General features: G+C 75.2%; 104 protein-coding genes, 1 tRNA gene, 4 pseudogenes and 1 riboswitch (1 of these 110 only partly in view). Of the genes and pseudogenes, 82 read left to right on the forward strand and 27 right to left on the reverse strand.

Going from position 1 to position 113445, the window contains the following annotated elements:
• The 3 genes from AC1VL8_RS07360 to AC1VL8_RS07370 all read right to left on the reverse strand — a co-directional run.
• Window positions 1-1048: the 5' portion of a TPM domain-containing protein gene (locus AC1VL8_RS07360; RefSeq protein WP_483074700.1), read on the reverse strand. Its footprint begins 986 nt before the window's first position; the window shows 1048 of its 2034 coding nt (coding positions 1-1048); it begins with the start codon at window positions 1046-1048; the stop codon falls past the left edge of the window.
• 82 nt (window positions 1049-1130) lie between these two features.
• Entirely contained in the window at window positions 1131-2834 is a 1704-nt protein-coding gene (locus AC1VL8_RS07365; RefSeq protein ID WP_483074701.1) for a DNA repair helicase XPB, read from the reverse strand.
• Between the two features lie 61 nt (window positions 2835-2895).
• Window positions 2896-5226, reverse strand: a complete 2331-nt coding sequence (locus AC1VL8_RS07370) for a helicase-associated domain-containing protein (RefSeq protein ID WP_483074702.1) — start codon at window positions 5224-5226, stop codon at window positions 2896-2898.
• 120 nt (window positions 5227-5346) lie between these two features.
• On the opposite strand from AC1VL8_RS07370, the gene AC1VL8_RS07375 reads away from it, so the two are divergent.
• The 6 genes from AC1VL8_RS07375 (at window position 5347) to AC1VL8_RS07400 (ending at window position 13809) form a co-directional block, all read left to right on the forward strand.
• Window positions 5347-6564, forward strand: coding sequence for a M20 metallopeptidase family protein (locus tag AC1VL8_RS07375; protein WP_483074703.1), 1218 nt, complete (start codon window positions 5347-5349; stop codon window positions 6562-6564).
• A gap of 109 nt (window positions 6565-6673) precedes the next feature.
• Window positions 6674-7966, forward strand: coding sequence for an EAL and HDOD domain-containing protein (locus tag AC1VL8_RS07380; protein WP_483074704.1), 1293 nt, complete (start codon window positions 6674-6676; stop codon window positions 7964-7966).
• A 100-nt stretch (window positions 7967-8066) separates the two neighbouring features.
• Window positions 8067-8450, forward strand: coding sequence for a cold-shock protein (locus AC1VL8_RS07385; protein WP_389232852.1), 384 nt, complete (start codon window positions 8067-8069; stop codon window positions 8448-8450).
• Window position 8451: 1 nt separating this feature from the next.
• Complete coding sequence (locus AC1VL8_RS07390) at window positions 8452-9327, forward strand: DUF3027 domain-containing protein (protein ID WP_483074705.1); 876 nt, start codon at window positions 8452-8454, stop codon at window positions 9325-9327.
• Complete coding sequence (locus tag AC1VL8_RS07395) at window positions 9324-12590, forward strand: sacsin N-terminal ATP-binding-like domain-containing protein (RefSeq protein WP_483074706.1); 3267 nt, start codon at window positions 9324-9326, stop codon at window positions 12588-12590. Before AC1VL8_RS07390 ends, AC1VL8_RS07395 begins: the two co-directional genes overlap by 4 nt.
• Window positions 12591-12597: 7 nt before the next feature.
• Window positions 12598-13809, forward strand: a complete 1212-nt coding sequence (locus tag AC1VL8_RS07400; RefSeq protein ID WP_483074707.1) for an MFS transporter — start codon at window positions 12598-12600, stop codon at window positions 13807-13809.
• Between the two features lie 141 nt (window positions 13810-13950).
• Here the strand turns inward: AC1VL8_RS07400 and AC1VL8_RS07405 are convergent, their stop codons facing one another.
• From AC1VL8_RS07405 to flgN, 6 genes are all read right to left on the reverse strand, one after another.
• A complete protein-coding gene (locus AC1VL8_RS07405) occupies window positions 13951-14193 on the reverse strand; it encodes a DUF2530 domain-containing protein (RefSeq protein ID WP_483074708.1) in 243 nt (80 codons plus the stop codon).
• A gap of 131 nt (window positions 14194-14324) precedes the next feature.
• Window positions 14325-15584 carry an EAL and HDOD domain-containing protein gene (locus AC1VL8_RS07410; RefSeq protein WP_389232838.1) on the reverse strand — a complete coding sequence of 420 codons (1260 nt, stop codon included), beginning with the start codon at window positions 15582-15584 and terminating at the stop codon, window positions 14325-14327.
• A 16-nt stretch (window positions 15585-15600) separates the two neighbouring features.
• A complete protein-coding gene (locus AC1VL8_RS07415; protein WP_389232835.1) occupies window positions 15601-16026 on the reverse strand; it encodes a flagellar assembly protein FliW in 426 nt (141 codons plus the stop codon).
• Window positions 16023-16919 (reverse strand): flagellar hook-associated protein FlgL, encoded by an 897-nt coding sequence (gene flgL, locus AC1VL8_RS07420; RefSeq protein ID WP_483074709.1) that lies wholly within the window; start codon window positions 16917-16919, stop codon window positions 16023-16025. The genes AC1VL8_RS07415 and flgL overlap by 4 nt, the downstream gene beginning before the upstream one ends.
• Window positions 16916-18355, reverse strand: a complete 1440-nt coding sequence (gene flgK, locus AC1VL8_RS07425) for a flagellar hook-associated protein FlgK (RefSeq protein ID WP_483074710.1) — start codon at window positions 18353-18355, stop codon at window positions 16916-16918. Before flgK ends, flgL begins: the two co-directional genes overlap by 4 nt.
• Before the next feature lie 24 nt (window positions 18356-18379).
• On the reverse strand, window positions 18380-18865 hold the full coding sequence (gene flgN, locus AC1VL8_RS07430; protein ID WP_389232825.1) for a flagellar export chaperone FlgN: 486 nt from the start codon (window positions 18863-18865) through the stop codon (window positions 18380-18382).
• 353 nt (window positions 18866-19218) lie between these two features.
• Here flgN and AC1VL8_RS07435 point away from each other — a divergent pair, with 353 nt between their 5' ends.
• The 48 genes and pseudogenes from AC1VL8_RS07435 (at window position 19219) to AC1VL8_RS07670 (ending at window position 65510) form a co-directional block, all read left to right on the forward strand.
• Complete coding sequence (locus AC1VL8_RS07435; protein WP_483074711.1) at window positions 19219-20094, forward strand: sigma-70 family RNA polymerase sigma factor; 876 nt, start codon at window positions 19219-19221, stop codon at window positions 20092-20094.
• Window positions 20095-20326: 232 nt separating this feature from the next.
• On the forward strand, window positions 20327-21538 hold the full coding sequence (locus AC1VL8_RS07440; protein WP_483074712.1) for a flagellin N-terminal helical domain-containing protein: 1212 nt from the start codon (window positions 20327-20329) through the stop codon (window positions 21536-21538).
• 116 nt (window positions 21539-21654) lie between these two features.
• Window positions 21655-23010: a flagellar filament capping protein FliD gene (gene fliD / locus AC1VL8_RS07445; protein ID WP_483074713.1), complete on the forward strand. Its 1356-nt coding sequence runs from the start codon at window positions 21655-21657 to the stop codon at window positions 23008-23010.
• 28 nt (window positions 23011-23038) lie between these two features.
• The gene (locus tag AC1VL8_RS07450; protein ID WP_483074714.1) at window positions 23039-23482 is read left to right on the forward strand and encodes a flagellar export chaperone FliS; all 444 of its coding nucleotides are present in this window, start codon (window positions 23039-23041) and stop codon (window positions 23480-23482) included.
• Window positions 23472-23933: a hypothetical protein gene (locus AC1VL8_RS07455; RefSeq protein ID WP_483074715.1), complete on the forward strand. Its 462-nt coding sequence runs from the start codon at window positions 23472-23474 to the stop codon at window positions 23931-23933. Before AC1VL8_RS07450 ends, AC1VL8_RS07455 begins: the two co-directional genes overlap by 11 nt.
• A 415-nt stretch (window positions 23934-24348) precedes the next feature.
• On the forward strand, window positions 24349-24690 hold the full coding sequence (locus AC1VL8_RS07460; RefSeq protein ID WP_389234038.1) for a flagellar basal body rod protein FlgB: 342 nt from the start codon (window positions 24349-24351) through the stop codon (window positions 24688-24690).
• Window positions 24690-25094: a flagellar basal body rod protein FlgC gene (gene flgC, locus AC1VL8_RS07465; protein ID WP_389232808.1), complete on the forward strand. Its 405-nt coding sequence runs from the start codon at window positions 24690-24692 to the stop codon at window positions 25092-25094. The genes AC1VL8_RS07460 and flgC overlap by 1 nt, the downstream gene beginning before the upstream one ends.
• Window positions 25091-25435, forward strand: coding sequence for a flagellar hook-basal body complex protein FliE (gene fliE / locus AC1VL8_RS07470; RefSeq protein WP_483074716.1), 345 nt, complete (start codon window positions 25091-25093; stop codon window positions 25433-25435). The genes flgC and fliE overlap by 4 nt, the downstream gene beginning before the upstream one ends.
• On the forward strand, window positions 25435-27033 hold the full coding sequence (fliF, locus tag AC1VL8_RS07475; RefSeq protein WP_483074717.1) for a flagellar basal-body MS-ring/collar protein FliF: 1599 nt from the start codon (window positions 25435-25437) through the stop codon (window positions 27031-27033). Before fliE ends, fliF begins: the two co-directional genes overlap by 1 nt.
• Window positions 27033-28040 carry a flagellar motor switch protein FliG gene (gene fliG / locus AC1VL8_RS07480; RefSeq protein ID WP_483074718.1) on the forward strand — a complete coding sequence of 336 codons (1008 nt, stop codon included), beginning with the start codon at window positions 27033-27035 and terminating at the stop codon, window positions 28038-28040. The genes fliF and fliG overlap by 1 nt, the downstream gene beginning before the upstream one ends.
• Window positions 28030-28689 carry a FliH/SctL family protein gene (locus AC1VL8_RS07485; protein ID WP_483074719.1) on the forward strand — a complete coding sequence of 220 codons (660 nt, stop codon included), beginning with the start codon at window positions 28030-28032 and terminating at the stop codon, window positions 28687-28689. The genes fliG and AC1VL8_RS07485 overlap by 11 nt, the downstream gene beginning before the upstream one ends.
• 80 nt (window positions 28690-28769) lie before the next feature.
• Window positions 28770-30092, forward strand: a complete 1323-nt coding sequence (locus AC1VL8_RS07490; protein ID WP_483076206.1) for a FliI/YscN family ATPase — start codon at window positions 28770-28772, stop codon at window positions 30090-30092.
• Entirely contained in the window at window positions 30089-30538 is a 450-nt protein-coding gene (locus AC1VL8_RS07495) for a flagellar FliJ family protein (RefSeq protein ID WP_483074720.1), read from the forward strand. Before AC1VL8_RS07490 ends, AC1VL8_RS07495 begins: the two co-directional genes overlap by 4 nt.
• 393 nt (window positions 30539-30931) lie before the next feature.
• Window positions 30932-31303, forward strand: coding sequence for a C40 family peptidase (locus AC1VL8_RS07500; protein WP_483074721.1), 372 nt, complete (start codon window positions 30932-30934; stop codon window positions 31301-31303).
• The gene (locus AC1VL8_RS07505; protein ID WP_483074722.1) at window positions 31300-32745 is read left to right on the forward strand and encodes a flagellar hook-length control protein FliK; all 1446 of its coding nucleotides are present in this window, start codon (window positions 31300-31302) and stop codon (window positions 32743-32745) included. Before AC1VL8_RS07500 ends, AC1VL8_RS07505 begins: the two co-directional genes overlap by 4 nt.
• A 16-nt stretch (window positions 32746-32761) precedes the next feature.
• Window positions 32762-33235: a flagellar hook capping FlgD N-terminal domain-containing protein gene (locus AC1VL8_RS07510; RefSeq protein WP_483074723.1), complete on the forward strand. Its 474-nt coding sequence runs from the start codon at window positions 32762-32764 to the stop codon at window positions 33233-33235.
• 34 nt (window positions 33236-33269) lie between these two features.
• Window positions 33270-34465: pseudogene (locus AC1VL8_RS07515) on the forward strand (flagellar hook protein FlgE).
• A gap of 272 nt (window positions 34466-34737) precedes the next feature.
• Window positions 34738-35067: a flagellar FlbD family protein gene (locus AC1VL8_RS07520; protein WP_483074724.1), complete on the forward strand. Its 330-nt coding sequence runs from the start codon at window positions 34738-34740 to the stop codon at window positions 35065-35067.
• Window position 35068: 1 nt separating this feature from the next.
• Window positions 35069-35836, forward strand: a complete 768-nt coding sequence (locus AC1VL8_RS07525; protein WP_389232776.1) for a motility protein A — start codon at window positions 35069-35071, stop codon at window positions 35834-35836.
• The gene (locus tag AC1VL8_RS07530) at window positions 35833-36624 is read left to right on the forward strand and encodes a flagellar motor protein MotB (protein ID WP_483074725.1); all 792 of its coding nucleotides are present in this window, start codon (window positions 35833-35835) and stop codon (window positions 36622-36624) included. The genes AC1VL8_RS07525 and AC1VL8_RS07530 overlap by 4 nt, the downstream gene beginning before the upstream one ends.
• Entirely contained in the window at window positions 36552-36749 is a 198-nt protein-coding gene (locus AC1VL8_RS07535; RefSeq protein ID WP_483074726.1) for a hypothetical protein, read from the forward strand. Before AC1VL8_RS07530 ends, AC1VL8_RS07535 begins: the two co-directional genes overlap by 73 nt.
• Window positions 36750-36754: 5 nt before the next feature.
• A complete protein-coding gene (locus tag AC1VL8_RS07540) occupies window positions 36755-37279 on the forward strand; it encodes a flagellar basal body-associated FliL family protein (protein WP_483074727.1) in 525 nt (174 codons plus the stop codon).
• 210 nt (window positions 37280-37489) lie between these two features.
• Window positions 37490-38425: a FliM/FliN family flagellar motor switch protein gene (locus AC1VL8_RS07545; RefSeq protein ID WP_389232767.1), complete on the forward strand. Its 936-nt coding sequence runs from the start codon at window positions 37490-37492 to the stop codon at window positions 38423-38425.
• Window positions 38425-39141, forward strand: a complete 717-nt coding sequence (fliN, locus tag AC1VL8_RS07550; protein WP_483074728.1) for a flagellar motor switch protein FliN — start codon at window positions 38425-38427, stop codon at window positions 39139-39141. The genes AC1VL8_RS07545 and fliN overlap by 1 nt, the downstream gene beginning before the upstream one ends.
• Window positions 39141-39839 (forward strand): FliO/MopB family protein, encoded by a 699-nt coding sequence (locus AC1VL8_RS07555; protein WP_483074729.1) that lies wholly within the window; start codon window positions 39141-39143, stop codon window positions 39837-39839. Before fliN ends, AC1VL8_RS07555 begins: the two co-directional genes overlap by 1 nt.
• Window positions 39836-40696, forward strand: coding sequence for a flagellar type III secretion system pore protein FliP (gene fliP / locus AC1VL8_RS07560; RefSeq protein ID WP_483074730.1), 861 nt, complete (start codon window positions 39836-39838; stop codon window positions 40694-40696). The genes AC1VL8_RS07555 and fliP overlap by 4 nt, the downstream gene beginning before the upstream one ends.
• On the forward strand, window positions 40696-40968 hold the full coding sequence (gene fliQ / locus AC1VL8_RS07565; protein WP_389232755.1) for a flagellar biosynthesis protein FliQ: 273 nt from the start codon (window positions 40696-40698) through the stop codon (window positions 40966-40968). The genes fliP and fliQ overlap by 1 nt, the downstream gene beginning before the upstream one ends.
• Before the next feature lie 6 nt (window positions 40969-40974).
• Window positions 40975-41733: a flagellar biosynthetic protein FliR gene (locus tag AC1VL8_RS07570; RefSeq protein WP_389232752.1), complete on the forward strand. Its 759-nt coding sequence runs from the start codon at window positions 40975-40977 to the stop codon at window positions 41731-41733.
• A 96-nt stretch (window positions 41734-41829) separates the two neighbouring features.
• Complete coding sequence (locus tag AC1VL8_RS07575; RefSeq protein WP_483076207.1) at window positions 41830-42915, forward strand: EscU/YscU/HrcU family type III secretion system export apparatus switch protein; 1086 nt, start codon at window positions 41830-41832, stop codon at window positions 42913-42915.
• 64 nt (window positions 42916-42979) lie between these two features.
• Window positions 42980-45044: pseudogene (locus AC1VL8_RS07580) on the forward strand (flagellar biosynthesis protein FlhA).
• The gene (locus AC1VL8_RS07585; protein ID WP_483074731.1) at window positions 45022-46290 is read left to right on the forward strand and encodes a hypothetical protein; all 1269 of its coding nucleotides are present in this window, start codon (window positions 45022-45024) and stop codon (window positions 46288-46290) included. Before AC1VL8_RS07580 ends, AC1VL8_RS07585 begins: the two are co-directional and overlap by 23 nt.
• A 334-nt stretch (window positions 46291-46624) precedes the next feature.
• Entirely contained in the window at window positions 46625-47053 is a 429-nt protein-coding gene (gene csrA / locus AC1VL8_RS07590; protein ID WP_483074732.1) for a carbon storage regulator CsrA, read from the forward strand.
• Window positions 47054-47227: 174 nt separating this feature from the next.
• Window positions 47228-48196: an Hpt domain-containing protein gene (locus tag AC1VL8_RS07595; protein ID WP_483076208.1), complete on the forward strand. Its 969-nt coding sequence runs from the start codon at window positions 47228-47230 to the stop codon at window positions 48194-48196.
• Window positions 48197-48227: 31 nt separating this feature from the next.
• Window positions 48228-49622 carry a chemotaxis protein CheA gene (locus AC1VL8_RS07600; RefSeq protein WP_483074733.1) on the forward strand — a complete coding sequence of 465 codons (1395 nt, stop codon included), beginning with the start codon at window positions 48228-48230 and terminating at the stop codon, window positions 49620-49622.
• Window positions 49619-50035, forward strand: coding sequence for a chemotaxis protein CheW (locus tag AC1VL8_RS07605; protein WP_389232737.1), 417 nt, complete (start codon window positions 49619-49621; stop codon window positions 50033-50035). The genes AC1VL8_RS07600 and AC1VL8_RS07605 overlap by 4 nt, the downstream gene beginning before the upstream one ends.
• A gap of 219 nt (window positions 50036-50254) precedes the next feature.
• Window positions 50255-51847 (forward strand): methyl-accepting chemotaxis protein, encoded by a 1593-nt coding sequence (locus tag AC1VL8_RS07610; protein ID WP_483074734.1) that lies wholly within the window; start codon window positions 50255-50257, stop codon window positions 51845-51847.
• Between the two features lie 175 nt (window positions 51848-52022).
• Complete coding sequence (locus tag AC1VL8_RS07615) at window positions 52023-53744, forward strand: methyl-accepting chemotaxis protein (RefSeq protein ID WP_483074735.1); 1722 nt, start codon at window positions 52023-52025, stop codon at window positions 53742-53744.
• Between the two features lie 145 nt (window positions 53745-53889).
• Window positions 53890-55491, forward strand: a complete 1602-nt coding sequence (locus AC1VL8_RS07620; RefSeq protein WP_483074736.1) for a methyl-accepting chemotaxis protein — start codon at window positions 53890-53892, stop codon at window positions 55489-55491.
• A gap of 191 nt (window positions 55492-55682) precedes the next feature.
• Window positions 55683-56816 carry a multiple monosaccharide ABC transporter substrate-binding protein gene (chvE, locus tag AC1VL8_RS07625; protein WP_483074737.1) on the forward strand — a complete coding sequence of 378 codons (1134 nt, stop codon included), beginning with the start codon at window positions 55683-55685 and terminating at the stop codon, window positions 56814-56816.
• Window positions 56816-58441, forward strand: coding sequence for a methyl-accepting chemotaxis protein (locus AC1VL8_RS07630; RefSeq protein WP_483074738.1), 1626 nt, complete (start codon window positions 56816-56818; stop codon window positions 58439-58441). The genes chvE and AC1VL8_RS07630 overlap by 1 nt, the downstream gene beginning before the upstream one ends.
• A 267-nt stretch (window positions 58442-58708) precedes the next feature.
• On the forward strand, window positions 58709-59698 hold the full coding sequence (gene cheB / locus AC1VL8_RS07635; RefSeq protein ID WP_483074739.1) for a chemotaxis-specific protein-glutamate methyltransferase CheB: 990 nt from the start codon (window positions 58709-58711) through the stop codon (window positions 59696-59698).
• A complete protein-coding gene (locus AC1VL8_RS07640) occupies window positions 59695-60714 on the forward strand; it encodes a CheR family methyltransferase (protein ID WP_483074740.1) in 1020 nt (339 codons plus the stop codon). The genes cheB and AC1VL8_RS07640 overlap by 4 nt, the downstream gene beginning before the upstream one ends.
• Window positions 60711-61094 carry a response regulator gene (locus AC1VL8_RS07645; protein WP_389232713.1) on the forward strand — a complete coding sequence of 128 codons (384 nt, stop codon included), beginning with the start codon at window positions 60711-60713 and terminating at the stop codon, window positions 61092-61094. The genes AC1VL8_RS07640 and AC1VL8_RS07645 overlap by 4 nt, the downstream gene beginning before the upstream one ends.
• Window positions 61091-61606 (forward strand): chemotaxis protein CheX, encoded by a 516-nt coding sequence (locus AC1VL8_RS07650; RefSeq protein WP_483074741.1) that lies wholly within the window; start codon window positions 61091-61093, stop codon window positions 61604-61606. Before AC1VL8_RS07645 ends, AC1VL8_RS07650 begins: the two co-directional genes overlap by 4 nt.
• Window positions 61607-61611: 5 nt before the next feature.
• Window positions 61612-61974: a response regulator gene (locus AC1VL8_RS07655; protein ID WP_389234029.1), complete on the forward strand. Its 363-nt coding sequence runs from the start codon at window positions 61612-61614 to the stop codon at window positions 61972-61974.
• Window positions 61975-62067: 93 nt separating this feature from the next.
• On the forward strand, window positions 62068-62460 hold the full coding sequence (locus AC1VL8_RS07660; RefSeq protein WP_483074742.1) for a hypothetical protein: 393 nt from the start codon (window positions 62068-62070) through the stop codon (window positions 62458-62460).
• A gap of 121 nt (window positions 62461-62581) precedes the next feature.
• Complete coding sequence (locus AC1VL8_RS07665; protein WP_483074743.1) at window positions 62582-64066, forward strand: NCS2 family permease; 1485 nt, start codon at window positions 62582-62584, stop codon at window positions 64064-64066.
• Between the two features lie 118 nt (window positions 64067-64184).
• The gene (locus tag AC1VL8_RS07670; protein WP_483074744.1) at window positions 64185-65510 is read left to right on the forward strand and encodes a UDP-glucose dehydrogenase family protein; all 1326 of its coding nucleotides are present in this window, start codon (window positions 64185-64187) and stop codon (window positions 65508-65510) included.
• A gap of 237 nt (window positions 65511-65747) precedes the next feature.
• On the opposite strand, the gene AC1VL8_RS07675 is transcribed toward AC1VL8_RS07670, so the two are convergent.
• Entirely contained in the window at window positions 65748-66701 is a 954-nt protein-coding gene (locus AC1VL8_RS07675; RefSeq protein ID WP_483074745.1) for an endonuclease domain-containing protein, read from the reverse strand.
• Between AC1VL8_RS07675 and AC1VL8_RS07680 the strand changes: the two genes are divergently transcribed.
• The 5 genes from AC1VL8_RS07680 to AC1VL8_RS07700 all read left to right on the forward strand — a co-directional run bounded on the left by AC1VL8_RS07680 (window position 66700) and on the right by AC1VL8_RS07700 (window position 71979).
• Complete coding sequence (locus AC1VL8_RS07680; protein ID WP_483074746.1) at window positions 66700-66891, forward strand: hypothetical protein; 192 nt, start codon at window positions 66700-66702, stop codon at window positions 66889-66891. The two genes, AC1VL8_RS07675 and AC1VL8_RS07680, sit on opposite strands and share 2 nt — an antisense overlap.
• Window positions 66892-67043: 152 nt before the next feature.
• Window positions 67044-67493, forward strand: coding sequence for a MarR family winged helix-turn-helix transcriptional regulator (locus AC1VL8_RS07685; protein WP_483074747.1), 450 nt, complete (start codon window positions 67044-67046; stop codon window positions 67491-67493).
• Window positions 67490-68815, forward strand: a complete 1326-nt coding sequence (locus AC1VL8_RS07690; RefSeq protein WP_483074748.1) for an MFS transporter — start codon at window positions 67490-67492, stop codon at window positions 68813-68815. The genes AC1VL8_RS07685 and AC1VL8_RS07690 overlap by 4 nt, the downstream gene beginning before the upstream one ends.
• Window positions 68816-69552: 737 nt before the next feature.
• Complete coding sequence (locus tag AC1VL8_RS07695; RefSeq protein WP_483074749.1) at window positions 69553-70806, forward strand: DUF4012 domain-containing protein; 1254 nt, start codon at window positions 69553-69555, stop codon at window positions 70804-70806.
• 375 nt (window positions 70807-71181) lie between these two features.
• Window positions 71182-71979: a hypothetical protein gene (locus AC1VL8_RS07700; protein ID WP_483074750.1), complete on the forward strand. Its 798-nt coding sequence runs from the start codon at window positions 71182-71184 to the stop codon at window positions 71977-71979.
• A 40-nt stretch (window positions 71980-72019) separates the two neighbouring features.
• Here the strand turns inward: AC1VL8_RS07700 and serC are convergent, their stop codons facing one another.
• Window positions 72020-73156 carry a phosphoserine transaminase gene (gene serC, locus AC1VL8_RS07705; RefSeq protein WP_483074751.1) on the reverse strand — a complete coding sequence of 379 codons (1137 nt, stop codon included), beginning with the start codon at window positions 73154-73156 and terminating at the stop codon, window positions 72020-72022.
• Between the two features lie 89 nt (window positions 73157-73245).
• Here serC and AC1VL8_RS07710 point away from each other — a divergent pair, with 89 nt between their 5' ends.
• The 4 genes from AC1VL8_RS07710 to AC1VL8_RS07725 all read left to right on the forward strand — a co-directional run bounded on the left by AC1VL8_RS07710 (window position 73246) and on the right by AC1VL8_RS07725 (window position 76966).
• On the forward strand, window positions 73246-73944 hold the full coding sequence (locus AC1VL8_RS07710) for an iron-dependent transcriptional repressor DtxR (protein ID WP_483074752.1): 699 nt from the start codon (window positions 73246-73248) through the stop codon (window positions 73942-73944).
• 223 nt (window positions 73945-74167) lie between these two features.
• Window positions 74168-74378, forward strand: a riboswitch (cyclic di-AMP (ydaO/yuaA leader).
• Window positions 74379-74380: 2 nt separating this feature from the next.
• Window positions 74381-75151 carry a C40 family peptidase gene (locus AC1VL8_RS07715; RefSeq protein ID WP_483074753.1) on the forward strand — a complete coding sequence of 257 codons (771 nt, stop codon included), beginning with the start codon at window positions 74381-74383 and terminating at the stop codon, window positions 75149-75151.
• A gap of 203 nt (window positions 75152-75354) precedes the next feature.
• Window positions 75355-75864, forward strand: coding sequence for an HNH endonuclease (locus AC1VL8_RS07720; RefSeq protein ID WP_389232681.1), 510 nt, complete (start codon window positions 75355-75357; stop codon window positions 75862-75864).
• Window positions 75865-75979: 115 nt separating this feature from the next.
• Window positions 75980-76966, forward strand: a complete 987-nt coding sequence (locus AC1VL8_RS07725; protein ID WP_483074754.1) for a universal stress protein — start codon at window positions 75980-75982, stop codon at window positions 76964-76966.
• 27 nt (window positions 76967-76993) lie between these two features.
• Here AC1VL8_RS07725 and AC1VL8_RS07730 read toward each other — a convergent pair whose 3' ends face one another.
• The 4 genes and pseudogenes from AC1VL8_RS07730 to AC1VL8_RS07745 all read right to left on the reverse strand — a co-directional run bounded on the left by AC1VL8_RS07730 (window position 76994) and on the right by AC1VL8_RS07745 (window position 80354).
• Window positions 76994-77470 (reverse strand): Lrp/AsnC family transcriptional regulator, encoded by a 477-nt coding sequence (locus AC1VL8_RS07730; RefSeq protein ID WP_389232675.1) that lies wholly within the window; start codon window positions 77468-77470, stop codon window positions 76994-76996.
• A gap of 64 nt (window positions 77471-77534) precedes the next feature.
• Window positions 77535-78766: pseudogene (gene rocD, locus AC1VL8_RS07735) on the reverse strand (ornithine--oxo-acid transaminase).
• 66 nt (window positions 78767-78832) lie between these two features.
• A complete protein-coding gene (gene ddaH / locus AC1VL8_RS07740) occupies window positions 78833-79663 on the reverse strand; it encodes a dimethylargininase (protein WP_389232669.1) in 831 nt (276 codons plus the stop codon).
• Between the two features lie 148 nt (window positions 79664-79811).
• A complete protein-coding gene (locus AC1VL8_RS07745) occupies window positions 79812-80354 on the reverse strand; it encodes a hypothetical protein (protein ID WP_483074755.1) in 543 nt (180 codons plus the stop codon).
• A 186-nt stretch (window positions 80355-80540) separates the two neighbouring features.
• On the opposite strand from AC1VL8_RS07745, the gene AC1VL8_RS07750 reads away from it, so the two are divergent.
• Window positions 80541-81533, forward strand: coding sequence for an aldo/keto reductase (locus AC1VL8_RS07750; protein WP_483074756.1), 993 nt, complete (start codon window positions 80541-80543; stop codon window positions 81531-81533).
• A 148-nt stretch (window positions 81534-81681) separates the two neighbouring features.
• Here the strand turns inward: AC1VL8_RS07750 and AC1VL8_RS07755 are convergent, their stop codons facing one another.
• A complete protein-coding gene (locus tag AC1VL8_RS07755) occupies window positions 81682-82458 on the reverse strand; it encodes a hypothetical protein (protein ID WP_483074757.1) in 777 nt (258 codons plus the stop codon).
• Window positions 82458-82928 (reverse strand): OsmC family protein, encoded by a 471-nt coding sequence (locus tag AC1VL8_RS07760; RefSeq protein WP_389232657.1) that lies wholly within the window; start codon window positions 82926-82928, stop codon window positions 82458-82460. Before AC1VL8_RS07760 ends, AC1VL8_RS07755 begins: the two co-directional genes overlap by 1 nt.
• Before the next feature lie 172 nt (window positions 82929-83100).
• On the opposite strand from AC1VL8_RS07760, the gene AC1VL8_RS07765 reads away from it, so the two are divergent.
• Window positions 83101-84030, forward strand: a complete 930-nt coding sequence (locus tag AC1VL8_RS07765) for a GAF domain-containing protein (RefSeq protein ID WP_483074758.1) — start codon at window positions 83101-83103, stop codon at window positions 84028-84030.
• Entirely contained in the window at window positions 83957-84328 is a 372-nt protein-coding gene (locus tag AC1VL8_RS07770) for an EAL domain-containing protein (RefSeq protein WP_483074759.1), read from the forward strand. Before AC1VL8_RS07765 ends, AC1VL8_RS07770 begins: the two co-directional genes overlap by 74 nt.
• 18 nt (window positions 84329-84346) lie before the next feature.
• Here AC1VL8_RS07770 and AC1VL8_RS07775 read toward each other — a convergent pair whose 3' ends face one another.
• Together AC1VL8_RS07775 and AC1VL8_RS07780 are read right to left on the reverse strand one after the other, a co-directional pair.
• The gene (locus tag AC1VL8_RS07775) at window positions 84347-85129 is read right to left on the reverse strand and encodes an ABC transporter permease (RefSeq protein WP_389232652.1); all 783 of its coding nucleotides are present in this window, start codon (window positions 85127-85129) and stop codon (window positions 84347-84349) included.
• Window positions 85126-86025, reverse strand: a complete 900-nt coding sequence (locus tag AC1VL8_RS07780) for an ATP-binding cassette domain-containing protein (protein ID WP_483074760.1) — start codon at window positions 86023-86025, stop codon at window positions 85126-85128. Before AC1VL8_RS07780 ends, AC1VL8_RS07775 begins: the two co-directional genes overlap by 4 nt.
• A 152-nt stretch (window positions 86026-86177) precedes the next feature.
• On the opposite strand from AC1VL8_RS07780, the gene AC1VL8_RS07785 reads away from it, so the two are divergent.
• On the forward strand, window positions 86178-87416 hold the full coding sequence (locus AC1VL8_RS07785) for a sensor histidine kinase (RefSeq protein ID WP_483074761.1): 1239 nt from the start codon (window positions 86178-86180) through the stop codon (window positions 87414-87416).
• On the forward strand, window positions 87404-88087 hold the full coding sequence (locus tag AC1VL8_RS07790) for a response regulator (RefSeq protein ID WP_483074762.1): 684 nt from the start codon (window positions 87404-87406) through the stop codon (window positions 88085-88087). The genes AC1VL8_RS07785 and AC1VL8_RS07790 overlap by 13 nt, the downstream gene beginning before the upstream one ends.
• Before the next feature lie 16 nt (window positions 88088-88103).
• On the opposite strand, the gene AC1VL8_RS07795 is transcribed toward AC1VL8_RS07790, so the two are convergent.
• Together AC1VL8_RS07795 and AC1VL8_RS07800 are read right to left on the reverse strand one after the other, a co-directional pair.
• Window positions 88104-88322, reverse strand: coding sequence for a hypothetical protein (locus AC1VL8_RS07795; protein ID WP_483074763.1), 219 nt, complete (start codon window positions 88320-88322; stop codon window positions 88104-88106).
• 3 nt (window positions 88323-88325) lie between these two features.
• Entirely contained in the window at window positions 88326-88943 is a 618-nt protein-coding gene (locus AC1VL8_RS07800) for an ArsR/SmtB family transcription factor (protein ID WP_483074764.1), read from the reverse strand.
• A gap of 146 nt (window positions 88944-89089) precedes the next feature.
• Between AC1VL8_RS07800 and AC1VL8_RS07805 the strand changes: the two genes are divergently transcribed.
• Window positions 89090-90019: a glycoside hydrolase family 26 protein gene (locus tag AC1VL8_RS07805; RefSeq protein ID WP_483074765.1), complete on the forward strand. Its 930-nt coding sequence runs from the start codon at window positions 89090-89092 to the stop codon at window positions 90017-90019.
• A gap of 22 nt (window positions 90020-90041) precedes the next feature.
• Here the strand turns inward: AC1VL8_RS07805 and AC1VL8_RS07810 are convergent, their stop codons facing one another.
• Complete coding sequence (locus tag AC1VL8_RS07810; protein ID WP_483074766.1) at window positions 90042-90458, reverse strand: hypothetical protein; 417 nt, start codon at window positions 90456-90458, stop codon at window positions 90042-90044.
• Window positions 90459-90689: 231 nt separating this feature from the next.
• Here AC1VL8_RS07810 and AC1VL8_RS07815 point away from each other — a divergent pair, with 231 nt between their 5' ends.
• A complete protein-coding gene (locus AC1VL8_RS07815; protein ID WP_483074767.1) occupies window positions 90690-91718 on the forward strand; it encodes a TerC family protein in 1029 nt (342 codons plus the stop codon).
• Between the two features lie 139 nt (window positions 91719-91857).
• Complete coding sequence (locus AC1VL8_RS07820) at window positions 91858-92070, forward strand: hypothetical protein (protein ID WP_389225341.1); 213 nt, start codon at window positions 91858-91860, stop codon at window positions 92068-92070.
• Between the two features lie 227 nt (window positions 92071-92297).
• Here AC1VL8_RS07820 and AC1VL8_RS07825 read toward each other — a convergent pair whose 3' ends face one another.
• Complete coding sequence (locus AC1VL8_RS07825) at window positions 92298-92615, reverse strand: hypothetical protein (RefSeq protein WP_483074768.1); 318 nt, start codon at window positions 92613-92615, stop codon at window positions 92298-92300.
• A gap of 66 nt (window positions 92616-92681) precedes the next feature.
• Between AC1VL8_RS07825 and AC1VL8_RS07830 the strand changes: the two genes are divergently transcribed.
• The 4 genes from AC1VL8_RS07830 to AC1VL8_RS07845 all read left to right on the forward strand — a co-directional run bounded on the left by AC1VL8_RS07830 (window position 92682) and on the right by AC1VL8_RS07845 (window position 97454).
• On the forward strand, window positions 92682-95609 hold the full coding sequence (locus AC1VL8_RS07830; protein ID WP_483074769.1) for a hypothetical protein: 2928 nt from the start codon (window positions 92682-92684) through the stop codon (window positions 95607-95609).
• Entirely contained in the window at window positions 95551-96231 is a 681-nt protein-coding gene (locus tag AC1VL8_RS07835; RefSeq protein ID WP_483074770.1) for a hypothetical protein, read from the forward strand. Before AC1VL8_RS07830 ends, AC1VL8_RS07835 begins: the two co-directional genes overlap by 59 nt.
• Before the next feature lie 764 nt (window positions 96232-96995).
• Window positions 96996-97181 (forward strand): hypothetical protein, encoded by a 186-nt coding sequence (locus AC1VL8_RS07840; RefSeq protein WP_483074771.1) that lies wholly within the window; start codon window positions 96996-96998, stop codon window positions 97179-97181.
• A 200-nt stretch (window positions 97182-97381) separates the two neighbouring features.
• Window positions 97382-97454, forward strand: a tRNA-Arg gene (locus tag AC1VL8_RS07845).
• Window positions 97455-98376: 922 nt separating this feature from the next.
• Here the strand turns inward: AC1VL8_RS07845 and AC1VL8_RS07850 are convergent.
• Window positions 98377-99918 carry a hypothetical protein gene (locus AC1VL8_RS07850; protein WP_483074772.1) on the reverse strand — a complete coding sequence of 514 codons (1542 nt, stop codon included), beginning with the start codon at window positions 99916-99918 and terminating at the stop codon, window positions 98377-98379.
• A gap of 81 nt (window positions 99919-99999) precedes the next feature.
• Between AC1VL8_RS07850 and AC1VL8_RS07855 the strand changes: the two genes are divergently transcribed.
• From AC1VL8_RS07855 to AC1VL8_RS07880, 6 genes and pseudogenes are all read left to right on the forward strand, one after another.
• Window positions 100000-100434 carry a hypothetical protein gene (locus tag AC1VL8_RS07855; RefSeq protein ID WP_483074773.1) on the forward strand — a complete coding sequence of 145 codons (435 nt, stop codon included), beginning with the start codon at window positions 100000-100002 and terminating at the stop codon, window positions 100432-100434.
• A 433-nt stretch (window positions 100435-100867) separates the two neighbouring features.
• A pseudogene (locus AC1VL8_RS07860) lies at window positions 100868-103096 on the forward strand (DEAD/DEAH box helicase).
• A gap of 140 nt (window positions 103097-103236) precedes the next feature.
• Window positions 103237-103983 carry a DinB family protein gene (locus AC1VL8_RS07865; RefSeq protein ID WP_483074774.1) on the forward strand — a complete coding sequence of 249 codons (747 nt, stop codon included), beginning with the start codon at window positions 103237-103239 and terminating at the stop codon, window positions 103981-103983.
• 25 nt (window positions 103984-104008) lie between these two features.
• The gene (locus AC1VL8_RS07870; RefSeq protein WP_483074775.1) at window positions 104009-105601 is read left to right on the forward strand and encodes a hypothetical protein; all 1593 of its coding nucleotides are present in this window, start codon (window positions 104009-104011) and stop codon (window positions 105599-105601) included.
• Between the two features lie 67 nt (window positions 105602-105668).
• Window positions 105669-105821 carry a hypothetical protein gene (locus AC1VL8_RS07875; protein ID WP_389225387.1) on the forward strand — a complete coding sequence of 51 codons (153 nt, stop codon included), beginning with the start codon at window positions 105669-105671 and terminating at the stop codon, window positions 105819-105821.
• A gap of 233 nt (window positions 105822-106054) precedes the next feature.
• The gene (locus AC1VL8_RS07880) at window positions 106055-106786 is read left to right on the forward strand and encodes a hypothetical protein (RefSeq protein WP_483074776.1); all 732 of its coding nucleotides are present in this window, start codon (window positions 106055-106057) and stop codon (window positions 106784-106786) included.
• A gap of 10 nt (window positions 106787-106796) precedes the next feature.
• Here AC1VL8_RS07880 and AC1VL8_RS07885 read toward each other — a convergent pair whose 3' ends face one another.
• From AC1VL8_RS07885 to AC1VL8_RS07895, 3 genes are all read right to left on the reverse strand, one after another.
• Window positions 106797-107897, reverse strand: coding sequence for a LacI family DNA-binding transcriptional regulator (locus AC1VL8_RS07885; protein ID WP_483074777.1), 1101 nt, complete (start codon window positions 107895-107897; stop codon window positions 106797-106799).
• Window positions 107898-108353: 456 nt separating this feature from the next.
• The gene (locus AC1VL8_RS07890) at window positions 108354-109424 is read right to left on the reverse strand and encodes a LacI family DNA-binding transcriptional regulator (protein ID WP_483074778.1); all 1071 of its coding nucleotides are present in this window, start codon (window positions 109422-109424) and stop codon (window positions 108354-108356) included.
• On the reverse strand, window positions 109421-111328 hold the full coding sequence (locus tag AC1VL8_RS07895; protein ID WP_483074779.1) for a heparinase II/III domain-containing protein: 1908 nt from the start codon (window positions 111326-111328) through the stop codon (window positions 109421-109423). The genes AC1VL8_RS07890 and AC1VL8_RS07895 overlap by 4 nt, the downstream gene beginning before the upstream one ends.
• 181 nt (window positions 111329-111509) lie before the next feature.
• On the opposite strand from AC1VL8_RS07895, the gene AC1VL8_RS07900 reads away from it, so the two are divergent.
• Entirely contained in the window at window positions 111510-113420 is a 1911-nt protein-coding gene (locus AC1VL8_RS07900; protein WP_483074780.1) for a DUF2264 domain-containing protein, read from the forward strand.
• Window positions 113421-113445: the final 25 nt, after the last annotated feature.

A 113445-nucleotide genomic window follows, 5' to 3' on the forward strand; every position in this document is an offset into this window, starting at 1 on the left:
CGACCCGGGCGCGCAGCGCGGCGGCGGTCCGCTCGTGGGCGTCGAGCGCCTCGGCCGCGCGGGACTCGACGTCGCGCAGCCGGTCGAACGCCTCCTTCTGCGCGTCGAGCGCGGCGGACACCTGGCCGACGGCGTGCAGGATGCGGGTCGCGGTGTCACGGACCTGCGGCTCGGTGTCCGGGATGTCGTCGTCGAGCGTCTGCCGGAGCCGGAACGCCTCGGTGACCTGGGCCTTGGCGCCGACGAGCACGGTCTCGAACTCGCGGGTCGCGTCGGGGCCGAACTGCGCCTGCGCGAAGCCGAGCTCCTGCTCCGAGGCCCGCAGCGCGTCGTCGACGCCGACGAGCGCGGACGCGGACCGGCGGTCGAGCTCGGCGGTCGGCAGCGCGGCGAGCTCGTCGGCCGGGCCGGGGGCACCCGGGAACCCCGAGGCGGGTCGGCCGCCGACGCCGACCGCCTGCCGGGCGCGCCGGCGGGACGACGCCCACGCGATCCCGGTGATGACGGCGATGACGACCAGGCCGCCGACGAACAGCCAGCCGAGCGCGGACCCGCCGCCGGAGCCACCGGTCGCGGCCTCGCGGACCCCGTCGGCGGCGGTCACGGCGGCACCGGACCAGTCGTCCTGGCGGAGCTGGTCCTCGACGTCGGAGGCGATCCGGTCCAGGTCGCCGGACGACAGGCCGGGGACCTCCGCGGGGGCGAGCGCGTAGGCGCGCTGGTCGACCGCGACGGCGAGCACCAGGTCGTTCGCGCCGAGCCCGGTGAGGCTGCCGACCTCGTCGGTCCAGGCCGTCGGCTGCGCCTCGCCGAAGGAGTCGACGTACACGACGTACAGCTGGTACTGCGTCTCGGTCGCGAGCGCGTCGAGCGCCGCCTGCACGGTCGCCTCGTCGCCGCCGAGCGCGCCGACCTGGTCGGTGATCTCCGCGGTCAGGGCCACCGGGTCGGCCGCGGGCAGCGGCCCGGCCGCGGGCGCGGCCCCGGCGAGCAGGGGCACGCCGAGGGCGAGCGGGACGAGCAGGGACAGACCTCGCAGCGACGGCACCCGGTGATCCTTTCTCAGGCGTGCACCTGTCGCAACGAGCGGCACCCGTCCGCGGGTTCCCGCAGGTCGCGGCGCCGGGGGATCAGGCCGGCTCGTCCGTCCCCTCGACGACCTGCTCCAGGTCCTCGGCGTCGACGATGCGGTACGCGTAGCCCTGCTCGGCGAGGAAGCGCTGCCGGTGCGCAGCGAAGTCCTGGTCGACCGTGTCCCGCGCGATCACCGCGTAGAAGTGCGCGGTGCGCCCGTCGCCCTTCGGCCGCAGCAGGCGGCCGAGGCGCTGCGCCTCCTCCTGCCGGGAGCCGAACGACCCGGACACCTGGATCGCGACCGAGGCCTCGGGCAGGTCGATGGAGAAGTTCGCCACCTTGGACACGACGAGCGTGCTGATCTCGCCGGCGCGGAACGCGTCGAACAGCCGCTGCCGCTCGTTGACCGACGTCGACCCGGTGATGACGGGGGCGCCGATGTCGTCGGCGAGCTCCTCGAGCTGGTCGATGTACTGGCCGATCACCAGCAGCGGCTCGCCACGGTGCTTCGCGACCAGGCGGCGCACCACCTCGGACTTGCCGGGGGCGCTGGCCGCGAGGCGGTACTTGTCCTCCGGCTCGGCCGTGGCGTAGAGCATCCGGTCGCGCTCGGGCAGCGTGAGGCGCACCTCGACGCAGTCCGCGGGCGCGATGTAGCCCTGGGCCTCGATGTCCTTCCACGGCGCGTCGTACCGCTTCGGGCCGATCAGGCTGAACACCTCGTCCTCGCGGCCGTCCTCGCGGACCAGGGTCGCGGTGAGGCCGAGCCGGCGGCGGGCCTGCAGGTCGGCGGTCATCCGGAAGATCGGCGCGGGCAGCAGGTGCACCTCGTCGTAGACCACCAGGCCCCAGTCGCGGGCGTCCAGCAGGTCGAGGTGCGTGTACGCGCCCTTCCGCTTGGTGGTCAGCACCTGGTAGGTCGCGATCGTGACGGGGCGGATCTCCTTGCGGGCACCGGAGTACTCGCCGATCTCGTCCGGGGTCAGGGTGGTGCGGCGGATCAGCTCGTCGCGCCACTGCCGCGCGGACACGGTGTTGGTGACGAGGATCAGCGTGGTGGTCTTGGACCGGGCCATCGCTGCCGCGCCGACCAGCGTCTTGCCGGCGCCGCAGGGCAGCACGACGACGCCGGAGCCGCCGTGCCAGAACCCGTCCGCGGCCTCCCGCTGGTAGGGGCGCAGGTCCCACGGGCGGGGGGCGCCGTCGGCACCCGGGTTCGAGTCGCCGCTGGTGTCGAGGTCGATCGGGTGCGACTCGCCGTCGACGTACCCGGCGAGGTCCTCGGCGGGCCAGCCGAGCTTGAGCAGCGCCTGCTTGAGGCTGCCGCGCTCGGACTTGTGCACGACCACGTCGGTCGCGTCGATCCGCTCGCCGACCAGGCCGGCGGTCCGCTTGGACCGCAGCACCTCGGCGAGCACGGCGGCGTCCAGGGCGTGCAGCACCAGGCCGTGCACCGGGTGCGCGACCAGCTGGAGCCGGCCGTACCGGGACATCGTCTCGGCGACGTCGACCAGCAGCGCGTGCGGCACCGGGTAGCGGGAGTACTCCAGCAGCACGTCGACGACCTGCTCGGCGTCGTGGCCCGCGGCACGGGCGTTCCACAGGCCGAGCGGGGTCAGCCGGTAGGTGTGCACGTGCTCCGGGGCGCGCTCGAGCTCCGCGAACGGGGCGATCGCGCGGCGGCAGGCCTCCGCCTGGTCGTGGTCGACCTCGAGCAGCAGGGTCTTGTCGCTCTGGACGATCAGGGGTCCGTCGGTCATGGAGTGTCCGTCCTGTCGGCGTGCCGTGCGGGCTGTGCGCGGGTGGTGGCGCGGGTGCGGGTCAGGTGGTCTCGTCGACCGGGGCGACCGCCGCCACGCGGTGCGCGGCGACGACGATCTCGGCGTCCCGGGCGGTGTCGATCACGCGCACGCGACCGCCGTCCACCCGGACGGGGCGCACGCGCCGCCGCTCCAGGGTGCCGCGCGACCCGACGACGTCCAGCCACACCTCCGTGCCGCCGGCCGCCGCCTCGCGCAGCATCCCCAACGCCTCGGCGGGGTCGGCTGTTCCCCGCGCGGGCAGGCCGCCGGCGCGGGCGGCGGCGGTGCCGGCGGTCACCGTGCTCGCCCGCTCCCGCAGCGTGGGGCCGGCGGGGCGGTCGGCGGCGCCCGCGGCCCGGGCCTCGTCCGCCCGGCGCAGCACGCCGACCAGCGCCGCCGCGCGCTCCGCCGGGGGCAGGGCGCCGCGGGCGGGCTCCTCGGGGCGGTGCCGGACCGCGGTGACCCGGCGGACGGTCGGCGCGGCGTGCAGCACCTGGCCGTCGGGCGTCTCGGCGACGGGGGCGAGGCCGTGGGCGCGCAGCGCGGCCAGCAGCTCGTGCAGCGGCGCCTGCGCGGCGAGGACCGTCGGCGCGAGCCGGACCAGGCCCAGCCCGGCGTGCCGGGGGTCCTCCGCGACGCCGGCCAGCAGCGCCGGGTCCTCGGTGCGCACGTACGACGACGCCGCACCGGTGCGGATCCGGCCGTGCCGGCGCGCGGCGTCGCGGACCAGGTACTCCAGCGGCTGCGGGAGCGGGCCCCGGGCGTGGCCCGCGAGGTCGGCGAGCAGGTCGTCGGCCGTCGCACCGGCGTCCAAGGCGGCCCGCACCGACTCGGGGGTGAACCGCACGGTCACGGCGCCGCCGCGCGACTCGACGCGGGCGCTGCGGTCCAGCAGGGCCTCGAGGTCCTGGCTCGGGCGGCCCGGGACGATGCCCGTGAGGTCGGCCTGGAGCAGCAGGTCGTCGACGGCCGGCGGGAGGGCCGCGGCCAGCGCCGGCGCCGGGTCCGCGTCGTCGAGCAGCGCGCGGCCCGCGGCGGGCAGCGCCCCGGCCCCGAGGACGCCGAGCCAGCCGGCCTCGCGCAGCACGGCGGCCACGGCGTCGGCGGGCGGCACCGCGCGCGGGGTGCGCCAGGCCAGGTCGTCCCGCACCCGGTCGGCGTCCGGCGCGGCGCCCGGTCCGGCCTCCGCCACGGTCCCGAGGACCTGCTCGCGCAGCCGGGGCGCCCAGGGGCGGGCGTTCTCCGGTCCCAGCGCGGCGCGGACCTGGCCGCGGTCGTCGCGGGTGCCGACCAGCGCGGGCCACCGGGTGGTCGCGGCCCACCACGCCGCCAGCCGCGACCAGCGCACGGGCAGGTCCAGCGCCAGCCACTCGTCGGCGGCCGTCGTCGGCACGTGGTGCGGCGACTCCTCGCCGTCGTCGCGGACCAGGCCGCCGACGCCCGCGAGCTCGACGACGAACGCCGCCTCCGCCTCGGTGACCTCCAGGGCGACGGCGGTCCGGCGCAGGTCGCGCACGCCCAGGCCGCCCGCGCGCAGCACGGTCGGGGGGTCGGCCTCCCAGAGCCGCACCAGCCCCGCGACCAGGCGCACGGCCCGCTCGGCGGCGGTCGCGTGCTCGGCCTCGACCAGCCCGGCGTCGCGGCGCGGCAGGTCCGTCGTCGGCGGGGGCACGGCGGGGGCGCGGTGGGTGCGCCCGTCGCGCAGCACCCGGGCGACGGTGCGGGGGAGCAGGACGTGCCGGTCGTCGACGCGGACCAGCAGGCCCAGCCGCAGCAGCTCGGTGACCGCCTCGGCCGCGGGACCCGCGGTGGGCCGCACACCGACGGGCGGGCCCCAGGTGAGCGCGTCCAGGACGGCACGCCCCCCGGCAGGCGCCCGGTCCAGCGCGTCCGGCACGGCGGCGGGGTCCGGGTCGGCGGGTCCGGCGGCGGCCAGGCCCGCGACCGACGCGCCCAGCAGCTCGGCGACGCCCGGGGCCGGGCGCAGCTGCGGGTCCGTCGCGCGCCCCGCCACCGGGTGCAGCAGGGCGAGGTCGGTGGCCGTGGTCAGCGCCGCCCGGACGCCGGCGGCCTGCGTGCGGTCCGCGCCCACGGCGGCGACCACGTCCCGGGCCCGGACGCCCGTCGCGGTGTCGGCGCCGTCCAGCAGCACCACCACGGACTCCACGGCCTGCAGCACGGCGGCGTCGACGCCCGCGAGCGCCCGCTCCAGGCTGGGCCGGCTGGTGGCGCGGGCGGCCAGCGACGCGAGCGTGGCCGGCGACGGGTGCGCGAGATCCGGGCGGCGGACCAGGAGCCGCGCCAGCTCCTCGTCCGACCTGCCGCGCAGGTGCTCGCTGAACGTGGCCATCCGCACCACGATACGTTCCGGCCGGGCAGGCCGGGGGTGCGGGTCGGCGGTACGGTCGCAGCACGTGGCGCAGCGGCCGGTCCTGTGGTCGCCGTGCCCGACGCCGGACGGAGGACCACCATGCCCCTCGACACCGCCGACCTCGCCGACCTGCGCGCCGACGCCCGGGCCCAGCTGCCCGACGTCGCCGCGCTGCGGCACGCCCTGCACCGCACGCCGGAGATCGGGCTGGACCTGCCCCGCACCCAGGCGCTCGTGCTCGAGGCGATCGAGCCGCTGGGCCTGGAGGTCACCACGGGCACCGGGCTGTCCTCGGTGGTCGCGGTGCTGCGCGGCGCGCGCCCGGGGCCGGCGGTGCTGCTGCGCGGCGACATGGACGCGCTGCCCGTCACCGAGGACACGGGCGAGCCGTTCAGCAGCGAGGTCCCGGGCGTGATGCACGCCTGCGGGCACGACCTGCACGTGGCGGGCCTGGTCGGCGCGGCCCGGCTGCTCGCCGCGCGGCGCGACCGGGTCGCCGGCTCCGTGGTGCTGATGTTCCAGCCCGGCGAGGAGGGCGACCACGGCGCCCGGCTGATGATCGACGAGGGCGTGCTGGACGCCGCGGGGGAGCGCGTCGTGGCGGCCTACGGGCTGCACGTGCTGTCGTCGCTGCTGCCCACGGGCCTGGTGACCAGCCGCGCCGGGACGATGCTGGCCGCCGCCGACACCGTGCACGTCACCGTCCAGGGCCGCGGCGGGCACGGCTCGATGCCGCACCTGGCGCTCGACCCGGTGCCCGTCGCCGCGGAGATCGTGCTCGCCCTGCAGGCGATGGTCACGCGGCAGTTCGACGTGTTCGACCCGGTGGTCGTCACCGTCGGGCGGGTCGAGGCCGGCACCACGGACAACGTCATCGCCGGCGCCGCGCGGATCGAGGCGACGGTGCGGTCGTTCTCCGAGGCGACGCACGCCGTCGTCCCGGAGCGGATCGCCCGGGTGTGCGAGGGCGTCGCCGCCGCGCACGGCCTCACCGTCGCCGTCGACTACCGGCGGGGGTACCCGGTCACCGCGAACCACCCGGGCGAGGTGGAGCGCGCCGCCCGGCTGACCCGCGGCCTGTTCGGCGACCGCGCCTACCAGGACGCCCCGCAGCCGCTCGCCGGCTCGGAGGACTTCAGCTACGTCCTCCAGGAGGTCCCGGGGGCGTACGTCGGCGTCGGCGCGACCCTCGCGGACGCCGACCCCCGCACCGCCCCGTACAACCACTCCGCCCAGGCCCGGTTCGAGGACGGGGCGCTCGCGGTCGGCCCCGCGGTGCTCGCGGCGCTCGCGCTGGACCGACTGGGCGACGGCTGAGCAGCGGCGCCACCCGGACGAGCGCTCAGATCGGTGCCGCGGGTGCCGATGTCACTCTCGTCACGCCCGGCCAGCGGGCGACGCGTGCGCGCCGACCGGAGGGACACGCATGGCGGGGATCACGACCGGGCACCTGCCCGGGGCGACGCACGAGGTGTGCGTCGCGCGCCAGGGCATCTACGACGTCCTGAGCCGACCGATCGGTCACGAGCTGCTGTTCCGGGCGAGCGCCGACGCGGTCGAGTCCGGCGTGCGCCCGGGCATCGACGACAACCGGGCGACGGCGACGGTCATCGTCGCGACCCTCACGGAGTTCGGCGTCGAGGACCTCGCGGGCAACGGCGACCTGTTCGTCAACATCCCGCGGTCGTTCATCGTCGACGAGCTGCCCGTGGCCCTCGACCCGCACCGGGTGGTCCTCGAGGTGCTCGAGCAGGTCCCGGGGGACGACGAGGTCGTCGCCGGGGTCGAGCGGCTGCGCCGGATCGGGTTCGGCATCGCGCTCGACGACTTCGTGCCCGACGACCAGCGCTGGCGGCTGCTGCCCCTGTGCGACTACGTCAAGGTCGACATGTCGGACCTCGGCGACGACCTGCACGCGTTCGCCGCGCAGCTCCGCCAGGAGGCGCCGCACGCGACGCTCGTCGCGGAGCACGTCGAGGACGAGGCCGACTTCCTCGTGGCCCAGGACGCCGGGTTCGACCTGTTCCAGGGCTACCACTTCCGCCGCCCGACGGTGCTGACCCGGCCGGCGCTCGCGCACCACGCGATGGTCGCGGGCCGGCTGCTGGTCCAGCTCGGCGACCCCCAGGTGTCCTACCGGCGCCTCGCGCGGCTCACCGCCGCCGATCCGGCGATCGCGCTCAAGGTGTTCCGCGTCGTCAACTCCGTGTCCGGCGCGGGGCGGACGGTGCGCAACCTGCACCAGGCGCTCGTGCTGCTCGGTCGGGAGCGGTTCCGCGCGATGCTGGTCCTGGAGGTGCTGGCCACGGCCGGGCACACCGACGACGAGATCCCGCTGATGGCGCTGGCCCGCACCCGCGCCGCGGAGATCCTGGCGCCGCAGGACCCGCTGGAGGCGTCCACCGAGGCCCTGGTCCGCATCGTGTCCGAGCTGCTGGACGTGCCGGTCGCCGAGCTCGACCCCGAGCTGCACCGCTCCCAGCCGAGCGCCCGGGTGGTCGCCGCGTGCGACGTCCTGGACGCGTACCTCGACGCCATCGCCGAGGAGCAGGTGCCGGCCATCCGGTCGCCGTACTCCGCGCTGCACGTGTCGCTGGTCTACCTGACCGCGCTGCGCGAGGCGCGGGCGCTGCTCGCCACCGTCTACACGCCCGTCCCCCGGCTGCGCGCCGTGCCGGGGGAGCCCGACGTGGCGGACGCGGGCACCGCCGTCGGCTGACGGAGCGGCCCGACCCGGTGCGTCGGCCGCGACCGGTAGCCTGGTGGTGTGCGGCCGACGTCGGCCCGCATCCTTCTCGACGACACCCCAGGGGATCGCAGTGCCCACCGGCAAGGTCAAGTGGTTCGACACCGATCGCGGATTCGGCTTCATCGCCGCCGACGACGGCACCGAGGTGTTCCTGCACACGTCCGCGCTGCCCGCGGGCATCGGCACCCCGAAGCCCGGCACCCGGGTGGACTTCGGCGTCGCCGACGGCCGCCGCGGCCCGCAGGCGCTGTCCGTGAAGCTCCTCGACCCGGTGCCCTCGGTCGCCAAGGCGTCCCGCAAGCCCGCCGACGACATGGCGGTCATCGTCGAGGACCTCATCAAGGTGCTCGACAGCGTCGGCAACGACCTGCGTCGCGGCCGCTACCCCGACAAGTCCCGCGCCGGCCAGGTGGCCACCCTGCTGCGCGCCGTCTCCGACGACCTCGAGGCCTGAGATGGCGACCGCGACCCAGGACGCCGTGCTCGCCGGCGCCGTCGACCTCGCCCGTGCGGCGGCGCTCGAGATCGCCGAGCAGCCCACCGACGTCGGCGAGCACCTCGGCCACACCGTCGACGCCGACCGGCTCGTCTCGCACCGGTTCGCCTGCACCGCCCGCGGCTACCGCGGCTGGGTGTGGACCGTCACGCTGTCGCGCGTGCCCCGGGCCCGCAAGGCCACGGTGTGCGAGGCCGTCCTGCTGCCCGGCGACGACGCCGTCCTGGCCCCCGCCTGGGTGCCGTGGGACGAGCGCCTGCGGCCCGGCGACCTCGGCCCCGGCGACGTGCTGCCGTTCCGCCCCGACGACCCGCGGCTCGAGCCCGGCTGGACGCCCACCGGCGACCCCGAGCTCGACGACGTCGCCATCGGCGAGCTCGCCCTCGCCCGCGCTCGCGTGCTGTCGCCCGTCGGCATCGCCCAGGCCGCCGAGCGCTGGTACCGCGGCAAGCAGGGCCCTGCGTCCGCCGGTGCCGTCGCCGCCGCCGGGTCCTGCCAGACGTGCGGGTTCCTCGTGCCGCTGCAGGGCTCGCTCGGCACGGTGTTCGGCGTGTGCGTCAACGAGTGGTCGCCGGACGACGGCAAGGTCGTCGCCCTCGAGCACGGCTGCGGCGCGCACTCCGAGACCGACGTCGAGGCGCGGCCGTCCGAGTGGCCCGACGTGCCCGTGAGCCGCGACCTGCTGGTCGAGCCGACGAGCGACGCGGCGGCCGGTGAGGCTGCGCCCGCGGCGGAGGCTGCTCCGGAGGCCGAGTCGGCTGCTCCGGAGGCGGAGGCACCCGAGGCCGGGACCGGCGCCGACGACGAGCGGCCCGCGCCCCAGCCGGAGCCGTGACCGCCGACGTCTTCGGCACCCGCGCCCTGCGCGACCGGGTGCTGGGGACGTGGCGCACCGACCCCGCGCGGCTGCGCGAGGACGCGAACACCGAGGAGGACCACGCCCGCGGGTACTACCGCGACCGCGTGGTCGTCGAGCTCGCCCAGAACGGCGCCGACGCCGCCGTGCGCGCCGGCGTGCCCGGGCGGCTGCTGCTCCGGCTCGCCGAGGTCGACGGCGCCCTCGTGCTCACCGCCGCGAACACCGGCGCCCCGCTGGACGCCGCGGGCGTCGCCTCGCTCGCGGCGATGCGCGCCTCCACCTCCCGGGACCGGCCCGAGACCGTCACGGGCCCCGGCCTGGTCGGCCGGTTCGGCGTCGGGTTCGCCGCCGTGCGTGCCGTCGCCGACGACGTCGCTGTGCTGTCCACCTCCGGCGCGGTGCGGTTCTCCCTCGACCTGACCCGGCAGGAGCTCGCGCTCGCCGCCACCGGGTCGCCACGGCTCGCCGACGAGGTCGCCCGGCGCGAGGGGTCGCTCCCGGCGCTGCGGCTGCCGCAGGAGCACACCGGCCGGCCGCCCGAGGGGTACGACACCGCCGTCGTGCTGACCCTGCGCGACGACGCCGCGGCCGACGCCGTGCGCGCGATGCTCGACGGCGTCGGGGACACCCTGCTGCTCGCGCTGCCGGGCCTCGCGGAGGTCGTCGTCGAGGACGAGACCACCGGGCGCCGCCGCCGGGTCGCCGACGTCGACCGCCGCTGGCGCCGCCGGACCGCCGAGGGCGAGCTCGACCCCGCGCTGCTGGCGGACCGACCCGTGGAGGAGCGCGCCCGACGGCGCTGGCGGGTCACCTGGGCGCTGCCGCGTGCCGCCGGCGCCGAGGGGGCGCCCGCCGCCTGGCCCGGCGACGAGGCGCTGCTGCCCCGCCGGGACCGTGTCGTGCACGCGCCCACGCCCACCGACGACCCGCTCGACCTGCCCGCGCTGCTCGTCCTCACGGCGCCGCTGGACCCGACCCGCCGGCACGTCGCCCGCGGCCGCGCCACCGACGCCCTGCTCGACATCGCCGCCGACGTCTACGCGCGCCTCGCCGCGGACGTCGCCGCCGACGGTGAGGACGCCCTGCGGCTCGTGCCGCTCGGGCTGCCCGCCGGGGACCTGGACGCGGCGCTGCGGCCGCGGCTGCTCGCGGAGCTCGGGGGCGCGCCGCTGCTCGTCGTGGCCGGGGCCGCGGAGCCGGAGCCCGGCGACGACGCCGCACCCGACCCCGGCCCGCACCTGGTGGCGCCGCACCGGGCCGTCGCGCTCGCCGGACCCGCCGCCGCCGACCTCACGCGCGCCCTCGCCCCCTGGTTCGCCGGGCTGGTCGCGCTGCCCGACGGCGCGCTGCCCGCCGCCCGCGCGCTCGAGGTCGAGGTCCGCGAGGTCGCCGACGTCGTCGACGAGCTCCCCGCTGCCGCCGGCCTGCCGCCGGAGCGGTGGCGCGTGCTGTACGCCGCGCTCGCGCCGGCCGTCGCGGACCCGCTGGTGCGGGAGGCGCTGGCCGCCCTGCCCGTGCCGCTCGCCGACGGCCGCGTGGTGCGCGGAGCGCGGGGCCTGCTGCTGCCCGTCGCGGGTGCGCTCGACCCCACGGGGCCGGTGAGCAGGTCGCTCGGCACGCTGAGCCGCTGGGGCGTGCGGCTCGTGCACCCCGCCGCCGCGCACGACGTGCTCGAGCGGCTCGGCGCGACGCCCGCCGACCCCGCCGCGCTGCTCGCCCACCCCGGCGTGCGGCAGGCCGTGCTGGACCAGGCGGACGAGGACGACCTCGAGCTCGCCGAGCAGGTCAGCGACGCCGTCCTGACCCTCGTCCGGGCGGCGGTCGCCGACGACGGCGGCCCCGACGAGGACGCGCCCGTCCCCGTCGACCGGGCCGTGCTCGGGCTGCTCACGCTGCGGGCCGCGGACGACGAGCCGACGCCCGCGCACGGCCTGGTGCTGCCCGGGTCGACCGCGGAGCAGCTGCTCGACGCCCGGGTGCTCGCGCCCGTCGCCGCGGCCGCCGTCGAGAGCTGGGGGGCGCGGACGCTCGCCGCCGTCGGGGTGCGCGCCGACCTGGTCCCGCTGCTGCTCACGGACGTCGTGGTCGGGACCGACGACCTCGGGCTGGACGACGACGACGCGGACCTGGTCACCGACGCGCTCGACGGCTGGGACGCGTACGTCGCGCACGCGGCCGACCGGCTCGGCGAGGGGGAGACCCTCGCGGAGGTCGTCGCCGTCGCCGACCTGGACGCCGTGCACCCGGACGCCTGGCCCCGGGTGCTGGCCCGGCTCGCGCGACCCGGCCCGCTGCGGCGCGCGCTGGTGGACCCGGTGCGGGTGACCGGCAGCACCCTGACCGTCCCCGGCTACACCGCGTGGTGGGTGCGGCACCGGTCGGGCGCCGTGCCCGCGACCGCGTTCGCGACGGCGGACGCCGAACCCGCCGTCGCTCGGCTGCTGCCCGCCGCGCCGCCCGAGATCGCCGCCCTCGACCCCGCGGCGCAGGCGGCGCTCGGCGGCGTCGGGCGGCTGGCCGCGGTGCCGCCCCGCGAGTGGGACCGGCTGCTGCGGGCCGCGGCCCCGGTCGGCGGGGCGGTCGACGTCGCGCTCGCCGCCGCGGTCTGGTCGGCGTGGGCCGGTCTCGCCGGGGACGCGGACGAGGGCGGGGCGCCCGGGTCCGACGCGGGCGGGCTGCCGGGGTCCGACGCGGGCGGGCTGCCCGGGTCCGACGCGGGCGGGCTGCCCGACCTCGACGTCGTGCCCGCGCTCGTCGCGCCGGACCGGGTCGCGCTCGTGCACGCGGAGGACGCGGCCGTCGCGCCGTCGCCGATGTGGTGGCAGCGCACCGACGTCGCCGCGATGGTGCCCGTCGCGGGGGCGGCCGCGGCCGAGGACCTCGCGGAGGCGCTGGGCCTGCCGACCGCGACCGACCTCGCCGACGGCCAGGTGGACGAGGGCGACGGCGACGACGCCGGCGGGCTCGCGCCCACGCCCGACGCGGCCCTGCTGCTCCTGCCGGGTGCGCCCGGGACCTGGGTGGAGCACGAGGCGCTGCGCGTGGACGGGGTCCCCGTCGACTGGTGGGTGGACGGTCACGGCGGGACGGCGGTCGTGCACGCGACGCACCTCGCCGGGCTCGCCCGCGGGCTCGCGCAGGCCGTCGGCGCGTGGCCGCTGCGGCACGCCGTCGAGCTCGCCCTCGTCGAGCCGGCCCGGGCCGCCGAGCTGGCCGTCGAGCAGGTCCTCGACCGCTGACGCCCCGATGACGACCCGCAGCCTGCTGACCTCGGCGTACCTGCCGGCCCTGCTCTACGAGACGGGCCTCGGCGCGGTGACGCCGGTGGTGGCGCTCGTCGCCGCGGGGCTCGGCGCGCGGCTCGACCAGGCCGCGCTCGTCGTCGCGCTCGTCGGCGTCGGGCAGATCCTCGGCGACGTCCCCGCGGGCGCGCTGGCGGCGCGGGTCGGCGACCGGCGGGCCATGCTCGTCGCCGCCGGGGTCGCGTGCGCCGCGCTCACCGTGTGCGCGGTCGCGCCGACGCTGCCGGTGCTGGCCGGCGGCGTGCTGCTGCTCGGCGCCGCGTCGGCCGTGTTCCACCTGGCCCGGCAGGCGTACCTGACCGAGGTCGTCCCCGTCGTGAACCGCGCCCGCGCGCTGTCGACGCTCGGCGGGGTGTCCCGGATCGGCATCTTCGCGGGCCCGTTCCTCGGCGCCGGCGTGCTGCACGTCGCCGACGACCTGCAGGCGGTGTTCTGGCTCGCCGTGGGCACCACGCTCGCGGCGGCGCTGGTCGTCGGGCTCGCGGGCGACGTCGACGACCGGCGCACAGCCCCCCGCGGCCGCCCGGAGCAGAGCACGGTCGCCCTCGTCCGCCGGCACGCGCACCTGCTCGCCACCCTCGGGCTGGCGGTGGTGCTGGTCGGCGCGGTCCGGTCCACCCGCGGCGTCGTGCTGCCCCTGTGGTCCGAGCACCTCGGGTTCGCGCCGGCGACGACCAGCCTGGTGTTCGGCCTCTCGGGGGCCGTCGACATGCTGCTGTTCTACCCCGCGGGCAAGGTGATGGACCGGTACGGGCGGCTGTGGGTGGCGGTGCCGTCGATGCTGGTGCTCGGCGGCGCGATCGCGGTGCTGCCGCTGACCTCGACGCTCGGCGGGCTGACGGTCGTGGCGATGGTGATGGGGTTCGGCAACGGGATCGGCTCCGGCATCCTCATGACCCTCGGGGCCGACGTCGCGCCACCGGGTGCCCGGGCGCAGTTCCTCGGCGTGTGGCGGGTGCTCCAGGACTCCGGGGCCGCCGCCGGGCCGCTCGTGGTGTCCGCCGTCGCCGCCGCCGGCAGCCTAGCCGCGGGCGTGCTGACGATGGGTGCCGCCGGGGTGCTCGCGGCGGGCGCGCTGGCCGTGTGGGTGCCGCGCTGGTCGGAGCACGCGAACGCCCGCACCCGCGCCCGCGCAGCCGCCGCGCCCCCACCCTGACGCCCCTGCCCGCGCCGCCAAGTCGCGACGAGTGGTCACGACACGCTGGCGCGGACCTTGCCCGGCCAGCGTGTCGTGACCTCTCGTCACTGCTGCGGGGTGCGGGGTGCGGGGAGTGCGTGCGGGGTGCGGGAGCGGGGGTCAGCGGCCGGGGCGCTGGCGGGTCCAGAGGTAGCCGGCGACTCCCAGCAGGGCGCCGACCACGCAGCTCCACACGACGAGGCCGGTCGCGGACCCGGTCGCCCAGAGCACCACGGAGACGACGAGGGCGGCGAGCCAGACACCGACGCCGACCAGGAACACGGGCCGCAGGCTCACGTGGACGGGGTCGGGGGTCGGCTTGCGCTGCTCGGGCCGCAGGGCCAGCTGGATGAACGACGGCACCCCCCCACCCTAGTCGCCGGCCCTGCACCGCCCGCCCGCACCCACCCGAGCGCACGAGTGGTCACGACACGCGGGGCCGGAGGTCCGGGATCCAGCGTGTCGTGACCACTCGTGGGCGCTGTGCCGGGGGGTCAGTCGCCGAAGGCGAGGGCCGTGGCGGTGGCCAGGGCCTGCGGGACGGCGGCGAGGTAGGCGTGCGCGACGTCCCAGGGCTCGAGCCCCGTGGCCGCGACCCCGGCGACGTCGTTCTCCTCGTGCGCGAGCACCGCCGCGAGCACGTGGCCGAGGGGGCCCTCGTGCCGCAGGACCGCGCCGGCCAGCGCGTCGGAGACGCCGGACCGGGTGACCAGGTCGGTGAGGTCGAACCGCTGCTGCGACGCGACCGCGGACAGCAGGCCCACGGTGTAGCCGGTGTCGTCGCCGGCGAGGGCGTGGCAGGTCTGCGCGCGGGTGAGGATCGACCACAGGGCCTGCACGGAGGACGGCTTGGCGTCGATGAGCGACGCGATCGCCAGGGCGTGCAGCTGCCGCGGGCCGACCAGGACGACGGCCTGCTGCACGGAGTCGATCTCGCGCCGGAGACCGAAGGCCGACGAGTTCACGAGGTGCAGCACGCGCATCGACAGCTCGGGGTCGGTGGCGACGGTGCGGACGACGAGCTGCTGGTCGACGGAGTCCGCGGACAGCACGCGCAGCAGCTCGAGGCACTGGAGCTCGCCGGCGGAGAACGTGCGGCGCGTGACGGGCGGGTCGCGGTGGAACATCGGGCCCTGCAGCAGGTCGACGCCGAGGGACGCGGCGGTCTCCAGGCGCTCGGTGCTGTCGGTGTGCTCGACGACGACGGTCGCGCCGGCGTCGTGCGCACGGGCGACCAGCAGGGCGCAGTGGTCCGGGCCGTGCCGCAGGTCGACCTTGACGACCGACACGCGGTCGAGCAGCCGGTCCTGCGGGGCGGAGCCGTCGTAGTCGGCGAGCGCGAGCCGGCTGCCGCGGAGGGTGGCCGCCGCGACGAGCGTGTCGATGTCGGGGCGGCGCGCGAGCGCGGGGGTGACCTCGAAGACCAGCCGCTCGGCGTCGTACCAGACGGCGCTGGTCCCGGCGAGCAGCCCGGACGTCGCGCGCAGCAGCACGGGCTTGTCGCCCGCGAGACCCGGCAGGTCGAGGCGCCGGTACGCGGCGTCGACGGCCTGCTCGGTGGCCTCGTCCGGCAGGGGCGCTCCGGTCGGTCCGCTGATGAGCACGCGCACGGCGTACCCGTAGACGGACCGGTCGGGGTGCACGACGGGCTGCCGCTGGACGGTGGCCTCGCCACCGCCGATCGGGATCGGGCTGCCGCTGGGTGCCCGCTGCCCGGCGGGGCGTGCGGGGTCGGCCCCGAGGGTCGAGGTCATGGGTGGGTCTCCTTGGTCAGGCGGCCCGGCCGAGCGGCGCGCGCAGCGGCCAGTCCTCGGTGAGGACGGTCTGGACCGCGGCACCGCTCGCCGGGTCGAGCACCAGCGGGGCCAGCAGGTTGGCGGTCGGCGGCTCGCCGCCGTCGGCGGGGCGCACGACGACGAGGCGCACGGCGTGCTCGCTGTCGGTGCCGAGGGCGGCGAGCACGTCGCCGTCGATCGTGGGCTCGTAGTCCGGGAAGAACGCGTCCGGGTCGATGACGAACAGCCGCACGGGGCGGGCGCCGTCGGGCTCGGAGCGCAGCGCGTAGAGCACGCCGGCGTCGTCCAGGGGGGTGAGCGTGAAGTCCTCGTACCCGACCAGCCCCGGCATGGGGGAGCTCAGGTGGAGGTGCTCGGGCAGGTGGGTGCGACGCGCGGCGTCCACGGTCAGAGTGCTCATCTCAGGAAGTCCAGGAGAGTCGGCTGCAGGACCTTGGCGGCGGCTCCGAGGGCACCCTTGTACGCGACCTCCTGCGACCCGAGGTCGAGGAAGATCTGCGCGAGGTCGACGTCCTGGATGGCCGACAGCCGCGTCTTCGACGTGAGCTGGGCCTCCTCGATGAGGTTCTGGGCGGAGTCGACCTGGTTCTGGCGGGCACCGATCGAGGAGACCTCGGTCAGCAGGTTGTCCATGTGCTCGTCGATCGCGGCGAGCTGGTCCGAGGGGTCGCCGCCGGCCTTGAGCGTGGCGGAGATCGAGTCGAGCAGGGCGAACACCGAGGTGTCGCCCTCCCCGAAGACGGCGGAGCCGAGCGAGTCGACGCGGACGGTGGTGCCGCTCGCGACGGTGCGCTCGACGGAGCCCGTGGCGACGCCGTTGAACGTGTAGGCGCCGTCGACGCCGGGCCCGTAGGCCGGCGTCCCGGACGTGCCGGCGAACACCGGACGGCCGAGGTAGGTGGTGTTGGCCTGCGTGAGCAGGGCCTCGCGGATGCCGTCCATCTCCTCCGCGAGGGCGAGGCGGGACGTGTCGCCGAGGGCGCCGTCGCCGCCGCGCACCGTGAGCTCGCGCGCCTTGGAGACGGACTTCAGGGCGGTGGCCAGCGCGCTGTCGATGGTGACGAGCCACGCCTCGCCGTCGGCGGCGTTGCGGCTGAACTGGTCCAGCTGGCGCTGCTCGCTCTCGATGCGGAGCACGTCGGCGGTGCCGGCCGGGTCGTCCGAGGCGAGGTTGATCTTCTTGCCCGAGGACATCTGGGACTGCAGCTCGGACATCCGCTGCAGGTTCGCCTGGACGTTGCCGAGCGTCGAGCTGCGCACCGTGAAGTGCGTGACGCGTCCGATGGAGGTCATCGGCCCACCACCCCCGTGCGGTTGATCAGCGTGTCGAGCATCTCGTCGATCGTGGTGAGGACGCGCGCGGCGCCCTCGTAGGCCCGCTGGAACGCCAGCATGTTCACGGACTCCTCGTCGGTGTCGACGCTGGTCTGGGCGAGCTGCGCGGCGGCGGCGGTGGACCGGGCGGCCTCCGCGACGGTCGCGCGGGAGGTGGCGCTGGCGGACTTGACGCCGAGGTCGACCACGAAGGACGACCACTGGGCGTCGGGGCTGCCGGTCGCGGCGGCGATGGCGGCGATCTGCCGGCCGACGCTGCCGTCGTGCGCGCCCTTGCCGGCGCCGGCGATGGCGATGTCGGCGGTGCTCGCGACGGCGACCTTGAGGCCGAGCGCGGCGGGCTGGCCCGCGGTGAGCGAGAAGAAGTCGCCCGCGGGGGTGTTCGTGGCGTAGCCGGCGACGGTGTAGCCGGTGCTGTGGATCGCGTTGACCTGGCCGGCGATGCTGGTGGCGATCGCGTTCAGGGAGCCGGCGGCCGTGGTGAGCAGGCCACCGCCGGCGGGCGGGGCGAGCGCGGTCAGCAGGCCGGCGACGCGACCGCCGTCCAGGCCGGCGGGGTGGCCGCTGCTCTTCCAGACGATCGAGACGGCGCCGCCGTCGACCGCGGCCTGGAACGAGGCGGGGCTGCCGGCGGAGACCGCGAGCTCGCTGGCGTTGCCGCCGGAGACGAGCGCGTTGCCGGCGACCATGACGTCGACGGTGCCGTCGTCGTTGGTGCGGCTGGACGCGCCGACCAGGCCGGACAGCTGGGTGACGAGGAGGTCGCGCTGGTCCATCAGCTCGTTGGCGGAGCCGCCGGAGTTGCTGATGGAGCGGATCCGGGTGTTGAGGTCCGCGATGTTCGCGGCGGTGGTGTTCACCTGGGTGACGAGCGACGTCGTCGTGGTGAGCGCCTGCTGCCACTGGGTGCCGGTGTCCTGGTAGAGCGTCGCGATGCGGTCGGTGACCGCCTTGGCGCGCTCGAGCAGGACGGCGCCGCTGGCGTCGGTGGAGGAGCCGGCGTTGTTGGCGACGTCGGACCAGGCGCTCCAGAACGCGGTGAGGTCCTTGGAGAAGCCGGTCTTGGACGGCTCGCCGACGACGCCCTCGAGGGTCTTGTACTCGCCGGCGACCGCGGCGAGCCGGGCGGCGCCCGAGGTCTCGTTGCGCAGCCGGGCGTCGAGGAACACGTCGCCGAGGCGCTCGAACCCGGTCACCGAGGTGCCCTGGCCGACGCCGTTCGTCGTGGCGAACATCGACGGGACGGTGGCGGCGGGCAGCGACGACAGCGCGGCGCGCTGGCGGGTGTAGCCGACGGTGTTGGCGTTCGCGACGTTCTGCCCCGAGACCTCCAGCGCCTGGCGCTGGGCGATCAGGGAGCTGAGCGCGGTGCCCAGTCCGGAGAAGGTGCTCACGGGTCCTCTTCCTCGCAGTTCAGATCAGAACGACTGGTCGATCAGCTGTGCGCTGCGATCGGCCTCGGCGGTGGTGTGACCCTGCGGGTCGTAGGTCTGCACGGACTGCTGCAGGGACATGAGGGTCTCCTGCGTCGCCCGGTGGGACATGGCGAGCAGCTCGCGGTTGCCGTCGGCGAGCTGGCTGATCTCGGTGGTGAGCTGGACGAAGGCGTCCCGGTGCGCGTGCAGCAGGTCGTCCCACGGGGTGGGGGCGTGCTCGGCGAGCTCGCGGAGGCTGCCGCCGGGCTCGAGGCCGAGCTCGAGGGCGACGGCGTCGGCCTCGACGGAGCGGCCGAGCTCGGCGTCGCGGATCTGGTCGAGCACGGACTCGACCTCCCGCGTGGCGTGGGCCAGCCACCGGGTGCGTCCGCTGGTCAGCACGAGCTGCTCCTCCTCGAGCTTGAACAGCAGCAGCTCGAGCAGACGGCGCTCGGACCACAGGACGTCGGACAGCTGGCTCAAGGCCATCGGGGGAGTCCCCTTTCCGTGCAGCGGTGGGGCCGGTTTCCGCGAGGTCTCCGGCGGGCTTGCACCTCCTATCGGGCACCGCCCCGTGGTCCTGAGCGAAATCGGACAGGTCTCTGCCGCGCGGGTTGTACCGCACGGTCAGATGCTGCTGATGACAGGTATCGACCCGGAGAGCGGATTCCCTGATGTGACGTGCATCACAGATTGCGCGAGGGCTCCGGAACTATGTCGTCGGATGTCCGATTTGTCAGACCGGAAGGTCCGAAATGGCCGCGGAAGTCGCATAGATCGGGTCTCTGAGAACTTGATGAGAAAAACTCAAGGCCTGTTTCAGCGGGACCGAGAACCGTCTCGTGAACAGCTCCGCATCCACCCCCGCCACCGACGCGCTCGTCGTCGCGCACATGCCCCTCGTGGGCTACCAGGTGAGCGAGGTCCTCTCCCGGGTCCCCGCCACCGTCAGCCGCGACGACCTCGTCTCGGCCGGTCACCTCGCCCTCGTGCTCGCCTCCCGCGCGTACGACGCCGAGACCGGCGTCCCCTTCGCCCGCTACGCCGCGCTGCGCATCCGCGGCGCCCTGATCGACGAGCTGCGCTCGATGGACTGGGCCTCCCGCGGCGCCCGCCACCGCGCCCGTGAGATGTCGGCCGCGAGCGACCGCCTCACCGCGACCCTCGGCCGCGTGCCCACCCGCACGGAGCTCGCCTCCGAGCTCGGCACCGACGTCGCCGCCGTCGACCAGGCCCGCCAGGACGCCGAGCGCCGCGTGCTGTCGATGGACGCCTCGGTGCACCCCGTCGCCGACCTCGTCCGCGACGACGCCCCCGGCCCGGAGGACAACGTCCTCCTCACCGAGCGGCTCCGCTACCTCCGCGCCGCCGTCGACACGCTGCCCGACCGGCTGCGCACCGTCGTCGAGGGCCTGTTCCTCCAGGACCGGTCCGTCGCCGAGCTCGCCGACGAGCTGGGCGTCACCCAGTCGCGGATCAGCCAGCTGCGCACCGAGGGCCTGGCCCTCATGCGCGACGGCCTGAACGCGAGCCTGGACCCCGACATGGTCCCCGCCGCCGAGCGGCCCGACGGCGTCGCCGAGCGCCGCCGCCGCAGCTACTTCGCCGCCGTCGCCTCGCGCGCCGCCATGACGGCCGCCGGCCACCAGGTCGAGGCCGCCGGCGTCCCCACGCCGTTCGAGGGCGACACCCGCGCCGCCCGGACCCTCGCGGTCTGACGCCGGAGCAGCACCCCCACCGAGCTCGTTCACACCGCGCCAGGCGCCGGTCCGCGAACCCCGCGGCCGGCGCCTTTCGCGTGCTCCAGGGGTGTTCTGCCTGGTCAGCGGCCCGCGTTGCCCCTATCGGGTGAACCGCGGCGAAACCCTCAGAGGTGCGGCGCCGCGGTCGAAGTTCAAGGGTGAGCCCACGGATGGGCCACGAGTACCCCGATCAAGGAAGAAGAGAACCATGGCGCTCTCCGTCAACACGAACATCGCGGCACTGAACGCGTACCGCAACCTCTCCGCCACGCAGAACGACCTGGGCAAGTCCCTGGAGAGCTTCTCCAGCGGCCTGCGCATCAACCGCGCGGCGGACGACGCTGCCGGCCTGGCGATCTCCGAGGGCCTCCGCGCCCAGATCGGCGGCACCACGCAGGCCGTCCGCAACGCCCAGGACGGCATCTCGGTCGTGCAGACCGCTGAAGGCGCCCTGACCGAGACGCACTCCATCCTGCAGCGCATGCGTACGCTGTCGGTCCAGGCGTCCAACGAGGGTGGTCTGTCCGACACCGCGAAGTCCAACATCCAGGACGAGCTGTCCGAGCTCAAGACCGAGCTCACCCGCATCGCGGACACCACGCAGTTCAACGGCAAGAAGCTGCTGGACGGCAAGTACGACGGTTCGTTCCAGGTCGGCGCCAACACCTCGGCGCAGGACAAGATCAACGTCAAGATCGAGACCGGCAACGGCCAGGGCCTCGGCGCCGTCGGCCTGGGCGTCGCGAACGTCGACGTCACCACCATCTCGGCCAACGCGACCACCGTCGCCAACACCACCTCGGCCGCGTCCGGCACCGCCGGCGTCAAGACCCTCGGTGCGGCCGTGGACTACACCGCTGACGACGTGAAGAACTTCACGGACCTCAACGGCACGGTCACCATCGGCTCCAAGTCGCTCGACCTGAAGTCGGTCGACTACACCGGTGTCACCACCTCGGCCGGCGCCGTCACCGCGCTGAACAACGCCCTCACCGCCAAGTTCGGTGCGGGTGCCGCCACGGCCGCCGCCACGGCGACCGGCATCACCCTGACCGGTGCGGCCACGACGGGCACGGCCGCCGAGGTCGCCGCCACCGAGATCGGCTTCAAGCAGGCCTCGGGTGCCGACGACGCGATCGACCTGATCGACGCCGCCATCACCTCGGTCTCCTCGGTCCGTTCCTCCCTCGGTGCGGTCCAGAACCGCTTCGACCACACCATCAACAACCTCAACGTCGCGGTGGAGAACCTGACCGCGTCCGAGAGCCGCATCCGCGACACCGACATGGCGTCCGAGATGGTCAGCTACACCCGCGCCTCGATCCTGTCGCAGGCCGGTACGGCGATGCTCGCCCAGGCCAAGAACCTGCCGCAGAGCGTGCTCCAGCTCCTCCAGCGAGCTGACACCCCGGGCCGGTGACGGCCAGGGGTACCGCATGACCTGACAGGCGGTGGGTGGACGACCGTCCACCCACCGCCTGTCGCGTGCCGGCACCGCCGCGCACGAGCACCGACCCCGGGAAGGACCGCACCAGCATGGTGGGCAGCATCGGCATCGACGGCCTGATCAGCGGCATGAAGACGACCGAGCTCATCGACCAGCTCCTGGCGGTCGAGGGCAACCAGCAGAAGCTGCTGGCGTCCAAGCGGACCGGTCTGCAGTCCGTGGTCTCCGCGCTGCAGTCGCTCAACACCAAGGTCGCCTCCCTGGGCACCGCCGCCACGACCGCCCTCAAGGCCGAGTCCTGGCAGACCACGACCGCGTCGTCCACGTCGACGTCCGTCGTGGCCGTGACGTCGACGGACGCGACGCCGTCCTCCGTCACGATGACCGTCGACACGCTGGCGTCCTCGCAGTCGACCCTCTACACGCTCCCGACGTCGTACTCCGACGCGAAGCCGATGTTCACGCTGGCCATCGGCGGCGAGCTCAAGACCATCACCGCGTCGAGCGACCACATCGGCGACATCGTCTCCGCCTTCAACGCCGAGGGCACCGGCGTCTCCGCGTCCGCCGTGAACGTGGGCACCGCGAAGGACCCGGTCTACAAGCTCCAGCTCACCGGCACCACCACCGGCGCGACGAACTCGTTCTCGCTGACCGCGATCAACCCCAACGACGGGACCGCGCTGTCCGCGCAGTCGCTGCGGACCGCCGCCGACGCGCAGATCACGCTGTGGCCCGGCACGCCCGGCGAGACGAAGGTGTTCTCCTCGAGCAACGAGTTCAAGGGCGTGCTCACCGGCGTCGACCTCACCGTCAGCAAGACGGGCGCCGAGGAGGTCACCGTCACGGTCGGCCGCAACGCCGCGACGATGAGCAAGCTCGCCGCGAACATCGTGACCAACCTCAGCGCCGTGCTCGGCGACATCGCCGACCGCACCAAGTCCTCCACGGGCACCGCGTCCGACGGCGGGTCGATCCTCAAGGGCGGCCTCCTGTCCGGCAACACGGCCGTGCGCGTCATGCAGCAGGCCGCGCTCACCGCCGGCGCCCTGCAGGTCGACGGCAAGTCGCCCGCGTCGGTCGGCATCGTCCTCGGCAAGGACGGCACGTTCACCTACGACGAGGCGAAGTTCACCGCGGCGTACAACGCGGACCCGGTCGGCACCCAGAAGATCGTGCAGGCCGTGGCCAGCACCCTGGAGACCGCCGCGACCTCCGCGTCGGACCCGACCAAGGGCTCGCTGACCGCGCAGATCAAGTCCTACGAGGGCGAGGTCAGCGACCTCGCCGACCGGATCGCCGACTGGGACGACCGCCTGACCACGCGTCGCGCGTCCCTGACCCGCACGTACACCGCGATGGAGGTCGCGATGTCGAAGATGCAGTCGACCTCGAACTTCCTCAGCCAGCAGCTCGCCCAGCTCAACGCGAACAACGCGAGCTGACCCGCCCCGAACGGAAGGCAGGACCGTCGTGTACGACGTCCGGAACCGGTACCTCGCCGACGCGGTCGCCACCGCCGGCCCCGCCAAGCTCCTCACCATGCTCTACGACCGGCTGCTGCTGGACCTGGACCGGGCCGAGGCCGCGCTGCGCGCCGGCGTCCGGGCCGAGGGCACCCAGCACCTCGCGCACGCGCAGGAGATCGTGGCGGAGTTCATCGCCAACCTGAACGTGGGCGCCTGGGACGGCGGCGACCGGCTGCTGTCGATCTACACGTACCTGCTGTCCGAGATGATCGGCGCGAGCATGGCCGGCGACGCCGACCGCGCCGCGGCCTGCCGCGCGGTCGTCGCCCCGCTGGCCGAGGCCTGGCGGGAGGCCGCCACGGCGGTCGCCGCCGACGTGCCGACGCCGCGGCCCGCGCCCGTCTCCGAGGGGCTCGGCGCCGGGTCCGGGGTGCTCGGTGTCGGCTGACGCCCCCGCCGTCGCGGCGGTGGGCACCCTCGAGGGCGCACGGCTCGACGCCGACGCGCACCCCGGGACCGGCGCCGGCGACCACGCCGGTCACGACGACCGGGACGCCCGCGCCGCGCGCGAGGCCGCCTGGGTCACCGCGCTGACCGCGATGGAGCACGAGGCGGACCGCGCGGAGGACCTGCTCCGCGTCGCCCGCACCCCGGGTCCGGACGTGACCGAGGACGTCGTCGTCGACGTCGCGGTCACCGAGCCCTGGCGCACCCCCCGCGGCCTCGGCGCCCTGCCGCTGTCCCTCGCCCCGCGCGCCGCCGCGCTCGTCGAGCGCCAGCGCGACCTGGTCCGCCGCACCGCCGAGCAGCTGGGCGAGCACCGCCGCCGCCTGCGCACCTCCGACGGCCTGCGCACCCGCGCCGCCGCGGCCCCGGTCTACCTCGACATCGAGGGCTGACGCCCGTCACGCGACGTCGGGCACCGGGGCGTCGCGTGGAGGATTCCCGCCCCGACACCCCCGCGTGCCGCCCCGGGTGGATCCACCCCGCGGCGGCAGCCCCGGGGTGTGGACGATCCCGTGTCCGACGCGCCGGCGGGTCGCGCGGGGTGGATCCACCCGGGAAGCAGCAGGGGGGGGCACGAGCGGGGTGGGGTGGTAGCACCCAGCGGAGGCGCGGGACATTTCTCGGCAAAGTCGGACATTCTCATCGAAACGCTTCCGCCGCGCGGGTGACGGGCGAGAAAAGTCGCCCGCGCACCTCAGCGACACCCCCGCGGAGCCGATGAGAGGTCTGAGCACGGATCGCTCGCGCAGCAGGCCACGGATCGGCCGACTCAGGACCAACCTCGGTGAGGGTGACCCTGCTATGGGCATGTTCGACTCCGTGAGCTATGTCGCGCTCAACAGCGCGCTCGACGGCCTGGCTCTGCGCCAGCGCGCCATCGCCGAGAACGTGGCGAACATCAACACTCCCGGCTACCAGGCCAAGAAGGTCGCGTTCGAGAGCGAGCTGGCCCGGGCCGTGGACAACCGGTCCGGTGCCGTCACCGCAACGGTCGCGCGCTCCCTGGAGCCGACCCGCACCGACGGGAACAACGTCAACCTCGACGAGGAGACGCTGCTCAACATCGACACCCAGCTGCGCTACCAGCTCGCGACCCAGGCGGTCGACGGCACGTTCTCCAGCGTCCGCGCCGCGATGAGGACCAGCTGATGGGCACGTTCGGGGCGATCGGCATCGCCAGCACCGGCATGACCGTGCACCGCAAGTGGCTCGACGCCGTGAGCGACAACCTCGCGAACCAGAACACGGTCCGGGGCACCGACGAGGAGGCCTACCGGGCCAAGCACGTCATCGCCACCGAGATCGCGTCCGCGGACGGCGGCGGCGTGCAGGTCGCGGGCATCGCGCTCGGCTCCGCCGAGGGCCGCATGGTCTACGAGCCCACCAACCCCCTGGCCGACGACGACGGGTACGTCCGGTACCCCGACGTCGACATGGCCAGCCAGATGACCCAGCTGATCATCGCCCAGCGCGGCTACCAGGCGAACGCGGCGGTCGTCGACCGTGCCCGCGCGTCCTACGAGGCGGCCCTCCAGATCGGACGCAACGCATGAGCATCGACGCGATCGGCGGCGTGACCAGCGTCGCGCCGACCTCCTACCTGTCCGACCTGTCCGGCGTCGCCGGCGCGAGCGGCGTCTCCGGCACGTCCGGTGCCGCCGGCGCCGCCGGGCTCGACGGGGGCTTCGCCTCCGCGCTCGGCGCCCTCGACCACGTCCAGCAGCTGCAGTCGACGAGCAACGCGCTCGCGGTCCAGGCCGTGACCGGCGACCTCGACGACGTGCACGACTACACCGTCGCGTCGTCCGAGGCGAAGCTCGCGCTCGAGCTCACCGCCGCCGTGCGCAACAAGGCCGTCGACGCGTTCACCGAGATCATGAGGATGCAGGCCTGATGCCCGCCCAGGTGAAGTCCCTGTTCGGCCGCATGGGCGGCGCGGTCCAGCAGTTCTCGCTGCCGCAGAAGACGTTCGCGCTGATCGCGCTGGCGGCGCTGCTGCTCGGCGGGTTCGCGCTGTACTCCTGGGCGAGCAAGCCCTCGCTCAGCCCCCTGTTCTCGGGCCTGTCCGCGACGGACGCCTCGGCGGTCGTCGACCAGCTCACGGCGCAGGGCGTGCAGTACGAGCTCGCCGACGGCGGCGGCACGGTCCTGGTGCCGCAGAGCAAGATCTACGACCTGCGGCTGTCGCTCGCCTCGGCGGGCCTGCCCGCGAACTCCGAGGGCGAGGGCTACTCGCTGCTCGACGGGATGTCGATGACGTCCAGCGAGTTCCAGCAGCAGACCACCTACCAGCGCGCCATCGAGGGCGAGCTCGCCAAGACGATCGGCGCCCTGGACGGCGTCGAGTCCGCCGCGGTGAAGCTCGCGCTGCCCGCGGAGACGGTGTTCGTGTCCGAGCAGCAGGACCCGACGGCCTCGGTCGTCGTGCGGACCCGCGCCGGCAAGGACCTCACCACCCCGCAGGTCGAGGCGATCGTGCACCTGGTGTCCGCGGGCATCGAGGGCATGAAGGCCACCGACGTCGCGGTCATCGACTCCACCGGCAAGGTCCTGTCCGAGGTCGGCACCGGCATCACGTCCGGCTCCGGCGACGACGCGACCTCCGCCTACGAGCAGCGGGTCACCGGCGCCGTGCAGGCCATGCTCGACCAGGTGGTCGGCGCGGGGAACTCGACCGTCTCGGTCACCGCCGCGCTCAACCAGGACCAGACGCAGCGCACGTCGGAGGAGTTCGCGGCCCCCGCGGACGTCCCGCCGCTCGGCTCGTCCACCACCGAGGAGACCTACACCGGCACCGGCAGCGGCAACGCGACCGGCGTGCTCGGCCCCGACAACATCGCGGTCCCCAACGGCGAGGGCGACGGCACCGGTTCGTACTCCAAGACCACCGAGGACGTCACCAACGCGGTCAACAAGGTCACCGAGGTCACGACCGTCGCGCCCGGCACCGTGCAGAAGCAGTCGATCGGCGTGCTCGTCGACCAGACCGCCGCGGCCGGCGTCGACCTGACGCAGCTGACCGCGACCCTGACCGCCGCCGCCGGCATCGACGCGGCCCGGGGCGACAGCATCGTGGTGCAGGCGATGGCCTTCGACACCACGGGTGCGGACGCCGCCGCCGAGGCGCTGGCTGCGGCCGACGCCGCCGCGGCCGCCGAGCAGCGCGCGGGTCTGCTGCGCCAGGCGGTCATCGCCGGCGCGCTGCTGCTGATCGCGATCATCGTGGGCATCGTGCTCGCCCGCCGCTCGCGGCGCAGCAAGCGCGAGGCCCTGGACATCGGCGAGCTGCCCCTCATGGAGGGCCCGGACGAGTCCGCCCAGCTCGACGACCTGCCCGAGATCCCGCCGGCCCTGCCGGGCCCGGCCGAGATCGACCCGGTGCAGGAGTCCCTCGCCGTCAAGCGCGCCGAGATCGCCGCGCTCGCCGACGACCAGCCCGAGGAGGTCGCGGACCTCCTGCGCGGCTGGCTCGCACCCGCCGGGCGGCGCTGATGTCGACCGCGATGCTGACCGGCACCCAGAAGGCCGCCATGCTGCTGCTGCAGCTCGGCCGGGAGCGCGCCGCCAAGGTGATGTCCCGCCTCGAGGTCGCGGAGATCGAGGAGCTGACCGCCGAGATCCTGCGCCTGGAGCGCGTCGACCAGACCCTGGCCGACGAGGTCGTCGAGGAGTTCTACTCCGCGTCGATGATCGGCCCGGGCGTCAACGGCGGCCTCGGCTACGCCACCCAGCTGCTCGAGGGCGCGCTGGGCCGGGACGAGGCCGCGGGGATGCTCGAGCGCCTGCAGACCTCGATGGCCGGCCAGCCGTTCGAGTTCCTGCAGAACGCCGACGCCCGCCAGGTGCTGTCGCTGCTGAACGGCGAGCACCCGCAGGCCGTCGCCCTCGTCCTCGCGCACCTGCGCCCCGAGCACGCCTCGGCGATCCTCGCGGGCCTGCCCTCGGACCAGCAGTCCGAGGTCGCGCACCGGATCGCGCTCATGGAGCGCGCCTCGCCGGACGTCGTCGCGGTCATCGCCGAGTCGATGCAGCGCAAGGCGTCCACGGTGCTGACCCCGAACGAGCTCTCCGCGGTCGGCGGCGTCCAGCCGCTGGTCGAGATCATCAACCGCGCCGACCCGACGACCGAGAAGCTGATCCTCGAGGGGCTGCAGAGCCGTGACGAGGCCCTGGCCGACGAGGTCCGCAGCCGGATGTTCGTCTTCGGCGACACCGTCCTGCTCGAGGACCGCGCCATGCAGCTCGTGCTGCGCGCCGTGGAGACCAACGAGCTGTCGGTCGCCCTCAAGGGCGCCGCCCCGGAGGTGCGCGACAAGATCCTGCGCAACCTGTCCGAGCGCGCCCGCGAGAACCTCGAGGAGGAGATCGAGCTGCTCGGCCCCGTCCGCCTGTCCCAGGTGGAGGAGGCGCGCGCCGGCATCGTCCAGGCGATCCGCCGCCTCGAGGAGTCGGGCCAGATCGTGATCCGGCGGGAGGGCGAGGACGAGTATGTCTCCTGACCTGCGCACCTCCGGGTTCACCCAGGCGTACGCCGGCTCCGCGCTCGCGGACCCCGGCGTGCGGGCCGAGGGCTACGCGGCGGGCTACGCCGCCGGGTACGCCGCCGGCGCCCGCGAGGCCGCCCGTGCCGCCCAGGCCGAGGCCGTCCGCGTCCAGCGCGAGCGGGCCGAGGCCGACGTGCGCCGGTCCGCCGAGCACGCCGACTCCCTCGCCGTGCTGGCCGCCGCCGCGCGGGCCGCCGCCGACCGCAGCGCCCCGGTGCTCGCGGCCTCGGAGGCGACCCTGCACGCCGCCGCGGTCGACCTGGCCGAGGCCGTGCTCGGGACCGAGCTCGCCGACGCCCCGACCGCCGCGGTCGCCGCGCTGCGGCGCGTCCGCGCCCAGGACCCGGCGCGTGAGGTGCACACCGTGCGCCTGCACCCCCGCGACCTCGCGGCCGTGCGGACCGCGCTGACCGCCGACGGCTCCGGCTCCGGGGACGTGCTCACCGGCCTGCCCGACCTGACCGGCGTGGAGCTGGCCGCGGATCCGGCGCTCGCGCCCGGCGACGCGGTCGGCGAGTTCCCCGAGGGGTACCTCGACGCGCGGATCGGTGCGGCGCTCGACCGCGCCCGCGCGGCGCTCGCGGACGGCGGTGCGTCCGCGTGAGCACCACGACGAGCACGCTGCTCCCGACGCCCCGCGGCGGCCAGCAGGACCACACCGGCGCCGACGTCACCCCCGCGCCCCTGCCGGGCGCGCCCGTCTGGGGCTCCGCCCTGGCCGTCGCCCGCCCCGAGCGGGTCGGCACGGTCCGCGGCGTCGTCGGCCTGACCGTCGAGGTCGCCGGCACCGGCGCCGCGGTCGGCGAGCTCGTCGGCATCGACACCGGCGCGGGCACCCCCGAGGTCCCCGCCGAGGTGGTCGCCACCGGCCGCGGCACCGCGCACGCCATGCCGCTGGGCCCGACGCACGGCCTGCGGGCCGGCATGCGGGTCCGCCCCCGGGGCACCGCCCTCACCGCCCCCGTCGGCCCCGGCCTGCTCGGCCGCGTGCTGGACGGCCTCGGCCGCCCCATCGACGGCAAGGGCCCGCTGGTCGGCGTGTCCCGCGCCGAGGTCACGGGCCACGCCCCGCACCCGCTGGCCCGCGCCCGGGTCGCGCAGCCGCTGGACCTCGGCGTCCGGGTGCTCGACACCCTGGTCACCGCGGGTCGCGGGCAGCGCCTCGGCCTGTTCGCCGGGTCCGGCGTCGGCAAGTCCTCGCTGCTGTCGATGATCGCGCGCGGCACGGACGCCCAGGTGTCCGTGATCGCCCTCGTCGGCGAGCGTGGTCGCGAGGTGCGCGAGTTCCTCGAGGACGACCTCGGTCCCGAGGGCCTGGCGCGCAGCGTCGTCGTGGTCGCCACCTCGGACGAGCCGCCGCTGGTGCGGCTGCGCTCCGCGTTCGTCGCGACCCGCATCTCCGAGTGGTTCCGCGACCAGGGCGACGACGTCGTGCTGATGATGGACTCGCTGACCCGCGTGGCGATGGCCCAGCGCGAGATCGGCCTGTCCGTCGGCGAGCCGCCCGCCACCCGCGGCTACCCGCCGAGCACCTTCGCGCTGCTCGCCCAGCTGCTCGAGCGGGCGGGCACGGCCGCGTCGGGTTCCGTCACCGGCCTCTACACCGTGCTGGTGGACGGCGACGACCACAACGAGCCGATCGCCGACGCCGCCCGCTCCATCCTGGACGGCCACGTCGTCCTCGAGCGGTCGCTCGCCGTCTCCGGCCACTTCCCCAGCGTGGACGCGCTGGGCTCCATCTCCCGCGTCGCGTCGCGGGTGATCGACCCCGCCCAGAAGGACCTCGCCACCCGGCTGCGCCGCGTGATGGCGGCCCGCCGCCAGGCGCAGGACCTGCTGGACGTCGGCGCGTACGTGGCCGGGTCGAACCCGCTGGTCGACGCGGCCGTCGCGCACGGCGGCGCCATCGACGCGTTCCTGCGCCAGGGCATGGACGAGCGCGCCCCGTCCGCGGACTCCTGGGCGCGCCTCGCCGCGCTCGTCGCCGCGATGGGGGACCTGCCGTGAGCCGCGCGTTCCGCCTGGCCGGGCTGCTGCGTCTGCGCTCGATCGCCGAGGAGCAGGCCGCCGCCCGCCTCGCCACGACCACCCGCGGCCGGGACGCCGCCGCCGCCCGCAGCCGTGCCACCGAGCACGCGCTCGGCGGCGCGGTGTTCCCGTCCGAGACCGACGCGCTCGGCATGCGCGCCGTGATCGCCAGCCGCATGGCGCTGTCCGCGCTGCTGGTCGACGACCGCGCCCGCGTCATGGTGGCGCAGGACGCCGTCGACGTGGCCGACGCCGCGTGGGCGCAGGCCCGCACCCGGACCAGGACGCTCGAGAAGCTGCAGGACAAGCACGAGGCCGCCGCCCGGGTCGAGGAGCAGCGCGCCGAGCAGGTCGTGCTGGACGAGATCGCCGGGCGCCGTGCCGGTGCGCGGACGACCGCCGACGCGGGGGAGGGGGACCGATGACCGACGCCGTCGCCGCGGTCCAGGCCCGGATCGCGCAGATCCGCTCGTACACCGCGCCCGTCCCGGTCGCGACGACCGCCTCGACGTCCATCTCGGCGTCGACCTCGGCGTCCGGCTCGGCGTCCACCTCGGTCGCCGGCTCGACGTCCGGGACCGCGTTCGCCCAGGCGCTCGCGCAGGTCACCGGCACCGCGCCGACCGGTGCGGTCGCCGACGCGGCCTCCGTGCCCGCCGGCGCGCTGTCCACCACCGTCACCGGCCAGGACCTGGTCGAGTCCGCGAAGAAGTACCTCGGCACCCCGTACGTCTGGGGCGGCGAGACCCTCGCGGAGGGCGGCCTGGACTGCTCCGGTCTGGTGCAGCTTCTCCCTCGCGGACCTCGGGGTCACCGGGGTGCCGCGGGTCGCCCGCGACCAGGCCACCCTCGGCCAGGCCGTGCCCTCGCTCGCGCAGGCGCTGCCGGGCGACCTGGTGATCCTGTCCGGCGGCAAGCACATCGGCATCTACGTCGGCGACGGGAAGATGGTCGACGCCCCGAAGCCGGGCAAGGTCGTCACGGTCCGCGACGTCTACGCGGAGCCCACGACCATCCGCCGCATCCTCCCGCAGGCCGCCGCCACCGCCGCGGCGAACCCGCTCACCGGGTCCTCCGCCGCCGCGCTGGCGTCCACCACCGCCGGCCAGAACGCGCTCGCGCTGCTCTCGGGCGGCACCGGCTCCTCGTCCTCGCTCCTGACCTCGTCCCTCTGGGGGGCCACCGCATGACCACCACCTCGCTCACCGCCGTCGCGGCGCGCACCGCCGCGCCCGCCGCCGGCAGCGCCCGCGCCGGGGCCACCGGGTTCGACGCCGTGCTCCAGGGCGCGCTCGCCGCCGCCCCCGCTGAGCGTCCGGCCGAGCGTGCCGCCGACCGCCCGCGCACCACGGACCGCGCGGACGACCGGCGCGCCGACGCCGCACGTCCGGGGGCCGCGCGTCCCGGTGCGGACCGGGCCGACCGTGCCGACCGGACGGACCGCGCCGCTGCCGGCGACCGGAGCCGGGGCACCGACCGCGCCGACCGCGCCGACCGCGCCGCCGCCACCGACCGCGCCGCCGGCACCGCGTCCGCCGACGGCACCGACGCGACCGCGACCGACGACGCCGCGACGGCCACCGCCCCCGAGGGCGACGCCGCCGCCGACGCCCCGACCGTCCCCGTCGCGCCCGTTCCCGTGCCCGCGGCACCGGCCGCCCCGGTCCCCGCGGAGCTCGCCGCGCAGCAGGCGGCGCTCGTCGCCGCGGCCACCCCCGCCGCCGACGCGACCGCAGCGACCACCGCGACCACGTCCGAGCCGGCCGTCGGCGCGGTCGCCGGTGCGGCGGCTCCCACCGCCCCCGTCGCCGCCCCCGCGGCTCCCGTCGCGCCCGGCCAGGCCGCCGCCGACGCCGCACCCACGGCGCCCGCCGACGCGGCCGCCGCGCCGACCGCCGAGGCCCCGACCACGGGGGCCCCGTCCGCCGCCGCGGCCCCCACCGCCGGCACCCCGGCCCCCGCCGCGCAGCCCGCCGCCGACCGGGCGACCGCTGCCGCACTCGCCCCCGTGGCGACCGCCCCGGCCGCCGGCCCGATGACCGACGCCCCCGCCGCCGACGCGGTGACCGCCGCCGCACCCGCGGCCGCCGCCGACGACGCGGCCCCGGCCCCCGTCGCGACGCCCGCCGCCCAGCCGGGCGCGGTCCAGGTCGGCACGGTCCAGCACCGCGTCGCCACCGCGGCCCCGACGGGCACCGTCCCGCTGGCCGACCAGCTCGCCGGCAAGATCGCGGAGCAGGTGCCGGCCCTGCGCGCGGCGGGGAACGGCCAGCACGTGCTGACCCTGGCGGTCGACCCGGAGCACTTCGGGCCGGTGAAGGTGGTCGCGCACATCTCCCCGGAGTCGGTGCGTGTGGAGATCCTCGGCTCGACCGAGGCCTCCCGCGACGCCCTGCGCCAGTCGCTGCCCGACCTGCGCCGCGACCTCGCCGCGAGCGGCCTGTCGTCCGACGTCAGCCTCGGCGGCGACGACGCGTCCGCCCGCGACGGCGCCGCCGCCGGGTCCGACCGCCGGCCGTCCGCCGACCGCGGCACGGTCCGCCCCGCCGTCCTCGGCACCGCCGGCGGCACCACCGCCGACCCCGCCGCCCGCCCGTCCGCCGCCGCCGGCGGCCTCGACCTGCTCGTCTGACCGGAGGAACACCCCCATGACCGTCGAGATCCCGGTGACGTCGTTCGGGACCGCGCGCACCGACGCGGCCGCCGGCACCGCCCCCAAGAAGGAGCTGGACAAGGACACGTTCCTGCAGCTCCTCATCGCCCAGCTCGCCAACCAGGACCCGAGCAGCCCGATGGACACGAGCCAGATGATGGCCCAGACCACGCAGCTCGGGATGATGGAGTCCCTCTCCGAGATCCAGGCCTCGTCCCGCGAGCAGTTCGCGCTGCAGATGCGGATGGCCTCCGCCGACCTGGTCGGCCAGCAGGTCACCTGGACCGACGCCGACGGCAAGGTCCAGTCGGGCGTCGTCGACTCCGTCGACTACTCCGGCTCGGTGCCCGTCCTGGCCATCGGCGCGGAGAAGATCGCGCTCGACTCGATCGCCGGCGTCCGACCGGCCGGAGGCGCACCCGACGCGCCCGAGACCACCCCCGAGTCCACCCCCGCCACCGCCGCCTGACGCGGCCGCTCACCACCTCCCGAAGGGAACCACCATGCTCCGCTCCCTCTTCTCCGGCATCAGCGGCCTGCGCAGCCACCAGACGATGCTCGACGTCACCGGCAACAACATCGCCAACGTCAACACCACCGGCTTCAAGGCGTCCCAGATCCAGTTCCAGGACACCCTGAGCCAGATGCTCAACGCGGCCGCGGCGCCGCAGGGCGGCCAGGGCGGCCAGAACCCGGCGCAGGTCGGCCTCGGCGTGCAGGTCGCCGGCATCACGACCAGCTTCACGCAGGGCGCGGCCCAGCTGACCGGCCGCAGCACCGACATGATGATCTCGGGCGACGGCTTCTTCACCGTCCGCCAGGGCACGCAGCAGTACTACACGCGCGCCGGCTCGTTCGACTTCGACTCCAGCGGCCAGATGGTCCTGCCCGGTGACGGCGCGATCGTCCAGGGCTGGGCCGCCGTGAACGGTGTCGTGGACACCAGCGGCCCCGTCGGCGACATCCGCGTGGGCGTCGGCACCGTCATGCCGGCCAACGCCACGACGCAGGCGCCGTTCGCGGGCAACCTGCAGTCCGACGCCGCCACGGGCACGGTCAAGACGCTCAAGGTCGACGCGTTCGACGCGATCGGCACCAAGCGCGAGATCGAGCTGACCATGACCAAGACGGCGACCGGCTGGACGATGTCGGCCTCGGACGGCACCGCGAACTACGCCGCGACGCCGCTGACGTTCGACGGCTCGGGCAACCTGACCTGGACCGACGGGACCACCGGCAACTCCACGTTCGCGCTCGGCGGCGTCACGGTCGACCTGGCCGGCGTCACCAGCATGGCCGGCGTCGACACCATCAAGGCCGGCAAGCAGGACGGCTACGCCTCCGGCATCCTCGAGTCGTTCTCGCTGGGCTCCGACGGCACCATCACGGGCTCGTTCAGCAACGGCCTCAAGCAGTCGCTCGGCCGCATCGCGCTGGCGTCGTTCACCAACCCGGCCGGTCTGTCCAAGGCGGGCGGCTCGCTGTTCACGACCACGGTGAACTCCGGCGACCCGCAGATCGGCACCGCCGGCACCGGCGGCCGCGGCACGCTGTCCTCCGGCTCGCTCGAGATGAGCAACGTGGACCTGTCCACGGAGTTCACGCAGCTGATCATCGCCCAGCGCGGTTTCCAGGCGAACTCCCGCGTGATCACCACCTCGGACGAGGTCCTGCAGGGCTCGTCAACCTCAAGCGCTGACGCGCACCGGGTGCCCCGCCGCGGTCCGGGCGGGGCACCCGGGACCGGGTCACGGCCCGGACGCTCAACGCTCTGACCTGCACAGACTGCACCGTGCGGGCGTTCTGGGCTGCACTGCGCCGGCTCGTCGACGTCCGCTCACCGGCGTCGCAGTCGCCCCGTGAAAGCCTCATCCGTCCCCGTCGCCAGCCGATGGGAGGGGGGAGCGGCCCACGGAAGGGCCGCCGCGGCGCACCGCGCCGCACACGCACCACCAGGGACGGGACACCGCTGTGATCATCGTGACGCGCCTGAACGGGGCCCAGTTCGGGGTCAACCCCGACCTGCTCCAGCGCGTCGACAGCGCGCCCGACACCATCCTGACCCTCATCGACGGGACGAAGTACATCGTCCGGGAGTCGATGGCCGAGGTCATCGCGCGGGTCAACGAGCACCGCGCCCACCTGCTGGCCCGGGCCCAGGAGATCCAGTCCTCCCCGAGCCCCGCCGTCGAGCTCGTCCGCGACGCCGACGACCAGGCCCCCCACGCCGGGGCGGCCGACGACGACGACGCGGACACCCCGCTCGCCGACCCCGTCCCCCTGCGACCGAGGAGCCGCTGAGATGGATCCCGCCGGTTTCATCGGCCTGGTCGTCGCCTTCGGCGCGATCTTCGGTGCTCTCCTCATGGAGGGCGCCGACCCGATGTCGATCTTCCTGCCCGCACCGCTGCTGCTGGTGTGGGTCGGCACGATCGGCGTGGGCATCGCCGGGCACACCGTGAAGGACGTGATCGCGTCCTACAAGGCCGTGCCGCGTGCCTTCATGAACAAGGTCCCCGACCCGACGACGACCGTGGACACGCTGGTCGACCTGGCCGACCGCGCCCGCCGCGAGGGCCTGCTGGCCCTCGAGGACGCCGCGAAGGACATCGACGACCCGTTCCTGCGCGGTGGCCTCCAGGCCGCCATCGACGGCACGGACCCCGACGACCTGCGCCTGATCCTCGAGGACAAGATCGCGACCAAGCGGACCAAGGAGAAGGTCTGGTCGAAGTACTTCGCCGACATGGGCGGGTACGCGCCGACCATCGGCATCATCGGCACGGTCATCTCCCTGGTGCACGTGCTCGAGAACCTCTCCGACCCCGCCTCCCTCGGGCACTCGATCGCCGCGGCGTTCGTCGCGACCCTCTGGGGCATCCTGTCCGCCAACGTGGTCTGGCTGCCGATCGGCGCCCGGATCAAGCGGTTCTCCGACCTGGAGTGCGCGCAGATGGAGGTCACCCTCGAGGGCCTCCTCGCCGTCCAGGCCGGCGCGAACCCGCGCCTCGTCGGCGAGCGGCTGCGCAGCCTGCTGCCCGACGAGCCCGCCGAGAAGGAAGCGGCGTGAGCGCCGGCGGCCGCGGGCGGGGTCGCCGGGGCGGCGGGCACGAGGAGGAGCACGTCAACCACGAGCGGTGGCTGGTCTCCTACTCCGACATGATCACGGTGCTCATGGCGCTGTTCATCGTCCTGTTCGCGATCAGCCAGGTCGACCAGGAGAAGTACATCGCGCTGCGGTCCTCGCTGGCGGCGGGCTTCGGCGAGGGGTCGATCAGCAGCGCGGCCCTCGAGGGCAGCGCCGGCGTGATGGACGGCACCACCGGCGCGACCGACGGCCCCGAGCAGGGCACCGCCGGCATCGTGGACGTGGACACCGGCCTCGGCGAGCAGGCGGCGAACCCGTCGCCCGAGGTCGCGCCGGACCAGGCGGCCGTCGACGCGTCGGTGCTCGCGGCCGCGCAGGCCGAGGTCGCGCACCTCGAGCAGGTCAAGCAGCAGATCCTGTCCGCGCTCACCGCGCAGAACCTGCAGGACTCGGTGCGGTTCCGCGTCGACGAGCGCGGGCTCGTGCTGGGCCTGGTCGCCGACGACGTGTTCTTCGCCCAGGGCTCCGCGCAGCTGACGCCGACCGCGATGTCCGTCCTCGACGTGGCCTCGCCGACGATCGTCGCGCTGCAGGAGCCGGTGTCGGTGGAGGGCCACGCGAACACGGTCCCGATCTCCGGGCGGTACGCGACCAACTGGAGCTGTCGTCCGACCGCGCCACCCAGGTGCTCCGGCACATGGTGGAGCGCGACGGCATGCCGGGCACCCGCATCCAGGCGGTGGGCTACGGCGACACCCGACCCCTCGTGAACGGGACGGGTGAGGACGCGATGACCGCCAACCGGCGGGTCGACATGGTGATTCTCAGCGCGGCACCGGAGGCGGTCCGCGCGCTGCTGCCCGCAGTGGCAGCCGGCAACGTGACGGGAGGGTAGGGGCTATGCCCATCGAGCAGCGTGTGATCGGCGGCGGCCAGAAGATCGGCGGCGCCAAGGGCGGGGCGATCGGCGCCAAGAAGGACGCCCCGGCGCCCGAGCCGGAACCGGTCAAGAAGAGCAAGAAGAAGCTGTTCATCGGCCTCATCGCCGGTGTGCTGGTCCTGGGCGGCGCGGCCGCGTACTACTTCCTGGGCATGGCGGGCGGCGGCGAGGCCGAGGCGGCCGAGCCGGAGCCCGAGCCCGGCGCGGTCGTGGCGGTCGAGCCCATCAGCCTGAACCTCGCGCAGGGGCACTACCTGCGCCTCGGGTTCTCGCTCCAGATGACCCTCGACGCCGGGGGGCACGGCGACCCCGACCCCGGCAAGGCGGTGGACGCGGCGATCGCCCTGTTCTCCGGCCGGACCGTGGCCGAGATCAGCGACCCCGCGACCCGCGAGACCCTCAAGCACGAGTTCCTCGTCGAGCTCGAGGAGCTGTACCACGGAGAGGTGATGGACGTCTATCTGACGAACTACGTCACCCAGTGACCCACCCGTGACGGCCCGCGCGGCGACGCGCGACCCGTCCGACCCGCCGCCGGCGGCCCTGTGACCAGGGCCGTCGGCCGCCGGTGAACCACGGCGCCACGGAGGGCGCCACATCGCTCCGCAGCAGGCGCGGCCCATGGAGGGCGGCGGGCGGAGATGTTCGCGGGAAGACCCCTCACATCACCCGTTCGCGCGCCGATGAGGGAACTCGTGACGGTCCACACCACGGGTCAGGCCCCGGCGCGCTCGCGCCGACGCACCCACCTCCCCGAGCCCTACGACTTCCGTCGTCCGATGACGATGGCCCGCGAGCACGCCCGCGTGCTCGAGATGGCCTTCGAGACGTTCGCGCGGCAGTGGGGCAACCAGCTGACGGCGCGCCTGCGGGTGATGGCCCAGGTCAACCTGGACGGCCTCAGCCTCAGCACCTACGACGAGTACGTGCGCGGCCTGCCGGGCACCACCGCGATGATGCTGTGCACGATCGAGCAGAGCCGGCAGACCGCCGTCGTCCAGGTGCCGGTGAGCACCACGATGGTGTGGATCGACTACCTGCTCGGCGGCCCCGGCAGCGGCGACGCCCGCGAGGACCGCGAGCTCACCGAGATCGAGCTCACCCTGCTCCGCGGCGTCATGCAGGCCGCCCTCGGCGACCTCGGCTACGCGTTCTCCGCGCTGACCCCGCTCGACGTCACGCTGCGCACCGTGCAGTACAACCCGCAGTTCGTGCAGGCCGTCCCGGCCTCCGACGCGGTGCTCGTCGCCACGTTCCAGATGCGCGTGGGGGAGCGCGAGGACCTCGCGACCGTCATGTTCCCCGCCGAGCTCCTGCTCGCCGCCGTCCGGCAGACCGACGGCGCGAGCGGCCGGTCCGCCGAGGACCAGCGCGCCTACGAGCTCGCCGTCCTCGACCTGGAGGCCGCCGTCGAGGAGGTCCCCGTCGAGGTGGCCGTCCGGTTCGCGCCGGTCGTCGTCCGTCCCCGCGACGTCGTGCACCTCGCGGTCGGCGACGTCGTCCCCCTGTCCCACCCGTCGTCCCAGCCGCTCGACGTGGTGGTGGACGGTGTCGTGCTCGCACGCGCCGCCGCCGGGAACAACGGCTCCCGTCTCGCCTGCATGGTCGTCACCGTCGAGGAGAAGCACTGATGAACGCCGTCCCCACCGCCGAGGCCACCGACGCGGCCGTCGCGCTCGCCGCCGCCACCGCGGCTGCCCGCCTGCTGCCCGCCGTCGCCCCCCTGATGCCGGTCCCGGCCCCCGCCGGCCAGCGCCCCGACGCCGACGCCCTCGCGGTCGTCGCGTCGTTCGTCGGCCCGAACAGCGCCGACGTGGTGCTCGTCGCCGACGAGGCCGTCCGCGAGGCCCTGGCCGCCGGCGCCCCCGACGGCAGCCCGCTGGACCTCGCGGCCGCGCTGCGCCCCGCCCTGGAGGCCGCGGTCGCCGAGCTCGGCGCCGGCGTCCTCGAGGCCGCCCGCACCGAGACCGTCGCCGTCGCCCTGCCCGCCGACGCGCACCTGGTCGCGCTGGCCACCGACGACGGCATCCAGGCCTGGTTCGGCCTGCGTCTGCGCAGTGAGCCCGCCGCCGCGGTGCCCGGCGTCCCGACGCAGCGCGCCAGCCTGAACGTGCTCTACGACGTCGAGATGACGCTGACCGCCGAGCTCGGCCGCACCAAGCTGCCGGTCCGCCAGGTCCTCGAGCTGACCCCCGGCGCCGTGCTGGAGCTGGACCGCGCCGCGGGCAGCCCCGCCGACGTCATGGTCAACGGCCGCCTGATCGCCCGCGGCGAGGTCGTCGTGATCGACGAGGAGTTCGGCATCCGCATCACCGAGATCGCGCGTGGCGAGGACGGCGCCCTCTGATGGAGACCGCCGTCCTGGGCCTGCGCGTCCTCCTGGCGCTGGCGTGCGTGGTCGGGCTCATCTGGGTCCTCGCGCGCCGCGCCGGGTGGGGCAAGGGGCGCCGTCGTCCCGCCGGCCCGGCCGTCGAGGTCGTCGGGCGCCAGGCGCTCGGCCGCCACGCCGGGGTCGCCGTGATCGCGGTCGGCAACCGCCGGCTGCTGCTCGGCTACGGCGAGCAGAACGTCACCATGCTCACCGAGCTGGCGCCCGCGCCGGCCGAGGTGCCCGCGCCCGCCGCCGACACGACCCCCGCGGGGCCCCCGATGACGCTCGGCGCGCTCGCCGCCGCCGTGCTGCCGACCCCCCGCGGGCCGCGCACGCCCCGGACGCCCCGGGCGGCCCGCGCCACCCGCAGCGCGGTCCCGGCCGGCGACGCGTTCGCCGAGGTGCTGGCCGACGCCGAGCGCGCCGTCCCGGCCACGCCGGCGACGCCCGCCACCGCCGCCGCGTCCGCCACGGCCGCCGCGTCCGCCTCGGCCGCCGCCGCCCTGGCCGCCGCGGCCGTCATCCCCGTCGACCCGGCCCGGCCGCAGGACGCCGCCCGCGTCGAGCGGGTCGCCGAGCCCGTCGGCGCCGGTGCGCTGCACGGCTCCGTGCTGGCGCCCTCCACCTGGAAGCAGGCCGTCGCGGTGCTGCGCGAGCGGACGGTGCGCCGGTGACCGCCGACCTGGGCCGACCCACCCGCGCCCGCACCTCCCGCGCCCGCACGTGGCCGCTCGTGCTGCTCGCCGTCCTCGCGCTGGCCGTCGTCATGGTCGCGCTGGGCTCGGGCGTCGCGCACGCCGCGCCCACGCCCCCGACCGACCCCGCCGCGCCCACCGCCCCGGCGATGCCCGGCACCGGCGAGGTCTCCGTCGCCATCAACGGCGTCAACGGCACCCCCGGCAGCTCGCTCGTCGTGCTCATCGGCATCACGCTGCTGTCGGTCGCGCCGTCGCTGCTGCTGATGATGACCGGGTTCACCAAGATCTTCGTGGTGCTGTCCCTCACCCGGAACGCGCTCGGCCTCACGACCGTGCCGCCCAACCAGGTGATCGCCGGCCTCGCGCTGTTCCTCAGCCTGTTCGTGATGGCCCCGGTGCTGTCCGACGTCAACACCGAGGCCGTCCAGCCCTACCTCGACGGCAGCATGGACTTCCAGACGGCGCTCGACGCCGGCTCGGGCCCGCTGCGCGAGTACATGCTCGGCCACACCCGCGAGCAGGACCTGGCGCTGATCACCCGCGCCGCCGACCAGCCGAACCCCGAGGACGCCGCGTCCGTCCCGATGCTCACGCTGATCCCCGCGTTCATGCTCTCCGAGCTGCGGTCCGCGTTCATCATCGGGTTCGTCATCTTCATCCCGTTCCTGGTCATCGACCTGGTCGTGTCCTCGGTGCTGATGTCGATGGGCATGATGATGCTCCCGCCCGTGATGGTCTCGCTGCCGTTCAAGCTGCTGCTGTTCGTGCTGGTCGACGGGTGGGGCCTGATCGTCACCGCCCTCATCGGCGCCGCGTCCGGCGGGGGTGGCTGATGGACACCGCAGCCGTCCTCGACATCGGTCTCGACGCCCTGATCGTCGCCGCCAAGCTCTGCGCGCCCGTCCTCATCACGGCGCTGGTCGTCGGCTTCTCGGTCTCGCTGGTGCAGTCGGTCACCCAGATCCAGGAGGTGACGCTGTCCTTCGTCCCGAAGGCCATCGCCGCCGCCCTCGCCCTGCTGGTCTGCGGGCACTGGATGATCGCCGAGCTGGTGTCGTTCACCGAGCAGCTGTTCGCCCGCATCCCCAGCCTGCTGGGCGGCTGACGCGCGATGGACCTGACCCTGTCCCTGGCCGCGGTGCAGACCGCGATGCTCGCGGGAGTGCGGTTCGCCGCGTTCTTCGCCGTGGCACCGCCGTTCGCGCACCGCGGCATCCCGGGCGCCGTGAAGGCCATGCTGTCGGTGGGGCTGGCCCTGGCCGTCCTGCCGCGGCTGGACCTCGCGGCGACCGCGAGCACGGGGCAGTTCGTCGGGGCGCTCGTCCTGGAGGCCACGGTCGGCGCCGCGCTCGGGTTCCTGGTGTCGCTGCTGTTCGCCGCCGTGCAGGCCGCGGGCAACCTCATCGACCTGTTCGGCGGGTTCCAGCTCGCCCAGGCGTTCGACCCGCAGAACATGACGTCCGGCGCGCAGTTCGCCCGGCTCTACAACATGACCTGCCTGGTGCTGCTGTTCGTCTCCGGCGCCTACCAGGTGCTGGTCGCGGGCCTGGCCCGGTCGTTCGACGCGGTGCCCGTCGGCGCCGGCCTCGACCTCACGAAGATGGCCTCGGCGGTCACCACGGGGCTGACCGACATGTTCCTCGCGGCCCTGCAGATCGGCGGCCCGCTGCTGGTCGTGCTGTTCCTCACCGACGCGGGCCTCGGCCTGCTGACCCGGGTGTCGCCCGCGCTGAACGCGTTCGCGATGGGCTTCCCGCTGAAGATCTTGATGACCGTCACGTTCGCCGGGTTCGCGTACCTGGCGCTGCCGGGCGTCGTGAACAACCTCGCGCAGCACGCCGTCGAGGCCATGATGAAGGTGGCCTCGTGAGCGGCGGCGGGGACGCGGGGGAGAAGTCCGAGAAGGCCACAGCCCAGCGGATGAAGAAGGTCCACGAGGACGGGAAGCTTCTCCCGGTCCCAGGACCTGTCCGCGTGGCTCGGCCTCACCGCCGCGGCCGTCATGCTGCCCGGCACCGTGAGCCGCGGCTCCGAGGCGGCCCAGCAGCAGCTGCACGCCGTCACCCAGGCCATCGCGTCCCCGGACGCCGGCACGGTCACCGAGCTGCTCGGCGACGGCCTGTGGTCCGTGGTCGGCACCATCGCCCCGATGCTCGCGGTCGTCGCGCTCACGGTCATCGTCGTGGCCGTCGCCCAGGGCGGCGTGCACGTGAAGAAGATGAAGCCCAACGTCCAGCAGTTCAACCCGGTCTCCGGCGTGAAGCGGCTGTTCGGCGGGCAGGCCTGGTGGGAGGGCGCCAAGACGCTGCTGAAGACCGCGGTCGTCGGGATGGTGCTCTACCTGGCCGTGCAGGCGCTCGTCCCGCAGCTGATGGGCACCGGCCGGATCCCCCTCGAGCACATGCTCGCGGTGGCCGGCTCGGGCATCAAGCAGCTCCTGGTCTGGGGCATCGCGGCGGGCGTGCTGCTCGCGGCGATCGACGTGCTCGTCGTCATGAAGCGCAACCGCAAGCAGACGCGCATGTCCCGCCAGGAGATCAAGGAGGAGAACAAGCGCACCGAGGGCGACCCGCTGGTCAAGGGCCACATCCGGTCCAAGCAGATGGCGATGAGCCGCAACCGCATGATGGCCGCGGTCGCCGACGCGGACGTGGTGATCGTCAACCCGACCCACGTCGCCGTCGCCCTGAAGTACGTCCCCGGCGGCGGTGCCCCGCGCCTCGTCGCCAAGGGCGCCGGTGCCGTCGCGGGCAAGATCCGCGAGCAGGCCACCGAGCACCGCGTCCCGATGGTCGAGGACATCCCGCTGGCCCGCGCGCTGCACGCCGCGTGCGCCGTGGACCAGGAGATCCCCGCGTACCTGTTCTCCGCCGTCGCCCGCGTGCTGGCGTTCGTCATGCAGCTGAAGCGGCGCGGCGCCGCGCTCGGCAAGCACACCATCCCGGGCGGCTCGGTCGCCCCCGAGGACGTCCCGACCACCGTGGCCGCCGCACGGCGCCGGGCCCGCGCCGACAAGGCCGAGGCCCGCGACGCGGCGCAGGCGAGCGCATGAGCGCCGCCGCCCGCACCCCGCACCCGCTCCCGCTCCCGCTCCACCCCGTGAATGAGGTCCAGCGATGAAGAACCGGCAGATCGCCCAGCTCGCCGTCCCGGTGGGCGTGGTCGGCATCGTGCTGCTGCTCGTGGTGCCGCTGCCCGCGGCGCTGCTCGACGTCCTGATCGCCGTGAACATCACGGCGTCCCTGGTCATCCTGCTCACCAGCATGTACGTGCAGCGGCCGCTGGACTTCAGCGTGTTCCCGTCGCTGATCCTCGTGTTCACGCTGTTCCGGCTGGGGCTGAACGTCGCGTCCACCCGGCTGGTGCTGCGCGACGGCTACGCGGGCGCGGTGATCGACGCGTTCGGCCACTTCGTCGTCGGCGGCTCGCTCGTCATCGGCCTGGTGATCTTCCTGATCCTCGTCGTCATCCAGTTCGTCGTCATCACCAACGGCGCCGGCCGCGTCGCCGAGGTCGGCGCGCGGTTCACCCTCGACGCGATGCCCGGCAAGCAGATGGCCATCGACGCCGACCTGAACTCCGGCCTGATCGACGAGGACACCGCCCGCAAGCGCCGCGCGGACGTCACCGCCGAGGCCGACTTCTACGGGGCGATGGACGGTGGGTCCAAGTTCGTCAAGGGCGACGCGATCGCCGGCATCATCATCACGGTCATCAACCTCGTCGGCGGCTTCGTCATCGGCATCATGCAGATGGGCCTCACGTTCCCCGAGGCGCTGGAGAAGTTCAGCCTGCTCACCATCGGCGACGGCCTGGTCACCCAGATCCCCGCCCTGCTGCTGTCCGTCTCCACCGGCATCGTCGTCACCCGCGCCACCGCCGAGGGCGACATGGGCACCGCGGCGTCCAAGCAGCTCGGCCAGTCCCGCACCGCCCTGCTGATCGCCGGGTGCGGCGCGATCGCCCTGGCGCTGCTGCCCGGGATGCCGAAGCTGCCGTTCGTGCTCGTCGGCGGCACGCTGCTCGTCGTCGCGCAGCGGATCAAGGCCACCGCGGCCAAGGAGGCCAAGGACGCCGAGTCCGCCGCCGCGTCCACCGCGACCGCCGCGCCCACGTCCAACGACACCCCCGAGGCGCTCATCGAGCAGATGCGCGTGCACACCCTCGAGATCCTGCTCGCGCCCGACCTGGTCGACATGGTCGGCAACGGCCCCGACCAGGACCTGCTGCACCGCGTCCGCGGCCTGCGCCGCAAGATCGCGATGGAGCTCGGCATCGTCGTCCCGCCGGTCCGCACCCGCGACTCCGTCGACCTGCCCCGCTCGACCTACGTGGTGCGGATCGCCGGCGTCGAGGTCGGCCGCGGCGAGGTGCCCCCGGGCCGGATCCTCGCGCTCGGCGACGACCTCGCCGCGCTGCCCGGCCAGTCCGTGGTCGAGCCCGTGTTCGGACTGCCCGGCAAGTGGGTCGCCGCCGAGCTGCGGCACGCCGCCGAGATGGCCGGCGCCACCGTCGTCGACCGGGTGTCCGTGCTCATCACCCACCTCGGCTCGATCATCACCAAGAACGCCCCGCGCCTCCTGGGCCGCGAGGACGTCCGGGTGCTCACCGAGGGCGTCAAGCAGGTCAACCCGTCGGTCGTCGAGGAGCTCGTGCCCGGCCTGATGTCGCTCGGCGAGGTGCAGCGCGTGCTCCAGGGGCTGCTCGCCGAGGAGGTCCCGATCCGCGACCTCGGCCGGATCTACGAGGCCCTGACGCTGCGCGCCAAGGTCGGCACCGACCCCGAGGGTCTGATCGAGGCCGCCCGCGGCGCGCTCGGCCCGGCCCTGTCCACCCAGTACGTGCAGGACGGCGTGCTCCGGGTGCTCACGCTCGACCCGGTGTTCGAGCAGCGAGCTCGTCGAGGCCCTGCGCCCGTCGGACTCCGGCACCCAGATCGTCACCGACCCCACCCGCCTCGAGGCCATGCTGGAGCGGCTGCGCGTCGCCGTCACGGACGCCGAGGCGACCGGCCGGTCGGTCGTGCTGGTGTGCGCGCCCGCCCTGCGGCCGGCGCTGCGCAAGGTCGTCATCCTGGCGCTCGACCGCCTCGCCGTGCTCTCCTACGCCGAGGTGACCGGTGGCGGCACCCGGATCGAGACGGTGGGGGTGATCAGCGGTGCCCACGCGATTGCTGCTTGAGGGGGCCGACCTGGCCGAGCTCATGGTGCACGTGCGCGAGGAGTTCGGGCCCACCGCCCGGATCGTCCGCGCCGAGCGGGTCCGCACCGGCGGGATCGCCGGGTTCTTCGCCCGCGAGCGCTACGAGCTCACCATCGACGTGCCCGACGCCGCGCCGGCCGGCACGCCCAGCCTGCTGCGCCGCCGGGGGATCGTGCCCGCGGGCGTCGGCGGGATCGACGCCCTGCTCGCCGCGGCCGACGCGGCCGACGACGGGTTCGACGGCCCCGCGGGGTCCGACGTCCTCGCGCCCGCGCCGCCCGGCGGGGTCCCCGAGGCCCGCGGGCCGCGGGTGTCCACCGGCGAGGAGTCCTTCGCGTCCGTCCTGGAGCAGGTGCGCGCGATGACCGGCGCCGTCGCCCCGGACCACCAGATCGAGGTGCCGCCGCCGGCCGTGGCACCGGGTGCGGCGGGTGCGGTGGCGGGTGGCGGGTACGCGCCGGACGCCGGGACCCGCACCTTCGAGCCGTTCACCGCGCCCGTCGTCGGCGGCCCGGGGCTGTCGGTGCTGCCCGCCCAGGCGGCCGCGCCCGCCGTCGAGCAGACCCCCGCGGCGCCGGGCGCCGTCACCCGCGCGGCGCTCGCGGACCTCGGCGTGCCGACCGCGCTGCTCGCCGCCGTCGGCGACGGCCCCGTCGAGCTGTCCCGCCTGCTCGCCGCCGTGCCCCCCGCGCCGCCGCAGCCCCGCGACCCCGGCAGCGTGCTCGTCGTCGCCGGCCCGCCGGAGGACGCGGTCCGCGTCGCCGAGCTGCTGGCCCTGCGCACCGGGTCGGGGGAGGTCGTGGTCGCCGGCGACGGGGACGCCGCCGGGACCGCACGGCGCCTCGGGTCCGCCGCCGCCGCCCAGCGGTGGCGCACCGACCGGCCCGAGTCCGACGGGGTGACGGTGGTCGCCCTCGGCGTCCGCCCGGGCCGTGCCCGCGAGGAGGCCGCCGCCGAGCTGCTGGCCGCCCTCGCGCCGGACCAGGTGTGGGGGGTCATCGACGCCCGCAGCAAGGCGCGTGACTGCGTCCGCTGGATCGCCGCCGTCGGCGCCCGGCGCCGGGTCGACGCCCTCGCGGTCGGCGGCCTGTTCGAGACCAGCGAGCCCGGCACCGTCCTGGGCCTCGGCGTGCCGGTCGCGTGGATCGACGGGGTCCCCGCGTCCCGCGTCGCCTGGGCCGCGGCCCTCGGCGAGCACCTCCCCGCCGGCACCGTCTGGGGCTGACCCCCGCGGCGCGCCCCCCGCCCGCCCGTTGCGCCGAGACAGGACCTCCGCGTCGAGATGGGGCGTCCGGAGGCCCCCTCTCGGGCGGGAGGTGCGATCTCGGTGCCGGCCAACGGAGCCGGGTGGCCGGGGCGCCCCACCCGCGCGCCCCACCCGCGCGCCCCATGGATGCCGCCGAGACAGGACCTCCGCGTCGAGATGGGGCGTCCGGGGGCCCCATCTCGGGCGGGAGGTCCTGTCTCGGCGTCCCAGGGGGCGGGGACGGGGGCGGGTCCGTGTCCGGGGTGGGCGCGGCGGTGGGGGTGTCGGGGCGGCGGCAGGTAGGGTCGGCGCCATGCTGGTGCTGAGCAGGCGGGTCGGAGAGCGGCTCGTGATCGGGGACGACATCGTCGTGACCGTGATCGAGGTCCGCAGCGACGGCGTCCGCCTGGGCATCGACGCCCCGCGGTCCGTGTCCGTGCACCGCGCCGAGGTCCTCGAGGCCGTCACCGCCGCGAACGTGGCCGCCACCGACGCGGCGACCGACGCCGGCGACGAGGCGGTCGAGTCCCTGCGCGGGCTGCTGAACCCGACGACCCCGCCCGCGCCCGCCGCCGACGCGCCCGCCGAGCCCGCGCCCGCCGCCGCGCCGACCGACCCCGCGCCGACCGGCGACACGGCCGCAGCGCCGACCGACGCCGCCGCTCCCGCCACCCCGGCCCCCCGCGCGACCCCCGTGCCGCGCGCACCCGGCCGCCCCGGCGAGCACCGACCCCGCCGCTGACGGCAGCGCGGGCCCGCGCTGCCCGCCGGCCCGGGCGTTCACCCGCCCGGGTGACCGAGCGGTTCTCACCCGTCCCGCGGACCGGTGCCCCGCCCAAAAGCCTCACGCAACCTCCCGGCCCGCCGATCCTCACCTCAGACGGGGCCAGCCCGCGAGGAGGCAGCAGTGGAGGACATGGACGAGATCGTCCGCGAGTTCCTGGTCGAGAGCCATGAGAACCTCGACCAGCTCGACCAGGACCTGGTGGCCCTGGAGAGCGAACCAGGATCGCGCTCGCTGATCGCGAGCGTGTTCCGGACGATCCACACGATCAAGGGAACCAGCGGTTTCCTCGCGTTCTCGCGCCTGGAGCGGGTCGCCCACGCGGGCGAGAACCTCCTGGTCGAGCTGCGCGACGGGCGCCGGTCGATGGACCAGCCGACGACGGACGTGCTGCTGCGTCTCGTGGACAACATCCGCGAGATCCTGCGCGTCATCGAGCTGCAGGGCGGCGAGGGCGAGGTGGAGATCGACGCGGTGATCGCGGCGATCGAGGCCATCCAGGCCGTCGACCCGTCCGCGGCAGCCGCCGAGGCCCCGGCCCCCGCGGCCGCCGAGCCGGTGGCGGAGCCCGTCGTGGCCCCGGTCGCCGCCGACGTCCCGACGCCGCGCGTCCCGGAGCCGGCCCCCGCGCCGGTCGCCGAGGCGCCGGTCGCCGAGACCCCGGTGGTCGAGACCCCGCCGGCCCCGGCGCCCGCCGCTGCGGCACCGGCCGCCCCGGCCCCCGCGCCGGTCGCCGCCACTCCCGCACCGGCACCGGCCCCCGCGCCGGCCGCCGCGCCCGAGGAGCTCGGCACCCTGCGCGGCGGCGCCGCGGACGCGTCGATCCGGGTAGACGTCGAGCTGCTCGACGCCCTCATGCGCCAGGTCGGCGAGCTCGTGCTGGCCCGCAACCAGATCAGCCGCCTGGCGGGTGGGACCGAGGACGTCGACCTCGCCCGCTCCGCGCAGCGCCTGAACCTCATCGCCGGTGAGCTGCAGGAGGGGGTCATGAAGACCCGCATGCAGCCCATCGAGCACCTGTGGTCGAAGATGCCGCGCATGGTGCGCGACATCGCGGCCGCCTGCCACCGCGAGGTGCAGCTCGAGCTTCTCCGGTGGTGACACCGAGCTCGACCGCAGCCTGCTCGAGGCCGTGAAGGACCCGCTGACGCACCTGGTGCGCAACGCGGTCGACCACGGCATCGAGTCGGTCGAGGACCGCGTCGCCGCGGGCAAGGCCCCGAAGGGCGTCCTCGCCCTGCGGGCCTACCACGCGAGCGGCCAGGTCGTCGTCGAGGTCGCGGACGACGGTCGGGGCATCGACCCCGAGAAGATCGGCGCGAAGGCGGTCCAGAAGGGCCTGCGCACCGCCGACCAAGTCACCGCGATGGGTCAGGCCGACCTGCTGCAGCTGCTGTTCCTGCCGGGGTTCTCGACCGCGGAGGCCGTGACGAACGTGTCCGGCCGCGGCGTCGGCATGGACGTGGTCCGCACCAAGATCGAGGCCATCGGCGGTGCCGTCGAGGTCGAGTCGGTCGTCGGGCGGGGCACGGCCTGGCGGCTGCGCATCCCGTTGACGCTGGCGATCATGCCGGCGCTGACCGTGGAGGCGGCGGGCGACCTGTACGCCATCCCGCAGGTCAACCTGCTGGAGCTCGTGGCCCTGGACTCGCAGCGCTCGGAGTCCGGCATCGAGCACATCCACGAGGCCCCGGTGTACCGCCTGCGGGGCGAGCTGCTGCCGCTGGTGTCGCTGTCCTCGGTGCTCGAGGTCGACGGCTCGCGGTCGGAGAACGCGGTCATCGCGGTCGTGCAGTCCGACCAGCAGCGCTTCGGCATGCTGGTGGACCGGGTGCTGAACACCGAGGAGATCGTGGTCAAGCCGCTGTCGGCCCGCCTCAAGGCGGTCGGAGCGTACGCGGGCGCCACGGTGCTGGGCGACGGCCACGTCGCGCTGATCCTCGACGTGCAGGCGATCGCGCGCCGCGCCCTGGCCGGGGACCTCGACGTCGCCGCCCGGAACGCCCACGCCAACGCCGGGCACGCGGAGAACCACGAGGTGCAGCAGGTGCTGGTCGTCGGGATCGGTGGCGGCCGTCAGGTCGCGATGCCGCTCGCGTCGGTCGCGCGCCTGGAGCACGTGCAGGCCGAGCAGGTCGAGTACGTGGGTGGCCGCGAGGTCGTGCAGTACCGCGGGACGATCCTGCCGCTCGCGCGGCTCGACCGGATCCTCGGGGCGTACGGCCAGGAGGACACCTCCGAGCTGCTGCTGGTGGTCTACAGCCGCGCGGGCCGCAGCGTCGGCCTGGTGGTCCGGGAGATCGTCGACATCGTCGACGACGACTCGGCCCGGCACTCCGACATCGAGGACGCCGGCCTGGTCGGCTCCACGGTGCTCGGGGAGAAGGTCACCGAGCTGCTGGACGTGCGCCGCGCGATCCTCGCCGCCGACGCGGCGTTCTACGACGAGCGGCCCGAGCACCGCTCCACGTACGACGACCTCCCGACGCAGGTCGGCGGGTCCGAGCTGGTGGGAGCCACCCGATGAGCCAGTACGTCACGTTCACCCTCGGCGGGAGCCTGTACGGGGTCGACGTCACCCGGGTGCAGGAGGCGCTGCGCTCGCACGTCCGCACCCGCGTGCCGCTGGCCCCGCCCGGGGTCGCCGGCCTCGTGAACCTGCGTGGTCAGGTCGTCCTCACGGTCGACCTTCGTCCCCGCCTCGGCCTGGAGCCGCTGGGCGAGGACGCGGAGCCGATGATGGTCGTCGTGCAGGTCGCGGGGGAGCCCGTGAGCCTGCTGGTCGACGAGATCGGTGACGTCATGGAGGTCGGCCCCGAGACGTTCGAGGCCCCGCCGGAGACGCTGGACGCCGCGCTGCGCCCGCTGATCCTCGGCGCGCACAAGCTCGACGGCCGGCTGCTGCTGGTCCTGGACGTGGACCAGGCCACGGCTGCCTGACCTCCGCGCCGCACGCCGGAGCGCCCTGCCCGACACACCCTCGGTGTGCCGGGCAGGGCGCTGCGCTGCGTGCCCCGGGAACGGCCCGGCACGGACGTGACCCAGATCACCCGGGACCTGGGTCATGGGTGAAAGCACCCGGCCGATCGGGTGGAGCGAACAGCGCCGGTGGGGCCCTTGCACGGATGCGGGGGCGCCGGCCTACGCACAGGAGCGTCCATGTCCCACCCCTCCGACCGCCCCCGCGGTCTGCGGCTGTCCATCGCCGCCAAGGTCCTCGGCCTCGTGGCCGCCTCCGGGCTCGTCGGCGTGGCCGTGGTCGTGGCCGCCGGCACGAGCCTGACCCAGCTGCGCGGCGACGTCGGCGAGACCAGCGGCTACGTCGCCCAGCTCGGGCAGATCAGCGACCTCCAGCGGGCCCTGCAGGCCGGCCGTGCGCGGATGGTCGAGTACCCGGCGGCGTCGGAGGAGGTCCGCGGGGACCTGCGCGACCAGCTCGACGAGTACGTCGCGAAGATCACCGAGCAGCGTGCCGCCTACGACGACCTGGTGGTGAACGACCAGGCGTGGGCCGACTTCGACTCCGGCTGGTCCGAGATGGTCCGGATCGCGCAGGACGAGCTGTTCCCGCTGGCGGACTCCGGCGACGTGGCGGGTGCCGCGGCGCTGTACCGCGCGGAGATCCTGCCGCAGACGACCGTGGCGGCGGACGCGATCGCGCTCGAGAACGCCTCGGTGGCCGAGGTCGCCGACGCGAGCGCGGCGGAGGCCGGCTCGACGGTGTCGCGGACCCTGGTCACGACGGCGGCGATCCTGGTGGTCGGCATGGTCGTGGTGCTGGTGCTCGGGTTCTCCGTGGCCCGACGCCTGACGCGGGACGCCGGCCAGGTCCGGGGTGCGCTCGAGGCGATGGCGCGCGGCGACCTGACGGTGCGGGCCCAGGTGTCCAGCGTCGACGAGCTCGGCGACATGGCGCGTTCCCTGGACACCGCCCAGACCAGCCTGCGCGAGGTCGTCTCGGGCGTCGCGCAGACGGCGCAGACGGTGGCGGCGGCGGCGGAGGAGCTGTCGGCGGCGTCGCACCAGGTCGTGGCGGGCTCGGACGAGACGTCGGCGCAGGCCGGTGTCGTGGCCGCGGCGGCGGAGCAGGTGTCGCGCAACGTGCAGACGGTCGCCGCGGGCGCCGAGCAGATGGGCGCGAGCATCCGGGAGATCGCCCAGAACGCGTCGCAGGCGGCGAAGGTCGCGGGTCAGGCCACGGACGTCGCCGCGGCGACGAACGAGCAGGTCACCCGCCTGGGCGAGTCCAGCCAGGAGATCGGCAACGTGGTCAAGGCGATCACGAGCATCGCCGAGCAGACCAACCTGCTGGCCCTGAACGCGACCATCGAGGCCGCCCGGGCCGGCGAGGCGGGCAAGGGCTTCGCGGTCGTGGCCGGTGAGGTCAAGGAGCTGGCGCAGGAGACCGCGAAGGCCACGGAGGACATCGTCCGCCGCGTCGAGGCCATCCAGGCCGACACGGGTGCGGCGGTGACGGCGATCGGCGAGATCAGCCACATCATCGCGAGCATCAACGACTACCAGCTCACCATCGCCTCGGCGGTGGAGGAGCAGACGGCGACCACCACGGAGATGTCCCGCTCGGTGGCCGAGGCCGCCACGGGCTCCGGCGAGATCGCCACGAACATCACCGGCGTCGCCACCTCCGCGGCGGGCAGCTCCACCACGCTCGGGCAGATGGGCGACTCCATCGGCGAGCTCGCGCGGCTGTCGGAGGACCTGCGCACGCGGGTCTCCCGGTTCGCCTACTGACCGGGCGCCCGACCCCGGACGAGCCCCGTCCGGCGCACCCCTCGCGGGCGCGCCGGGCGGGGCTCACCTGCGTCGTCGTGCGGGTCTTCACCCCGGCCGCCGCTCACAGCGGGTGCGCAGCGGCCGATCAGACGCGCAGCAGGGGACCCCACCCACCGACCAGAAGGACCCGATCATGAGCGTCTCCACGACGACGAGGACGGCGCCGATCCGTGCGACGGCGCTCGGCCACGTCCCGACCCCCCGCGGCGCGGGCGGTCCCGCGCGACCCGCGGCGCCCGCGGCCCGCACCACCCGCCGCGGCACCGCCTGGTTCGCCAACCGCGGCGTCCGCACCAAGATCCTCCAGCTGATCGCGCTGGTCGTCGTGGTGGTCGCCGCGACCGGGACGTTCGCCGCGCTGCGGATGAACGACCTGGCCGCGAGCACCGCGTCCGTGCAGTCGGTGAGCAAGAACGTGATCGGCCCGATCTCCGTGGTGCACCAGGAGGAGATCAAGGCGCGGATGCTGATCGCCCAGGCCGCGGCGGGGGTGACCGAGACCGACGCGCAGCAGCAGGAGCAGCTGGACAAGATCGCCGGGACCGACGCCGACCTGCAGGCCGCGGCGGACGCGTTCGAGGTCGGCATCGGCGAGGTCGTCGTGCCCGGCTGGGAGGACTTCAAGGCGGCCTGGGCCCAGTGGCAGCAGATCCGGGACGAGCAGCTGGTCCCGGCCGCGTTCTCCGGAGACGACGTCGAGTTCGACCGGATCACGAACGGCGACGCGCAGGTCGCGATCGACGCGATGATCACCGGCCTGGAGACCGCCGAGGTCTCGGCCGCGGACTACCTCGAGACCGTGGCGGACTCCGCCGCGGCCGAGGCGCGCTCGGGCTCGACGATCCTCGTCGTGGTGCTGGTCGCGGGCGTGCTGCTCGTGACGGCCGTCGGCATGGTCATCGCGGGCATGATCCGCCGCCAGGTCACCGAGGTGCAGCGCGCGGTCGAGGCGATGGCCGAGGGCGACCTGACGGTCACCCCGCAGGTGGACTCGACCGACGAGCTCGGCCAGATGTCCCGGTCGCTGACCCGCGCGCAGGAGAACCTCCGCGCGACGATCGCCGGCGTGGTCGAGACCGCGCAGACGGTGGCGGCGGCGGCCGAGGAGCTGTCGGCGGCGTCGCACCAGGTGGTCGCGGGTTCGGACGAGACGTCGGCGCAGGCCGGGGTCGTCGCGGCGGCCGCGGAGCAGGTGTCCCGCAACGTGCAGACCGTGGCCGCGGGCGCCGAGCAGATGGGCGCCAGCATCCGGGAGATCGCGCAGAACTCCTCGCAGGCCGCGAAGGTCGCGGGTCAGGCCACGGACGTCGCCGCGGCGACCAACGACCAGGTCACCCGGCTCGGCGTCTCGAGCCAGGAGATCGGCAACGTGGTGAAGGCGATCACGAGCATCGCCGAGCAGACGAACCTGCTGGCCCTGAACGCGACGATCGAGGCCGCCCGTGCCGGTGAGGCCGGCAAGGGCTTCGCGGTCGTCGCGGGCGAGGTCAAGGAGCTGGCGCAGGAGACCGCCAAGGCCACGGAGGACATCGTCCGCCGGGTCGAGGCGATCCAGGCCGACACCGGGGCCGCGGTGACCGCGATCGGCGAGATCAGCCACATCATCGCGAGCATCAACGACTACCAGCTCACCATCGCCTCGGCCGTGGAGGAGCAGACCGCCACGACCAACGAGATGTCCCGCTCCGTCGCGGAGGCCGCGACCGGGTCGGGCGAGATCGCCACGAACATCACCGGCGTGGCCTCGGCCGCGGCGGAGTCCTCGCAGACCCTCAACCAGATGGGTGGCGCCATCGCCGAGATGGCCCGCATGTCCGAGGACCTGCGCACCCGCGTGGCGAACTTCCGCTACTGAGCGCCCGACGACGGCCCCGGACCCGCGCACCGCGCACGGGCCCGGGGCCGTCGCAGCACCACCCGCCCGAACCGCTCCGACGCGGACCCGGCCGGTCGATAGAGGGGACGAAGGTCCCGCAGGTACAGACACGAGAGGCGAGCCCATGAGCGCGCAGCACGACGGCACCCCGCGACGGCTCTGGGCCGACCGGCCGGTGCTGGTGAAGATCCTCGCCGCCGTCCTGGTGATGGTGGCGATGACCGCCGTCGTCACGGCGGTGGCCCTCAGCTCGATGCGCACGCTGCGCGCGGACGCGGCCGAGATGTACAGCGGCAACGTCACGCCGCTGCAGCAGCTCACCGAGATCCAGCGCTCGTACCAGGGCGACCGCGCCCGGGTGATCCAGTACGGCATCGCCGACACGGAGACCCGCGCGACCCTGGTCCAGGAGCTCGCCGAGCGCCAGGTCGACCTGACCGCGCTGATCGAGGAGTACCGCGCGAACGCCGTCGACCCGGCCGCGGTCGACGCGCTGAACACCGCCCTGGGCGCGTACTACGCCGCCGCCGAGGACGAGCTGTTCCCGATGGCCGACGCGGGCGACACCGAGGGCTTCGGCACCTACTTCAACGAGACGATCCGCCCGCTGACCACCGGCGTGATGGACGCGATGCAGGTCGAGACCGTGTCGCAGGGCGAGCAGGCGGCGGCGCTGGCCGCGGAGACCGACGCGCTCGCCGCCCGGTCGCTGCTCATCACGGTCCTGGTCGCGGTCATCGGCGCCGTCGCCGCGACGGCTCTGTCCTACGTCGTGGCGCGCGGCATCGTCCGCCGGATCGGCGCGGTGTCCCGCAGCCTCGCGGCGGCGGGCGACGGCGACCTGACCGTGCCGTCCGGGGTCACCGGCCGGGACGAGATCGGCACGCTGGCCGTGGACCTCGAGCGCACGCAGGACAGCCTGCGCGGGCTGATCTCCGGTGTCGTCGAGACCGCCCAGACCGTGGCGGCGGCGGCGGAGGAGCTGTCGGTCGCGTCGCACCAGGTCGTGGCGGGTTCGGACGAGACGTCCGCGCAGGCCGGCGTGGTCGCGGCGGCCGCCGAGCAGGTGTCGCGCAACGTGCAGACCGTCGCGGCGGGCGCCGAGGAGATGGGCGCCAGCATCCGCGAGATCGCGCAGAACGCCTCCCAGGCGGCGAAGGTGGCCGGGCAGGCCACGGACGTCGCCGCTGCGACGAACGAGCAGGTCACCCGCCTGGGCGAGTCCAGCCAGGAGATCGGCAACGTCGTCAAGGCGATCACGTCGATCGCGGAGCAGACGAACCTGCTGGCGCTGAACGCGACCATCGAGGCGGCCCGCGCGGGCGAGGCCGGCAAGGGCTTCGCGGTCGTGGCCGGCGAGGTCAAGGAGCTGGCCCAGGAGACCGCGAAGGCCACGGAGGACATCGTCCGCCGGGTCGAGGCGATCCAGGCCGACACGGGTGCGGCGGTGACGGCGATCGGCGAGATCAGCCACATCATCGCGAGCATCAACGACTACCAGCTCACCATCGCCTCGGCGGTGGAGGAGCAGACGGCGACCACCACGGAGATGTCCCGCTCGGTGGCCGAGGCCGCCACGGGCTCCGGCGAGATCGCCACGAACATCACCGGCGTCGCGTCCGCCACCGCCACCTCCTCGCAGACCCTCGGGCAGATGGGCGACTCCATCGGCGAGCTCGCGCGGATGTCGGAGGAGCTGCGCGGCCGGGTGTCGCGCTTCAGCTGACTGACGGGTCGGCGCGGCCCCCGGGTCGCGCCTCCTCACCCGTTCGGGCCGCCCGGGTGCTCCACCCGGGCGGCCCGTCGCGCTCCCGGGCCGTTTCGCCCGCCGATGCGCTCACAACACCCCCGCGGCGACCGATCGAGGGGGCACGGTCGCGGCAGGGAACGCCGCGCCGCAGGGACGAAGGAGTCGACATGAGGCACGGGAAGCGCCGCCGCACAGGGAATGCGCTCGCCGCGTCCCTGGCCGCGCTGGCGGTCGGAGCGGTCGCGGGCTGCGGCACCGCGGCGCCGGGAGCGGGCGACGAGGCACCGGACGGGGACCGTCCGCTCGTCGGCGTCGCCATGCCGACGACCACGTCGGAGCGGTGGATCGCCGACGGTGAGAACGTGCAGGACCAGCTGCAGGCGCTCGGTTACGACGTCGCGCTGGAGTACGCCGAGAACGACGTGCCCACCCAGATCGCCCAGCTCGAGCAGATGATCACCGACGGCGCCGACGCCCTCGTGATCGGCTCCATCGACGGCGTCGCCCTCAAGGGCGTGCTCGCCGAGGCGGCCGCCGCGGAGATCCCGGTGATCGCCTACGACCGCCTGATCCGCGAGTCGCCGGACGTGGACTACTACGCCACGTTCGACAACGCCCGCGTCGGCCTCCAGCAGGCCACCCAGCTGCTCCAGGGCCTCGGCGTCCTGGACGCCTCCGGCGAGCCCACCGGGGCGACGGGGCCGTACAACGTCGAGCTGTTCGCCGGCTCGTCCGACGACAACAACGCCACCGTGTTCTACGACGGCGCGATGGCCGTCCTGCAGCCGTACCTCGACTCCGGGGTGCTGGTCGTGCCGTCCGGCGAGACCGGCTTCGACACGATCTCCACCGACGCGTGGGACCCGAAGAACGCCGCCGCCCGGATGGACACCCTGCTGCCGCGCTACGCGGACCGCCGCCTCGACGGGGTGCTGTCCCCGTACGACGGCATCTCGATCGCGATCATCGACAGCGTCAAGTCCATCGGCTACGGCACCGACGCGCAGCCGCTGCCCGTCGTCACCGGCCAGGACGCCGAGCTCGCGTCCGCGAAGTCCATCGCCGCCGGCGAGCAGTACGGGACGGTCTACAAGGACACCCGCCAGCTCGCCGAGGTCACCGTCTCGATGGTGCGCGCGCTGCTCGACGGCGCCGAGCCCGAGACCAACGACCTCACCTCGTACGACAACGGCGTCAAGGTCGTCCCGTCGTACCTGCTGACCCCGATGGTCGTGGACGCCGACAACTACCAGCAGGCCCTCGTCGGGACCGGCTACTACACCGCGGAGGAGCTGGGCTGATGACCACCACCGACCACGTCACCCCGGCTCGCCGGACCCGGGCCTCCTGGTTCTGGGACCGGCCCGTCGCGCTGAAGATCGCCGTCTCGCTGCTGGTGATGGGCGGCACGTTCGCCCTCGTCGGCGGCGTCGGGGCCGTCGCGCTCTACCGCGCCGGTCAGCACCTCGAGGAGATGTCCGGCCTGACCGGCGACCTGCAGTCGGCGATGTCGGAGCTGCGCACCGCGCAGACCCGCAGCCACCTGCTGGTGCACCGGGCCGTCGGCGCGTCCGACGACACCGTGCGGACCCAGCTCATGGAGTCCTCCGCCTGGAACGACCGGGACGTCGCCGCGCAGATCGACGCCATCGCGGCCTACCCGCAGTCCGACACCCGGCAGTGGGCCGACTTCGTCGACCGCTGGGACGCCTGGACCGCCTACCGCGACGGCACCCTGCAGCCGCTGATCGACGCGGGCGACACCGCCGGCCTGCGCACCGCGCTCGCCGCCGACGCCTCCGCCGACCCCGACTGGGCCGGCCGGGCGCTCGCGCTCGCGCAGGGCCAGGTCGACGCCCAGGTGGACCAGATCCTCGCCGACAGCCGCGCCGAGGTGGACCGCACCATCGTCGCGCTCGTGATCGCGTTCGTGGTGGGCGCCGGGCTGTCCGGGCTGCTCGCCGTGCTGGTGATCCGCCGGATCACCCGCGCGGTCCGCAGCGTCCAGGCTTCGCTCGAGGCGATGGCCGAGGGCGACCTCACGGTCACCGCCGAGGTGTCCTGGCAGGACGAGACCGGCCGGATGGCCGCGGCCCTCGGCCAGGCCCAGGAGTCGCTGCGGCACACCCTCGCGGGCGTCGTCTCGGCGGCCGGCTCGGTGGAGACCACCGCGGCGTCGCTGCGCGCGTCCAACGGCGACGTGGTCGCCGGCTCGCAGGAGACCTCCGCGCAGGCGGGCGTCGTCGCGGCGGCCGCCGAGCAGGTGTCCCGCAACGTGCAGGCCGTCGCGGCCGGCGCCGAGCAGATGGGCGCCAGCATCCGGGAGATCGCGCAGAACGCCTCCGAGGCGGCCAAGGTCGCCGGCCAGGCCACCGACGTCGCCGCGAGCACCAACGAGCAGGTCGAGCGGCTGGGCGTCTCCAGCCAGGAGATCGGCAACGTCGTGAAGGTCATCACCAGCATCGCCGAGCAGACCAACCTGCTCGCGCTGAACGCGACCATCGAGGCCGCGCGCGCCGGGGAGGCCGGCAAGGGCTTCGCGGTCGTCGCGGGCGAGGTCAAGGAGCTCGCCCAGGAGACCGCCAAGGCCACGGAGGACATCGCCCGCCGGGTCGAGGCCATCCAGACCGACACGGGCGCCGCCGTGGTCGCGATCGGCGAGATCGCGCACATCATCGCGCGGATCAACGACTACCAGCTGACCATCGCGTCGGCCGTGGAGGAGCAGACCGCCACGACCAACGAGATGTCCCGCTCGGTCGCCGAGGCCGCCACGGGATCGGGTGAGATCGCGAACAACATCACCGGCGTCGCCGGTGCCGCGGCCCGTTCCGTGAGCGTCCTGGACGAGGTCTCGCACCAGGTCAAGGACCTCGCGAGCCTGTCCGCGGACCTGCACGACCGCGTCGCGCGTTTCACCTACTGACCGGAGCCGCCCGGACCCCCGGGCGGCTCAGAACCCGGCCGCACCGACCGATCAGAACCACGAACCCGGCCGGTGCGGCCGGTCCGTATCGACAGGGGAGTGACGTGACCAGGATCCGTGTGCTGGTGGTCGACGACTCGGTCGTCGTCCGCCGGCTGGTGACGGACTCGCTCTCGCGGGACCCCGAGATCGAGGTCGTCGGCTTCGCGTCGAACGGCCGGATCGCCCAGGCCAAGGTGGAGCAGCTTCGCCCCGGACCTCGTGACGATGGACATCGAGATGCCGGAGATGAACGGCATCGAGGCCGTGCGCGCGCTGCGGCGCTCGCGGCACACCATGCCGATCATCATGTTCTCCACGCTCACCGAGCGCGGAGCGTCGGCCACGCTGGACGCGCTGGTCGCGGGCGCCACCGACTACGTGACGAAGCCGGCGAACGTCGGCAGCGTCCAGGAGTCGCTGGACCGGGTCGCGAGCGAGCTCATCCCCAAGATCAAGGCGTTCGTCCCGCGTCGCGGCGGCGCCACCGCCCCGGCCGCGGCCGGACCCGTCGCGGGGCACGCCCCCGCCGCCGCGCTGCCGTCGGCGCGCGTCCCGGCCTCGGCCCGCCGCGCGGTCGTCACCCGGCAGGCGCCCGCGCCGCACCCGGTCAGCGCCATCATCATCGGGTCGTCGACCGGCGGCCCCGAGGCGCTGTCCAAGGTGCTCGGCAGCCTGTCCGCCGCGCCCCAGGTGCCGGTCCTGATCGTGCAGCACATGCCGCCGGTGTTCACCCGGCAGCTGGCCGCGCGCCTCGACCGGCTCGGCCCCGCCACCGTCGTGGAGGCCGCCGACGGCGACCTGCTGCGGCCCGGGCACGTCTACATCGCCCCCGGCGACCACCACCTCGAGCTCAGCCGGTCCGCGGGCATGCTCCGCGTCAAGCTGACCGACGGGCCGCCGGTGAACTTCTGCCGCCCCGCGGTGGACGTGCTGTTCCGCTCCGCGGTCCGCGAGCTCGGCGGGCAGCTGCTCGCCGTCGTGCTGACCGGCATGGGCGCGGACGGCCGCACCGGGTGCGAGGACGTCGTCGGCGCCGGCGGCACCGTGCTGGTGCAGGACGAGCCCACCTCCGTCGTGTGGGGCATGCCCGGGGCGGTCGCCACCGCCGGGTTCGCCCACCGCGTGCTCCCCCTGGGCGAGGTCGCCCCCACCCTCGAGTCCGTCATGGCCCGTGCCGGCGGACGTCCCGCAGCCCCGATCGGAGGTCGGCCGTGAGCCTGACCCAGGACACCTTCGCGTTCGTCGCCGACGTCGTGCGACGACGCAGCGCCATCCAGCTGGAGGCCGGCAAGGAGTACCTCGTGGAGAGCCGGCTGCTGCCGCTCGCCCGGGACTCGGGCCACCCCGGTGTGGACGCCTACATCCGGGAGGTCCGCGCCGCGCACCGCGACAGCGACCTCGTGAAGATCGTCGACGCGCTCACCACCAACGAGACGTCGTGGTTCCGCGACAACACCCCGTTCAGCGCGGTGCGGACGCACATCCTGCCGACGCTGCGCGCCGAGCGACCCGTCCTCGACACCCTCAAGGTCTGGTCCGCGGCCTGCTCCACCGGGCAGGAGCCGTACTCGTTGGCGATGACGTTCACCGACGCGCTCGGCCCGGGTGCGCGGTTCGACATCACCGCCACCGACCTGTCCGAGCGGGTGCTCGCGCAGGCCCGGTCCGGCCGGTACTCGCAGCTCGAGGTCAACCGCGGGTTGCCGGCGCCGATGATGGTCCGGTTCTTCCAGCGCAACGGCCACGACTGGCAGATCGCCGAGGAGCTGCGCCGCACGATCACGTTCCAGCAGCACAACCTGCTCGACATGCCGCCCGCCGGCCCGTTCGACATCGTGTTCCTGCGCAACGTGCTCATCTACTTCGACCTCGAGACGAAGCGCGGGATCCTGTCGCGGGTGCACCGCGTCCTGCGACCCGGCGGGTTCCTGGTGCTCGGCGCCGCCGAGACCACCATCGGCGTCGACGGCGACTGGGAGCGGGTGCCCGTCGAGCGCGGGTCCGTCTACCGGCCGATCAAGGCCGGTGCGGTGCCCACCCCGCGGGCGGCCCCCGGCTCGCTGGCCGGGACGCCCGCGCCCGTCGGGACCGCACCGTTCGGCACCGGCGCTTTCACCGCCGCCGGCGCCCCGACCACCACCCGGCCGGCGACCGCCCGGCCGACGACCACCTTCCCCCCGACGCGCACGCGCCCGACCGGCTCGGCGTTCGAACAAGGAGTGACGCGATGAGAGCCCTGGTCATCGACGACTCGCGGACGATGCGACGCATCGTGGCGGGCGCGCTGGAGGAGCTGGGGTTCACCACGCTCCAGGCCGGCGACGGACAGCAGGCGCTCGACCTGCTCGAGGCGGGGGAGGAGGTCGACCTCGCCTGCATCGACTGGAACATGCCCGTGATGGACGGCCTGACCTTCGTCACGAAGGTCCGGGCGAACACCGCGTGGCGGGGCATCACGCTGATGATGGTCACCACGGAGAGCGAGCACGGTCAGATCGTGCGCGCCCTGGCGGCCGGCGCCCACGAGTACCTGATCAAGCCCTTCACCCCCGATGCCATCCGCGACAAGCTCGACCTGCTCGGGCTCGTCCCTGCCGAGGAGACCGTATGACCGCCGCCGTGGAGCACGACCAGGTGTACGCGATCGCCGAGGAGGTCTTCGCCGCGATGATCGACGGCGAGCCCGGCTACCTGCGGCCCTGGGAGGGCGACCTGCCCGTCACGCTCGAGCCCCTGGTCGCCTGGGTGGACGTGCACGGCGAGCTCGCCGGCCGCGCCGCCGTGACCACCGACCTCGAGACCGCGCACGAGCTGACCCGCGCGCTGCTCGGCATGACCCCCGACGAGCCGGTGGGCCCCGAGGACCTGACCGACGCGTTCGGCGAGGTCGCGAACGTCGTCGGCGGTAATGTCAAGGCGTTGCTCCCGACCCAGGGCACCCTCAGCCTCCCGGTCGTCGCCACCGAGCTTGCCGGTCGTCCCCGGCACCTCGCTCACGCACGAGCTGCGCCTCGACTGGCGCGGCCGATCCATCGTCGTCGTGGTCTGGCTGTTCCAGTGAGCCACGACGTGACCGAGTACGCCGCGGCCACCGCCGCGGTCCTTGCCACCGAAGGGAAGTGACGAGCATGATCCGCGTGCTCATCGCCGACGACAGCCGGGTGATGCGGCAGATCGTGATCCGCACGCTGCGCCAGGCCGGCTACGACTGGGAGATCACCGAGGCCGCCGACGGGGCGGAGGCGCTGGACGCCGTCCGCGCCGACGAGCCCGACGTGGTCCTGTCCGACTGGAACATGCCGAACATGACCGGCATCGACCTGCTCCGCGCGCTGCGGGCCGAGGGCTTCTCGACGCCGTTCGGCTTCGTGACGTCGGAGGGCTCCGAGGAGATGCGCACGACGGCCGACGAGGCCGGGGCGCTGTTCCTCATCGCGAAGCCGTTCACCGCGGACACGTTCCGCGAGGCCATCGAGCCGGTGCTCGCATGAGCGACCAGACCCCGCTGCCCTCCGCGCTGGAGGCCCGCGAGCTTCTGGGAGGGGCTGATCGGGCGCGACCTGCAGGTCGCCACCGGCGGCCCGATGGTCGACCCGGTGCTGAACGGCGGCGCGCTCGTGGGCGTCTACGTCGACCGGCTGCTCAAGCTGTCGGCCATCGTGTCGTTCGACCTGCCGCTGGCCGCCCACCTGGGTGCCGCCATCGCGCTGGTCCCGGCCCGCACCGCGCAGACCGCCGCCGAGGAGGAGCAGCTGCCGTCCGCGCTCGCGGAGAACGCGGCGGAGATCCTCAACGTCACCGCCGCGCTGTTCAACGTCGGCGACGCCCCGCACCTCAAGCTCGACAAGTGGTACGCCCCGCGCGAGCCGCTGCCGGCGGACGTCGCGCAGTGGGTCATGGCGTACGTCCGGCGGCTCGACCTCGAGGTCGAGGTGTCCGGCTACGGCAAGGGCACGGCGTCGGTGCTGGTCATCTGACCCGACGCCCCCCGCGACGACCCGGTCCCGCCCCCGCGGTGCCGGGTCGTCGCGTTTCCGGGCGGTAAAGCTCGGTGGACACCGGCGACCGCGGGCACACGGGTCCGCCATACTTCCCCCCATGTCCACCACCTCCACGGGGGCGTCCACGCAGGCGCCCGCCGCACCGAAGAACGCGCTCGACCGCTTCTTCAAGATCTCCGAGCGCGGGTCGACCGTCGGCACCGAGATCCGGGGCGGCCTCGTCACCTTCTTCACGATGAGCTACATCATCGTGCTGAACCCGCTGATCATCGGCACCGTCCAGGACGGCACCGGCAGCTTCCTCGGGGGCGGCAGCGAGCCGAACATCCCGATGATCGCGGCCACCACCGCGCTGGTGGCGGGCGTCATGTCCATCCTCATGGGCGTCGTGGCGAACTTCCCGCTCGCGCTCGCCGCGGGCCTCGGGCTGAACGCCGTCGTCACCTACTCCATCGCCAGCCTGCCCGACATGACCTGGGCCGACGCGATGGGCCTCGTCGTGCTCGAGGGCCTCATCATCCTGGTCCTCGTGCTCACCGGGTTCCGGGAGGCCGTGTTCAAGGCCGTCCCGATGGAGCTGAAGACCGCGATCAGCGTCGGCATCGGCCTGTTCATCGCGTTCATCGGCCTCGTCGACTCCGGGTTCGTGCGCATCCCGTTCAGCCAGGCCACCCCGGTCGAGCTCGGCATCGGCGGGTCGCTCGGCTCGTGGCCGCTGCTCGTGTTCGTCGTCGGCCTGTTCCTCGCGATCATCCTCATGGCCCGCAAGGTCAAGGGCGCCATCCTCATCGCGATCGTCACCTCGACCGTGCTCGCCGTGGTCGTGGAGGCCGTCGGCAAGATCGGCGGCGCCACCGCGGAGAACGCCGGCGGCTGGCAGCTGAACATCCCGGCCCTGCCGGACACCGTCGTCGCGACGCCCGACTTCTCGCTGCTCGGCCAGTTCTCGCTGTTCGGGTCGATCGACAAGATCGGCGTCGTCGCGGTCGTGCTGCTCGTGTTCTCCATCCTCATCGCCGACTTCTTCGACACGATGGGCACGATGGTCGCCGTCGGCGGCGAGGCCGGCCTGCTCGACGAGGACGGCAACCCGCCGCGCACCAAGCAGATCCTCATCGTCGACTCCCTCGCCGCCGCGGCCGGCGGCGCCGGCTCGGTGTCGTCGAACACCTCCTACGTCGAGTCCGCCGCGGGCGTCGGCGACGGCGCGCGCACGGGCCTGGCCTCCGTGGTCACCGGCATCGCGTTCCTGCTCGCCACGTTCCTGGCGCCGATCGTGGAGATGGTGCCCTCCGAGGCGGCCACCCCCGCGCTCGTCGTCGTCGGGTTCCTCATGGTGATGCAGGTGTCCGGCATCGACTGGAAGAACCTCGAGGTCGCGGTCCCCGCGTTCCTCACGATCATCCTCATGCCGTTCGCGTACTCCATCACCGTCGGCATCGGCGCGGGCGTCATCGCGTTCATCGTCATCAAGCTCGCCCTCGGCAAGGTCCGCGGCGTGCACCCGCTCATGTGGGTCGCCGGCGTGCTGTTCGCCCTGTACTTCCTGCTCGAGCCCCTGAAGGACCTGCTGGGCGTCTGACCCGCCCGGCCCCTGCGCCCACCCGCCCCCGCCGCTGCGGCGCGGGCGGGTGGGCGCCGGTGCGTCCGGGTACGGTGGCGCGGTCGGCGCGGCCAGCGCGCTCGGTCGGAGGAGCGCCATGCGGGTCTCGGTCATCGGGTGCGGCTACCTCGGGGCCGTGCACGCGGCCAGCATGGCCCAGCTCGGGCACGAGGTCGTCGGGATCGACGTCGACGCCGCGAAGACCGACCTGCTCGCGTCCGGCACCGCCCCGTTCTACGAGCCCGGGCTGCCGGAGGCGCTGGCCGCCGCCCGCGCCACGGGCCGGCTCGCGTTCACCACCGACCCCGCGGCCGCCGCCGGGTCGCGCGTCCACTTCCTGTGCGTCGGCACCCCGCAGCAGCACGGCGAGTTCCGGGCCGACCTCACCTACGTCGAGGACGCGTTCGCCGCGCTGCTCCCGCACCTCGCCCCCGGGGACCTCGTCGTCGGCAAGTCCACGGTCCCCGTCGGCACCGCCGAGGCCCTCGCCCAGCGGCTCACGACGACCGGCGCGACGCTCGTGTGGAACCCCGAGTTCCTGCGCGAGGGGTTCGCCGTCCAGGACACGCTGCACCCCGACCGCCTCGTCTACGGACTGCCGACCGACGCCGACGGCGAGCCCACCGCGGACGGCGCCCGGGCGGCGGCGGTCCTCGACGAGGTCTACGCCCAGCCGCTCGCGGACGGCACGCCGCTGGTGGTCTGCGACTACGCGACCGCGCAGCTCGTGAAGGTCGCGGCGAACTCCTTCCTCGCCACCAAGATCTCGTTCATCAACGCGATGGCCGAGCTCTGCGAGTCCACCGGCGCCGACGTCACCCGCCTCGCCGACGCCATCGGCTACGACGACCGGATCGGCCGCCGGTTCCTCAACGCCGGCCTCGGGTTCGGCGGCGGCTGCCTGCCCAAGGACATCCGCGCGTTCATGGCCCGCGCGGGCGAGCTCGGCGTCGACCAGGCGCTGTCGTTCCTGCGCGAGGTCGACGCGATCAACATGCGCCGCCGCGTCCGGATGGTCGACCTCGCCCGCGAGGTCTGCGGCGGGTCCATCGTGGGTCTGCGGATCGCGGTCCTCGGTGCGGCGTTCAAGCCCGACTCCGACGACATCCGCGACTCCCCGGCGCTGTCCGTCGCCGCGCAGATGCAGCTCCAGGGCGCGCACGTCACCGTCACCGACCCGCAGGCCCTGCCGAACGCGCGCGCCGCGTGGCCCGGCCTCGCCTACGCCGACACCGCCGAGCAGGCCGCCGCCGACGCCGACGTGGTGCTGCTCGCCACCGAGTGGCCCGAGTACCGCCGCCTCGACCCGGCGGCCCTCGGCACGGTGGTCGCCCACCGCCGCGTCCTCGACGGCCGCAACGTCCTCGACCCCCGCGCCTGGCGCGCGGCCGGCTGGACGTACCGCGCCCTGGGCCGCCCCTGACCCCCGCGCGCCCCTGCGCGGCCCGTGCGCGGCCGACGAGTGGTCACGACACGCTGGCGCCGGCCCCCGCTCACCCGCGTGTCGTGACCTCTCGCCCTCGACGGAGACGCGCGCGTCACCGCCCGCCCCGCGCCCCCGCCCCGCATCCGACGCCCCGCGCGCCGCTGCTGCCGGCACGAGAGGTCACGACACGCGGGTCGGGGGACCCGCGCGCCCGCGTGTCGTGACCTCTCGTCCTCAGCGGGGGCGGGTGAGGGCAGCGCGGACCCAGGCGACGGGACGCTCCGGGTGGCGCAGGACGTCGTCCGCGGTGCAGCTGATGACGCGCCACCCGAGCGCCTCCAGGGCCTGGCGGCGGGCCACGTCGCGACGCCAGGTGGCGCGGTCGGTGCGGTGGACGTCGCCGTCGTACTCGATCGCGACGCGCTGCCCCGGGTAGGCCAGGTCCGGCATCGCCACCACCGTGCCGTCCGGCGCACGGACGAGGAGGTTCACCTCCGGGCAGGGCAGACCGGCACGGACCAGGAGGAGGCGCAGGCGGGTCTCCATCGGCGAGTCGGTGTGTGCGCGCACCAGCGGCAGCGCGGCGCGCAGCGCGACGAGGCCCCGCGCGCGCTGCGGCAGCGCGTCGACCTCCGTGGCCATCGCGTCGGTCGTCGACAGCGGATCGCGCCGACGGACCAGCCCGTCGCCGAGGACGACGAGCTCGGGCACGGGCACCACCGCGCCGACCTGGGTCCAGGCGACCACCGGCGCCGCGACGGGGACCCCGCCGACGAGCACCCACCGGCGCGCGTCCGTCGACGAGCGCCGGTGCGCGACGACGCCGCGGCGGCGGACGCGGGACGTCCCCGGGCCCACCTGCACGTGGACCGGCTCCTGCGGGTCCCAGTCGGACGGCATGGCGACGCGGAGGAGCGCGAGCGCCGTCGTGTGCGAGAACACCGCGTCGCGGGGCAGCGCCGGCAGGAGGTCGCGGCACCGGCCGTGCAGGTCGTCCCGTGCCCGTGGCGGCTCGGCGCTGCGGACGCCGTGGGTGGGTGACCGCAGCGAGGTCCGCCGCAGCTGGGTGGCCGTCAGACCGGCGGCTCGGCCCGCGGCGACGGTGAACGCGGACCGGCGCAGCGCGTCCGGCAGGCCGGCGGTCGTGGCCGGGGGAGCGGACGGTGTCGTCGAGGAGGGAGTCGTCATGCGGGCGACCCTGGCGCCGCGCTGCCCGCCGTGGCACCCAGGAGCACCGCGACCTGGGGACGACGCGCAGGTCGCAGGCCTGGGGAGCGCTCGGCGCCCGCTCCACGACCCGACCGACGACCCGACCGACGACCCGCTCGACGACCCGCTCGACGACCCGCCCGACGACCCGACCGACGAGAGGTCGTGACACGCGGGTCCGGCCCCCGACGCGCCGGCGAGTCGTGACCTCTCGAGCTCACGCGCGCAGGCGCGGGGGGTGCGGGCACGCGCGGGGGCGCGGGACGCGGGCGCACGCGGGCGCGGGGTGGTTAGCGGGGGTAATGAGTTAAGGTAAGGAACGTGACTCATGATCCTGCGCGCGACTCCGAGCTGGCGGCGGACCTGCGGCGGGCGCTCGGGTCCTCGACGCGGCGCATCCGGTCCCGCCGCGGCGCCGCGGACCTGCCCGACCCGCAGTTCAACGTCCTGGCGATCCTGCTGCGCGAGGGGCCGCTCACCCCGGGGGCGCTCGCGGACGCCGAGCACGTCCAGCCGCCGTCGATGACCCGGACCGTGAACGCGCTGGTCGCGCTCGGGTTCGTGGCGAAGTCCGAGCACCCGACCGACGGCCGGCTGGTCGTCGTCAGCCTGACGCCGGAGGGGGAGGCCGAGGTCCGCGAGACCCGCCGCCGCCGGGACGCCTGGCTCGCCGAGCAGCTCGGCACGATGACCGCCGACGAGCGCCGCACCCTCGCGGAGGCCGCCGTGCTGCTGCGCCGGATCGCGGCGGGTCAGCGGGGGCCGGCATGAGCTCGACGTTCGCCTCGCTGAAGATCCCGAACTACCGCCTGTGGTTCGCCGGGGCGCTGGTCGCCAACATCGGGACCTGGATGCAGCGCGTCGCCCAGGACTGGCTGGTGCTGACCGACCTGTCCGACGACTCCGGCCTCGCGGTGGGCATCACGACCGCCCTGCAGTTCGCGCCGACGCTGCTGCTGTCCGCGTGGGCGGGTGTGCTCGCCGACCGCGTGAACCGGCGCAGGCTGCTGATGATCACGCAGGGCGCGCAGGGGGTGCTCGCGTTCGGGTTGGGAGCCCTGGTGCTGTCCGGGCACGCGCAGCTGTGGCACGTCTACGTGTTCGCGGCGGCCCTCGGCGCGGTGGCGGCGGTCGACCAGCCGGTGCGGCAGACGTTGGTCGCAGAGCTGGTGCCGGTGCACCGGATGTCGAACGCGGTCGGCCTGAACAGCACCTCGTTCAACGCGGCGCGCCTGATCGGCCCGGGGCTGGCGGGGTTGCTGATCGCGGCGGTCGGCACGGGCTGGGTGTTCGTGATCAACGGGGTCTCGTTCGCGGCGACGATCCTGGCGCTCGTGGCGATGCGCACCTCCGAGCTGCACCCGATGCCGGTGGCGCCGCGCGCGAAGGGGCAGATCCGCGAGGGCGTCCGGTACGTGCGGGGGCGCAGCGACATCCTCGTCATCATGGTCGTCATCTGCGTGGTGTCGACGTTCGGCCTGAACTTCCAGATGACCAGCGCCCTGATGGCCCGCGCGGAGTTCGGCAAGGGCGCGGGGGAGTACGGGATCCTCGGGTCGGTGCTCGCGATCGGGTCGCTGGCGGGGGCGCTGCTGGCGGCCCGGCGGGAGCGGCCGCGGGTGCGGCTGGTGATCGGGTCGGCGTTCGCCTTCGGGGTGGCGACCGGTGTGCAGGCGCTGATGCCGACGTACCTGTCGTACGCGGTCGCGTGCGTCCCGGTGGGGCTCGCGTCGCTGACGATGCTCACGGCGGCGAACACGACGATCCAGATGTCGACCGACCCGGTGGTGCGTGGCCGCGTGATGTCGCTCTACATGATCGTGATGCTCGGGGCGACGCCGGTGGGCTCGCCGGTCGTCGGCTGGATCGGGGAGACGTTCGGCCCACGGTGGGCGATCGGCATCGGGTCGATCACGGCGCTGCTGGTGTCGGCGGCCGCGGCGCTGTGGGCGAAGCGGCGCTGGGACGTCGAGCTGCGGTACCGGCTGCTGTCCCGGCCGCACCTGGAGGTCGTCCACCCAGCGGTCGCGCCCCCGGAGCGGGTGGCGGCGGACGAGCTCGCCGCGCGCGAGGCGGCCGACCGGGCGGTGTGAGGCCCTGCCCACCCCGGGTCCGGTGACGGCCGGGCCCGGAGCCGGGTGAACTTCCCCGCCCGACGGGTGTCCGAATTGTCCGGTATGTGACGATCGGCGGATGGCAGTCCGACGGCGGGTGCTGATCGTCCTCGCGGTGCTGACCACCGGTGCCCTCCTGGCCGGCGGCTGGCTCGCGTGGCGGGTGAGCCTGGCCGCTGACGCCCTGCGCGACCTCCGGACCGCCACCGACGGCGCCCGGCCCGAGGTCGACGCCCTCGACGTCGGGGCGCTGAGAGCCCGGCTGCCCGCGACGCAGGACGCCGCCGACCGTGCGGCCGAGGCCGCCGACGACCCCGTGTGGCGCCTGGCCGAGCACCTGCCGATCGTCGGCGACGACCTCACCGCGGTGCGCCTCGTGTCGAGGGCGGCCGACGACCTCGCGCGCGAGTCCGCCCCGGACCTGCTCGCGGCGCTCGCGGCGCTCACCGGCGACCGGGCGCACACGGGCGACCGGGCGCACACGGGCGACCCGGCGCACGCCGCCGCCCCGGGGCCTGCGGGTGATCCGGCGCGTGCGGCCGATCCGTCCGCCGCGGCCGACCGTGCCGCCGCACGCGCCGCGGCGCTGCCGAGCGGCTGGGTCGACCTCGCCGCGGTGGTGGCCGCTGCTCCGGCGGCGGGACGTGCGGCGGCGACCGTCGACCGGCTCCGGTCCGAGCTTCGCGCCGATCGACCCCGGCGGCCTGGTGGGCCCGGTGGCCGGGCCGGTCGCCGCGCTGCAGGACGTGCTCGCGGGTGCGTCCGGGTCGCTCGCCGCCGCTCAGGAGGTCGCCGCGGTGCTGCCGACGATGCTCGGTGCGGACGGCCCGCGGACGTACCTCCTGCTGTCGCTGAACCCGGCGGAGCTGCGCGCGCAGGGCGGCATCGTGGGTGCGGTCGCCGTGCTCCGGGCGGACGACGGTGCGGTGGGACTGGTCGGTCAGCGCAGCACCGCGGACCTCCCGGAGCTGTCCGCGCCCGTGCTCCCGCTGACCGGCACGGAGCTCGCGCTGCACGGCGACCGGCTCGGGCGGTGGGTGCAGGACACGGTGCTCACCCCGGACTTCCCGCGCGCGGCCGAGCTGGCCGCGGCGTTCTGGGCGGCGCAGACCGGCCAGGTCGTGGACGGGGTGGTCGCGACGGATCCCGTGGTGGTCGCCGACGTCCTCGCCGCCACGGGTCGGACCGTGCAGGCCGACGGTGCCGAGATCGGCGCCCCGGACCTGCTGCGGGTGCTCCTGCGTGACGCCTACCTCGACTACGGGGACCCACGGGCCGGCGACGCGTTCTACGCCCAGGTCGCCGCGGCGGTGTTCGGGGTGCTGCGCGACGCGGTGGCCGAGCCGGCGACGGCCCGGGCGGTGGCGCTCGCGGGCGGGGCGGCCGTCGACCAGCGACGCGTCGCCGTCTGGTCCGCCCGCCCGGCCGAGCAGGTGGTGCTCGCGGGGTCGGGTGTGGGGGGCGCGTTCCTGACCGGTGACGCGGTGACGCCGACCGGTGCAGGGGTGGGCGACGCGGTCGGGGTGTTCCTCGACGACGCGACCGCGGGCAAGCTCGGCTACGACCTCGACGTGGGGGTCGACGTCCGGTTGTCGGGCTGCGGGACACGCGAGCCGCGGGCGCGCGTCACCCTGCGGCTCGGCTACGCGCCGCCCGCGGAGGTGGCGGGGTTCCCGGCGCAGGTGCTCGGCGACGGCCGCTCCGGGGTGCCCGCGGGCTGGCTCGCCACGAACGTCGCGTTCTACGGCGCGCGCGACGGCGCCCTCGGCGAGGTGCGCCGCGACGGCGCGGTGGTCGGCGGGCAGGTGGCCCGCGAGGGGCGTCGCGAGGTCGCGGTGCTGACCTCGCGGCTGGCGCCGGGCACGGGGGAGGAGTACGTCGTGGACGTCGCCGCCCGTGGCGGGTCGCTGACCGTCTGGACCACACCGACCCTCTCGGGCCCCGGCGTGGTCACGACCACCTGCCCCTGACCGGGCCCGCCCGCCCCACCCTCACCCGCCCAGCCCCGCCCTCACCCGCCCCACCCTCACCCGCCCCGCCCTCACGAGAGGTCACGACACGCTGGCTGGCTCCCGTCGTGGCCAGCGTGTCGTGACCTCTCGTGGGCGGCGCGAGGACGCGCGCGTCACGGGGTGCGGGGCGCTGCGGGGGTCGTTGCGCAGGGCGCGGCACGGGGGCGCAGGCCGGGAGAGTGCCGGCGGCGGGGGCGCCGGGCGCCGAGTTCACCCGGTCCCCGTCCGGCGCGTCCGCCCGACCCGTGCCTACTCTGGGCGAAATGTCCGATTTGTCTGAATCGGGCGAGCAGGGACAGCGCGGCAACGGCGCCGTGCGGACGGAGGTGCGGCATGGCGGTCCTGGGACGCGTGCTCGGCGGGCTCGTCGGGGTGCTCGTGATGATCGGTGGCCTGGCAGGACCGGCGCTCGCCGCGCCGGACACCCCCGGCGGCCTCGACTGCGCGGAGCTCGCCGCCGCGACCGACCCCGACGGGTACGCTCCGCCGCCGCGCTGCGAGCTGACGATCGTCCGGGCGGCGGCCATCTGCCTCGCGGACGCCCCGGTGCTCGAGTACGCCGTCGAGGCGGTCGGCACGACGCTCGACACGGTGACGATCACCTGGGTCGACCCGGTCGGGCCGGACGTGGTCCAGGCCGGGCTGCCGCTGTCGGGGCAGACGTACTGGCCCGGCACCGTGCTGGAGGGCGGCGCGGTGGTCGACTGGCCGGGCTGGACGCGCAACCCGGACGGCAGCTGGACCGAGGAGGACGCGTACAGCTTCGCGCGGCCGTCCGTGCAGATCGAGTTCCAGGTGAACCCGACGGCGACCACGGTGGTGGCGTACCCGCCGGCCACCGCCGTGTGCGCCGGCCCCGCGACCGACGCGACGCCGGTGTCCACGGGTCGGCTCCCCGTCGCGGGCGCGCCGATCGAGCAGGCGGCGGCACCGCTGCCCGCGACGGGTGTCGTGGCCGCCCCCGAGGTCGCCCGCGCGCCCGAGGTGGCGACTCCCGCCGGCCCGACGTCCGCCGCCCTGGCCGCGACCGGGGCGAGCACCCGACCCCTGCTGGTCGGGGCGGGCCTGCTGGTGCTGCTCGGGGCCGGGCTGGTGGCGGCGTCCGCGCACCGGCACGGGCCGCTCGGCTGACGCGGGCGCAGCGCCCCGCCGCCCGCGGTGGTCGACCGGCTCAGCCGAGCCGGTCGACCACGTGGTCGATGCAGGCGGTGAGCGCCAGGACGTCGTCGGGCTCCACGGACGGGAACATCGCGACCCGGAGCTGGTTGCGGCCGAGCTTGCGGTAGGGGTCGACGTCGACCACGCCGTGCTCGCGCAGGATGCGGGCGACGGTCGGGGCCTCGATCTCGGGGGCCAGGTCGATGGTGCCGACGACCGCGGACCGCTGCGCGGGGTCGGCGACGAACGGGGTGGCCCAGTCGCGGGCGTCCGCCCAGCCGTACAGGTGGCCGGCGGACGTCGCGGTCCGATCGGCGCACCACGCGAGGCCGCCGTTCGCCAGCATCCAGTCGACCTGCTCGGCGAGCAGCACCAGGGTGGCGATCGCCGGGGTGTTGAGGGTCTGGTCCGCGCGCGAGCTCTGCACCGCGGTCGTCAGCGACAGGAACTCCGGCACCCAGCGGCTCGCCTCGACGCGGGCCGCGCGCTCGACGGCGGCTGGGGACAGCACCGCCAGCCACAGGCCCCCGTCGGAGGCGAACGACTTCTGCGGTGCGAAGTAGTAGGCGTCGGTCTGCGCGACGTCCACGGCGAGGCCGCCGGCTGCGGACGTCGCGTCGACGACGACCAGCGCGCCCTGCTCCGCCGACCCGGGCACCCGCCGCACCGGGGCGACCGCGCCGGTCGAGGTCTCGTTCTGCGGCCAGGCGTAGACGTCCACGCCGTCCACCGCCACCGGCACGGTCGACGTCCCGGCGGGCGACTCGCTCACCACGGGCTCGTCCAGGAACGGCGCGCGGGCGGCGGCCGCGGCGAACTTGGCCCCGAACTCCCCGAACACCGCGTGCGCGGACCGCTGCTCCACGAGGCTGAGCGTCGCGAGGTCCCAGAACGCCGTCGACCCGCCGTTGCCGAGCGCGACCTCGTACCCGTCGGGCAGGTCGAACAGCTCGGCGAGCCCGGCGCGCACCCGGCCGACGAGCCCGCGCACCGGTGCCTGCCGGTGCGAGGTGCCCAGCAGCGTGCGGCCCGCGGCGGTCAGCGCCCGCACCTGGGCGTCGCGGACCTTCGCGGGCCCGGAGCCGAACCGGCCGTCCGACGGCAGCAGGTGGTCCGGGATGGTCACGGGGGCGCCAGGCGTCGTGGTCACGCGCCGCACGATACGCGCACGCCGCTGCCGGGGCGCTCGTCCGGCTAGCCTGTGGACGGACGTCCGCGCGCGACATGGAGGGCACCGGCGTGAGTGACCTGATCGACACGACCGAGATGTATCTGAAGACGATCTACGAGCTCACCGAGGAGGGGATCACCCCGCTGCGCGCCCGCATCGCCGAGCGCCTCGGGCACAGCGGCCCCACGGTGTCGCAGACCGTCGCCCGCATGGAGCGGGACGGGCTGCTGGTCGTGTCCGGCGACCGCCACCTCGAGCTGACCGAGGTCGGCGCGACGAAGGCGATGCGCGTGATGCGCAAGCACCGGCTGGCCGAGCGGCTGCTGGTCGACGTCGTCGGCCTCGACTGGGAGTACGTGCACGAGGAGGCGTGCCGCTGGGAGCACGTCATGAGCGAGCGCGTCGAGCGCCGGCTCGCGGGGCTGCTGGACCACCCGCACTTCGACCCGTACGGCAACCCCATCCCCGGGCTCGAGGAGATCGGCGAGGTCCGGACGGCCGTCGGCTTCCTCGACGGCGTCGAGTCGCTGGTCGCCCGTGCGGTGGCCGAGGACGGCTCGACCACCGGCGTCGTCGCCCGCCTGGGCGAGCCGCTGCAGACCGACGTGGGGCTGCTGGCCCGGTTCGCCGGCGCGGGGGTGCTGCCGGGCGTCGAGGTCGCGATCCGCAAGGACGGCGGCACGCTCACCGTCGGGGTCCCGGGCGCGGAGACGGTGCTGGACCTGCCGCAGGAGATCGCCCGGCACGTCTTCCTCCGGGCGGTCTGAGCCCGCCGGGGCCGCGGCCCCGTCCGGTACCGGGATGCGGAGCCCCGCGGTGTGGCGTAGGTCACTCGCGGGGTTCCGTCGCGTCGGTGACCTGCGCGCTCCCTGTCGTGGCATGTGAGCGTTCTCCCGGGCGGCGAACGGACCGTGACCGGAGCGTGACAATCGGCTCCGCGGTCGGGTACGTTCAGTCCTGCTCCGGCGGAACCCTCCTCCTCCAGAGCCCTAGGACGGTACGCCGAGCCCTGCCGCCGCCCTGGGTCCGTACGACTTCGCCGGCAGGGGCGGGGGAACCACATGTGGTCGAGGTCCGTCAGGACCACGACCTTGGGGTGAAGCCGCGTGGCGCGACCGGAGATCGCTTCCGGACACGTCCCGCGGCCGGGTAACTCCACCCGAACCCGACAGCTCACCTCGTAGGCGCCAGGAGAGGCTGTACGTGACCGCTAGTGCTGTGCGCGCTCGACACCGTTCCGCGCGTCGCCCCGTCACCCCCTTGACCGACTTCGCGACCGCCGCCACGGGCTCCCTCGCCCAGGTCGGCCGTCGCACCGCCGTCGTCGCGGCCTCCACGGGCCTCATGGTCTCCGTGGTCGCCGTCCCGGCCGGCGCCGCGACCACGTCCGGCGACCAGGCCGCGCTGCCGTCGGTGGACACCGCCGCGCTGACCGCGTCCGCGAAGACCGCGCTCGAGACCGCCCCGGTGGTCACCGCGCCCGCCGACGCCGCGTGGACCTTCGAGGCCCCGGCCGCGACCGCGGTCGTCCCCGAGCCCGAGCCGGTCCGCGTCGTCGAGCGCACCGTCTCCCGCAGCTCGCAGCGCGCCACCGTCGAGACCGCCGCTGTCGAGACCGCGGCCGCGGTCCCGCAGTCGGTCGCCGGCAACGCGGTGCTCGAGATCGCCGCGCGCTACGTGGGCACCCCGTACGTCTCCGGCGGCACCACGCCCGACGGCTTCGACTGCTCGGGCTTCGTGTCCTACGTCTACGCGCAGCTCGGCATCTCCCTGCCGCGCACGTCGTCCGCGATCAAGGCGGCCGGCACCGTGATCTCCGCCGCCGACGCGCAGCCCGGCGACCTGATCTGGAGCCCGGGGCACATCTCGATCTACGCGGGCGGCGACCAGCAGATCGACTCGCCGCGTCCCGGCAAGACGATCCAGTTCCGCAGCATCTGGCAGAGCTCGCCGACGTACATCCGCATCGGCTGACACCGCCGCAGCACCTCCTCGACGCAGCCCCCTCGGCCCACCGGCCGCGGGGGCTTCGTCGTCCCCGGGTGCGGTGGCGCGCTCGGTGCGCGGGCAATTGACCGAGGCCGATCCGGGCCGGGGCGCGTAGCCTGCTCTTGCTTGCCTCCGCCAGCGGGCCCGGTCAGCCAGACGGGTCCTCCACCTGGATCCAGGAGTACGCCGTGCTGCTGCCGCCCGCCCCACCCAGGACCCTGCTCCTGAACGCCAGCCTCGAGCCGTTGTGCGTGGTCGCGCTGCCCCGCGCGGTCACCCTCGTGATGTCCGGTAAGGCCACCGTGCTCGAGTCCGACGGCCGGCTGCTGCACTCCGAGCACGCCGTGGTGCCGATGCCGGTGGTCCTGTCGCTCACGCGCTACGTGCACGTGCCGGTCCGGCGGCCGCTGCCCCCGACCCGGCGGACCGTGCTGCAGCGGGACGACCACCGGTGCGCGTACTGCGGGTCGCACGCCGACACGGTCGACCACGTGCACCCGCGGTCGCGCGGCGGCCGGCACGAGTGGGGCAACGTCGTCGCCGCGTGCCGCCGGTGCAACCACCGCAAGGCCGACCACCTGCTGCACGAGATCGGCTGGGAGCTGGCCTGGACGCCGGTGCCGCCGCGCGGCCTGTCGGCGTTCCTGCGGGGCGCCGCCACGGACGAGCCGGCCTGGTCGCCGTACCTCGCCGCCTGACGACCCGCGCGGCCCAAGTCTCCGCAAAGACTCCGCCACGTCCGGGCCCGCAACGGGGTGCGGAGGGGGCATGATCGGGGGCACACTGGGGTGTGCGCCGAAGGAGGTCCTAGCCATGAAGCGAGACGCGGAGATCCTGGTCGGAGTCGACGGGTCGGCGGCGAGCATGCACGCGCTCGACTGGGCCGCGGCGGAGGCCCGCACCCGCCGGCGCCCCTTGCACGTGGTCTGCTCGTACACGCTGCCGTCGTTCACGGCGGCCTCGCTCGACGGCGGCTATGCGGCGCTCGACGACACCGCCATCCAGCAGGGCGCCCGCGCGGTGCTCGCGGAGGCGCGGCAGCGGGTGGAGGGCGGCGGCCTCGAGGTCGTGACGACCGTGGCGACGGGGGACGCCGCCGCCGTGCTCGTCGAGATGTCCCGGGATGCGTCGCTCGCGGTCGTGGGCACCCGCGGCAAGGGCGGGTTCGCGGACCGGCTGCTGGGCACGGTGTCCTCGACCCTCCCGGCGCACGCGTACTGCCCGACCGTGGTGGTCCCGCTGCGCGACCAGCGCCGCGGCGGCGTCGTGCCGACCGACGAGTCCTCGCCCGTCGTGCGCCCGGTCCGCCGGATGATCGTGGGCGTCGACGGCTCGCCGCAGGCCGACCTGGCGCTGCGGCACGCGATCGCCGAGGCGACGGCCTGGGGCGCGGAGCTCACCGCGGTCGCGGGCGTCCCGGTCGGGACCGGTTCGGGCGTGATGGCGTGGCTGCCCGCGACGATCGACCAGGCGCAGATCCTCGCGGACGTCACCGAGGGCCTGAACGTGGTCGTGGACCGTGCGCTCGCCGACCACCCGGACGTCACCGTGCGGCGGGTCGTCCTGGACGGCACCGGCGCGGAGCTGCTGACCGAGTTCTCGACGGCGACCGACCTGATCGTCGTCGGCTCCCGGGGTCGCGGCGGGTTCACCGGGCTGCTGCTCGGGTCCACCAGCCAGGCGGTGCTGCACCACGCGGCCTGCCCGGTGATGGTCGTGACCAACCGGTGCGCGGAGAAGGTCCCGGCGGGCGGCGGTGCCGCGTCCGGCGAGGCCACCGGGGACGCGGCCGCGGGCTGACGGCCCGGCGGGCGGTCAGGCCGGCGGTCAGGCCGGCGGGGGCGGCACGTCCGGGCGCCGCACGAGCGCCGACAGCACGATGGTCGACCGGGTGCGGGTCACGAACGGCTCGGCGGCCAGCCGCTCCACGACCTGCTCGAGGTGCCGCATGTCCCGGGCGCGCACCTGCACCACCACGTCGACGTCGCCCGTGACGGTGCTCGCGGCGACGACCTCCGGGTACCGCTCGACGGCCGCGCGCATCGTCGCCGGGCTGGTGGAGCCCTGGCAGAACAGCTCGATGAACGCCTCCGTCGCCCAGCCCAGCGACGCGGGGTCGAGCAGCACGGTGTACCCGCGCACCACACCGCGCTCGCGCAGCCGGTCGACGCGGCGCTTCACCGCCGGCGCGGACAGCGCGACCACGGCGCCGATGTCCGCGTAGGACGCGCGCGCGTCGACGGACAGCTCGCGCAGGATCGCCTCGTCGATGGGGTCGAGGTCGCCGGAGAACGTCGGGGGCACGGGCTCATCCTCCCGCACGCCCCCGGGCGCGGACGTCGCGCCGGAGGTCAGCGCATCGCCTGGGTCAGCGCAGCGCCTGGGTCAGCCGGTCGACGGCGAGGTCCAGGTCGTCCGCGTCGATCACCAGCGGCGGCGCGAGCCGGATCGTGGAGCCGTGCGTGTCCTTGGCGAGCACGCCGAGCCGCAGCAGCCGCTCGCACAGCTCGCGTCCCGTCATCCGCGCGGGGTCGACGTCGAGGCCCGCCCACAGCCCGACGCCGCGGGTGCGCTCCAGCAGGCCGGTGTCGACGAGGGTGTCGAGCCGCTGGTGCAGGTGGGCGCCGAGGGTGCGGGCGCGCTCCTGGTGGGTGCCGGGTCGGAGTCGTCGACGACCGCGAGCCCGACCGCGCACGCCAGCGGGTTGCCGCCGAACGTCGACCCGTGGGTCCCGGGGGTCAGCACCTCGAGCACGTCGGGCCGGCCGACGACCGCGGACACGGGCAGCACCCCGCCGCCGAGGGCCTTGCCGAGCGTCACCAGGTCCGCGCGGACGCCCCACAGCTCGAGGGCGAACGTCGTGCCGGTGCGGCCGAGGCCGGACTGGATCTCGTCGGCGATCAGCAGCACGTCCGCGGCGGTGCAGATGTCCCGGACCGCCGGCCAGTAGGTCTCCGGCGGGACGACGACGCCCTGCTCGCCCTGGATCGGCTCGAGCAGCACGGCGACGGTCGTGTCGTCGATCGCGGCACGGAGGGCGTCCGCGTCCCCGAACGGCACGATCCGGAAGCCCGGGGTGTGCGGGGCGAACCCGTCGCGGGCGTCCGGGTCGGTCGAGAACGACACGATGGTCGTCGTCCGGCCGTGGAAGTTGTTGGCCGCGACGACGATCGTGGCGTGCTCGGGCGCGACCCCGCGGACGTCGTAGCCCCACTTGCGGGCCGTCTTGATCGCGGTCTCGACGGCCTCGGCACCGGTGTTCATCGGCAGCACCATCGGCGCGGTGCCGGCCTCGGCGCCCGCGACGACCGGCCGGACCAGGTCGGACAGCGCGGTCGCGAACGGGTGCAGCAGGTCGTGGTCGAACGCCCGCGAGCTCAGCGTCAGCCGGTCGAGCTGCGCGTGGGCGGCCGCGGTGAGCGCGGGGTGCCGGTGCCCGAAGTTCAGCGCCGAGTACCCCGCGAGCAGGTCGAGGTAGGTGTTCCCGTCGACGTCGCGCACCCAGGCGCCCTCGCCGCTCGTGAGCGTCACGGGCAGCGGGTGGTAGTTGTGCGCGAGCGGGCTGCCGGCCTCGCTCCGGGCGGGGATCGTGCTCGTCATGGCGTCACCTCGGGGCGGGCGGGGCTCCGGCGGTGCGGGGCGGGCCCGGCCGCCGGAGCGGGGCGGTCAGCGGGCGGGGCGGATCTCCAGCGTGCAGCACTTCGCGCCGCCGCCGCCCTTGAGCAGCTCGCTCGTGTCGACGGGGTGCGGGCGGAAGCCGCGGTCGGTGAGCTGGGCGGCGAGGTCGACGGCCCCGGGCGCGACGACCACGTTGAGGCCGTCGCTGACCGCGTTCAGGCCGAGGCAGGCGGCGTCGCGCTCCGAGGCGATCACGGCGTCGGGGTAGCGGCGCTCGAGCTCGGCGCGGGACGCCTCGGAGAACGCCGGCGGGAAGTAGGCGACCTGCTCGCGGCCCGGGGTCGAGTCGAGGACGGCCAGCGCGGTGTCCAGGTGGTAGTAGTGCGCGTCGACCAGCTCGAGGCTGACGACCTCGCGGCCGGTGACGCGCGCGATCTCGGCGTGCGCGGCCCGGTCGGTGCGGAAGCCGGTGCCGGCCAGCAGCACGTCGCCGACGCCGAGGATGTCGCCCTCGCCCTCGTTGACGACCTCGGCGGTGTGCGTGACGTAGCCGTGGTCGGCGAACCACTTCTCGTACGCGGGGCCCTCGGGCTGGCGCTCCGGGTAGCGGAACTTCGCCGAGTAGACCAGGCCGTCGACGACCGTGGCGCCGTTGGCCGCGTAGACCATGTCCGGCAGGCCCGGGATCGGGTCGATGGTCTCGACCGTGTGGCCGAGCTGCTCGAAGGTGGCGCGCAGGGTCTGCCACTGCTGCACCGCGAGACCCGCGTCGGTGTACCGGGTGGAGTCCATCCACGGGTTGATCTCGTACGAGACCGTGTAGTGCGTGGGCTCGCACATCAGGTAGTGCCGGCGGGTGCTCTGCGGGGTCGCGGGCATGGGTCTCCTCGAGGAGGTCGGGCGGGTCGGGCTGACGGTGCCGGGCCACCTCGTCGGGGCGCGTCCTGCACAGCCTACGAGCCCGACCGCACCCGCATCATGGCGCGACGATGCACGCCCACCCGCGAATCGTTGCGCGAAACAGGGGTCAGGCGGCGGTTCGTTGCGTCGGTCGGGGCCGCGCCTCGCGGGCCGCGCGGGCCAGCACGAGCCGCAGCATCAGGTCGACGAGCAGCGCGCCGGCCCACACCGTCCACGCCCGCGGGAGACCGCGCAGGTAGATCGCCTCGGACCACGCGACCCGCGACGACGACGGACCCGCGGCCTCCACCTCGATCCGGGCGGTGCCCAGCAGCACCGGGCCGAGCTTCACGAACACGGCGGCGCCAGGCACCGCGCCCAGCGGCGGCTCGAACCGCTCGACCCGCATCCGGTCCAGCAGCCCCGGCGCGCCCTGCCGGGCGAACGGGCCGCTGACCGCGGCGATCTCGTCGCCGGCCTCGGGGGCCTGGTCGTCGGGGCGACGCACCCGCTCGCCGGCGCCGGGCGCGGTGAGCGTCACCCGGGTCAGCGGGACCCAGCGGGCGTGGTGGCGGGCGTCGGCGACCAACGCCCACGCGGCCGCCGCGTCCAGCGGCAGGACGCACGAGACCCGCGCCCACGGCGTCCCGTCCCGGTCCCGGATGATCACAGCACGCCCCCTCGACGGACGCCGGTCCCGGGTCGGGGCCACCTGCCCGCGTCGCCCCCCGGGTGCGTCGGGACCATCTTGCTCCCTGCCGGTCGCGTGCAGGCCCCCGAGCGGCCCCGGGCGCGTCCCGGGCGGGTGCAGGCACCCAGAGCAACAGGGTGATCCTCGCGCGGGTAGCCTCGCAGGATGCAGACGAGGACGCTGGGCAGGACCGGCCGGGACGTCGGGGTCGTGGGGCTGGGCTGCTGGCAGCTCGGTGCGGACTGGGGCGAGGTCGCCGAGGACGACGCCCTCGCGGTGCTCGCCGCCGCGGCGGACGCCGGGGTGACGTTCTTCGACACCGCGGACGTCTACGGCGACGGCCGCAGCGAGACCCTGATCGGCCGGTTCCTGCGCGAGCGGCCCGCCGACGCCGCGCGGATCACCGTCGCCACCAAGATGGGCCGCCGCGCCGACCCGCACGTCGCCGAGGCGTACACCGCGGACGCGTTCCGGGCGTGGACGGACCGGTCGCGCACGAACCTCGGCGTCGAGACGCTCGACCTGGTGCAGCTGCACTGCCCGCCGAGCGCCGTCCTGGACCGGGACGCCACCTACGACGCCCTCGACGCGCTGGTCGCCGAGGGTCGGGTCGCCGCGTACGGGGTGTCGGTGGAGACGGTCGACGAGGCGCTCGCCGCGATCGCCCGCCCGCACGTCGCCACCGTGCAGATCATCCTCAACGCGTTCCGCCGCAAGCCGCTCGAGCGGGTGCTGCCCGCCGCCGCCGAGGCCGGGGTCGGCATCATCGCGCGGGTCCCGCTGGCCAGCGGCCTGCTGTCGGGGAAGTACGACGAGCACACCGCGTTCGCCGCCACCGACCACCGCGCCTACAACCGGAACGGCGAGGCGTTCGACGTCGGCGAGACGTTCTCCGGCGTGCCGTACGACGTCGGGGTCGCCGCGGCCCGCGAGGTCGCCGCGCTCACCCCCGCCGGCGCGACGACCGCCCAGCTCGCGCTGCGGTGGATCGTCGACCAGCCCGGCGTCTCGACGGTCATCCCCGGCGCCCGCAACGCCGACCAGGCCCGCGGCAACGCCGCCGCCGCCGACCTGCCGCCGGTGGACGCGACGACCGCGGAGGCCCTGCGCGCGATCTACGACGCCCGCATCCGCCCCCACGTGCACACCCGCTGGTAAGCCGCGCCGAGCTGCGCCTCCCGCACCCCCAACCCCCGCCCGCCGGGGGGCGAGAGGTCACGACACGCTGGCGCACAGCGGTCCGGGCCAGCGTGTCGTGACCTCTCGTCGGGTGATGCAGGGGTGCAGGGGTGCAGGAGCGTCTGCGTCAGCGCGGGCGGCGGCCCAGGAGGCGGCGGCGCGGGGGCGCGGCGGCCGGGTGGGTGCCGGTGCCCTCGGTGAGCAGGCGCGGCTCGGCGCCGGTCTCGACGACGAGCACCCGGTCCACGAACGCCGCGGGTGCCGGGCCGAACGCGACGCGCGCGCCGTCGATCACGGTGCGGCCCAGCGCGCGGGCCCCGGTGACGCCGATGACCGCGCCCACGCCGAACGGCATCAGCCGCCCGAAGGCCAGCCCGCTCTGCCGGGCGAGCTGCTTGCGGAACAGCTGCCGGGTCAGCCGGGCGTTGACGCGGCGGATCGTGCCGGTCGGCATCCGGGTCAGCAGCGCCCGGGCGACGTTGACGCTGCGCAGGCCGGTCAGCAGCCCGGCGTCGGAGATCGCCTTCGCGCCGCTCTCGCCGAGGATCGTGGCGAGCAGCAGCGCGCGACGGCGCTCGGAGTCCTGGACGTCGATGCCGTGCACGCTCGCGACGGCCAGGGCGAAGGCCGCGGACGCCCCGAAGAACGTCGCGACGTCGCCGACGGTCAGCGCCATCGCGACGCCGGTGCCCACGGCCGGGGCCGCCGCCGCCGCGCCGACCGCGCCGCCGGTGCTCTGCACGACCAGCAGGAACTCGCGCTCCAGCAGCTCGACGACCTCCTGGGGGGTGGCCTCGGGGTTCTTGCGGCGGATCGCGTCGACGTGCGCGTGGATCGTCGCCGACGGGATCGTCACCGCGCGGTCGAGCGCCGCGTCGACGACGGGGGTCCGGCGCAGGGCCATCAGGAGGCGTCCACGACGTCGAGCTCGACGGTCGCGCCGGCCTTCAGGGTGTTGCCGACCGTGCAGTGCTCGTCGACGGCGCGGTGCACGACGCGCAGCAGCCGCTCCTTGGTGGCCTCGTCCAGGCCGGACAGGTCGACGACCATGCGCTCGTGCAGCTCGGGGTAGCGGTCCTCGGCGGTGAGGTTCGCGCCCTCGACCTCGACGGTCACCGCGACGTCGTCGCCGAGCCGGTGGGCCAGCGCGTGGTCGGCGCTCATCCCCGAGCAGCCGGCCAGCGCGATCTTCAGCAGCTCGCCGGGGGTGAACACGGCGCCCGCCTCCGTGGGGCCGATCGCGACCTCGGCGCCGCGGGTGTTGCGGCCGGTGTAGGTGCGGGTGCCGGTGCGCTCGACCCAGAGGCGGTCGGCGGCGGGGCGGGGCGCGGGGGTGCCGGGCTGCGTGGCCGCGGCGGTGGTCGGGCTCTCCATGCGCCGATCCTGTCACGCGGCGGGCGCCGCCACCCGTCGCGGGGACGGGTCACCCGCGCGCGGGCACCCCGCGGTGGGCCGGGCGGGGGAACGGTGGCGTCCAGCACTGGCCGCGCCGCGGGGCGTGGGGCACGCTGGGCCGGGTCGAGCTGACCTGAGGCCGGGGGGCCGGATGAGCGTGACCGAGGACCGTGGACCGCTCACCGTCGCGCGCGCCGCGGACGACCCGGGGGTGCAGCAGATCCTCGACCGCGTGCGGGAACACCTGGCGATGGACATCGCGGTGCTGTCGGGGCTGACCCAGTCCGCGGAGGTCGTGCTCGCGACGAGCGCCGAGACGGGCCCGATGCAGATGGCCGTCGGCGACTCGCGCGACCTCGACGACACCTACTGCGTGCGGGTGCTCGACGGGCTGCTGCCCGGGGTGGTCCCGGACGCCCGCACGCACCCGGTGACGCGGGAGCTCTCCGCGACCGCCGAGATGGGGATCGGGTCGTACGTCGGTGCCCCGCTGCGGGGGGCCGACGGCGAGCCCGTCGGGATGCTGTGCTGCCTGGCCCGCGGCTCGGACCCGCTGCTCGACGAGGACGCCCTGCGGGTGATGGGCCTCGCGGCAGCGCTGGTCGAGGACCGGCTCGGGGTGCGGCACCTGCCGTACCGCCCGGCGGTGTCCGACCGGGTGCGCTGGATCCGGTCGGTGCTCGCCGAGCGGGCCGTGCGCACCGTGTTCCAGCGGGTGGAGCACCTGGCGTCGGGCACTGTCGTGGCGGTCGAGGCGCTGTCCCGGTTCGACCCGGACCGGTTCCCGACCCCGGTGCACGCGTTCGCGGCGGCGTCGGCGGCGGGCTGCTCCGTCGAGCTCGAGCTGCTGGCCGCCGAGCGCGCGCTGACCCAGGTGCCGCGGCTGCCCGCCGACGTGCGGATGTCCGTGAACCTGTCGGCCGAGGCGGTGCTCGACCCGCGGGCGGCGGAGCTTGCTGCTGCCGTGCGGCCGGTCCGTGGGCGTCGAGTTCACCGAGCACACACCGGTGCCGGACTACGGGGCGCTGGTCGCGGTGACCGACCGGCTGCGGGACGCGGGGCTGCAGGTCGTGGTCGATGACGTCGGTGCCGGGTACGCGAGCCTGCGGCACGTGCTGCAGCTGCGGCCGACCGCCCTCAAGCTGGATCTGGACCTGGTGCGCGGGATCGACGCCGACCCGGTGCGGCAGGCGCTGGCGCACGCGGTCGTGGACTTCGCCGGGTCGATGGGTGCGTGGCTGGTCGCCGAGGGCATCGAGACCCCGCAGGAGCGCGACACCCTGCTGGGGCTGGGCGTCGAGTTCGGGCAGGGGTACCTGCTGGGGCGGCCCGGGCCGTGGGAGGCCGCGCTGGGCGCGGGCCCGTTCCACCGGACCTGAGCCGCCCCGGCCGCAGTCTCAGGACACCTCGCGCCGCGCCGTCCGCCACAGCCCGACCGCCAGCGGCACCCCGACCCACAGCGCCGTCGACGTCGCCAGGTGCGCCCAGCCGTCCCCGGTGAGCTGGCCGGACATCAGCCGGGCGAGGGGCCCGGACATGTCGAGCCAGCGCGCGGCGGTCTCCAGGGCGGGCACCAGCGACCCGACCAGCGTCCACACGGTCGGCAGCGCGAGGTAGGCGACGATCGCCGCGGGGGTCGACAGCAGCGCGAGGCCGAACCCGAGGCCCTGGAGCACCAGCAGCAGCAGCCCGAGGGCGTTGCCGCCGACCAGCGCGGCGTCCAGCGACCACGGCCCGGGGCCGTCCCGCAGCACCCCGCCGACGAGGTTCGCGAGCGCGGCCACGGCGACGGTCGCGACCATCACCGCGACGGCGAGCACGGCGCCGGCGGCGGCCTTCGCGCCGTGCACCCGGGTGCGCCGCGGCTCCAGGACGAACGTGGTGAGCGCGGTCCGCTGCGACCACTCGGACGTCGCGGCGAGCACGCCGATCAGCGGCAGCAGCATCAGCTGGCCGGCGCTCGCGGCCTCGGTCAGCCCGGACCAGCCGAGCGTCCCCGGCTCGGCGGCCCACAGCAGCAGGGACATCAGCGCGACGTCGACGACGACGATCAGCGCGAGCAGCCAGCGGCCGGCGCGGGTGTCGAGCTGCTTGCGGAGCTCGACGCGCACCAGGCGCAGCCACGGGATACCGGCGCGGGCGGCGGGGGTGGTCGGGGCGGGAGCGGTCAGGGCGGTCATGCGGCGGTCTCCTCGCGGGCGGTCCCGGCGGTCAGGGTGAAGAACAGGTCCTCGATGCCCGCGGACCGGGTGGGCCGCAGGTCGAGCAGCACGACGCGGGCGTCCAGCGCGACGCGGCCCACGGACTCCGCGTCGGCGGGCGTGCCGAGGCCGCCGTCGTCGAGGGGGCGCACCTCGTGCCCGGCGGCGAGCAGCGCCCGCGTGAGGGCCGCGTCGTCGAGGCTGCGCACCTCGGTGCCGGGGGCGGCGAGCAGGTCGGTGGTCGCGCCGGCGGCGAGGATCCGGCCGCGGCCGATCAGCACCAGGTCGTCGGCCACCGCCTCGACCTCGCGCAGCAGGTGGGACGACAGCAGCACCGTGCCGCCGGCGTCCGCGAACGACCGCAGCAGGTCGCGCATCCACCGGATCCCGGCCGGGTCCAGGCCGTTGGCGGGCTCGTCGAGCACCAGCACCCGGGGCTCGCCGAGCAGCGCGTGCGCCAGGCCGAGCCGCTGCCGCATCCCCAGGGAGTAGGTGCGGGTGCGGGCGTCGGCCTCGGCGGCGGTCAGCCCGACCAGGTCCAGGCAGGTCGCGACCCGCGCGTCGGGCAGGCCCATCAGGCGGGACGAGAGCGTCAGCACCTCGCGGCCGGAGCGACCGGCGTGCTGCGCGGAGGCGTCGAGGAGCACGCCGACGGTGCGGCCGGGGTTCGGCAGGTCCCGGAGCCGGGAGCCGGCGACGGTGGCCGTCCCGGTGTCCGCGGCGCCGAGGCCGCACAGCACCCGCATGGTCGTGGACTTGCCGGCGCCGTTCGGTCCGAGGAACCCGGTGACGCGGCCGGCGTGGGCGGTGAACGACACGTCGTCGAGCACGGTCGTCGATCCGTAGCGCTTCGTCAGGTGGCTGATCTCGATCATGCGTCCAGCGTCGGCGCGTGGGCCCCGCCGTCGCGTCGGTCGACGGGCTCGGGGTGGTCGGCGCGGGTGGGTGCGGCCGTCCACCTTTGGGCGGAGCGGGTCCAGCCCGGCGGCCGATCCGGCGTCGACGGGCCCGCGCCTAGGCTCGAGCCGTGCCCCGTCCCGCCTCTCCTGTCGCCGCGCCGCCGCGCCTCGGCCCGTGGTCGCGCACCTGGCGCTACCTGCTCGCGGTCGGCATCGGCGTGGTGCTGTGGCTGTTCGTCACCGCGGACGTCGCCTCGAACTCCGATCCCGCCCACGCCGGCCGGGCGGGTGCGATGGTGCTGCTCGACCTGGTGCTCGGCGTCGTGGCGACGGCCCTGCTGCCGCTGCGGCGCCGGTACCCGGTGGTCGTCGCCGGCGTGTCCGCGCTGCTCACGGCGGCGTCGGCGTTCGCGGCCGGTCCGGCGATGCTCGCGATGGTGTCGCTCGCGACCCGGCGGCGCTGGCGCGAGACCCTGCCGGTCGCGGCGGTGTGGGTGCTGGCGTCGGTCGTCTACGAGCTCGGCTACCAGGGCACCTCGACGTGGGGCCAGGGCCCGTGGCTGCTGACGGTCGCGCTCGCGCTCAGCGCGCTGATGGTCGGCCTGCTGATCGCGACGGGCTCCTACGTCGGCGCGCGCCGGGAGCTGCTGGCGTCGCTGCGGCAGCGCGCCGAGGACGCCGAGCGCGCCCAGGAGTCGCGGGCCGACCAGGCCCGGCAGGCGGAGCGCACCCGGATCGCCCGCGAGATGCACGACGTCCTCGCGCACCGGATCTCCCTGGTGGCGATGCAGGCGGGCGGGCTCGCCTACCGCGAGGACCTCACCCGCGAGCAGATCACCGCGTCGGCCGAGACCATCCGCGACAGCGCGCACCGGGCCCTCGGCGAGCTGCGCGAGGTCCTCGGGGTGCTGCGCGCGGACACCGACGCGGTGCCCACCGAGCGGGAGGCCCCGCAGCCGACGCTCGCGGAGCTGCCCGCGCTGCTGGCCGACGCGGTCGAGGCCGGCGGCGCCGTGCACCTCGACGTGACCGGGCTGCCCGGCGGGGACCGTGCTGCGCTCGCGGCCGTGCCCGTCACCGCGTCGCGGACCGCGTTCCGGATCCTCCAGGAGGCGCTGACCAACGCCCGCAAGCACGCGCCGGGCCAGGACGTCCGGGTGCGGCTCGCCGGGGCGCCGGGGGAGCGGCTGGCGATCGAGGCCCGCAACCGCGTCGCGGGCGGCACGCCGGTCAGCGCGGTCCCGGGCGCCGGCCTGGGCCTGGTCGGTGCGACCGAGCGTGCCGAGCTGCTGGGCGGCGCGCTCGAGCACGGGCCCGAGACCGGCGGCTGGTTCGCCGTGAGAGTGTGGCTCCCGTGGCCGAGCTGACCCCGGACGGGGCCCCCGACGTGGTGCGTCTGGTGGTCGTCGACGACGACGCGCTGGTGCGCGCGAGCCTGCGGATGATCCTCGGGGGCGACCCCCGGATCGACGTCGTCGCCGAGTGCGCCGACGGCGCGGAGGCCGTCGACACCGTGACGCGGCTGCGGCCCGACGTCGTCCTGATGGACGTCCGGATGCCGCGGGTCGACGGCCTGACGGCGCTGCGCACGCTCGTCGCGGCGGGCTCGTCGGCGCGGGTGATCGTGCTGACGACGTTCGACGCCGACGAGCTGGTGCTGCGGGCCCTGCGCGAGGGCGCCGCGGGGTTCCTGCTGAAGGACACCCCGCCGGCGCAGCTGGTCGACGGCATCTTCCGGGTCGCGGCGGGGGAGCCGATCCTGTCGCCGACGGTGACCGCCCAGCTGATCGCGTCGGTGACCAGACCCGAGGACGAGGACCGCCGCGCGGACGCCCTGCGCGCGCTCGAGCCGCTGACCCCGCGCGAGCGGGACGTCGCGGTCGCCGTCGCCGAGGGGCTGTCGAACCAGGAGATCGCCGAGCGGCTGTACCTCGGGCTCGCGACGGTCAAGACGCACGTCGCGCACCTGTTCGCGAAGCTCGGGGTGACCAACCGGGTGCAGATCGCCCGGCTCGTGCACGACGCCGGGCTGGGCTGAGGGCCGCTCAGACCCCTCAGACCCCCAGACCGGCGCGCGCGGCGAGGGCGCGGTCGGTCGCGCGCTCGCGCCCGGCGAGCGCCGCCGCCAGCGCGCGGACCGCGGCGGGGTCGCGCGGGCCCCGGGACGCCACGGCGCGCGCGGCGGCGGCCCTGCGGCGGCGGACCGACAGATACGGCAGACGCAGCGGGACGGCGCGGGTGCCGTAGCTGACGTCGAAGGTCACGGTGGTCATGTCTCAGTCCTCCTGCGGCGGTGCGGCGGGTACGGGGTCGACGGCCATGTCGGGGTTGACCGCGGTGAACATGCGCATCAGGCGGGCCCCGGCGGGGCGCTGCGCGGGGTCGGCGGTGCGCCCGACGAACGGGTCCATCAACGCGTGCAGCGCGGCGAGCAGCTCGGTCGTCTCCGCCGGGGTGGCCCAGAACGCCGACGTCGTCAGCTGGGTGAGGGAGATGACGCCGGGCTCGATCGCGCCGCTGCCGTCGGCGCGACGCAGGTGCTCGACGTACCGGTCGGCCTCCCGGCGCAGGGACATCTCCCCGAGCTCGCGGACCGCGCGCACCGACGCGGGGTCCTGCGGGTCGGGCATCATCGTGCGCTCGCGGGTCGCGGGACGCCAGGGGCGCTCGCGGCCGCGGGGTGCGGCGGGCTCGATGTAGCCGGCCTTCGCGAGGGTGCGCAGGTGGAACGAGCAGTTCGCGACGGTCTGCCCGAGGTGGGCGGCGCACTCGGTGGCGGTCGCCTCGCCGGCGTCGTCCAGGTAGGACAGCAGCTCGAGGCGGACCGGGTGCGCGAGCGCGCGGACCCGGGCGGGGTCGGAGACGCGCATCGGGGCGGGCTGCTCGTGGGTCATGACGACACCGTAGGACGCGCAACAGTTGTTGCGCAAGAGGTGTTGCGTATCGACCTGCCGTGTGCGGGTCGCGCGGACGGGTGGCGTGGCGGGCGAAGAACGACGACGTCCCTCAGCCCGACCAGGTCGGCGTCGATGACCCCCGCATGCCGCTGTCCCGCCGCGCGTTCCTCGCGTTCTCCGCCGCCACGCTCGCGCTGCCCGCCGTGGGCAGCGTGCCCGCCGCGGCCGCCGGGCGCGTCCCGTTCGGGCTGACCGTCCCCTGGGGCCCGTGGGACGGTGCCGCCTGGGCGCGCCGGACCGCGGCCGTCGGCACCGCTCCGACCTACGCGCTCTGGTACGCCTCGTTCACGGAGGCGCCGGACCCCGCGAAGCTCGCCGCCGTGGCCGCCGCCGGGGTCGTCCCCGTGCTGACCTGGGAGCCCTGGGACCCGGCCCGCAAGAGCCAGAAGGCGTTCGCCCTCGGCCGGTTCCTCGCAGGCGACCTCGACCCGACCGTCCGACGGTGGGGCGACGCGCTCGCCGCGTACGGCGGACCCGTGCACCTGCGGTTCGCGCACGAGATGAACGCCGGCGGCTACCCCTGGGCCGTGGGCGTCAACGGCAACACCGCCGCCCAGTACGTCGCGGTCTGGCGCCGGGTCCACGACCTGCTCCGCTCCCGCGGCGCGACGCAGGTGGTCCGCGTGTGGTCCCCGAACGTGACGTTCCCCGGGTCCACCCCGCTCGCCGCCGTCTACCCCGGCGCCGAGCACGTCGACGTCGTCGGGATCGACGGCTACAACTGGGGCACCACCCGGCGCGGCGCGACGTGGCAGACCCCGGCCCAGGTGCTCGGACCGACGCTCGCGGAGGTGCGGCGGGTCGCCCCCGGCAAGCGGGTCCTCGTCACCGAGACGGCGTCCACCGAGAAGGGCGGCGACAAGGCCCGCTGGGTCACCGACCTGTTCACCTGGGCCGCGGCGCAGGGCGACGTCGGCGGGGTCGTGTGGTTCGACGAGAACAAGGAGACGGACTGGCGCGTGGCCAGCTCGCCGGCGTCGCTGGCGGCGTTCCGGGCGGCGGTCGCGGGCTGAGCGTTCTGGGCGGCGGGCGGCGTCACCGCCGGGCGGTCCGGGCGACGCGGTAGCGGTGGACGGCTCGCAGCCCGCGCGGGGGCGGCCCGGTGAACGTCACGACGGCTCCCGAGACCCGGCCCCGACGGTCGAGCTGCCACGCGACCGCGACGGCACCGGTCGTCAGCGCCCGCACCAGCGGGACGAGCGTCGCGTCGACCAGCCCCTCGACGTCGTCGCCCGCGTCGACCTCGGTCAGGGGCACGCCGTCCACGTGCAGCGAGGCGTCGCCGTCCGGCCCGACGGCGACCGTGACGGTGCGACGCCCGACCCGGACCGCCGCGATCCGCAGGCGGTCACCCACACGCTCGACGTCCACCTCCGCGCGGTGCGGGCCGGGGAGGTACGCGGTGCGCTCGCGCAGGAGGGCGGCGAGGCGCTCGGCCGGGTGCGGGGACACGGGGACTCCTGTCGGGTCGCCGGGTGACGCGCCCGACCCTAGCCGGGTCGCGGTCGCGCGCTCACCCCGAGGGCGGGGTTGCCGCCGGGGTCGTCGTCCGGTTCAATCCTGGGACACGTGGAGGGGAGTATCCCCCGTCGCGCCGTCGTCACCACGGCTCTCCGACGAGAGCCCGGCGGCCGGGCCCCCGGGCCAGGAGAGACCTCCGGTTACCGAACCGGAGGTGTGCTCGTGGACGTTCCCATCTGGATGTGGCTCGCCGTGCTCGGCGTCATCCTCGCGATGCTGGCCGTGGACCTGTTCGCGCACCGGCGCGCGCACGTCATCGGCGTGCGCGAGGCCGCGACGTGGTCGGCGGTCTGGGTCGCGCTCGGCGTCGGCTTCGGGGCGGTGGTGTGGGCCTGGTACGGCGCCGACCGGGGTCAGCAGTATCTCGCCGGCTACCTCATCGAGAAGTCGCTCGCCGTCGACAACGTGTTCGTGTGGGCGATCGTCTTCACGTACTTCGCGGTCCCCCGGGAGCTGCAGCACCGCGTGCTGTTCCTCGGGGTGCTCGGCGCGCTGGTGTTCCGCGGGGCGTTCATCGCGGCCGGCTCCGTGCTCATCGCGAGCTTCTCGTGGGTGCTCTACCTGTTCGCCGCTCTGCTGCTCGTCACCGGCTACCGGATGCTGCGGCAGCGCGACGAGCACATCGACCCGCAGCGGTCCCGCGTGCTGCGGGCGTTCCGCCGGCACGTGCCCATGACCGACGCGTTCCACGGCCAGCGGCTGCTGGTCCGCTCCGGCGGGGTGCTGCTCGCGACGCCGCTGCTGGCCGTGCTCGTGCTGATCGAGGTCACCGACATCGTCTTCGCGGTCGACTCGATCCCCGCGATCTTCGCCGTGACCGACGAGCCGTTCCTCGTGTTCACCGCGAACGCCTTCGCGATCCTCGGGCTGCGGGCGATGTACTTCCTGCTCGCGGACCTGGTGCACCGCTTCGTCTACCTCAAGCTGGGGCTGGCGCTGGTGCTGATCTGGGTGGGGATCAAGATGGCCCTGAAGGTCGACGTCCTCTACATCCCCACGACGATCTCCCTGGCCGTCATCGCGACGATCCTCACCGTCGCGGTCGTCGCCAGCCTCAGGGCGACGCGCGGCACCACACGCCGGGCCGTCGAGAGCCCGGGCGAGCCGCCGTTCCGGGTGGCGTCCGAGGCGGAGACCGCGGCCCTGGAGCCGACCTGGCGGCGCCGCGGCCGGGTGCGGGCGCGCGGCTGACGACCGCCGACGGTCCCCGCCCGGTGACCCGGTGCCACCCGGGCGGGGCCCGGCGACCCGCTGGACCGGCGGGTCCCGGAACCGGCGCGTACGGTGAGAGCTTCCGCAGCAACGACGCAGGCGTGAAGGAGTGACCGGCATGGACGCATCGACGCCTCAGGACCCCGGGACCAGGACGGGCTCGGCGATCCCGTCCGCGCCGGGCCACCCGGCGAGCCCCGGACCCGACCCGGACGACATCAACCAGTCGGAGCACGACACGCCGCGGGAGGACGACCACGCCGCGGACACCCCGACCGCGAGCCCGACGAGTCCCGGACCGACACCGGCCGACGTCGACGACCGGCCGTAGTTGCCCGGTCGGGCGCGGCCCGTCCGCTGGTGGGCCCGGCCGTGCCCGTCAGCCGCGCGGACCGGCCGCCCGAGCCGAGGGCGAACCACCGGAAGACGGCGTAGGCCAGTCAGAGGCCACGAGGACGAGCCCCGGGGTCGGCGTACTGCTGCCGCGCGCTCGCCGCGGGGTTGCCCAGAGACGGCGGCAGGCTGCCGGCGCACCCGCGGGCCGGTGCAGCCGGCTGACTACGGATCGCGTGAGATGGCGCGGAAGATCGCCGCGACGTGGCGCAGTCCGTCCCGCACCGGCCGGAGGTGCGAACGTCGGCCCGTTGGAGCCGGTCGGAGATCGATGGGCGTCTCGGCGATCCGCAGCCCTGTCTTGTGCGCGTGGGTCACCATCTGGGTCGCGAACTCCATGCCTCCGCCGGCCGCCGGGATGTGAACCAGGGTGTGGCGCGCGAAGCTCCGAAGGCCGCAGTGCACGTCGGTCACGTGCGTGCCGCAGGCCCAGCGGGTGAGCGTGGACAGGACGTGGTTGCCGGCGAGATGGGTCAGCGCCATGGCGGCACGTGATGGACCGGGCACGTCACCAGCTACGGCTACGACGCCGCGGGGCTGCTGACCCAGGTGACGGCGGCGGACGGCGGCGTCACGCAGTTCACGTACACGACGGGTGCCGTCGGGGTGCCAGCGAACCTCCTGGCGTCGACGACCGACCCGCTCGGACGGACCACCGTCCACGGGTACGACGCAGCCGGCAACCGGATCTCCACCACCAGCCCGGGCGGGGGGACGAGCGCGTCCACCTACGACGCCGCGCACCGCGTGCTGTCGCAGACCAGCCCGTCCGGCGCGACCACGGCGTACACCTACGACGCGGCGGGTCGGCTGCTGACGGTGACCGACCCCACCGGGGCGGTCACCGCGCACACGTACGACGCGGCCGGGCACCTCGCCTCCACGACCGACGCGGAGGCCCGGACGACGCTCCACGCGTACGACGCGGCGGGTCGACTCACGACCGCCACCGACCCGGCCGGCGGCACCACCACCTCCGCCTACGACGACGCGGGCCGGGTCACCGCCACCACCGACCCGACAGGCGCCACCACCAGCTACGAGTACGACGACGCCGGACGAGTGGCCACGACGACCGACGCGCTCGGCCGCAGCACCACGTCGACCTACGACGAGGCGGGCGACCTGGCGGCGGTCACCGACCCGACAGGCGCGACCACCACGTACGAGCACGACGTGCTGGGCCGGACGACTTCCACCACCGACGCCGACGGCGTGACCACCACGACGGTCTACGACCGGCGAGGCAACGTCGCCGAGACCCGCGACGGCGCGGGAGGCGTGTCGTCGACGGCGTACGACGCGATGAACCGCCCGACCGGTGTCTACGACGCGGACGGGGTCGCCACCTGGTACTCGTACGACCTGGCTGGCCAGGTCGTGGAGGAGCGGCGCAACCGGTCCACCGACACGTACGTCCCGGACTACTGGGAGGACCGCACCACCTACACGTACGACGCCGACGGGCGCCGAACCGGCACCACGGACCCGCGGGGGAACGTGCCCGGCGCCGATCCGGCGGCGTACACCACCACCGTCCAGTACGACGACGACGGTCGGCCTGTGGCGAGCACCGACCCGCTCGGGCGGACCACGGCGGTGACCTACGACGCCGCCGGTCGCCGCCTGACCGCGATGGACCCGGCCGGTGGTGTTACGACGAGCGCCTACGACGCCACCGGGCTGCTCACGTCCGTCACATCCCCCGACGGGTCCACCACGAGCTACGGCTACGACACCGCCGGTCGGCTCGTCGAGCGCGCCGACGAGCTCGGGCGCGTCACGAGCTACGCGTACGACGCTGCTGGTCGGGAGACCAGTCGGACCGACCCACTGGGACGGACGTCGGCAACCGCCTACGACGCCACCGGACAGGTCACCTCGATGGTCGCGCCGTCCGGCACCGAGACGACCGACGACCCCGACGACGGCACGACGGCCTACACCTACGACGACGCCGGGCGGCTGACCGAGCGGTCGTTCTCGGACGGCACGCCGTCGTTCGCGTACACCTACACAGACGCCGGCCGACCCCTCGACGCCGCTCGTGTGCAGTCGGGGGTGACGCTGAGCGCCACCGCGAACCACTACGACGACCTCGGGCGGCTCGTCGGCACGACCCGGACCGGGCCCGGCGCGGTCGACGCCAACTACTCCTACACAGCAGCGGGCCGTCTCGCCGGCGCGTCGTGGTCGTCCGGGATGACGATCTCCTACGGGTACAACTCGGTCGGGCAGCTCATCACCGCCACACCGGGCGGGGTGAGCGGGCTCACCGCGGTCGCCTACGGCTACGACCCCGCCGGCAACCCGATCAGCACGACGCGCGCCGGGTCCAAGAAGACCGTCAGCACGTCCACCTACGACGGGGCGGGCCAGCTCACGGCCCTCACGCACCTCGCCGGCACCACCGTCGTGGCCGACTACGCCCTCGCCTACGACGCACGGGGCAACCCCAGCCACGTCACCGCCTCGGCGGCTGGGCAACCAGCGACCACGTCCTACGCGTACGACGAGGTCAACCGCCTCACGCTGGAGTGCCGGCCCTCCAGCGGCACCGAGTGCACGAGCTCGTCGCCCGCCACCGCGTACGGGTACGACGCGGTCGGCAACCGGATCACGCAGGAGCAGCGGTCGGTGAGCGGGTCGCTGGTGACGACGGACTCGACGACGACGACGTACGACGACGCCGACCAGCTGCTGACGCAGGTGGTGGACGGCGTCACGACCCTGGAGAACACCTGGTCGCAGGACGGGACGCTCGCGTCCAGCGAGACCCATGCCGGGACGCGGACGTTCGGCTTCGACCTGGCTGGCGAGATGGGTGCCGTCGGTCTCGAGGACGGCACCTACGTGGCGTTCACGTACGACGCCCAGGGCAACAGGACCTCGCGCAGCCAGGACGGCGTCCTGGACGTCAGCTGGTCGTGGGACGACGTCGTGGCAGGCGAGTCCGTGCGGGTCGGTGAGGACGCGGCTGCATCCTCGCTGGACAGCGCCTGGCTGCCGGACCCGACCTCGGGCACGGCCGCCCCTCTGGCGGCGAAGCGCGGGTCGACGACGTCGTGGCTGCTGACCGACCCGTTCGGCTCCGCCGCCACCAGCGTGCGGCCGGGTACCACCACCATCACCGGGCGTCAGACCTTCACGGCGTTCGGCCTGGCCCTGGCGCCGGCGGCGGGGGAACTGGCCGGGCAGGGCGTGGGGTATCTGGGGCAGTGCCTCGACGCGACGGTCGGCGAGTACGACCTGAGGGCTCGGAAGCTACGACGCGGCGTCGGGGCGGTTCACGGCGCCCGATCCGGTGGACGTGCCGACCGGGATACCGTTCGCGAACGGGTACGCGTACGCGTTCAACAACCCGCTCCTGCTGCACGACATCACGGGCGAGTGGGCCGAGTGCGGGCCCATCGGCAGCGTGTGCGACGGGTCGAACCTCATCCCGGCCTTCAATCGATACTCCCGCGCCCTCGATGACACCAGATACCTTCGGCTGTACCGCACCCTGAGCACGGAGCAGGCCGACGAGATCGGCTACGACGACATGTCGTACATCCACGCGGACGCGGCGAACCGCCTCGAGCACATGCAGGTGTGCGCCAATAACCCGGGCCAGTGCGAGGAACCGTGTCCTGACGAGGGGTACCAGGCATGCCAGGCGCGCCGCGGAGGGGCGGTCCTGGGCGGGTTCGTGCTGGGCCAGGTGGCGGGAGTTGCGTTGCCCGCGCTCCTCGGGCGGGCCTGCGCCGCCGACACGGCGGCGGCCGCAGGCGGCATAGCGCGCACAGAAGGTGCGGCTGGACAGGGTGGGGCGTTAGGTAACCTCCTCATGCCGGGTGGATCGGCGATCGGCAAAGCAGGGAGCTCAGCTGGGATCCGGGAGATCGCGGGAGGGCTTCCCGAGGCACGGGCGATGTTCAGTCAACTCACTCAAGGAGGACGGGTCGTGGCGCAAACGCCAAAGCTGACGCGGGTGCAACTGCCTGACGGCGGGTTCGTGCAGATTCGAACGACCATGTCGCGGAGCCCGAACACGGCGGCGACGATCGACGTCAACATCGCGGGAATTCCCATCGACAAGCTGAAGTTCAACCCGTGACGCCGGCTGAAGCGGCCGTTGCCGTGGTGGTGGGCGACAGCATCAGCAGGGAACTTGATGAGGACTACGTTGGCTTGTGGGTGATCCCGCGACGGATCCGCCGTGAGCTCGAGTCAGCGAGCGATGAATTGGTGGAGGACCTCACGCTGGCAGTTCTCTTAGGATTGTCAAAGTCGGCGGTGCGTGTCGGTAATCTGGACGAGTACTCCGGTGTTTTCACTCCGTGGCGTGCATCCGAGGGAATAGAGCGCGCTCTGCGTGGGTGGAGGGATCTAGGGCGCGATCCCAATATTGGCGAGATCGCGTGGTTGGTCCGCGAGGCGTAGCGCACCGACCTGCCGCTGGACGCCCTGGAGATGGGCATCTGGAACCGCCCGCCCGCCCGCCCGCGCGCGGAGCGCGACCCGACCGACGCGCCCCAGCGACCGAGGGTGTTCGATACGTCACAGTGCTCTGCACCCCGCGCTTCGCCGAGGCCCGTGCGGTCGCCTCGGTCGGATCCGCCGGCGACTCCTACGGCGACGCCCTCGCCGAGGCGTTCAGCTCGATGTCCGAGTACGAGCGCTCCGCAACCGCGGTCCGGGGGAGGGCATCGATGGCCTCGAGGTCGCCGTCGCAGCGTTCGTCGATAGGTTCTACCTCCGGCGCTGCACGGCGAGATCGGCTGCCTCCATTGACCCGGGGCGAGGGTCCCTGTGGCAGGTGCTCGCAACCAGCAGTTCGATGCACCCGCCCGGCAGCCCAGCGTGCGACCAGACGTGCGCGTGGGCAACGACGTGGAGTCGTCCCACTCCCAGCTCGACGACCGGGAATACCGCGGGCGCATGGGCGCCCTCAGCACCGAGCGTCAGGCACTGGTGATGCTGTCGTTCGCGGTCACGCACAACGCCGTCGCCGACTGGTACCACCGACGCCGCCAACGCGACGAGACTCCCGACCTCGCGGCCTGAGGCTCCGAACCGAAGAACGACGACACCAGCCCCCTTGAGGGGTTACCGGCGCATCCCCGCCCCACGCACCGGTAGGCTGAACCCGCGCAGATCGGACCGTCCAGGCCCGGCCCGCGCCGCACGGGACCGACCTGAACACGCACGGACCTACCCGGGGCGATCTTCGCCGGGTTTCCGACCACGTTTCTGGCCCGGCCCGCGCGCCTGTAGCTCAGGGGATAGAGCACCGCTCTCCTAAAGCGGGTGTCGGCAGTTCGAATCTGCCCAGGCGCACAGCATATTTGCTCAGGTCAGCGCCTGAACCGGTGCGCCGGTGGCGGCTGGGCCGGTGTCCTCTTGGCCGGCCTTGGGTCAGCGTGTGGTCAATGAGCTGTCTCAGCACATGAACGGCCGGCCAAGGACGTGGACGGACGTCCGTGCAAGGCGAGACGCGCGCCCGGTGGCGCGAATCTCTCACAGCGCGGTCGGCCGCTACTGTGGAGTTGCACCCAACCCAGCGCGTCATACAGCTCGGACACGGTGACGACCGCGTGCACCGCTCGCCCGTCGAGGCTCCGAGACGCGCCGCCGGTGATCTTGCTTCACGTCTCGCATCGTCGCGGAAGTTTCATGTGGCGACGATCGCGGGAGCGGCTATTTTCGTCGCTTCCTGAGTGGCGATCGACAGTGTGAATCCGACGTTCTGTCACAAGTCATGGCCGTAGAGCGGGTTTCTGCCGGGCGGGACTCGCTGGGTCGTGATGCAGCGGGGGCGGACCCGTCGGCGCGGCCGCCGTGCCAGAACCTCATTGCAGGCGGCGCGATCTCGTCCCGAATTTGTGATGGGCGACGCGGAAGTGGGTGCCGATGGCGGTGTTGACGATCGCGTGGCCACGGTGCCGTAGGCGTCGCTCAGGTCGCAGGTAGCGCGACGTTCATGGATTATCCGGTGACTGCATGGTCAGCGTGTGGCAGGCGAGGCCTCCGACAACGACCATTGAATGAGATGCCCGTAGGTAATTGCGCAGGTCGGCGCGTCACGGACCGTCCAAGATCGAACTCCTGAATCGGGTGTGAGTAGTTCGAATCTGCCCAGCCGCACAGCGACGGATTCCCAGGCGGTACGGGCCAGCCCCGCGGTGGGGTTCGCGTCGATCCTGCCGTTCGTCGGTCACCGGATGGTCCGCTGCTGCTCCGGACGTGGACAGGAGCGGCGTCACCCGCCGCGCACGAGGCGCAGCCACCCCCGCCCGCGTCTGGCGGGCGACCCGGCAGACACCTCGCCGCCCCCGGGCGCCCCGTCCTGGTCCACCACGTCGACGCCGGCGTGGAACGCCACCGACCGACGCGTGGGCCCGTCGAGGCCCGCCCGGTCGAGCAGTGCCGCGATCCGCGCCCGCTGGTCGTCCGCGAGCGGTGCCCACGTCCGTGCGGCGCTCACCTCGAGCCAGGTGCTGATCCCGAAGCGCCCGAGCGTGGCCAGCGCCTGGTCGGGGTCAGCCGCGGCGCGCAGGTCTGCCTCGACGCGGTGCCAGCCGCCCGGCGCGCGGTGCACGCGCCACCCGGAGCGCCGGCTCCACACCTGGTCGGACGCCCATGCCGGTTCCGCCGTCGCCGGTGGGGCGCCGAGCCGGGCGAGTGCGCGTGCCGCGGCGGAGCAGATGCGCGTGCTCGGGTCGAGGAGCATCGGCGCCAGGCGCTCGGCGGCGTCGTCGTGCGCAGCGCGGGCGTGGACGGCGGTCACGGCCGCGGCACGCACCCGCGGGCTCGGGTGGCGGAGCCTGGCGACGGCTGCGCGGAGGTCGGCCTCGTTCCCCGTCAGGGCCAGACCGTCCAGGCACGCGGCGGCCATCCGGGGCGACGTGTGCTCGTCCAGCCGACGGCGGTAGTGGTCCGCGACGTCCCAGCCGCGGAGTCGTGCGCGCGACCGGGCCACCTCGCGGACACGGGGCGCCGGGTCGACCAGCGCGACGCGCAGCGCGTCGTCGCCCAGGTCGCGGTCGGGCACGCGGTCGAGGGCGATCAGGCGAGCCTCGACCGACCTGGCACCGAGCAAGCCGGTGAGCACCCCGGGCTCGTCGCGCTCGGACAGCCACTGCGCGCAGCGAGCCTGGAGCCACTGGTCAGGATCGGCCAGGGCGGCGGACAGGAGCACGCCGGTGGTGAGCAGACCCCGGTCGTGCCCCACCTGGAACGCCCACCGTCGGACGCGTCGCCGCCCGGACGCCAGCAGCTCCGGCAGCAGCGCGGGGTCGGTGTCGACAACGGCCACCTCGACCCTCGTCAACGCGTCTGCGGCGTGCTGCCGGTCGGCTCCCGCCAGCAGGACGTCGAGGAGCGCCTCCGCGTCCTCAAGCCGTCGGGGATGCGGCAGCGCCTCCCACGCGCGTGCCCGGACCTCGGGCACGTGGTCGAGCAGCCGCACCGCCAGGGCAGGGACCGCGACGGCGCGTGGGGCGGTGGCGAGGACGTGCACGGCGCGCTCCCGCACCCTGCCGTCCACGTGGAGGCTCGCGACGGCGGCGACGAACCCCGACGGCTCGTTGAGTGCCGCCCGCATCCACCTGCCGTTGCGGCTCACGGGTGCGCTGCCGTCGGGTTGGCGAGCGGTCCGGGCCGCCTGGTCGAGGACGAGCCACGCCGCGCCGTCGAGCCCGGCAAGGGACTCGACACCGGCTTCCCACGCCGCGGCGTCGTCCCGGGAAGCGGCCGCAGCGAGTCCCTGCGCGAGCGCCCGCGCGGCGCAGTGGCTGATCACGGGCTGATCCTGTCAGCAGAAGACCGACCTGTGCGGCCACGCGTCTCGGCTGCGAAGCCCTCGCGGTGCCACACTGCCCGCGTGGTCAACGTCCTGGGTCTCGCCGTCACCGAGTCGTGCGGCGTCTCGGCGCTCGTCCCGACGGTCGACGGCGTGCGGCTCCTCGACAGCGTGGCGGCCTTCGAGGAGAGCCAGGGCTTCACACCCGCCGGGGCGTACGCGGGTCTCGTCCCCGCCCACCTCCGGTGCGGTGACCTGGTCGACTACTACCGCGGCATCGAGCGGGCGCAGGTGCCCGAGGGTGGTCACGTCTGGCTTCTCGGGTGCGACTGCGGTGAGGTGAGCTGCTGGCCGCTGGAGGCCGAGGTGACGCTCACCGAGCAGTCGGTCCGGTGGTCCGGGTTCACCCAGCCGTACCGCCCCGCGTGGTCGTACTCCGGGTTCGGCCCGTTCGTGTTCGACCGGCGGCAGCACGAGCACGCGGTCTCGGAAGCCGCGGCGGCGCTCGGCGCCTGAGCCCGCGGCCCGCACCGGCCGCCCCGGCCGCGTCCCGACACCGCACGCACCCCCGCGCGCGATAGGCTCAGCGCTGTCCGGCGGGCGGGCGGTCGTGATGATCGGCCGCGGACCGCCGGGAGCAGGCATGGGCAGCCCGGCGGATCGCCGGAGGCGCCAGGGGGTCGCCGTCGTGGCGGCGCCCGCGTCCGGGCGTGGCGCGCACCTCGGCGGGGTGGGTCCCTCGCGTGGGCGGGTCGCGCGCGGCTCGTCGCTGTGGTCGTGGGACTGGTGGCCGGGAGGTCGCCCAGGCGCGGTGGAGCACGACCGCGGCGCCGGGTCCGTCCCGAGGTCGCCGACGGGGCTCGACGAGCCCGCCGGCCCGGTCGTCGGCGGCTGCGGCTGGGCCCACCCGTGTCGCAGGAGCGGCGCGGACGCAGGTGAAGGAGGAGATGTGGCACGAGCAGGTGGACGCCGTTCCGGGCGCGCACGCACCGACGGCGGTGCGGGGCCGAGCTCCGGGGGCGGTGCCCAGCGCAGCCGTGCCGCACGTCCCGCTGGCGGTGGCGGTGGCGGCGGTCAGCGTCGCCGGTCGCCACGGCGGTCCGAGCAGGGGCTGATCCCGGTGCTCGCCCAGGCCGCCAGCGAGGTGGAGCGCGCGGTCCAGCGTCCGCCGATCAAGGCGTCGATGAAGACGATGTTCCAGGTCGTGGCGCTGCTGGTCCGCGAGGAGCGCGCGCGGGTGCAGGCCGACGCCTCGCTGTCGCAGGCGAAGCGGACCGAGGAGGGCAAGCGGCTCGATGGCGTCGCGACGATGCTGGCGAAGATCGCCGCCCGGGAGCCATCGCTGCTGCAGCTGCTCGCCGAGGACGCGAAGGTCTCCGACGCCGGGCGCGCCCTGAAGGCGACGCTGCTGCGCGAGGCCGGCATCGAGCCGCCCGAGGAGCCGGAGCCCGAGGAGACCGTCGAGGTCGCCCCCGTGACCGAGCACCGGGTGGTCCCGCAGTCCGTGATCGCGCGGCAGCGCGCGAACCCGTTCCTCGCCCCCGACTTCGAGGCCGCGGCCGAGCGGGCGACGCCGAAGGGTGGCCGGCTGGCCGGCTGGGAGCTGCTGGAGCCGCTGTTCCGCTCGTTCGAGAAGGCCGCGACCGGCAAGCCCGCCTGCATGGAGGCTGCCGGAGCCGCGCTTCGTGACGGCGCCGCGGGGCCGGGAGCTGATGCCGCACCAGGCCCGGCTCGTCGCCGCGGCCGCCGCGGGGCACCGCACGTTCCTGCTCGCCGACGAGCCGGGGCTCGGCAAGACCGCGCAGGCGCTGCTCGCCGCCGAGGCCGCGGGCGCGTACCCGCTGCTGGTCGTCACGCCGAACGTCGTCAAGACGAACTGGGCGCACGAGGTCGGGCTGTGGACGCCGCAGCGACGCGTCACCGTGGTGCACGGCGACGGGGACCGCGTGGACGGGTTCGCCGACGTGGTGGTCGTCAACTACGGCTGCTGGACCGGCACGTCGGCTGGCTGGGCGACCTGGGCTTCCGCGGGATGGTCGTCGACGAGGCGCACTTCATCAAGAACAAGGGCTCGCAGCGGTCCCAGCACGTCCTGGCGCTGTCGGAGCGGATCCGCTCCCGCACGGCGCGGCCGCTGCTGATGGCGCTGACGGGCACGCCGCTGATCAACGACATCGAGGACTTCCGGGCGATCTGGCAGCTGCTCGGCTGGATCGACGACAAGAAGCCGCTCGGCACGCTGATGACGGCGCTTGAGGCGACCGGCCTCAACCCGGCGGACCCGGGGTTCTCCGCCGCGGCGCGGTCCGCGGTGATCGACATGGGGATCGTGCGCCGCCGCAAGGCCGACGTGGTCGCGGACATCCCGGCCCGCCGGGTCGCGGACCTGCCGGTCGAGCTCGACGGCGCCGCCGGACGCTCGATCCGCGCCGCGGAGGCCGCGCTCACCGAGCGGCTGGTCGGCCGGTACCGGGCTGCCGTGGAGGCCCGCGGCGGCGACGCGTCCGACGGCCTGGACCTCGAGCTCGCGCGCCGGGTCGCGGCTGCCGAGCTCAAGGACACGACCTCCAAGAAGACCGGCGAGAACGTCTTCACGATGGTCCGCAAGATCGGCCAGGCGAAGGCCGGTCTGGCCGCGGACTACACCGCGCAGCTGGCCCGCAACGTCGGCAAGGTCGTGTTCTTCGCGAAGCACGTGGACGTGATGGACGAGGCCGAGCGCGTCTTCGCGGACCGCGGCATCACGTTCGCGTCGATCCGGGGCGACCAGACCACCCGGGTGCGCAACAAGAACGTCACCGCGTTCGTCGAGGACCCCGAGGTGCAGGTGGTCGTCTGCTCGCTGACCGCCGCCGGCGTCGGGCTGAACCTGCAGGTCGCGTCCAACCTGGTGCTCGCCGAGCTGTCCTGGACCTACGCCGAGCAGACGCAGGCCATCGACCGGATCCACCGGATCGGGCAGTCCGAGCCGGTCACCGCGTGGCGGGTCATCGCGGCGCAGACCGTCGACGCGCGGATCGCCGGGCTCATCGACAGCAAGTCGGGCCTCGCCGCCCGCGCGCTGGACGGGGCCGGGGACGAGGACGTGGACGCGTCGGCGGACGTGCAGGCCGAGGCGCTGGTCGGGATGCTCGTGGACGCGTTCGGCGGCGTGGGGGTCGGCGCGGCGGGGGTGTGAGGCGGCGGGGACGCGGCGCCTCCTGGCCTTCAGCGCCGCGCCTCGTTGGTGGAGGCTAGGCGCACAGCCTTCACCAAGACGGGTTCTTGTCGAAGACTAGGCCGCACGACGCCACTCCGCCGAGACACGAGGAGGCCGCGATGATGCGCTTCACCGGTGACCAGCTGCACGCCGCCGAGGTCGTGGACGCCGACGTCCGGGGCGCCCGGTTCGTCCACGCCGACCTGTCGGGTGCCGTGCTGCGCGGCGTGCAGGTCGACGGCGTGGACCTGGACGCCCCGTGGCTGCCCGGCGCCGAGCGGCCGTTCCTGGTGAACGGCGTCGACGTGGCGCCGTACGTCGACGCCGAGCTGGACCGCCGGTTCCCGGGCCGGTCGCTGCGCCGGGCGACCGACCCCGAGGGGCTGCGCGAGGCGTGGTCGGCGGTGGAGCGGACCTGGGCGGCGACCCTGGACCGGGTCGCGGCGATGCCGCCCGGCACGGTCGACGTGCAGGTGGCGGGGGAGTGGTCGTTCGCGCAGACCCTCCGGCACCTGGTGATGGCGACCGACGTGTGGCTGCGGCGCGCGGTCCTGGGCGTCGAGCAGCCGTTCCACCCGATCGGGCAGCCGAACGCCGAGTACGCGGCCGACGGGAACGACCCCGCCGTGTTCAGCACGCCGGACCCGACGTGGGAGCAGGTGCTGGAGGTCCGGGCCGGGCGGGTCGCGATGGTGCGGGAGCACCTGGCGGGGATCACCGCGGAGGACCTGGCGGTCGTCCGCGCGAACCCGTGGGCGCCCCAGTACCCGGAGACCACGCTGAGCTGCCTGCACACGATCCTCGAGGAGGAGTGGGAGCACCACCGGTACGCGGTGCGGGACCTGGACGTGATCGCGGCGGGGTGAGCCCGGCTCCCGGTACCGTCGCGGCATGACCGCGCCCCTCGCACCCGCTGCCGCCGACCCCGGTCCGCCGGTGCGGCGACGGACGCCGCGGACCGTGTACGTCGCGGCCGCGCTCGCGCTGGGGCCGGCGGCCGTCGGGGCCCTGGTCCTCGCGAACGGCCTGCACCAACCCGGGCTGGTGCTGGTCGGGTCGTTCCTGGTGCTGCTCGGCCTGGCGGTGCTGACCGACGTGGTCGTCACCGCCCGGCAGCGCGCGGGTACGGCCTGGGTCGGCCCGGTGCTGGCCGGGCGGAGCGACGTGCCGCCCGCCACGGTGCTCGTCGAGCACCCCGTGTCCGCGTGGATCGTCGGCGCGCTGGTCGCCCCCGTCGGGCTGCTGCTGACCGGGTGGGGGGTGCTCGTGCTCGTGCTGGAGGCGGACGGCGCCGCGCGGGTGGTCGGCGGCGCGCTGCTGGTCGCGGCAGGGATCGGGGTGCTCTGGGTCGCGGTGGTGCTGGCCCGTAGGGAACGGGTCGAGGGCATCTGGCTGACGTCCCTCGACCTCACGGTCCGGGACCGGCGCGGCGTGCGCCGCGTCGCGTGGACCGACGTCGTCGCCGTCACCGGCCCGACCCCACCCGGCGCCACGGTCCAGGTGTGGGCGAGGCGCCCGGAGCTGGTCGACGTCCGCCCCGAGCCCCGCGCGGACGACGACCGCCGGATCACGATCGAGACCACCGGCTACGCGCTCGACGCCGACGCCACCGCCCGCGTCCTGCGGCACTACACGCGTCCCGGCGCGGCGCGCGAGCTCGAGCAGCCCGTCACCCTGGCGACCCTGCGGTTGCGCGCGACCCAGGAGGCGCAGGCCGAGCACCGACCCGCGCCCTCGCCGCACGGCCCGCCCCCCGGCACCCGCCCGGTCGACCCGGCCGACCCCCGCGCGGCGCTCGCGGACATCCGCGTCGCCGCCCAGGACATGGGGGCGGTCGAGGGCATGGAGTTCGCGGTCGAGGGGTTCCCCACCTGGCTGAGCAGCGAGCACGTCGACCTCCGTCGGCGGGGGCGGTTCTTCGAGGTCCACTACTCCGACATGGGTCGCAGCCGCGTGATCGCCCGCGTCGCCGACGTCGCGGATGCCCGCCGGGTGTTCCTGCACCAGGTGGCGAGCCTCGCCGCCGGTCGCGGGCACGGACCGCTGCACGACGTGCGACCGACCCGGTTCGACACCCCCGGCCTGACCGATCAGGACCGGGTGGACGCCTTCATCGCCGAGCTGGACGACCGCCGCGCCCGCGAGGACGACCCGGACGCGGAGCTGTACCCGTACGGCTGGGCGCAGGCCCGGGCCGTCAGCGCCGCCGTCGTCGCGCACCTCGGGCACGCCGGGTCGCCGGAACCCCAGGCCCGCCGGGCGGCCACGCTCGCCGCGCTGGCCGCCGACGAGCTGCCGGCCTCCGCGCTCGCCTGGGTGGAGCAGCTCGTCGCCGAGGCCGTCGACCTCCCGGCGAACCGGACAACGCCCGACCTCGCCGTGCTCGGCCGGGAGATCGAGGCGGCGATGCTGCTCCGGCACCCGGGGCTGACCGAGGAGGCGGCACGCGCGCTCGCGCACCACGCGACGTACCAGTGGCGGTGACCCGGCGCGCGTATCCGCCCGCGCCGCTCTACCGTCGCCGTACACCGATCACCGAGGAGGCGACCACATGGGGTTCCTGGGCAAGGCGATGAAGAGCGGGATCGCGCTGCAGGCGGTTCGGATCGCCCAGCGCGAGATGGCGAAGCCGGAGAACCAGCGTCGCGCGAAGGAGCTGTTCCAGAAGGTGACGAAGCGCGGCGGGTCCTCGGGCCACCGCTGACCGACGACGCCCGACGCGAGCCACCCCGGTCCCGACCGGGGTGGCTCGCCCTGCGTCCGGGATCGGGGCGTCGGCGCCGGCACGCCAGGGGTCACCGCGGGCATGAGTGCCGGTCCCGGACGCGGCGGGTACGGTGCCGGGCGTGACGCCACCCCCGTCGGACCCCGTCGAGGCGCTCCGGCGCGCGAACCGGAGGGCGCGCCGCCGCGAGCTTCCCGACGATCGTCGGACTGGTGGCGTCCGGGCTGCTCGTGGCGGTCGCCGGGCGGGACGAGGCGGGCGCGGTCGGGCTTGGGGTGTGGATCGTCGGCGTGGGGGCCCTGCTGCTCGCCGGCCGGGTGCTCCGCGACCGGGAGGCCCGGGGCGTCGGACCGCGCGGCCGGTTCTCGACCCGCGCGCTCGACGGCGAGCCGGCGACGGTGCTGCACCAGCATCCCCTGCGGTGGCTCCTCGGACCGGCACTGAGCACCTGGACGACCGCGGCGTTCGTCGCGCTGGTCCTGGGCGCCACATCCGGGTCCGCGGCGGACGCCCGGCTCGGCGCGGGGGTGCTGCTCGCGGCGGTGCTGGTCCCGGTCGTCCTCGTCGTCGGCGGCCAGGTGCGCCGCACCCTGCGGGCCGGGGTCTGGCTGACCCCCGGTGCCCTGGTCGTGCGGGAGCGCGACGTGACCAGCCGGGTGCCGTGGGCGGAGGTCCGGCGGGTCGTCGAGCCCGACGGGCCCGCGGCACGGGTGCTCGTGCTCTCTCGGGACGAGGCCGCGGTGTCGGTCGTGGCCCGGCGGCGGAGGGACGCCCGATTCCGCGCGATGTACGGCGGCGTCCTCGTCCCGGCCAGTGCCCTTCCGCTGGACGCCCCCGCCCTGGCGGCGCTGCTGCGGGCCTGCGCGGAGCCCGGTGGAGCCGCCGCGCTGGGGTCGGACGCGGGCCTGGCGGTCGTGCGCGGGGCGCGGCACGCGGGACGCTGAGCCCGCACGATCAGGAAGCGGGCGGTGCCGTCGAGTCGCGGACGACCAGGCTCGGGCTCACGACCACGCGGTGCACGGGCCGGTCCGGGTCGGCCAGCCGCGCCACCGCCAGGTCGACGGCCGCCCGACCGACCCACGCGCGCGGCGGTCGCACCGCGGTCAGCGCCGGGCTGAACAGGCCGGCGACCTCGTCGTCGTAGGCCACCACCGACAGCGCGCCCGGCACGGGGACACCGCGGTCCTCGCAGTGCTGCACGACCGCCATCGCCTCGGGGTCCGAGTGCACCACCAGCGCCGTCGTCCCGGTGCGCAGCGCGGCGTCGACGACCTGCTCCATCCGGTCCTGCCAGTCCGGGGACCGGCGGTCGGGCAGGTCGACGTCGACCGCGTCCGACGCGTCCAGGCCGCAGGCCGCGACCGCCCGCGCCCAGCCCGCGCGCAGGTCCGGGGTGTGCGGGCTGTGGCTGCTCAGCGCGATGCCGACCCGGCGGTGACCCAGGTCCGCGAGGTGCCGGACCGCGGCCTCGGCCCCGAGCGCGTGGTCGGTGACGACCGACTCCAGCGCGGCGTGCCCGTCACCCGCCCGGGCGGTGCGCTCGACGAGGACCACCGGCACGTCGAGCCCCGCGAGCCAGTCGAGGACGTCCCCGGCGTGCGGGCTGTCCAGCGCGGGCGCGACCAGCAGCGCCGCGGCGCCGTCCCCGGCGCGCAGCAGCCGCTCGAGCTGCGGGCGCTCGTCCTCGGTGTCGTACGACGAGCCCCGCAGCCGGACCCGCAGGCCGCTCGCCGCCGCGCGCTCCTCGGCACCGCGGGCGACGCCGGGCCAGTAGTAGTCGAGCGACGGCACGAGCATCCCGAGCGTGCCGCCGGGCTCGTCCGGGACGGGATGCGCCTCGACCGCGGGCTCGGTGCCCGCAAGGGTCGCGCCGCCGTGCACCCGCTGCGCCAGCCCCTCGGCGACGAGCTGCGCGATGTCGCGCCGCACGGTGACCGGGGTGACGTCGAGCTCCGTCGCCAGGTCCGACACCCGCACGGTGCCGAGCCGGTGCAGCGCGTCGAGCACCTGGGCGCGCCTGCTCACGGCCAGGTGCCGGGTGGTCCCGTCGGTCACGCGCCGTCCCCCGTCCCGGGTCCGCTGGTCCTGGGCCGCCCCGGCCCGGACCCGACCCTAGCGGTGCCGGGGGCACCCCCACGGCCCCCACCCCACCCCGCCCCACCCCACCCCCACCCCGGACCGGCCACGAGAGGTCACGACACGCGGACCCGGGTGCGCCCGCACCAGCGTGTCGTGACCTCTCGCCGAGGCGGCACTCCCTGCCTGCGCGGGCGCGGGGGTGTGCAGGCAGGTATTGCGATCTCGACGCAGAGGGGCGTGCGGTGGCGAGGCGACCTCCGGTGTCCAGGTCCCTCCGCCCCGGAGATCGGACGAGAGGTCACGACACGCGGACCCGGGTGCGCCCGAACCGGCGTGTCGTGACCTCTCGCCGAGGCGGCGGCTCGCGCGTGCGTGGGGCGGCGCGGGCGTGCGCGGAGGCGCGCCGGGCGGCGCGGGTGCGTGAGGCGGGGGTCAGCGCGGGGCGGCGGTGCTGTCGCGGATGCGGAGGCTCGGGGTGATCTGGACGCGGTGGGTGGGGCGGCCGGGGTCGGCGAGGCGGGCGGTCAGCAGGGAGACCGCCGCGTGGCCGAGGGCGTGCCGGTGCGGGCGGACGGCGGTGAGCGGCGGGCTGAACAGGCCGGCGACCTCGTCGTCGTAGGCGACCAGCGACAGGTCCCGGGGGACGTCGACGCCGTGCTGCTCGAACGCCTGGACCAGCGCGACCGCGGTGGCGTCGGCGTGCACGAGCAGCGCCGTGGTCCCGGTGGCGCGGCACTGCGCGACGATCCCCGCGACAGCGTCGTCCCAGCCCGGGCGGCCGGGGTCGGGGGTCGCGACGTCGACGGTGCGGGTGACGTCGGCGGTCGCGTCGAGCCAGCCGCGGCGCAGGTTCGGGCCGGTGGGGCTGTGCGCGCTGACCACGAGGCCGAGCCGCCGGTGCCCGAGCCCGACGAGGTGCCGGACCGCGGCCTCGGCGCCCTCGGCGTGGTCGGAGTGGACCGTGTCGAACGCGGCGGTGGGCGCGGCGCGCTCGGCGAGCACCGTCGGCACGCCGGTCGACGCGAGCCACGCCAGGGTCGCGGCGGCGGTGGGGGTGTCGGTGCGGGGCGCGACGACCAGCCCGCCGGACCCGACGAGGTCGACCAGGCGCTCCAGCTGGGGGCGGTCGTCGTCGCTCTCGTAGGAGCTGCCGCGCAGCACGACGCCGAGCCCGTGGGTGCGTGCCGCCGCCTCGACACCGCGGGCGACGCCCGGCCAGTAGTAGTCGAGGGACGGCACGAGCATCCCGACGGTCGACCCCCGGGGCGCGCCGTCGGCGGCGGCCGCGTCGTCCGCGGCCCCGGTCAGCAGCGTCACCCCGCCGTGCACCCGCCGGACCAGGCCCTCGGCGGCGAGCTGCGCGATGTCCCGGCGGACGGTGACGGCGGTGACGCCGAGGGCCTCGGTCAGCTCGGAGACGCGTGCGGACCCGGTGCGCTGCAGGACGTCGAGCACCTGCGCGCGGCGGTCGACGGCCAGGGGTCCGGGGGCCTCGGCCGTCACGCGACCTCCTCGAACGTGACCTCGACGGTCCCGGCGGCGGCCGGCGCCAGCGTGAGGGTGAGCCGGGTCAGCGCGTCGCCCCAGACGTCGGACAGCATCGGGTCGTCGAGCGTGCGCACCTCCAGCTCGGCGCCGGTGACGTCCCCGGACCAGCGGACCCGCACCGTCCCGGCGCCGTCCAGCGCCCGCACCAGGAGACCGGCCGGGCCCTGGGTCACGTCGCCGGCCAGCAGGACCCGCACCCGCGACGGATCGCCGCCGCCGTCCCACGCGTCCCGGACGGTGACCACCCCCGACGCCCCCGCCCCCCGCGCCAGCCGCGCGGACCGCCGCCACGACCGCACCCCGGACCCGGGGTAGGCGTCCGCGAGCTCCATCTCGAGCCCGCTGCCGGCGTCGGCGACGTCCGCCCGCACGTCCCGTGCCGCCGCGGACCGCAGCGCGGGCTGCCCGACGCCGGTGACCTCGGGGACGTTGTGCCACGCGGACTGCATCGTCCAGATCGCGTACCGGTCGTCGGAGAAGGTTTGCCGCGTGTAGGTGGGTCGGCCGGCGTCGACCGCGACGGGCACCCCGCCGAGCGCGACGACGAACGAGCCGACGTCGTTGTGGTTGTGGTGCTCGTCGTCGTGCCCGCCCTTGGCCGCGAGCGTCAGCCCGCTCGAGGACCCGGCGGAGCCCCGGGCGAGCAGCACCGCGACCGACGGCAGCCACACGTCCCGCGGCAGGGGCGACGGCCCGGGGGCAGCCGTGCCCCAGACCGGGTCGGTCAGCGCCCGGACCAGCAGCCCGAGCCCGTGGTCGACGTCCGCGACGGGCCCGCCCGGCACCCGGTGCGCGGCGGCGTGCGCCTGCGCGTCGACATCGCCGTACGCGCGGGCGTACCGGTGCAGCGCCGCCCAGGGCTGCGCGACCGGGGGCCGGGCCTGCCCGTCGGCGACGTTGAGGTACCAGGGCCCGCCCAGGTGCACCCGGTGCGGGAACGCGACCGTCGCGGCGAGCGGCGCGACCCCGGACGCGTCGAGCGCCCCGCCGGTCGCGTGCCGCAGCAGGTCCAGCGCCTCGAGCGCCCGCGCGGCGCCGTTCCACCAGTAGGCGTAGCCCTCGTCGATCGCCCCGTCGGCGGGGAGGACGGCGACGTACCGGTCCAGGCCCTCGACCACCCGGGCCACGAGGCGTGCGCGCCGGGCAGGGTCGTCGACCAGGGCGAGCGTCGCGACCAGCACGTTGCCGTGGATCCACGGGTTCCAGTTGTGCACGTCGCCGTCGAGCCCGAGCCAGTGCCAGTCGGGGACCTCCTCGAAGGGCCGCAGCACCCGGGTGCCGACCTCGTGCCGGATGCGTTCGCGCAGGCCGGGCCACCGCTCGTCGAGCCGGTCGCCGAGCAGGTGGTCCATCCACGCGAGGCGTCCGGCGACCTCCCCGGCGCCGAGGTCGAGGAACGGCCGGGTCACGTCGGGCAGGACGCCCTGGCTGGTCCGGTCGTGCGCGGGCCAGCACCAGGACGACTGCTCGCAGAGCAGCAGCGCACCGTCGGCGACCTCGTCGAGCCGGGCGTCCGTGAGGTCGGCGGCGGCGAGGACGACGGCGCGGGTGAGCCGGTGCTGCCGGGCGAACACGCGCTGCTCGTGGTCGTCGCGGTCGCCGTCGCGGTGCAGGCGGGCGACGGACGTCGCGGTGGTCGCGGGCCAGGGGGTGCCGGCCTCGGCGTCCGCGGGCCCGCGCAGCGCGGCGAGCGTCGCGGGGTCGACGGCGGTCCAGGTGGCGCGGTCGGTGGCGGGCGGCACGGGCAGCGCCGGTCCCGGCGGCAGCAGGACGGTGCGCAGGTGGTCGGCGAGGGCGGCGTCGCCCCAGGCGGCGGCCAGCGGGCCGGTGAACCGTCCCGCGTCGTCTGTCGTCCCCATGTCTCCCCATCGAGCCGTCGGGTCGCGTCGGGAGCCCTGGTCAGGGCCTCGATCGCATCTGTTGTGATCGTATCAGTTCGGTTACGCCCTTGACATGATCGTTTCTGAACGATTCACTCGGTCCCGTTCGGATCGATCGTGACCCGGACCACACCACGAGCCTTCGACGGAGAAGACCACCGTGACCACCAGCATCCCCGCCCCGAGCGACCACCGGGCGTCGCACAGCGCCCGGACCAGCAGCGCCCGGACCCGGCAGGACTGGCTGGCGCTCGCGGACCGGCTGCTCGACGGCGCCCGCCCCTACGCCTCCCCGGGGCACGCGCGGATCACCCCGCCCGGACCGGCCGGCGGGTACGGGCGCGACGTCGACGGCCTCGAGGGGTTCGCCCGCACGTTCCTGCTCGCCGGGTTCCGGCTGGCGGGGGAGCGCGGCGCCGACCCCACGCACCTCGCGCAGTGGTACGCCGAGGGCCTGGCCGCCGGCACCGACCCGCACGCCCCCGACCGCTGGGTGCGGCTCGAGGAGCACCCGCAGGCCAAGGTCGAGGCCGCGTCGATCGCCCTGGTGCTGGACCTGACGCGCCCGTGGATCTGGGACCGGCTGAGCCCGCGCGTGCAGGAGCAGGTCGTCGACTACCTCGCGCCCGCGGTCGGCGACGACACCTACCCGCGGATCAACTGGGTGTGGTTCCGCACCGTCGTCCAGACGTTCCTGCGCTCGGTCGGCGGCCCCTGGTCGGCGGACGACGTCGCCGCGGACCTCGCGACGCACGACACGTTCGCCCGCCCGGACGGCTGGATGTCCGACGGCGCCGAGCGGTCCTACGACCACTACGTCGGCTGGGCGCTGCACCTGTACCCGGTGCTCTGGGCGCGGATGGCCGGCGCCGAGGGCCTGCGCCCCGAGGCCGCGCGCCGCGCCGACGTCGCGCACCTCGACCGCTACCTGACCGACGCCGTGCACCTGGTCGGCGCCGACGGGTCGCCGCTGCTCCAGGGCCGCAGCCTCGTCTACCGGTTCGCCGCGGCGGCCCCGTTCTGGATCGGCGCTATCGCCGAGGTGCCGTCGGTGTCCCCGGGCCTGCTGCGCCGCGCCGCGTCGGGGGTCGTCGGGCACTTCACCGACGCGGGCGCCCCCGACGACCGCGGGCTGCTGACCCTCGGCTGGCACGACGCCTGGCCCCGGCTCGCGCAGTCCTACTCCGGCCCGGGCTCGCCGTACTGGGCCAGCAAGGGGCTGCTCGGTCTCGCGCTGCCCGCCGACCACCCGGTGTGGACCGCTCCCGAGGAGCCGCTCCCGGTCGAGCAGGCCGACACGCTGCGCGCCGTCCGCGCCCCCGGCTGGCTCGTCGCCGGCACCCGCGCCGACGGCATCGTCCGCGTCGTCAACCACGGGACCGACCACGCCCTGCCCGGCAGCACCGCCGGCGACTCGCCGCTGTACGCGCGGATCGGCTACTCGACCGCGACCGCCCCGCTGCTGGACGACGCCGCGTGGACCGACCCGCTGGACGGGTCGGTCGTGCTGCTGGACGCCGCCGGGCGGGCGAGCCACCGGACCGGCTTCGACGTCGTGGGCGAGCCGCGGACCGCGGACGGCGTCGGTGTCGCGGCGTCCCGGGCCCGCGCGCACTGGCTGACCCCCGCGGCGACCCAGGAGCAGCACGGCTCCGGTCTCGCGGGCGCCGCGTCGCCCGCCGGGACGCTGCTCGTCGTCTCGCTGGTCCGGGGCCCGTGGGAGCTGCGCCTGGTCCGGGTCGAGGACGCCGTGCCCGCGGCGGTGCGGCTGCGGGTCGGCGGCTGGCCGGTGACCGGCGCGCTGGTGTCCGCGGTCGACGTCCTGCGCGGCGGCCCGGCGACCTCGGGCGTCGACCGCCGGACCGACGCGGGACCGCTCGGCGACCCCGTGCACGTCCCGTGGGCCGAGGTCGCCGTCGACCCCGGCACCTGGGTCGCGGCGCTGGTCACCCTCGCGGGCGCGCCCGTCCCGTCGACCGCCACCGTCGCGGTCGACGCCGCTACCGCGACCAGCGCCGCCACCGTGACCTGGCCCGACGGCCTCGTCACCCGCACCGACCTGCCCGACTGAGCACCTCCCGGCCCGCCACCGGCGC

The sequence above is a fragment of the Cellulomonas sp. KU4C genome (assembly GCF_056868065.1).

Bases quoted from the DNA above. Each gene is read 5' to 3' on its own strand.
- AC1VL8_RS07365 (WP_483074701.1), bottom strand. From the start codon at position 2,834: ATGACCGACGGACCCCTGATCGTCCAGAGCGACAAGACCCTGCTGCTC.
- AC1VL8_RS07370 (WP_483074702.1), bottom strand. From the start codon at position 5,226: ATGGCCACGTTCAGCGAGCACCTGCGCGGCAGGTCGGACGAGGAGCTG.
- AC1VL8_RS07375 (WP_483074703.1), top strand. From the start codon at position 5,347: ATGCCCCTCGACACCGCCGACCTCGCCGACCTGCGCGCCGACGCCCGG.
- AC1VL8_RS07380 (WP_483074704.1), top strand. From the start codon at position 6,674: ATGGCGGGGATCACGACCGGGCACCTGCCCGGGGCGACGCACGAGGTG.
- AC1VL8_RS07390 (WP_483074705.1), top strand. From the start codon at position 8,452: ATGGCGACCGCGACCCAGGACGCCGTGCTCGCCGGCGCCGTCGACCTC.
- AC1VL8_RS07400 (WP_483074707.1), top strand. From the start codon at position 12,598: ATGACGACCCGCAGCCTGCTGACCTCGGCGTACCTGCCGGCCCTGCTC.
- AC1VL8_RS07410 (WP_389232838.1), bottom strand. From the start codon at position 15,584: ATGACCTCGACCCTCGGGGCCGACCCCGCACGCCCCGCCGGGCAGCGG.
- AC1VL8_RS07415 (WP_389232835.1), bottom strand. From the start codon at position 16,026: ATGAGCACTCTGACCGTGGACGCCGCGCGTCGCACCCACCTGCCCGAG.
- flgL (WP_483074709.1), bottom strand. From the start codon at position 16,919: ATGACCTCCATCGGACGCGTCACGCACTTCACGGTGCGCAGCTCGACG.
- flgN (WP_389232825.1), bottom strand. From the start codon at position 18,865: ATGGCCTTGAGCCAGCTGTCCGACGTCCTGTGGTCCGAGCGCCGTCTG.
- AC1VL8_RS07440 (WP_483074712.1), top strand. From the start codon at position 20,327: ATGGCGCTCTCCGTCAACACGAACATCGCGGCACTGAACGCGTACCGC.
- fliD (WP_483074713.1), top strand. From the start codon at position 21,655: ATGGTGGGCAGCATCGGCATCGACGGCCTGATCAGCGGCATGAAGACG.
- AC1VL8_RS07460 (WP_389234038.1), top strand. From the start codon at position 24,349: ATGTTCGACTCCGTGAGCTATGTCGCGCTCAACAGCGCGCTCGACGGC.
- flgC (WP_389232808.1), top strand. From the start codon at position 24,690: ATGGGCACGTTCGGGGCGATCGGCATCGCCAGCACCGGCATGACCGTG.
- fliE (WP_483074716.1), top strand. From the start codon at position 25,091: ATGAGCATCGACGCGATCGGCGGCGTGACCAGCGTCGCGCCGACCTCC.
- fliF (WP_483074717.1), top strand. From the start codon at position 25,435: ATGCCCGCCCAGGTGAAGTCCCTGTTCGGCCGCATGGGCGGCGCGGTC.
- fliG (WP_483074718.1), top strand. From the start codon at position 27,033: ATGTCGACCGCGATGCTGACCGGCACCCAGAAGGCCGCCATGCTGCTG.
- AC1VL8_RS07485 (WP_483074719.1), top strand. From the start codon at position 28,030: ATGTCTCCTGACCTGCGCACCTCCGGGTTCACCCAGGCGTACGCCGGC.
- AC1VL8_RS07505 (WP_483074722.1), top strand. From the start codon at position 31,300: ATGACCACCACCTCGCTCACCGCCGTCGCGGCGCGCACCGCCGCGCCC.
- AC1VL8_RS07510 (WP_483074723.1), top strand. From the start codon at position 32,762: ATGACCGTCGAGATCCCGGTGACGTCGTTCGGGACCGCGCGCACCGAC.
- AC1VL8_RS07525 (WP_389232776.1), top strand. From the start codon at position 35,069: ATGGATCCCGCCGGTTTCATCGGCCTGGTCGTCGCCTTCGGCGCGATC.
- AC1VL8_RS07535 (WP_483074726.1), top strand. From the start codon at position 36,552: ATGGTGGAGCGCGACGGCATGCCGGGCACCCGCATCCAGGCGGTGGGC.
- AC1VL8_RS07540 (WP_483074727.1), top strand. From the start codon at position 36,755: ATGCCCATCGAGCAGCGTGTGATCGGCGGCGGCCAGAAGATCGGCGGC.
- fliN (WP_483074728.1), top strand. From the start codon at position 38,425: ATGAACGCCGTCCCCACCGCCGAGGCCACCGACGCGGCCGTCGCGCTC.
- AC1VL8_RS07555 (WP_483074729.1), top strand. From the start codon at position 39,141: ATGGAGACCGCCGTCCTGGGCCTGCGCGTCCTCCTGGCGCTGGCGTGC.
- fliQ (WP_389232755.1), top strand. From the start codon at position 40,696: ATGGACACCGCAGCCGTCCTCGACATCGGTCTCGACGCCCTGATCGTC.
- AC1VL8_RS07570 (WP_389232752.1), top strand. From the start codon at position 40,975: ATGGACCTGACCCTGTCCCTGGCCGCGGTGCAGACCGCGATGCTCGCG.
- csrA (WP_483074732.1), top strand. From the start codon at position 46,625: ATGCTGGTGCTGAGCAGGCGGGTCGGAGAGCGGCTCGTGATCGGGGAC.
- AC1VL8_RS07595 (WP_483076208.1), top strand. From the start codon at position 47,228: ATGGACGAGATCGTCCGCGAGTTCCTGGTCGAGAGCCATGAGAACCTC.
- AC1VL8_RS07605 (WP_389232737.1), top strand. From the start codon at position 49,619: ATGAGCCAGTACGTCACGTTCACCCTCGGCGGGAGCCTGTACGGGGTC.
- AC1VL8_RS07610 (WP_483074734.1), top strand. From the start codon at position 50,255: ATGTCCCACCCCTCCGACCGCCCCCGCGGTCTGCGGCTGTCCATCGCC.
- AC1VL8_RS07615 (WP_483074735.1), top strand. From the start codon at position 52,023: ATGAGCGTCTCCACGACGACGAGGACGGCGCCGATCCGTGCGACGGCG.
- AC1VL8_RS07620 (WP_483074736.1), top strand. From the start codon at position 53,890: ATGAGCGCGCAGCACGACGGCACCCCGCGACGGCTCTGGGCCGACCGG.
- chvE (WP_483074737.1), top strand. From the start codon at position 55,683: ATGAGGCACGGGAAGCGCCGCCGCACAGGGAATGCGCTCGCCGCGTCC.
- AC1VL8_RS07630 (WP_483074738.1), top strand. From the start codon at position 56,816: ATGACCACCACCGACCACGTCACCCCGGCTCGCCGGACCCGGGCCTCC.
- cheB (WP_483074739.1), top strand. From the start codon at position 58,709: ATGGACATCGAGATGCCGGAGATGAACGGCATCGAGGCCGTGCGCGCG.
- AC1VL8_RS07645 (WP_389232713.1), top strand. From the start codon at position 60,711: ATGAGAGCCCTGGTCATCGACGACTCGCGGACGATGCGACGCATCGTG.
- AC1VL8_RS07650 (WP_483074741.1), top strand. From the start codon at position 61,091: ATGACCGCCGCCGTGGAGCACGACCAGGTGTACGCGATCGCCGAGGAG.
- AC1VL8_RS07655 (WP_389234029.1), top strand. From the start codon at position 61,612: ATGATCCGCGTGCTCATCGCCGACGACAGCCGGGTGATGCGGCAGATC.
- AC1VL8_RS07660 (WP_483074742.1), top strand. From the start codon at position 62,068: ATGGTCGACCCGGTGCTGAACGGCGGCGCGCTCGTGGGCGTCTACGTC.
- AC1VL8_RS07665 (WP_483074743.1), top strand. From the start codon at position 62,582: ATGTCCACCACCTCCACGGGGGCGTCCACGCAGGCGCCCGCCGCACCG.
- AC1VL8_RS07670 (WP_483074744.1), top strand. From the start codon at position 64,185: ATGCGGGTCTCGGTCATCGGGTGCGGCTACCTCGGGGCCGTGCACGCG.
- AC1VL8_RS07680 (WP_483074746.1), top strand. From the start codon at position 66,700: ATGCGGGCGACCCTGGCGCCGCGCTGCCCGCCGTGGCACCCAGGAGCA.
- AC1VL8_RS07675 (WP_483074745.1), bottom strand. From the start codon at position 66,701: ATGACGACTCCCTCCTCGACGACACCGTCCGCTCCCCCGGCCACGACC.
- AC1VL8_RS07690 (WP_483074748.1), top strand. From the start codon at position 67,490: ATGAGCTCGACGTTCGCCTCGCTGAAGATCCCGAACTACCGCCTGTGG.
- AC1VL8_RS07700 (WP_483074750.1), top strand. From the start codon at position 71,182: ATGGCGGTCCTGGGACGCGTGCTCGGCGGGCTCGTCGGGGTGCTCGTG.
- AC1VL8_RS07725 (WP_483074754.1), top strand. From the start codon at position 75,980: ATGAAGCGAGACGCGGAGATCCTGGTCGGAGTCGACGGGTCGGCGGCG.
- ddaH (WP_389232669.1), bottom strand. From the start codon at position 79,663: ATGCCCGCGACCCCGCAGAGCACCCGCCGGCACTACCTGATGTGCGAG.
- AC1VL8_RS07750 (WP_483074756.1), top strand. From the start codon at position 80,541: ATGCAGACGAGGACGCTGGGCAGGACCGGCCGGGACGTCGGGGTCGTG.
- AC1VL8_RS07755 (WP_483074757.1), bottom strand. From the start codon at position 82,458: ATGGCCCTGCGCCGGACCCCCGTCGTCGACGCGGCGCTCGACCGCGCG.
- AC1VL8_RS07760 (WP_389232657.1), bottom strand. From the start codon at position 82,928: ATGGAGAGCCCGACCACCGCCGCGGCCACGCAGCCCGGCACCCCCGCG.
- AC1VL8_RS07765 (WP_483074758.1), top strand. From the start codon at position 83,101: ATGAGCGTGACCGAGGACCGTGGACCGCTCACCGTCGCGCGCGCCGCG.
- AC1VL8_RS07775 (WP_389232652.1), bottom strand. From the start codon at position 85,129: ATGACCGCCCTGACCGCTCCCGCCCCGACCACCCCCGCCGCCCGCGCC.
- AC1VL8_RS07780 (WP_483074760.1), bottom strand. From the start codon at position 86,025: ATGATCGAGATCAGCCACCTGACGAAGCGCTACGGATCGACGACCGTG.
- AC1VL8_RS07795 (WP_483074763.1), bottom strand. From the start codon at position 88,322: ATGACCACCGTGACCTTCGACGTCAGCTACGGCACCCGCGCCGTCCCG.
- AC1VL8_RS07800 (WP_483074764.1), bottom strand. From the start codon at position 88,943: ATGACCCACGAGCAGCCCGCCCCGATGCGCGTCTCCGACCCCGCCCGG.
- AC1VL8_RS07805 (WP_483074765.1), top strand. From the start codon at position 89,090: ATGCCGCTGTCCCGCCGCGCGTTCCTCGCGTTCTCCGCCGCCACGCTC.
- AC1VL8_RS07820 (WP_389225341.1), top strand. From the start codon at position 91,858: ATGGACGCATCGACGCCTCAGGACCCCGGGACCAGGACGGGCTCGGCG.
- AC1VL8_RS07825 (WP_483074768.1), bottom strand. From the start codon at position 92,615: ATGGCGCTGACCCATCTCGCCGGCAACCACGTCCTGTCCACGCTCACC.
- AC1VL8_RS07865 (WP_483074774.1), top strand. From the start codon at position 103,237: ATGATGCGCTTCACCGGTGACCAGCTGCACGCCGCCGAGGTCGTGGAC.
- AC1VL8_RS07870 (WP_483074775.1), top strand. From the start codon at position 104,009: ATGACCGCGCCCCTCGCACCCGCTGCCGCCGACCCCGGTCCGCCGGTG.
- AC1VL8_RS07875 (WP_389225387.1), top strand. From the start codon at position 105,669: ATGGGGTTCCTGGGCAAGGCGATGAAGAGCGGGATCGCGCTGCAGGCG.
- AC1VL8_RS07895 (WP_483074779.1), bottom strand. From the start codon at position 111,328: ATGGGGACGACAGACGACGCGGGACGGTTCACCGGCCCGCTGGCCGCC.